Annotated in this window: 113 protein-coding genes, 1 tRNA gene, 1 pseudogene and 1 other annotated feature (2 of these 116 cut by a window edge); of the genes and pseudogenes, 94 read left to right on the forward strand and 21 right to left on the reverse strand. The window is 45.8% G+C overall.

Translation table 11 applies throughout. From position 1 onward, the window contains the following. From ABIN22_RS08355 to ABIN22_RS08415, 13 genes are all read left to right on the forward strand, one after another. On the forward strand, window positions 1–458 hold the final stretch of the coding sequence (locus ABIN22_RS08355) for an ABC transporter ATP-binding protein (protein WP_346907906.1). Its footprint begins 1,369 nt before the window's first position; only the last 458 of its 1,827 coding nucleotides appear in the window; its start codon lies off the left edge, out of view; the stop codon is at window positions 456–458. A 10-nt stretch (window positions 459–468) separates the two neighbouring features. Further along, window positions 469–2,103, forward strand: a complete 1,635-nt coding sequence (locus tag ABIN22_RS08360) for a peptide ABC transporter substrate-binding protein (RefSeq protein ID WP_346907908.1) — start codon at window positions 469–471, stop codon at window positions 2,101–2,103. 17 nt (window positions 2,104–2,120) lie between these two features. Beyond that, entirely contained in the window at window positions 2,121–3,119 is a 999-nt protein-coding gene (locus ABIN22_RS08365) for a bifunctional adenosylcobinamide kinase/adenosylcobinamide-phosphate guanylyltransferase (RefSeq protein ID WP_346907910.1), read from the forward strand. A 58-nt stretch (window positions 3,120–3,177) separates the two neighbouring features. After that, entirely contained in the window at window positions 3,178–3,813 is a 636-nt protein-coding gene (locus ABIN22_RS08370) for a precorrin-8X methylmutase (RefSeq protein WP_118620774.1), read from the forward strand. Window positions 3,814–3,872: 59 nt separating this feature from the next. After that, complete coding sequence (locus ABIN22_RS08375; RefSeq protein ID WP_118620773.1) at window positions 3,873–4,358, forward strand: precorrin-2 dehydrogenase/sirohydrochlorin ferrochelatase family protein; 486 nt, start codon at window positions 3,873–3,875, stop codon at window positions 4,356–4,358. Between the two features lie 84 nt (window positions 4,359–4,442). Next, window positions 4,443–4,940 (forward strand): hypothetical protein, encoded by a 498-nt coding sequence (locus tag ABIN22_RS08380; RefSeq protein ID WP_346907913.1) that lies wholly within the window; start codon window positions 4,443–4,445, stop codon window positions 4,938–4,940. A gap of 427 nt (window positions 4,941–5,367) precedes the next feature. Continuing rightward, complete coding sequence (locus ABIN22_RS08385; protein WP_346907915.1) at window positions 5,368–6,249, forward strand: AraC family transcriptional regulator; 882 nt, start codon at window positions 5,368–5,370, stop codon at window positions 6,247–6,249. Then, window positions 6,237–7,298 (forward strand): C45 family autoproteolytic acyltransferase/hydrolase, encoded by a 1,062-nt coding sequence (locus ABIN22_RS08390; RefSeq protein WP_346907917.1) that lies wholly within the window; start codon window positions 6,237–6,239, stop codon window positions 7,296–7,298. Before ABIN22_RS08385 ends, ABIN22_RS08390 begins: the two co-directional genes overlap by 13 nt. A 307-nt stretch (window positions 7,299–7,605) precedes the next feature. Continuing rightward, window positions 7,606–7,676 (forward strand) — tRNA-Gly (locus ABIN22_RS08395). Window positions 7,677–8,001: 325 nt separating this feature from the next. Continuing rightward, window positions 8,002–8,499, forward strand: a complete 498-nt coding sequence (locus tag ABIN22_RS08400) for a MarR family winged helix-turn-helix transcriptional regulator (protein WP_346907919.1) — start codon at window positions 8,002–8,004, stop codon at window positions 8,497–8,499. A 90-nt stretch (window positions 8,500–8,589) separates the two neighbouring features. Continuing rightward, a complete protein-coding gene (locus tag ABIN22_RS08405) occupies window positions 8,590–9,750 on the forward strand; it encodes an ArsA family ATPase (protein WP_346907921.1) in 1,161 nt (386 codons plus the stop codon). Window positions 9,751–9,777: 27 nt separating this feature from the next. Next, window positions 9,778–10,014, forward strand: coding sequence for a hypothetical protein (locus tag ABIN22_RS08410; RefSeq protein WP_109732175.1), 237 nt, complete (start codon window positions 9,778–9,780; stop codon window positions 10,012–10,014). Between the two features lie 26 nt (window positions 10,015–10,040). After that, window positions 10,041–11,198, forward strand: coding sequence for an ArsA family ATPase (locus ABIN22_RS08415; protein WP_346907923.1), 1,158 nt, complete (start codon window positions 10,041–10,043; stop codon window positions 11,196–11,198). A gap of 126 nt (window positions 11,199–11,324) precedes the next feature. Here the strand turns inward: ABIN22_RS08415 and ABIN22_RS08420 are convergent, their stop codons facing one another. Then, on the reverse strand, window positions 11,325–12,239 hold the full coding sequence (locus tag ABIN22_RS08420; RefSeq protein WP_346907925.1) for a LysR family transcriptional regulator: 915 nt from the start codon (window positions 12,237–12,239) through the stop codon (window positions 11,325–11,327). A 129-nt stretch (window positions 12,240–12,368) separates the two neighbouring features. Between ABIN22_RS08420 and ABIN22_RS08425 the strand changes: the two genes are divergently transcribed. The 8 genes from ABIN22_RS08425 (at window position 12,369) to ABIN22_RS08460 (ending at window position 20,757) form a co-directional block, all read left to right on the forward strand. Further along, entirely contained in the window at window positions 12,369–13,673 is a 1,305-nt protein-coding gene (locus ABIN22_RS08425; protein ID WP_346907927.1) for an NCS2 family permease, read from the forward strand. 12 nt (window positions 13,674–13,685) lie between these two features. After that, window positions 13,686–15,398, forward strand: a complete 1,713-nt coding sequence (locus ABIN22_RS08430) for an adenine deaminase C-terminal domain-containing protein (protein ID WP_346908172.1) — start codon at window positions 13,686–13,688, stop codon at window positions 15,396–15,398. Window positions 15,399–15,700: 302 nt separating this feature from the next. Continuing rightward, window positions 15,701–15,892 carry a hypothetical protein gene (locus tag ABIN22_RS08435; protein WP_109733785.1) on the forward strand — a complete coding sequence of 64 codons (192 nt, stop codon included), beginning with the start codon at window positions 15,701–15,703 and terminating at the stop codon, window positions 15,890–15,892. Between the two features lie 126 nt (window positions 15,893–16,018). Further along, on the forward strand, window positions 16,019–16,486 hold the full coding sequence (locus ABIN22_RS08440; RefSeq protein WP_109733786.1) for a hypothetical protein: 468 nt from the start codon (window positions 16,019–16,021) through the stop codon (window positions 16,484–16,486). Further along, window positions 16,483–17,823 (forward strand): TrkH family potassium uptake protein, encoded by a 1,341-nt coding sequence (locus tag ABIN22_RS08445; RefSeq protein ID WP_118622792.1) that lies wholly within the window; start codon window positions 16,483–16,485, stop codon window positions 17,821–17,823. The genes ABIN22_RS08440 and ABIN22_RS08445 overlap by 4 nt, the downstream gene beginning before the upstream one ends. 16 nt (window positions 17,824–17,839) lie before the next feature. Continuing rightward, window positions 17,840–18,493 (forward strand): potassium channel family protein, encoded by a 654-nt coding sequence (locus ABIN22_RS08450; protein ID WP_109733788.1) that lies wholly within the window; start codon window positions 17,840–17,842, stop codon window positions 18,491–18,493. Window positions 18,494–18,546: 53 nt separating this feature from the next. Further along, window positions 18,547–19,983 carry a sensor histidine kinase gene (locus ABIN22_RS08455; protein ID WP_346907930.1) on the forward strand — a complete coding sequence of 479 codons (1,437 nt, stop codon included), beginning with the start codon at window positions 18,547–18,549 and terminating at the stop codon, window positions 19,981–19,983. A gap of 81 nt (window positions 19,984–20,064) precedes the next feature. Continuing rightward, entirely contained in the window at window positions 20,065–20,757 is a 693-nt protein-coding gene (locus ABIN22_RS08460) for a response regulator (RefSeq protein ID WP_109733790.1), read from the forward strand. 51 nt (window positions 20,758–20,808) lie between these two features. Here the strand turns inward: ABIN22_RS08460 and ABIN22_RS08465 are convergent, their stop codons facing one another. From ABIN22_RS08465 to ABIN22_RS08485, 5 genes are read right to left on the reverse strand one after another with little or no spacing between them, the layout of a single operon-like run. Then, entirely contained in the window at window positions 20,809–21,528 is a 720-nt protein-coding gene (locus ABIN22_RS08465; protein WP_109733791.1) for a PHP domain-containing protein, read from the reverse strand. Further along, window positions 21,525–21,857 (reverse strand): hypothetical protein, encoded by a 333-nt coding sequence (locus ABIN22_RS08470; RefSeq protein ID WP_346907933.1) that lies wholly within the window; start codon window positions 21,855–21,857, stop codon window positions 21,525–21,527. Before ABIN22_RS08470 ends, ABIN22_RS08465 begins: the two co-directional genes overlap by 4 nt. A gap of 44 nt (window positions 21,858–21,901) precedes the next feature. Next, window positions 21,902–23,311: a [Fe-Fe] hydrogenase large subunit C-terminal domain-containing protein gene (locus tag ABIN22_RS08475; protein WP_109733793.1), complete on the reverse strand. Its 1,410-nt coding sequence runs from the start codon at window positions 23,309–23,311 to the stop codon at window positions 21,902–21,904. Window positions 23,312–23,336: 25 nt separating this feature from the next. After that, window positions 23,337–23,759, reverse strand: coding sequence for an ATP-binding protein (locus ABIN22_RS08480; protein WP_109733794.1), 423 nt, complete (start codon window positions 23,757–23,759; stop codon window positions 23,337–23,339). Further along, window positions 23,760–24,104 (reverse strand): DRTGG domain-containing protein, encoded by a 345-nt coding sequence (locus ABIN22_RS08485; RefSeq protein ID WP_109733848.1) that lies wholly within the window; start codon window positions 24,102–24,104, stop codon window positions 23,760–23,762. A gap of 319 nt (window positions 24,105–24,423) precedes the next feature. Here ABIN22_RS08485 and ABIN22_RS08490 point away from each other — a divergent pair, with 319 nt between their 5' ends. Genes ABIN22_RS08490 through ABIN22_RS08510 form a run of 5 tightly spaced genes read left to right on the forward strand, consistent with a single transcriptional unit; the run spans window position 24,424 to window position 29,448 of the window. Next, window positions 24,424–24,918 (forward strand): NADH-quinone oxidoreductase subunit NuoE family protein, encoded by a 495-nt coding sequence (locus ABIN22_RS08490; RefSeq protein ID WP_109733795.1) that lies wholly within the window; start codon window positions 24,424–24,426, stop codon window positions 24,916–24,918. Window positions 24,919–24,922: 4 nt separating this feature from the next. Next, window positions 24,923–25,483, forward strand: a complete 561-nt coding sequence (locus tag ABIN22_RS08495) for an ATP-binding protein (protein WP_109733796.1) — start codon at window positions 24,923–24,925, stop codon at window positions 25,481–25,483. Between the two features lie 16 nt (window positions 25,484–25,499). Further along, window positions 25,500–25,883, forward strand: a complete 384-nt coding sequence (locus tag ABIN22_RS08500) for a (2Fe-2S) ferredoxin domain-containing protein (protein ID WP_109733797.1) — start codon at window positions 25,500–25,502, stop codon at window positions 25,881–25,883. Between the two features lie 18 nt (window positions 25,884–25,901). Then, a complete protein-coding gene (gene nuoF, locus ABIN22_RS08505; protein WP_109733798.1) occupies window positions 25,902–27,689 on the forward strand; it encodes an NADH-quinone oxidoreductase subunit NuoF in 1,788 nt (595 codons plus the stop codon). A gap of 16 nt (window positions 27,690–27,705) precedes the next feature. Next, window positions 27,706–29,448, forward strand: coding sequence for an NADH-dependent [FeFe] hydrogenase, group A6 (locus ABIN22_RS08510; protein WP_109733799.1), 1,743 nt, complete (start codon window positions 27,706–27,708; stop codon window positions 29,446–29,448). 99 nt (window positions 29,449–29,547) lie between these two features. Here ABIN22_RS08510 and ABIN22_RS08515 read toward each other — a convergent pair whose 3' ends face one another. Then, entirely contained in the window at window positions 29,548–30,765 is a 1,218-nt protein-coding gene (locus ABIN22_RS08515) for an amidohydrolase family protein (protein ID WP_118622810.1), read from the reverse strand. A 291-nt stretch (window positions 30,766–31,056) separates the two neighbouring features. On the opposite strand from ABIN22_RS08515, the gene ABIN22_RS08520 reads away from it, so the two are divergent. From ABIN22_RS08520 to ABIN22_RS08530, 3 genes are all read left to right on the forward strand, one after another. Next, window positions 31,057–32,160, forward strand: a complete 1,104-nt coding sequence (locus ABIN22_RS08520; protein ID WP_346907936.1) for a hypothetical protein — start codon at window positions 31,057–31,059, stop codon at window positions 32,158–32,160. A gap of 93 nt (window positions 32,161–32,253) precedes the next feature. After that, window positions 32,254–33,966: a [Fe-Fe] hydrogenase large subunit C-terminal domain-containing protein gene (locus tag ABIN22_RS08525; RefSeq protein WP_109733801.1), complete on the forward strand. Its 1,713-nt coding sequence runs from the start codon at window positions 32,254–32,256 to the stop codon at window positions 33,964–33,966. A gap of 1 nt (window position 33,967) precedes the next feature. After that, a complete protein-coding gene (locus tag ABIN22_RS08530) occupies window positions 33,968–35,143 on the forward strand; it encodes a SpoIIE family protein phosphatase (RefSeq protein ID WP_346907938.1) in 1,176 nt (391 codons plus the stop codon). A 192-nt stretch (window positions 35,144–35,335) separates the two neighbouring features. Here ABIN22_RS08530 and ABIN22_RS08535 read toward each other — a convergent pair whose 3' ends face one another. The 3 genes from ABIN22_RS08535 to ABIN22_RS08545 are packed head-to-tail and all read right to left on the reverse strand — an operon-like array spanning window position 35,336 to window position 38,668. Further along, the gene (locus tag ABIN22_RS08535; protein ID WP_346907940.1) at window positions 35,336–37,420 is read right to left on the reverse strand and encodes a DUF6449 domain-containing protein; all 2,085 of its coding nucleotides are present in this window, start codon (window positions 37,418–37,420) and stop codon (window positions 35,336–35,338) included. Then, complete coding sequence (locus ABIN22_RS08540) at window positions 37,395–38,297, reverse strand: ABC transporter ATP-binding protein (protein ID WP_346907942.1); 903 nt, start codon at window positions 38,295–38,297, stop codon at window positions 37,395–37,397. Before ABIN22_RS08540 ends, ABIN22_RS08535 begins: the two co-directional genes overlap by 26 nt. Next, window positions 38,294–38,668, reverse strand: coding sequence for a GntR family transcriptional regulator (locus tag ABIN22_RS08545; protein ID WP_109733805.1), 375 nt, complete (start codon window positions 38,666–38,668; stop codon window positions 38,294–38,296). The genes ABIN22_RS08540 and ABIN22_RS08545 overlap by 4 nt, the downstream gene beginning before the upstream one ends. Window positions 38,669–38,917: 249 nt before the next feature. Here ABIN22_RS08545 and ABIN22_RS08550 point away from each other — a divergent pair, with 249 nt between their 5' ends. The 3 genes from ABIN22_RS08550 to ABIN22_RS08560 are packed head-to-tail and all read left to right on the forward strand — an operon-like array spanning window position 38,918 to window position 42,990. After that, entirely contained in the window at window positions 38,918–39,391 is a 474-nt protein-coding gene (locus ABIN22_RS08550; RefSeq protein WP_109733806.1) for a complex I 24 kDa subunit family protein, read from the forward strand. 2 nt (window positions 39,392–39,393) lie between these two features. Next, window positions 39,394–41,280 carry an NADH-quinone oxidoreductase subunit NuoF gene (gene nuoF, locus ABIN22_RS08555; RefSeq protein WP_109733807.1) on the forward strand — a complete coding sequence of 629 codons (1,887 nt, stop codon included), beginning with the start codon at window positions 39,394–39,396 and terminating at the stop codon, window positions 41,278–41,280. 12 nt (window positions 41,281–41,292) lie between these two features. Then, the gene (locus ABIN22_RS08560; protein WP_346907945.1) at window positions 41,293–42,990 is read left to right on the forward strand and encodes a [FeFe] hydrogenase, group A; all 1,698 of its coding nucleotides are present in this window, start codon (window positions 41,293–41,295) and stop codon (window positions 42,988–42,990) included. A gap of 104 nt (window positions 42,991–43,094) precedes the next feature. On the opposite strand, the gene ABIN22_RS08565 is transcribed toward ABIN22_RS08560, so the two are convergent. Then, window positions 43,095–43,319 (reverse strand): hypothetical protein, encoded by a 225-nt coding sequence (locus tag ABIN22_RS08565; RefSeq protein WP_346907947.1) that lies wholly within the window; start codon window positions 43,317–43,319, stop codon window positions 43,095–43,097. Window positions 43,320–43,991: 672 nt separating this feature from the next. Here ABIN22_RS08565 and ABIN22_RS08570 point away from each other — a divergent pair. The 12 genes from ABIN22_RS08570 (at window position 43,992) to folK (ending at window position 58,523) form a co-directional block, all read left to right on the forward strand. Continuing rightward, complete coding sequence (locus tag ABIN22_RS08570) at window positions 43,992–46,133, forward strand: hypothetical protein (protein ID WP_346907949.1); 2,142 nt, start codon at window positions 43,992–43,994, stop codon at window positions 46,131–46,133. Window positions 46,134–46,146: 13 nt separating this feature from the next. Beyond that, the gene (locus tag ABIN22_RS08575; protein WP_109733810.1) at window positions 46,147–47,442 is read left to right on the forward strand and encodes an ABC transporter substrate-binding protein; all 1,296 of its coding nucleotides are present in this window, start codon (window positions 46,147–46,149) and stop codon (window positions 47,440–47,442) included. A 51-nt stretch (window positions 47,443–47,493) separates the two neighbouring features. Further along, the gene (locus ABIN22_RS08580; RefSeq protein ID WP_346907951.1) at window positions 47,494–48,333 is read left to right on the forward strand and encodes a carbohydrate ABC transporter permease; all 840 of its coding nucleotides are present in this window, start codon (window positions 47,494–47,496) and stop codon (window positions 48,331–48,333) included. Further along, window positions 48,326–49,153 (forward strand): carbohydrate ABC transporter permease, encoded by an 828-nt coding sequence (locus tag ABIN22_RS08585; protein WP_346907953.1) that lies wholly within the window; start codon window positions 48,326–48,328, stop codon window positions 49,151–49,153. Before ABIN22_RS08580 ends, ABIN22_RS08585 begins: the two co-directional genes overlap by 8 nt. A 41-nt stretch (window positions 49,154–49,194) precedes the next feature. Continuing rightward, a complete protein-coding gene (locus ABIN22_RS08590; protein ID WP_346907955.1) occupies window positions 49,195–50,733 on the forward strand; it encodes a response regulator transcription factor in 1,539 nt (512 codons plus the stop codon). Then, on the forward strand, window positions 50,730–52,421 hold the full coding sequence (locus ABIN22_RS08595) for a histidine kinase (protein ID WP_346907957.1): 1,692 nt from the start codon (window positions 50,730–50,732) through the stop codon (window positions 52,419–52,421). Before ABIN22_RS08590 ends, ABIN22_RS08595 begins: the two co-directional genes overlap by 4 nt. 14 nt (window positions 52,422–52,435) lie before the next feature. Continuing rightward, the gene (locus ABIN22_RS08600) at window positions 52,436–54,376 is read left to right on the forward strand and encodes a glycoside hydrolase family 127 protein (RefSeq protein ID WP_346907959.1); all 1,941 of its coding nucleotides are present in this window, start codon (window positions 52,436–52,438) and stop codon (window positions 54,374–54,376) included. A gap of 126 nt (window positions 54,377–54,502) precedes the next feature. Next, window positions 54,503–55,801 carry a bifunctional folylpolyglutamate synthase/dihydrofolate synthase gene (locus ABIN22_RS08605; RefSeq protein WP_430517198.1) on the forward strand — a complete coding sequence of 433 codons (1,299 nt, stop codon included), beginning with the start codon at window positions 54,503–54,505 and terminating at the stop codon, window positions 55,799–55,801. Between the two features lie 19 nt (window positions 55,802–55,820). Then, window positions 55,821–56,375 carry a GTP cyclohydrolase I FolE gene (gene folE, locus ABIN22_RS08610; RefSeq protein WP_109733817.1) on the forward strand — a complete coding sequence of 185 codons (555 nt, stop codon included), beginning with the start codon at window positions 55,821–55,823 and terminating at the stop codon, window positions 56,373–56,375. A 6-nt stretch (window positions 56,376–56,381) separates the two neighbouring features. Further along, a complete protein-coding gene (locus tag ABIN22_RS08615; RefSeq protein WP_109733818.1) occupies window positions 56,382–56,864 on the forward strand; it encodes an HD domain-containing protein in 483 nt (160 codons plus the stop codon). Between the two features lie 16 nt (window positions 56,865–56,880). Then, window positions 56,881–57,699, forward strand: coding sequence for a dihydropteroate synthase (gene folP, locus ABIN22_RS08620; RefSeq protein WP_346907964.1), 819 nt, complete (start codon window positions 56,881–56,883; stop codon window positions 57,697–57,699). 2 nt (window positions 57,700–57,701) lie between these two features. Then, entirely contained in the window at window positions 57,702–58,523 is an 822-nt protein-coding gene (gene folK / locus ABIN22_RS08625) for a 2-amino-4-hydroxy-6-hydroxymethyldihydropteridine diphosphokinase (RefSeq protein ID WP_109733820.1), read from the forward strand. Here the strand turns inward: folK and aroA are convergent. Then, a complete protein-coding gene (gene aroA, locus ABIN22_RS08630) occupies window positions 58,518–59,810 on the reverse strand; it encodes a 3-phosphoshikimate 1-carboxyvinyltransferase (protein ID WP_118621719.1) in 1,293 nt (430 codons plus the stop codon). The two genes, folK and aroA, sit on opposite strands and share 6 nt — an antisense overlap. A gap of 54 nt (window positions 59,811–59,864) precedes the next feature. Then, window positions 59,865–60,962 carry a prephenate dehydrogenase/arogenate dehydrogenase family protein gene (locus ABIN22_RS08635; RefSeq protein WP_346907967.1) on the reverse strand — a complete coding sequence of 366 codons (1,098 nt, stop codon included), beginning with the start codon at window positions 60,960–60,962 and terminating at the stop codon, window positions 59,865–59,867. Window positions 60,963–61,186: 224 nt separating this feature from the next. Between ABIN22_RS08635 and ABIN22_RS08640 the strand changes: the two genes are divergently transcribed. The 8 genes from ABIN22_RS08640 to ABIN22_RS08675 all read left to right on the forward strand — a co-directional run bounded on the left by ABIN22_RS08640 (window position 61,187) and on the right by ABIN22_RS08675 (window position 72,117). Further along, window positions 61,187–63,262, forward strand: a complete 2,076-nt coding sequence (locus ABIN22_RS08640; protein ID WP_346907969.1) for an elongation factor G — start codon at window positions 61,187–61,189, stop codon at window positions 63,260–63,262. Window positions 63,263–63,425: 163 nt separating this feature from the next. Further along, a complete protein-coding gene (locus ABIN22_RS08645; protein ID WP_346907971.1) occupies window positions 63,426–64,418 on the forward strand; it encodes a radical SAM protein in 993 nt (330 codons plus the stop codon). Window positions 64,419–64,454: 36 nt separating this feature from the next. Next, complete coding sequence (locus ABIN22_RS08650) at window positions 64,455–65,819, forward strand: uroporphyrinogen decarboxylase family protein (RefSeq protein ID WP_109733825.1); 1,365 nt, start codon at window positions 64,455–64,457, stop codon at window positions 65,817–65,819. Next, window positions 65,819–66,733, forward strand: a complete 915-nt coding sequence (locus ABIN22_RS08655) for a GTP-binding protein (RefSeq protein WP_346907974.1) — start codon at window positions 65,819–65,821, stop codon at window positions 66,731–66,733. The genes ABIN22_RS08650 and ABIN22_RS08655 overlap by 1 nt, the downstream gene beginning before the upstream one ends. Window positions 66,734–66,920: 187 nt before the next feature. After that, window positions 66,921–68,279 (forward strand): Trk system potassium transporter TrkA, encoded by a 1,359-nt coding sequence (trkA, locus tag ABIN22_RS08660; RefSeq protein ID WP_109733827.1) that lies wholly within the window; start codon window positions 66,921–66,923, stop codon window positions 68,277–68,279. A gap of 10 nt (window positions 68,280–68,289) precedes the next feature. Then, window positions 68,290–69,735 carry a TrkH family potassium uptake protein gene (locus tag ABIN22_RS08665; RefSeq protein WP_118621704.1) on the forward strand — a complete coding sequence of 482 codons (1,446 nt, stop codon included), beginning with the start codon at window positions 68,290–68,292 and terminating at the stop codon, window positions 69,733–69,735. 68 nt (window positions 69,736–69,803) lie between these two features. Continuing rightward, the gene (locus ABIN22_RS08670; protein WP_346907976.1) at window positions 69,804–71,486 is read left to right on the forward strand and encodes a CvpA family protein; all 1,683 of its coding nucleotides are present in this window, start codon (window positions 69,804–69,806) and stop codon (window positions 71,484–71,486) included. Between the two features lie 337 nt (window positions 71,487–71,823). Further along, a complete protein-coding gene (locus ABIN22_RS08675; protein WP_109733830.1) occupies window positions 71,824–72,117 on the forward strand; it encodes a hypothetical protein in 294 nt (97 codons plus the stop codon). Between the two features lie 105 nt (window positions 72,118–72,222). On the opposite strand, the gene ABIN22_RS08680 is transcribed toward ABIN22_RS08675, so the two are convergent. Then, complete coding sequence (locus tag ABIN22_RS08680) at window positions 72,223–74,511, reverse strand: extracellular solute-binding protein (protein ID WP_346907978.1); 2,289 nt, start codon at window positions 74,509–74,511, stop codon at window positions 72,223–72,225. Window positions 74,512–74,704: 193 nt separating this feature from the next. Between ABIN22_RS08680 and ABIN22_RS08685 the strand changes: the two genes are divergently transcribed. Next, entirely contained in the window at window positions 74,705–75,949 is a 1,245-nt protein-coding gene (locus ABIN22_RS08685; protein WP_242996266.1) for a uroporphyrinogen decarboxylase family protein, read from the forward strand. A gap of 126 nt (window positions 75,950–76,075) precedes the next feature. Here ABIN22_RS08685 and ABIN22_RS08690 read toward each other — a convergent pair whose 3' ends face one another. Next, entirely contained in the window at window positions 76,076–76,504 is a 429-nt protein-coding gene (locus ABIN22_RS08690) for a hypothetical protein (protein ID WP_109733832.1), read from the reverse strand. A gap of 221 nt (window positions 76,505–76,725) precedes the next feature. On the opposite strand from ABIN22_RS08690, the gene ABIN22_RS08695 reads away from it, so the two are divergent. The 18 genes from ABIN22_RS08695 to ABIN22_RS08780 all read left to right on the forward strand — a co-directional run bounded on the left by ABIN22_RS08695 (window position 76,726) and on the right by ABIN22_RS08780 (window position 90,535). Then, window positions 76,726–77,316, forward strand: a complete 591-nt coding sequence (locus ABIN22_RS08695; protein WP_109733833.1) for a DUF3793 family protein — start codon at window positions 76,726–76,728, stop codon at window positions 77,314–77,316. 13 nt (window positions 77,317–77,329) lie between these two features. Next, window positions 77,330–77,761, forward strand: coding sequence for a flavodoxin (locus tag ABIN22_RS08700; RefSeq protein ID WP_118621701.1), 432 nt, complete (start codon window positions 77,330–77,332; stop codon window positions 77,759–77,761). Between the two features lie 127 nt (window positions 77,762–77,888). Next, window positions 77,889–78,656, forward strand: a complete 768-nt coding sequence (locus ABIN22_RS08705; RefSeq protein ID WP_347559313.1) for a ZIP family metal transporter — start codon at window positions 77,889–77,891, stop codon at window positions 78,654–78,656. Between the two features lie 142 nt (window positions 78,657–78,798). After that, window positions 78,799–79,018 (forward strand) — a binding site (T-box leader). 93 nt (window positions 79,019–79,111) lie between these two features. Then, window positions 79,112–81,541, forward strand: coding sequence for a leucine--tRNA ligase (gene leuS, locus ABIN22_RS08710; RefSeq protein ID WP_346907981.1), 2,430 nt, complete (start codon window positions 79,112–79,114; stop codon window positions 81,539–81,541). Window positions 81,542–81,775: 234 nt separating this feature from the next. Further along, window positions 81,776–82,111 (forward strand): PadR family transcriptional regulator, encoded by a 336-nt coding sequence (locus ABIN22_RS08715; RefSeq protein WP_118621698.1) that lies wholly within the window; start codon window positions 81,776–81,778, stop codon window positions 82,109–82,111. Further along, window positions 82,104–82,742 carry a DUF2812 domain-containing protein gene (locus ABIN22_RS08720; RefSeq protein WP_346907983.1) on the forward strand — a complete coding sequence of 213 codons (639 nt, stop codon included), beginning with the start codon at window positions 82,104–82,106 and terminating at the stop codon, window positions 82,740–82,742. The genes ABIN22_RS08715 and ABIN22_RS08720 overlap by 8 nt, the downstream gene beginning before the upstream one ends. A 94-nt stretch (window positions 82,743–82,836) precedes the next feature. Continuing rightward, entirely contained in the window at window positions 82,837–83,394 is a 558-nt protein-coding gene (locus tag ABIN22_RS08725) for a dihydrofolate reductase family protein (RefSeq protein WP_346907985.1), read from the forward strand. A gap of 30 nt (window positions 83,395–83,424) precedes the next feature. Further along, window positions 83,425–84,120 carry a 5'-methylthioadenosine/S-adenosylhomocysteine nucleosidase gene (gene mtnN / locus ABIN22_RS08730; RefSeq protein WP_346907987.1) on the forward strand — a complete coding sequence of 232 codons (696 nt, stop codon included), beginning with the start codon at window positions 83,425–83,427 and terminating at the stop codon, window positions 84,118–84,120. A 25-nt stretch (window positions 84,121–84,145) separates the two neighbouring features. Continuing rightward, the gene (locus ABIN22_RS08735) at window positions 84,146–84,712 is read left to right on the forward strand and encodes a GrpB family protein (protein WP_346907989.1); all 567 of its coding nucleotides are present in this window, start codon (window positions 84,146–84,148) and stop codon (window positions 84,710–84,712) included. Window positions 84,713–84,937: 225 nt separating this feature from the next. Then, window positions 84,938–85,468 carry a hypothetical protein gene (locus ABIN22_RS08740; RefSeq protein ID WP_147356322.1) on the forward strand — a complete coding sequence of 177 codons (531 nt, stop codon included), beginning with the start codon at window positions 84,938–84,940 and terminating at the stop codon, window positions 85,466–85,468. Then, entirely contained in the window at window positions 85,465–85,674 is a 210-nt protein-coding gene (locus tag ABIN22_RS08745) for a helix-turn-helix transcriptional regulator (RefSeq protein WP_346907992.1), read from the forward strand. Before ABIN22_RS08740 ends, ABIN22_RS08745 begins: the two co-directional genes overlap by 4 nt. Before the next feature lie 10 nt (window positions 85,675–85,684). After that, window positions 85,685–86,050 (forward strand): ACT domain-containing protein, encoded by a 366-nt coding sequence (locus tag ABIN22_RS08750; protein WP_346907994.1) that lies wholly within the window; start codon window positions 85,685–85,687, stop codon window positions 86,048–86,050. Between the two features lie 210 nt (window positions 86,051–86,260). Then, entirely contained in the window at window positions 86,261–86,677 is a 417-nt protein-coding gene (locus ABIN22_RS08755) for a YjdF family protein (RefSeq protein WP_346907996.1), read from the forward strand. 133 nt (window positions 86,678–86,810) lie between these two features. Further along, complete coding sequence (locus tag ABIN22_RS08760; protein WP_109733846.1) at window positions 86,811–87,659, forward strand: AraC family transcriptional regulator; 849 nt, start codon at window positions 86,811–86,813, stop codon at window positions 87,657–87,659. Window positions 87,660–87,697: 38 nt separating this feature from the next. Then, window positions 87,698–88,522 (forward strand): endonuclease VIII, encoded by an 825-nt coding sequence (locus ABIN22_RS08765; protein WP_346907999.1) that lies wholly within the window; start codon window positions 87,698–87,700, stop codon window positions 88,520–88,522. 192 nt (window positions 88,523–88,714) lie between these two features. Beyond that, window positions 88,715–88,957, forward strand: coding sequence for a putative signal transducing protein (locus ABIN22_RS08770; protein ID WP_109733065.1), 243 nt, complete (start codon window positions 88,715–88,717; stop codon window positions 88,955–88,957). A gap of 213 nt (window positions 88,958–89,170) precedes the next feature. Beyond that, complete coding sequence (locus ABIN22_RS08775) at window positions 89,171–89,689, forward strand: DUF6323 family protein (protein ID WP_346908001.1); 519 nt, start codon at window positions 89,171–89,173, stop codon at window positions 89,687–89,689. A gap of 39 nt (window positions 89,690–89,728) precedes the next feature. Continuing rightward, window positions 89,729–90,535: a DUF6179 domain-containing protein gene (locus tag ABIN22_RS08780; protein ID WP_346908003.1), complete on the forward strand. Its 807-nt coding sequence runs from the start codon at window positions 89,729–89,731 to the stop codon at window positions 90,533–90,535. Between the two features lie 12 nt (window positions 90,536–90,547). On the opposite strand, the gene ABIN22_RS08785 is transcribed toward ABIN22_RS08780, so the two are convergent. Further along, window positions 90,548–91,123: a TetR/AcrR family transcriptional regulator C-terminal domain-containing protein gene (locus ABIN22_RS08785; protein ID WP_118621686.1), complete on the reverse strand. Its 576-nt coding sequence runs from the start codon at window positions 91,121–91,123 to the stop codon at window positions 90,548–90,550. Window positions 91,124–91,517: 394 nt separating this feature from the next. Here ABIN22_RS08785 and ABIN22_RS08790 point away from each other — a divergent pair, with 394 nt between their 5' ends. Together ABIN22_RS08790 and ABIN22_RS08795 are read left to right on the forward strand one after the other, a co-directional pair. Further along, window positions 91,518–92,093 (forward strand): manganese efflux pump MntP, encoded by a 576-nt coding sequence (locus tag ABIN22_RS08790; RefSeq protein ID WP_109733068.1) that lies wholly within the window; start codon window positions 91,518–91,520, stop codon window positions 92,091–92,093. A 42-nt stretch (window positions 92,094–92,135) separates the two neighbouring features. Next, complete coding sequence (locus tag ABIN22_RS08795) at window positions 92,136–93,491, forward strand: radical SAM/SPASM domain-containing protein (protein WP_346908006.1); 1,356 nt, start codon at window positions 92,136–92,138, stop codon at window positions 93,489–93,491. A gap of 103 nt (window positions 93,492–93,594) precedes the next feature. Here the strand turns inward: ABIN22_RS08795 and ABIN22_RS08800 are convergent, their stop codons facing one another. From ABIN22_RS08800 to ABIN22_RS08810, 3 genes are all read right to left on the reverse strand, one after another. Further along, window positions 93,595–93,852 carry a spore coat protein gene (locus tag ABIN22_RS08800; RefSeq protein ID WP_109733070.1) on the reverse strand — a complete coding sequence of 86 codons (258 nt, stop codon included), beginning with the start codon at window positions 93,850–93,852 and terminating at the stop codon, window positions 93,595–93,597. A 12-nt stretch (window positions 93,853–93,864) separates the two neighbouring features. Continuing rightward, window positions 93,865–94,047 (reverse strand): hypothetical protein, encoded by a 183-nt coding sequence (locus tag ABIN22_RS08805; protein ID WP_109733071.1) that lies wholly within the window; start codon window positions 94,045–94,047, stop codon window positions 93,865–93,867. A gap of 102 nt (window positions 94,048–94,149) precedes the next feature. Then, window positions 94,150–94,875: a gamma-glutamyl-gamma-aminobutyrate hydrolase family protein gene (locus ABIN22_RS08810; RefSeq protein ID WP_109733072.1), complete on the reverse strand. Its 726-nt coding sequence runs from the start codon at window positions 94,873–94,875 to the stop codon at window positions 94,150–94,152. A gap of 134 nt (window positions 94,876–95,009) precedes the next feature. On the opposite strand from ABIN22_RS08810, the gene ABIN22_RS08815 reads away from it, so the two are divergent. Both ABIN22_RS08815 and uraA read left to right on the forward strand, forming a co-directional pair. Continuing rightward, the gene (locus ABIN22_RS08815) at window positions 95,010–96,026 is read left to right on the forward strand and encodes a dipeptidase (RefSeq protein WP_346908009.1); all 1,017 of its coding nucleotides are present in this window, start codon (window positions 95,010–95,012) and stop codon (window positions 96,024–96,026) included. A gap of 94 nt (window positions 96,027–96,120) precedes the next feature. Continuing rightward, on the forward strand, window positions 96,121–97,377 hold the full coding sequence (gene uraA / locus ABIN22_RS08820; protein WP_118621683.1) for a uracil permease: 1,257 nt from the start codon (window positions 96,121–96,123) through the stop codon (window positions 97,375–97,377). A gap of 85 nt (window positions 97,378–97,462) precedes the next feature. Here the strand turns inward: uraA and ABIN22_RS08825 are convergent, their stop codons facing one another. Together ABIN22_RS08825 and ABIN22_RS08830 are read right to left on the reverse strand one after the other, a co-directional pair. Continuing rightward, a complete protein-coding gene (locus ABIN22_RS08825) occupies window positions 97,463–98,686 on the reverse strand; it encodes an argininosuccinate synthase (RefSeq protein WP_118621682.1) in 1,224 nt (407 codons plus the stop codon). Between the two features lie 485 nt (window positions 98,687–99,171). Beyond that, window positions 99,172–99,498 carry a hypothetical protein gene (locus ABIN22_RS08830; protein ID WP_118621681.1) on the reverse strand — a complete coding sequence of 109 codons (327 nt, stop codon included), beginning with the start codon at window positions 99,496–99,498 and terminating at the stop codon, window positions 99,172–99,174. A gap of 345 nt (window positions 99,499–99,843) precedes the next feature. Between ABIN22_RS08830 and ABIN22_RS08835 the strand changes: the two genes are divergently transcribed. From ABIN22_RS08835 to argC, 19 genes and pseudogenes are all read left to right on the forward strand, one after another. Further along, on the forward strand, window positions 99,844–100,944 hold the full coding sequence (locus ABIN22_RS08835; protein ID WP_181368812.1) for a helix-turn-helix domain-containing protein: 1,101 nt from the start codon (window positions 99,844–99,846) through the stop codon (window positions 100,942–100,944). Between the two features lie 74 nt (window positions 100,945–101,018). After that, entirely contained in the window at window positions 101,019–101,222 is a 204-nt protein-coding gene (locus tag ABIN22_RS08840) for a PLDc N-terminal domain-containing protein (RefSeq protein WP_346908012.1), read from the forward strand. Then, window positions 101,219–102,136, forward strand: coding sequence for an ABC transporter ATP-binding protein (locus ABIN22_RS08845; RefSeq protein WP_346908014.1), 918 nt, complete (start codon window positions 101,219–101,221; stop codon window positions 102,134–102,136). Before ABIN22_RS08840 ends, ABIN22_RS08845 begins: the two co-directional genes overlap by 4 nt. Further along, the gene (locus ABIN22_RS08850; RefSeq protein ID WP_346908016.1) at window positions 102,133–102,900 is read left to right on the forward strand and encodes an ABC transporter permease; all 768 of its coding nucleotides are present in this window, start codon (window positions 102,133–102,135) and stop codon (window positions 102,898–102,900) included. Before ABIN22_RS08845 ends, ABIN22_RS08850 begins: the two co-directional genes overlap by 4 nt. Window positions 102,901–103,080: 180 nt before the next feature. Next, window positions 103,081–104,112, forward strand: a complete 1,032-nt coding sequence (locus tag ABIN22_RS08855; protein ID WP_346908018.1) for a threonine aldolase family protein — start codon at window positions 103,081–103,083, stop codon at window positions 104,110–104,112. A 7-nt stretch (window positions 104,113–104,119) separates the two neighbouring features. Then, window positions 104,120–104,653 carry a signal peptidase I gene (lepB, locus tag ABIN22_RS08860; protein ID WP_346908020.1) on the forward strand — a complete coding sequence of 178 codons (534 nt, stop codon included), beginning with the start codon at window positions 104,120–104,122 and terminating at the stop codon, window positions 104,651–104,653. 31 nt (window positions 104,654–104,684) lie between these two features. After that, a complete protein-coding gene (locus tag ABIN22_RS08865; protein WP_346908022.1) occupies window positions 104,685–105,626 on the forward strand; it encodes a hypothetical protein in 942 nt (313 codons plus the stop codon). Between the two features lie 16 nt (window positions 105,627–105,642). Then, the gene (locus tag ABIN22_RS08870; protein WP_109733084.1) at window positions 105,643–106,167 is read left to right on the forward strand and encodes a cysteine hydrolase family protein; all 525 of its coding nucleotides are present in this window, start codon (window positions 105,643–105,645) and stop codon (window positions 106,165–106,167) included. Window positions 106,168–106,204: 37 nt separating this feature from the next. Further along, window positions 106,205–107,386, forward strand: a complete 1,182-nt coding sequence (locus tag ABIN22_RS08875) for an iron-containing alcohol dehydrogenase (protein ID WP_346908024.1) — start codon at window positions 106,205–106,207, stop codon at window positions 107,384–107,386. A 22-nt stretch (window positions 107,387–107,408) separates the two neighbouring features. Continuing rightward, window positions 107,409–107,645, forward strand: coding sequence for a DUF6019 family protein (locus ABIN22_RS08880; RefSeq protein ID WP_118621674.1), 237 nt, complete (start codon window positions 107,409–107,411; stop codon window positions 107,643–107,645). A gap of 3 nt (window positions 107,646–107,648) precedes the next feature. Then, window positions 107,649–108,251, forward strand: a complete 603-nt coding sequence (locus ABIN22_RS08885) for a pentapeptide repeat-containing protein (protein WP_118621673.1) — start codon at window positions 107,649–107,651, stop codon at window positions 108,249–108,251. Window positions 108,252–108,405: 154 nt separating this feature from the next. Continuing rightward, on the forward strand, window positions 108,406–109,482 hold the full coding sequence (locus tag ABIN22_RS08890) for a helix-turn-helix domain-containing protein (protein ID WP_346908026.1): 1,077 nt from the start codon (window positions 108,406–108,408) through the stop codon (window positions 109,480–109,482). 3 nt (window positions 109,483–109,485) lie between these two features. Then, on the forward strand, window positions 109,486–110,400 hold the full coding sequence (locus ABIN22_RS08895) for a helix-turn-helix transcriptional regulator (protein WP_346908028.1): 915 nt from the start codon (window positions 109,486–109,488) through the stop codon (window positions 110,398–110,400). A 70-nt stretch (window positions 110,401–110,470) separates the two neighbouring features. Further along, window positions 110,471–110,923: a GyrI-like domain-containing protein gene (locus ABIN22_RS08900; protein WP_109733090.1), complete on the forward strand. Its 453-nt coding sequence runs from the start codon at window positions 110,471–110,473 to the stop codon at window positions 110,921–110,923. Window positions 110,924–110,981: 58 nt separating this feature from the next. Beyond that, entirely contained in the window at window positions 110,982–111,323 is a 342-nt protein-coding gene (locus ABIN22_RS08905; RefSeq protein WP_118621670.1) for a TfoX/Sxy family protein, read from the forward strand. A gap of 260 nt (window positions 111,324–111,583) precedes the next feature. Further along, complete coding sequence (locus ABIN22_RS08910) at window positions 111,584–111,718, forward strand: hypothetical protein (RefSeq protein WP_278321136.1); 135 nt, start codon at window positions 111,584–111,586, stop codon at window positions 111,716–111,718. A 243-nt stretch (window positions 111,719–111,961) separates the two neighbouring features. Continuing rightward, window positions 111,962–112,843, forward strand: a pseudogene (gene proB / locus ABIN22_RS08915) (glutamate 5-kinase); the annotation flags it as partial. A 154-nt stretch (window positions 112,844–112,997) separates the two neighbouring features. Continuing rightward, window positions 112,998–114,248 (forward strand): glutamate-5-semialdehyde dehydrogenase, encoded by a 1,251-nt coding sequence (locus tag ABIN22_RS08920; RefSeq protein WP_346908031.1) that lies wholly within the window; start codon window positions 112,998–113,000, stop codon window positions 114,246–114,248. A gap of 273 nt (window positions 114,249–114,521) precedes the next feature. Next, window positions 114,522–115,096: the 5' portion of an N-acetyl-gamma-glutamyl-phosphate reductase gene (gene argC, locus ABIN22_RS08925; protein ID WP_346908033.1), read on the forward strand. 466 nt of this gene lie beyond the right edge of the window; only the first 575 of its 1,041 coding nucleotides appear in the window; it begins with the start codon at window positions 114,522–114,524; its stop codon lies off the right edge, out of view.

A 115,096-nucleotide genomic window follows, 5' to 3' on the forward strand; every position in this document is an offset into this window, starting at 1 on the left:
CGATTCAGGAGCAGATTCTCTGTCTTCTGGAAGAGATTCAGGAGAAAAAGAAGCTCTCCTATTTCTTCATTTCCCATGATTTGAATGTGGTTAAGCGGATCAGCCGGAGAATGGGGGTCATGTATGCAGGGAGTCTTGTCGAAGCGGGGAATACGAAGGATATTTACGAGGACCCCTGGCATCCGTATACAAAGGCGCTGCTGTCGGCGGTCCTCGTGCCTGATCCCTTTAAGGCAAGGAGAAAGAAGGGAATCCTGCACACCGAAGAAAAAAAGATGGAAATCCCTTTGGGGAGGGGATGCCCCTTTGCCCCAAGGTGTGGATATGCCAGTGATTTATGTTTTGCGGGTAAGCCACAGAAATATCAGTATGGAGAAAGAGAGATTGCATGTTTTCTATATTCGGAGGAACATGCGGGAAAAAGAAGAAGCGGCTTGAAGATGACATCACAAATTTAAGGAGACGAAAATGAAAAAGATAATTTGCATGATTCTGTCAGTTGCCCTGTGCGGGACTTTTGTCCTGTCAGGATGTGGAAAACAAGATAAAAATGGCGGGGATGGGACTGCGGATAAAAAGGAAAACGAGAAAGAGATTGTTGTGGCGACGAACAGTGAAACCGGGGGACTGGACCCTGCAGGAATGATCGCACTGACTTATCTGGCTTATTCTGTCTCTGCGCTGGATGAACTCCTGACTTATAATGAGGCCGGTGAGATTGAGTACCGGGCGGCCGAATCCTATGAGGTGAATGACGATTCTACGGTGTGGACCTTCCATCTTAGGAAAGATGCCGAGTGGTCCGACGGGACACCAGTGACAGCAGACGATTTTATCAATACGATGGTGCGTTCACTGGATCCGAAGAGCGGCAATGGTTATGCAAATTATTTGTATCCGATCAAGAATGCAGAGGCAATCTATAACGGGGAGGCTGACGCGGACAGTCTGGGAGTGAAGGCAGTAGATGACAATACACTGGAATTTACACTGGAAAAGCCGTGTGTATACTTTCTGGATCTGTTAAGACTTCCGGTCTATACTCCGTCGTGTGTCAAGTATGCGGATGAAGTAGGCAGTGGATGGGACAAAGATCCAAAGACAAGCGTTGCAAACGGACCGTTTTATCTGGATGAGTATGTTCCGGAACAGTATTTCGTTTTGAAGAAAAATGAGAAGTACTGGAATGCAGATAAGGTAAAACTCGATAAAATCACTTATCGCTTCTTTGATGACCAGCAGTCGATGGCCAGTGCCTATGAAACAGGCGAGGTCGACGTCGCACCGGCCCTTCTGTCTTCTGTGATGGAACTGTATGAAGGAAAAGATGACCTTGTGATAACAGATACAATCGCAACAAGATATATTTATCCGAACCTGAATGTAAAACCGCTGGATGATGTGAGGGTAAGAAAGGCCATCAACCTTGGAATCAACAGGGAAGAATTGTGCAGTATGGTAGGAGCGGATACAGAGCCTACTGTAAACTTCATTGCAAAATACATGAAGGACAAGCAGTCCGGCGGATATTTTGTGGACGGGGCCGAACCGCCGTTTGAGGAGAATCTGGAAGAGGCAAAGAAACTGCTTGCCGAGGCCGGATACCCGGACGGAAAGGGATTTCCAAAATTGACTTATAATTATCCTTCCCTTGAGATGGATTCCGATACTGCGCAAGTACTTCAGGAACAGTTAAAGAAGAACCTGAATATAGATATCGAACTAAATGCCCAGGAGCTTCAGGTCAATTATACCGAGAGAAAAGCCGGAAACTTCGATCTGTGCCGCATGAACTGGACCGCTGACTTTGCGGACCCGTATACGTATTTATCCATGCTGCTCAGCAATGGGACTTATAATTGCAGCGGTATCCGCGATGAGAAATATGATGCACTCGTAGAACAGTCTGACACAGAAAAAGATCCTGTAAAGCGGGCAGAATTAATGCATCAGGCAGAACAACTGGCAGTAGGAGAAGAGTTTTATATTATCCCGCTTTATTCGATGAAAAGCTGTAACCTGATCCGTCCTGAGATCAAGGGAATCACGCAGATTCCGGCTACGGGTGCCCTAGAGTACCGGTACGCGGAACTGGAAGAATAAAACAGGAGGCGTAAGATATGTTTTACCTAGTGACAGGGGGCAGCGGGAGTGGTAAGTCTGCATTTGCTGAGGATATTGTGTGCAGTCTTGCCCGTGAATCCGGGGAGAGCCTGTTTTATGTGGCGACGATGCTCCCATACGGGGAAGAGACGAAAAGAAAAATCCTCCGCCACCGTGTGATGCGTCAGGATAAAGGCTTTGAAACTGTAGAATGTTATACCGGACTTGAAGAAAAGGCGGAGCATGGTATGGGAGTGTGTACAGAGTGGGAAGAAGCTTCCTCCCGCTGTGTTCTTTTGGAGTGCATCTCCAATCTGGCTGCAAACGAGATGTACCAGCCGGATGGGGCCAAAAAGAATACTGTCAGGGCTGTTATCCGGGGTGTGAGGGCATTAAACCGGAAATGCCGCCATCTTGTGGTTGTGACGAATGAAGTGTGCTCGGAATGTTCTTCAGACTCAGAAGAGATGCAGATGTACAAACGATTCATGGGAGAGATCAATACAGAACTTGCCCGCATGGCAGACGGTGTGGCAGAAGTGGTGTATGGTATTCCGGTGAAACTAAAAGGTGTGCTTCAGCTATGTAAAACAAAAACGGACGGGAAACGGGAAGGAGAACCGCACATGAAACTGGTGATCGGTGGAGCATATCAGGGTAAACTGGCATATGCGAAGAAAGAGTTTTTGGCAGCGGACCATTCATGGATTGACGGGGCCTCATGCCCTTTCGAGGATATTTATACCTGCCAGGGCATCTGGCATTTTGAAAGCTACATCCGGCGTATGATGGCAGCAGGGAAAGACTTGAAGAATCTGGCATCTTCCGTTGCCGGCAAAAATCCGGACCTTGTTGTTGTCAGCACAGAAATCGGGTATGGACTGGTACCTGTGGATGCATTCGAACGAGAGTACCGCGAGCAGGCCGGGCGAATCTGTACAGAGCTTGCGGCACTTGCAGAAAGAGTTGACAGAGTAGTGTGCGGGATAGGTACGACATTGAAAGTACTAGATTGAAAGTGCTAGATTGAAAGTACGAGATTGAAAGTACTAGATTGAAAGGGGAATTGTAATCATGCATCAGATAGAACTGGAAAAAGTACTGCCTGCTGAAATAGAGGCAAGAAGTTTTGAAATCATTACGGAGGAACTGGGGGATACACTGCTTGTACCCGGGACGGAGCCGATTGTAAAACGGTGCATTCATACGAGCGCAGACTTTGATTACGCGCAGAATCTTGTATTCACGGAAGGCGTCGTGGAGCATGCAATTGATGCTTTAAGAAACGGGGCCTGCATTGTTACAGATACACAAATGGGAAAAGCCGGGATTAACAAGAAAAAACTTGCAAAATATGGCGGCGAGGTCTTTTGCTTCATGTCCGATGAGGACGTTGCAAAGATTGCAAAAGAACAGGGCACTACCCGGGCCACTGCAAGTATGGACAAGGCGGCAGGACTGAACAAGAAACTGATCTTTGCCATAGGAAATGCACCTACAGCACTGGTCAGGCTGTATGAACTGATACAGGAAGGCAGATTAAAACCGGAACTGATCATTGCGGTTCCCGTAGGCTTTGTAAACGTGGTACAATCCAAGGAACTCATTATGGCGCTGAAAGACATACCGTCAATCACAGCGCGTGGAAGAAAAGGCGGAAGTAATATTGCGGCATGCATCTGTAATGCACTGCTGTATATGATGGACTGATGCAGGGAATAACGCATATTTTTAAACTGCAAAGTGCAAAAAATAGGAGAGGATATCATATGGCAAAGGCATATTTTCCCATGTTTGTAGATATATCACAAATGAAGATTATTGTAGTAGGCGGCGGAACAATCGCGACCAGGAGAATCAAAACACTTCTGCAGTTTGCATCGGATATTACCGTGATCTCACCAGAAATAACGGATCAGCTGAAAAAGCTGGAGGCTGCGGGGAAGATCAGGCATATCTGCCGTACCTATCAGGAGGCCGATATTGCAGAGGCGGACATGGTCCTTTCAGCTGCGGACAGCAGTAAGGTCAACAACCAGGTGGCAGAAGACTGCAAAAAAAGAGAGTATGCAACAGGCCGGAAGATCCTTATAAGTATAGCAGATGACCGCTCGAAGTGCGATTTCTATTTTCCGTCCGTCATCGTCAGGGATGAAGTCGTAATCGGAATTAATTCGGGGGGACAGGACCCGGGGAAAGTAAGGCAGGTACGCCGGAAACTGGAAGATGTGATGGGACGGGGAGACATGATGTAACCGATATTATGTTTTCAGTATATAGACGCCATATTTATTTATATGATATGATTTCTATATCATATAAAAGCGAGGTGAATATATATGCCATTAACAAACGAAGATCTGAAGGCGATAGGGCAGCTGCTTCAGCCAATAAGGGACGACATCGTGGATATGAAAACAGATATCTCAGGTCTAAAAACCGATGTAGGGAATATGAAAACGGATATCTCAGGTCTAAAAACCGATGTGGGAAACATGAAAACAGATATCTCAGGTCTAAAAACTGATGTAGGAAATATGAAAACAGATATCTCAGGCCTAAAAACTGACGTTACAGGTCTGAAAGCGGATGTTATAGATATCCGGTCGAAGATGGTAACAAAAGATTATCTGGATGAGCGTCTGCATGAGTTAGAGAATAATGTGCTGGTAGAAGTTGACAGAGTACAGGAGAAATCCAATGCCCATTACGCGGAGTTAAAGGAAGAGGTTAGAAAAGTATACATCGATATGAGGACCAGAGATGCGGAAGACATCCGGGCAAAATTAGCAATATTTGAGAGAGAACTTGCCAAAGTGAAGGAGAAGGTTTCATAGGGGATGATAATTGTAAGAGCTGTGGAGATTAGGGAGTGATGCATATGTCATTAATAAATGATGATTTATTAGCAATCAGTAAATTGCTGGATACTAAGTTAGATCATATTAGATCCAACATGGTTACCAAACAAGATTTATCAAATTGTTTGGAGAGAATGGAGCATTTATAGCAAGTATTATAGCTAACAACTACATATACTATAAACAAAGAGTGTAAAGTCTGTTAAGTTAACAGGGGCGTTACACTCTTTTTACATTTGTATTTCAGATTAATAAATCTGAGCTGCTAGTTACTTTCGCCGGTTTTTTATTTGCAACTAATTTTTTATTCCCTTACACTATTAGTAAGTTTACAAAAGAGTGCATTAAAAGAGAGGAAAAAATGGGTGCGATAAATGTATGATTGTTTAAAGGAGGGTTACAAATGGAATGGCTGAAAAAGTTAAGTGGCGCCATAGACTATATAGAAAATAATCTGGATGGCCAAATTTCATATGATGAAGCTGCGCGGATTGCCTGTTGTTCCACTTTTTACTTTCAACGTTTATTCTCATATGTGTCTGGGATTTCCTTATCAGAATATATCCGGCGCAGGAGAATGACGCAGGCAGGGTTTGAATTACAGAGAACGGATAAAAAAGTGATTGATATTGCTTTGAAATATGGATACACATCCCCGACTTCATTTAATCGGGCCTTTCAAACTGTTCACAACATTACTCCGACTGCTGCCCGAAATATGGGAAGTACACTGAACGCATATCCGGCAATTCGTTTTTCTGTTCAGGTTACGGGAGAAAATGCTATGGCGTATCATCTAACAGAGAAGAATTCCATGCGCATGGTAGGGGTTCGTATTCCATTATCTACAGATATGGAAGATAATTATAAGACTATACCAGAATTTTGGAAGTCTGTTTTGTGTGGAAATCTGTTTTCAGAGATATGCAACTTATCCAATCAATTTTCCGAAAGGATATTAGGTGTAAGTGTATATGAAAATCCAAAAAGGATATTTTACTATATCGCTGTTGTTACAGACAAACCCGCACCGCCTAATATGTTTGAGTTTGAAATTCCGGCAGCCACATGGGCTGTCTTTGAAAACAACGGTTGCTTCAAAGAAAATGTACAGAGTATTTTTAGCAGATTTTATACGGAATGGCTGCCATTTTCGGGATTTGATTACGCCGGACTGCCAGATATAGAAGTATATCCTGTTTGTGAAAAAGCGCCTGAGAACGGACATTCTGAAGTATGGATTGCTGTAAGAAGGGACAAGGAGGACGAAATATGTATCATTTAAGATTAAAAGGTGACCATTATCAAATGGGTGTTAAGCGGGGAAAAATATTTCAAAAAAGCAATGTGAGATTTCCGCTTCACCTTGATGAGTTTCAGCTTGTATATGGAAAAAAGAGCGAACAGATATTGAGAAAAATTTTCCCAGAGGTCTGTGAAGAAATCCGTGGTATCAGTGATACCATAGGTATTGACTATTATATCTTAGCTTCATGGCTGCTATGTATGGGCTGTTGTATGTATAATCTGGAAGATAATATCCCAATTGAAATCAGAGGGTGTACCGCTTTCGCCTACTCTAAGGATGGGAATATTATCTATGGACGAAACAACGATTTGCCGCCATACTTGAAAAAGGGAAGTAAAAGTGAAATATATTCCCCTTCAAACGGAAACAGATTTAACATAACGACCTCTTCTTTCATTAACGGAGAAGAGGGAATAAATGAGCATGGTTTAGTTATAGCAATGACTTTTGTTATGACCTGTCTGAAGAAGATACAGGCGGGATTTACTTCCTGCTTCATTGTCAGGTATCTGCTGGAAAAAGCGGGTAATACAGAAAATGCGCTTTCTTTGCTTATGGAATTGCCAATAGCTTCTAACTGCAATATTCTCATTGCCGATAAGAGTGGGAAAATGATGGTTGTTGAATGCACCCCTTCGGCAAAGAAAATAAGGAAAGCTGAAAATTTGGAGAATGGCAAAATAGTATGTACTGTTAATAGCTTTATTTCCGATGAATTAAAATCGTATGACGCAGCAAACGGAAACGACTATCATTCTAATAAACGGTATCATACCGTCATAAATAGTTTCTCTACCCACATAAAAGGAAATCTCATTGAGGCAACAGAACAGCTTTTGAAAGGGAAATATGGTTTCATGTGTCAATATGATGATGAACCAGATTTTGAAACGGTCTGGAGTTCAGTTTTTGACTTAAAACGTCTAATGATATATCGGGCAGAGGGCGACCCGCGAAAAAAGAAATTTCTTACAGACAGCAGATTACATGATATTGTACAGGGAAAACATAACTTATGTAAATGACTATTTTGACATGGTATATCAATCTCCCAATATTTAATTATAATTGTTTACACCTTATGGATGTGCACAGTAAGACATCAGCCCGTTAAATGTTGCCTTCGGAGAGGGGGGATGCACCAATGGCGCATGTTCAGCATGGACCGTAGTAAAGCGTAGACAAGATTCCATGAAATCATCACTTTAATGGTTTCGATGTCGTTCAACGGGGGCACGGCAAGACTTGAACAATAACATTAATCTAGCATAATGATATATTTTCTAAAAAACTCTTGATTTTATTAGAAAGAAGTTTTATAATAAATCACATGCAGATATAGTTCATTGGTAGAATGCCAGCTTCCCAAGCTGGAGAGGCGGGTTCGATTCCCGTTATCTGCTTTTTAATTTGTTAAGTATAAGTTATTAAAAGATGATTAAAAATCAGACGTATGTCTGATTTTTTTTCATATAATAAAGCCTATTTATGAAGGTGTGACATATTGTAAACGTTACTGGAAAAGGGATTGGCAATAAAGTCAGAAAATGAGCATGAAATTTGATGATTATGAAGAACATGTTCAAAAAGGTACAGGGCAGTTTGCAAAAAGGTACAGGGTAAAACTCAATTAGGGACGTAGTATAATTAAAAAAGATTACGTCCCCAATTCGCTTGACTAATTAATACTTCGGGTGTAGAATTAAATTACTTCGAAGGATGAAATAAATGGTGAATGGTATGAATTATGATGATGAGAGATTTGAGGATTGTATTTTCCGGTATGTGGATCAGGTGAAGGAGTTTCTGGCCCCGGAGATCTGGCAGAATCTGTTGATGGACTGCTCTAAGAATGAAATATTTGTCTTGTGGCTTTTGTACGTAGAGAAGGAAGTGAATATGACGCGGATTGCGGAGTATATCAATGTACCGCTTAACACGGCGACGGGGATTGTCAGCAGGATGGAGAAGAGGAAGCTGGTGGTCAGGCAGAGGAGCGAGGAGGACAAGAGAATTGTTACGATTCGGCTTGGAGAGTGTGGGACACAGCAGATTCAGCTTCTGTTAAAGGAGTTTGTGTACTATGGTCAGAAAGTGATGGAAGGGTTCACTGAGGAGGAATTGAATATATTCTTTCGTATGTTGAACCGTTTTATGGAAATTCTAAAAGAGGAACATAGTAAGAAGCAGGAAAAGCCCAAGGTGAGAAAAATAATAATTGAATGACTTGCTGCTGCCGAATGGCAGTGGCAAAATTTAAAACAAATACTTCGAATGTCGAAATATTCATTGAATGAATAAAATGGAGGGTTGAGAATGAGCAGGATTTATATTTTTACGGGTAAGGGTGGAGTTGGTAAAACAAGTACCGCGGCAGCACATGCTGTGAAAAGCGCAAATGAGGGTGTAAAAACGTTACTCGTAAGCACCGATATGGCACACAATCTGGGGGATCTGTTCGAGAAGGAACTTGGCAGGGAGCCGGTTGAGATTATCCCGAATCTGGATGTATATGAGATTGATCCCGAATACGTGCTGGAACATGATTTTCACGAGATGTCAGAGAGTCTGAGGAAGATGATTTCTATGGACAGTGATGTGGGAATGGATGATTTTGGAATGATTCCGGGCATGGAAGAGCTGGTTTCGCTTTTGAAAATCGCAGAGGTTTACAAGGAAGGAATCTATGGGCGGATTATTGTAGACTGTGCACCGACCGGGGAGACACTTTCTTTATTGAAATTTCCGGAGCTTTTATCATGGTATGTGGAGAAATTTCTTCCGGTCGGCAAGGTGGCAATCAGGGTTCTGGCGCCAGTGTCTAAGAAACTATTAAAAGTTGAGCTGCCAAACAGGGAAGCGATTAACGATATTGAGCGGATGTATCTGAAGCTTGTAGAATTGCAGGAACTATTGAAGGACAGGGAGATCACGAGTATACGGCTGGTGGCCGTACCTGAGAAGATGGCGGTAGAAGAGACGAAGCGTAATTATATGTATATGAATCTCTATAATTTTAATGTGGATGGAATTTATATTAACAGAATTCTTCCCAAAGACATTGATAATAAGTTTTTTGATAAATGGCTGGAAATCCAGGGGAGATATGTAATCCAGCTTGAAGAATGTTTTACAGGACTGCCAATCTGGTATATACGGTGGTACGATGAAGAACTTAAGGGGCTGGACGCAGTAGGGCGAATTTGCCGGGATGTGCTTACGGAAGATGTATTTGCTTCAAGGATGGATGGTCCCAGAGAAGAATTCCGCGAAAATGAACAGGGGTATCTTCTCCGGGTTCCTATTCCGTATGTGGAGAAGGATGAACTGGATGTGTATCAGTCGGAATCGGACGTTGTAATAAAGCTGGGTAATTTTAAACGTAATATCCCGTTACCGGATTCGATAAGGACTTACGAAATTACTTCTGCAAAACTGGAAAAAGAATATTTAAACATGCAGTTTGAACTCAAATAATGATTTTATCAGAAAGGGGAGAATGAAATGAACAAAGAAATGATGAAAAGGGTCCATGAGGCTTATCATTATGAGCGTCTGGCTGTTCAGTCTTTGATAGGGCCAAAAGTATCCGCGCATTTTGATGTGATTGAAAATGAGGTAAAGGAAATGGTAGCGGAGTGCATTTGCGGCATTATAAAATCCGGTGGAAAAGAAAAGCCGGGTGAGCACTTTGGGGATACAGATCATGATAAGAAAGTTCAAAAGGTCATCATAGAGTAAATTGACGAAAAGCAGGAGGAAATAAAATGAGGATCATATTGTATACGGGGAAAGGCGGAGTTGGTAAAACGACAGTAGCAGCGGCAACTGCCTGTAAGATTGCCCGGGAGGGGAAAAAGGTACTGGTAATGAGTACCGATCAGGCGCACAGTCTCAGCGATTCAATGAATGTCAGATTAGGTAAGGACCCTGTAAAAATTCAGGAAAATCTATATGGGCTTGAGGTTGATACAATCTATGAAGGTGAAAAAAGCTGGGGAAATCTTAAAAGTTATATGCGCGAGATGCTGACAATAAAAGGCAGGGGCGGAATCGAAGTGGAAGAACTGCTTGTATTTCCGGGGCTTGAAGAATTATTTTCCATGTTCAAAATTATGGAAATGGCTGAAAGTGGAGTTTATGATGTCATTATTGTAGACTGTGCACCGACCGGAGAGACACTTTCCTTATTAAAATATCCGGAAAAATTTTCTGATATGCTGGAAAAGATACTTCCAATGAAAAGGAAAAGTTTAAAAGTAGCGGGACCGGCGGTAGAAAAAATTATGAAAATACCGATGCCCGAGGAGTCTGTATTCGACGATATTGAATATTTGATGGATAAAATGGAGAGATTACAAAAACTGATGCTGAACCATGATATTGTAAGCATGCGTATTGTCACAACACCTGAGAAAATCGTAATACAGGAGACGAAGCGAAATTTTACATGTCTTCATTTATTTAACTATAATGTAGATGCAGTCATTATTAACAGGATTTATTCAAAAGAGGCGATGGAAGGATATTTTCAGAAATGGGTTAACATGCAGGAAGAAGGATTACAGGAAATTAAAGAATGTTTTTCCGAGGTTCCTAAATTTTATCTCGAACTACAAAAAGGTGAAATATGCTCCCTGGAAGACCTCCAAAGAACCGGTGAAATGCTATTTCTCGATCAAGATCCTTTTAGGATTTTATTCAAGGAAGAGATATATAAAGTCAGTCTCCTTGAAGGAGAAAAAAAGCTTACTATACTGCTGCCATTTGCCGACAAAGGTGAACTCGAATTAAAACAGTCCGGAAGAGAGCTTGTGCTCGCTGTCAAAAATGAAGTAAGGCGATTCCCACTGCCGGTAACACTACAGGACAACGAAATCAAGGGAGCAAAGTACAAAGCACCTTATTTGACAATTCAGTTTTAATCAATTGGGGACGTAGTATATTTCAAAAAGATTACGTCCCCAACCGCACACAGGGAAATTTGCAAAAAGGTACAGGGCAAAACTTAATTTGGGACGTAGTATAATTGAAGAAGATTACGTCCCCAACTACATGTGTACTGTTTCCTGCGCGATTCTGATAAAGTCTTTTGCATAAGAAGCAAGATATGCATTTTTCCGGTAAGCAATCATGAGTGTAGTAAATATTCCGTTTTCACCGACAGAAAAACAGACAGGCGGCTGCCGGAAGATCATATTTTTTACATAAGTTTCCGGAAGAAAACAGGAGCCAAGACCTTCCTGAGAGAGCAGGGCACAGGTCTGTGTGCTTCGCGTGAGCAGGGAAACGGGCGGGTCAATCTGATATTCTTTGAATAAGTTCCGGGCAATCTGTCCGGTATTCTGTTCCGGATAGTGCAGTATGAATGGTTCTTCTGCCATCAGTGACAGGTCAAAGGAAGGATATTTTCTTCCGGGATGCAGGTGCCCCATTGAGGCAAAGGGGTGGCCGGGAGGAAGGCAGAGCAGTACCTCTTCTTTTAGAAGGAGTTCATAGGAAAGCTTTGGGTGAGGGCTTGATTCTGTAAAGACAGCAAAGTCCAGCCGGTCGTCTGTCAGAAGGCGCTCCTGAATGGAATGGGTTTCTTCAAACAGATTCACATGTATACCGGGATATTCTTTGTGGAAAACCGGGAGTATTCTGGGAATCATGCAGGAGCTGCGCATCAGCGGGAAGGCAATATTCAGTTCACCTTCACTGCAGGAATGGAGGTCCAGCAGTTCTTTTTCCCAGTCCTGCTTAAGCGCTACAGCCCTCTTGGCATAGTCAAGGCAGCAGCGCCCAAGATAGGTGGGAATATAACAGTTATTACTCCGGGAAAAAAGCTTCCCTCCCAGTTCCTGCTCCTGTTTCCGGAGAGATTTACTTAAGGTCGGCTGCGAGATATATAGTTCCTGCGCGGCCTTCGTCAGATTCTGGTGCTTGGCGATACAGAGGAGGTATTGAAGATCCTGAAAATTCATGAGCATGCTCCTTTCAAACTTACTATGCCATATGGGAATAGTTTTTATGGAAAATATGAATTGGACAACTGGTTTATTTTCAGCATACAATATATGTTAAGAAAATACAAGATATGAAGGAGAGTACTTATGAAACAGTGGGTGGAAAAACAATTTGAGTTTTCTAAGTTCCATACAAATGTAAAGACAGAACTTCTGGCAGGTATTACTACATTTGTCACGATGGCATATGTTCTGGCGACGGTGCCGAACATCCTTGGAGGTGCCGGGGCAGATAAACATGTTATGCTGACTGTCATGGTTCTGCTGATTGTTCTGACAAGCTGTGCGATGGCGTTATATACAAACCGCCCATTCGTTCTGGCACCGGGGCTTGGAAGCGTCGGAATCGTAGCTTCGATGATCAGTAATGAAGGAATCCCGGCTGAGATCGCATCAGGAGTTATCTTCTGGAGCGGTGTATTATTTATACTGATTTCTTTTCTCGGACTTCGGGAAGCGGTTGTAAAAGTAATTCCAGTCAGTCTGAAGCATGCAGTCAGTGCCGGAATCGGTTTATTTATTGCACTTCTGGGGGCAAAGAGCAGTGGGCTTATTATAGCAAATGAGGCAAAGAATACACTTGGATTTGGTGATCTGAAATCACCTGCAGTTATAGTGACCGTGATTGGTTTCGTGATATTACTTATCATGAAGGTTATGAATGTTCCGGGCGGAATGATTCTTACCATTCTTTTGACAACACTGGCTGGAATTCCATTTGGTGTGACAAAAATGCCGGAGCAGATTTTCTCCATGCCGGCTAATATCGTACCGCAGTTTTTAAAGGTAGATTTCATTGGAGCATTAAATTTTGCATACATTCCATTTTTGATCGCACTGTTTGTGCCTGATTTCTTCTCAACCTTTGGTACTGTGCTGGGAGTCGGTGCCAAAGCGGGATATCTGGATGAAAACGGAAATCTTCCCGGAATTGACAAATGTTTTAAAATAGATGCAGTTTCTACAAGCTTTGGTGCGCTGTTCGGGATGCCAAGCATGACGACCTACCTTGAGTCTTCCGCAGGAGTAGAGGCTGGCGGAAAGACAGGCCTTACTGCGGTATTTACGAGTATATGCTTCCTGCTTGCATTATTTTTCGCACCGCTTGCACTGGTGATCCCTTCCGCAGCGACGGCACCGGTATTGATTTTTATCGGAATCAATATGTTAAGCGGTATGAAAAATGTAAACTACAATGATATCACAGAATATATTCCGGCATTTATCTGTGTAACATTTACGATTTTTGCAAACAACATCGCAAACGGAATCTGTGTGGCGCTTCCTGCATACCTGATTATGAAAATCGCAGCAGGCAAAATCAAAGAGATTTCACCGGTGATGTATATTCTTGTTGCCGTCTGTGCACTTTACTTTTTTACGATTGTTTAATGGAGGCCCATGATGGAAAAAGCAGATCTTTGGATTCGAAATGCAAAGGTATACAATTCATACAGGAAAGAATTTTTTGAGGCGGATGTCTCTGTAAAGGACGGGAAATTTTTCTATATCGACCGTGAAAAGTCTACAGAGTTTGATGCCGTAAAGGAAATTGACGCGGATGGTAAATATATGATTCCTGGGATGATTGACATTCATATGCATATCGAGAGCTCAATGATGACTCCGGGGCCGTTTGGAAGATATATGGCTTCCTGCGGCGTGACAACAATCGTGTCGGAACCCCATGAGATGGCAAATGTACGTGGAATCCGCGGGGTACATGAGATGATCTGTGCCGCAGAGGAGGCGCCGATTGATATCTATTATGGTATTCCAAGCAGTGTACCGTCTACAAGCTCCAGACTTGAGACGACAGGCGGCGTCATAGACTGCGAGGCAATGAAATGTCTGTTGAAAGAAAAGGACGTAGTCTGTGTCGGTGAGATCATGAATTACCGCAAAATAATAGAAGAGGGCAACCAACTTGAGATTACGAAATTTCTTGAATACCTCAGGGAAGAAAAGCCGGGATATGTGGTCGAAGGGCACTGTCCTTCGCTGACCGGTCTTGAACTTGCGAAATTTTTATATCTGGGAATTGACGGAGACCACACAGAACACACTCTGGAAGAAGTCAGACAGCGGATTGAAAATGGAATGTTCTTCGAGATTCAGGAGAAAATGCTCAAGCCTGAAATTCTGGATTACATTGTTTCTAATAATCTCTATGAGCATGTGAGTTTTGTGACCGATGACACGATGGCCGATGCACTCTATGAAAAAGGGCATCTGAATAAGGTCGCAGAACAGGCCGTTCGCTTGGGATTTCCCGTGGAACAGGCCATTTATTGCGCTACATTTACCCCTGCCAGAAGAATGCAGTTTTATGACAGGGGGAGTATTGCACCCGGAAAACTTGCAGATTTCCAGCTGCTTGAAAATCTGGAGGTGATGGAGCCATCTCTTGTCTATAAATGTGGAGTAGAGATCTATCACAGGAATTCTGCGGAGGAACCGAAAAGTTCTTATGAATTTCCTGAGGACTTTTATCACAGTGTCTGCCTGCCAGAGATTACGAAAAATAATTTTCAAATTCCGGCAAATGGTAAGAAAGCGCTTGTGCGTGCCATCTGTGTTCAGGAATCATGCACACAGACAAAGGAAGTACAGATTGAAATGCCTGTCAAAGACGGATATCTTCACTGGCAGGAGAGCGGCTGTATGCTGGCAATGGTCATTGAACGCTATGGGAAGAATGGAAATATCGGTTATGGTTTCCTGACCGGAGACTGCTGCAGGGCAGGGACAGTTGCAACAACTTACTGCCATGATCATCATAATCTTCTCGTTGCAGGGCATAAACCAGAGGATATGTTACTGGCAGTTCAAAGGCTTGAAAAGCTTCAGGGAGGTTTCCTTGTTGTTAATGAAGGAGAAATTCTGGCAGAACTGGCACTTCCGGTCTGTGGGATTCTAAATGAAGGTTCTGTGGAAAACATTGGAAGGGCCGTAAAGAAAATCCGGGGTAAAATGAACAGTCTCGGGTATAAACACCTGAATCCGATCATGTCATTTGGAACACTGGGACTACCGGTGAGCCCGGCGCTGAAACTGACAGACAGAGGATTAATTGATGTAAAAGCAGGTGAGATCGTTCCGCTGTTTGTTAAATAATTTATCTGGCGCAAAGTATACAGTGTATCTTTGAGCGTAAGCATAATAACAGGCATTGCCGATGATATTTTTGGGAAGAAGACATCTGGCAATGCCTGTTATTTAGTTGTATTTCTAATCCCCGATATGATAAAATAATATTAATATCCTCAGGAAATCCAGCAGTAAAAACAATACCGGAAAAGGAGGGATTATATGAAAAACACCCCGAAAAAACGTCAGTCAACAACAGAAAATTATTGACCCTAGCAATTGGAAAAATTATCCAGTTGCTTTTTTTATTCTATGAAAGGAGCGAAAGTATGGATATTAATTATGAATTAGAACAGGAATTTATTATAGTGTACATAAAGAAGGGAGAGATGCACATCCGGTCTTTATCTGACGGGGCATTTCAAATCGCATATCGTACACTGAAAGAAAACAAAAAAGTTAAGATACTGGAGGTATTCCGCAGACTGGGAACTGATGACCTGAAGACAATTTGCGAATAGAGGCAAATGCAGCAGTTTTATGGAAAATTCTGGTCTAAACACAATCTTAATGTTTCACTGCCTAATTTTATCACCGCCTTAATGCAAAAAAGATTATGATAATAATAAGAAAAGAAGGTGATGAATATGTTAACGAATTTAATTTTAGGGATTATAGTAACAGCCGGAGCTCTGTATGGCCTTTATCTGATGAAAGGGATTGACCGCTTTATCGATGATGAGAAAGAGCTTCAGAAGAAGGCAAAGAAGAAACAATACGCAGTGATCTTTGGAAAAAGCAAGGAAATGGAGCAGGTTGCATCCTGGTTTGAGAAGGCCGGTATTGAGCCGGTATTTCTGGAATCTGTCTATATTGACAGGGCATGGCAGCATGTAGAGTATCTGGCAGCGGTATCAGACTCCGATATTGATAACCTTTCAGCCTGCAATTTATTCCGGAAAATGTATCCGGGGGCGCAGATTTTCAGCCTGTGCAATGAGAAAATGAATATGAGGCTGTACCGTCAGTCACACGTCCAGATATTTACAGAAAAAGAAGAACTGCTGCAGCGGCTGGAATTGCTGATTATGGAAAACGAGGTCGGTGCGGCATGAAACTTTTTACAAAACGCTTAACGCAGACACAGATGATTGTATTGGGGTACTGTCTTATTATATTCATTGGAGCAGGGCTTTTGATGCTCCCGGTCTCCACAAGGGACGGTGTGGCGACTCCGGCTGTGGATGCACTGTTCACTTCAACTTCTGCAGCATGTGTAACAGGCCTTGTGATTGCGGACACATTCCAGTACTGGTCCCTATTTGGACAAAGCGTGATACTGGTGATCATCCAGCTTGGGGGACTTGGATTCATGACGATAGGCGTCTGCTTTGCCATCTTACTCAGGAGAAAGATAGGCCTGTGGACCAGAGGGACGCTTCAGGAGAGTGTGAATATTATGCAGGTCGGCGGCATCGTCAGACTGGCTAAGAAAATCATTATTGGTACAGTTTTCTTCGAAGGTCTCGGGGCGCTGATACTTGCGATTCGTTTCTGTGAGACAATGAGTCTGGGAAAAGCAGTATATTTTGGCATTTTTCATGCAATCTCGGCCTTTTGCAATGCCGGTTTTGACCTGATGGGCGGACACGGGGCTTATTCCTCTTTTACACCATATTATAATGACTGGGTCGTGAATCTCGTCATTATGGGCCTGATTGTGATAGGGGGGATAGGTTTCTTTGTGTGGAATGATATTTCCATATATAAAGTGTCCTTTAGGAGATACAGCCTTCATACGAAAATTGTATTAATATCTACGTTTATACTTATTTTTGGAGGGGCAGCACTTCTCTTTTTCTTTGAACGGAATAACACGATTGCAGGAATGCCCTTTGATGATAAAATACTATGTTCTCTGTTTGGCTCCGTGACTGCAAGGACCGCCGGATTTAATACCGTGGATACGGCAGCGCTGACTGACAGCAGCAAGATTCTGACCTCCATTCTCATGTTTATAGGAGGGAGCCCGGGATCTACGGCGGGAGGGATTAAGACAACAACATTCGTGGTACTTCTGATTTATGTCCACGCTAATCTGAGGAAAGAGATGCATTGTAAGATTTTCGGGAGAAGGCTGGATGAGGGGTCTATCAGAAAGGCCAGTGCAGTTTTATGTATTAATTTATTTTCCGTAATCCTGGCAGTGCTCGTAATCGTTACGGTGCAGCCGGTTGCAGTTACTGATGCAGCGTTTGAAGTGATTTCCGCAATCGGGACGGTGGGGATGTCAACAGGGATTACAAGAGATATGGAAACTATTTCGAAGATTGTACTGATATTCCTTATGTATTGCGGAAGAATCGGCAGTATGACATTCGCCCTCTCCCTGCGCGGGCATAAGGTAGAACCGCCGGTGAAATTGCCTGTGGAACAGATTATGATAGGTTGATTGGAGGAGTTAGAATATGAAATCAGTATTAATTATAGGCCTTGGCAGACTGGGACACCATCTATGTATTAATATGTCACAGCTGGGAAATGAGGTTATGATTGTTGACAAGGACGAGGAGTGTATGCAGGACCTGCTTCCGTATGCCACGATGGCGAAGGTGGGAGACTGTACAAATGAAGATGTGCTGAAAAGTCTCGGTATAGGGAACTTTGATATTTGCTTTGTATGCATCGGCTCCAATTTCCAGAGCAGTCTGGAGATTACAAGCCTCATTAAGGAAATGGGGGCGAACTATGTTGTGAGCAAGGCAAACAGAGACATCCACGCAAAATTCCTTTTAAGAAACGGTGCAGATGAAGTCATCTACCCGGACCGGGATATCGCGGAACGTCTGGCTGTCAGGCATAGCGCAAACCATGTGTTTGACTATATTGAACTGACCGAGGGGTATTCCATTTTTGAAATACCACCGATGAAGGAATGGATCGGAAAGAGTATCCGCCAGCTTGCAATACGGTCTAAATACCATGTAAGTATTCTTGGAATTAAGACAAACGGGCATCTGCAGCTCTTGCCGCAGGCAGACAGGCTTCTTACTGCAGAAGACCATCTGATGGTCGTTGGACTGAAAAAGGACATTGACCGGATATTGGCAAACATCCATTAAGGTGTTATGATAAAAAATAAATACAGGCAGGTGGAAAGGAGAGCACACAGCATATGAAGAGTGCAGCAGGGGTTATAAAGAGCATTGCAAAGAACAGAAGAGTAAATTATGCTTTGAGGACAATACTCATTGTGCTTTCTGCCAGCATGTTCTGCCTGATCCTGAACAGGGCAGGAGTTGCGAAAGAAAACTGTCTGATGGTATTCATGGTCGGTGTGCTCCTGATCAGTGTTTTCACACGGGGATATGAATATGGGATCATAGGGGCCATCGTCAGTGTCATGATGTTTAATTACTTTTTTACCGTTCCAGTGCATACATTTGCCATCATGAACCCGAATGATGTGGCACTGATGGGCTTTTTCCTATTGGCGGCCTGTATCTCTTCCAGCCTGACCGTACGGTTTCAGAAGCAGCTGCTGATCGCACAGAACAGTGAGGAGACGGCACTCAGGCTTTATGAAATGTCAGAAAAGTTTATCAATGTGACAGGCAAGGAGAATATTATACAGCTGGGGATCCGGTATATCTATGAGCATACCGGATACGATTGCATTGTTGAACTGGAAGGGGAGACAATCGGGGCCGGGGCGGCCAAAGAGTATATCTCTAAGGATTACCTGATGTTTCCGATTATAGGTATGGTAAGGCAGCTGGGAACATTAAAAGTATTTAACCACAATCAGGGACTGGCGGCGGAGGCAGAAATGCTTGTGAAGACGGCGGCCAATCAGATTGGTATCGCGCTGGACAGGGAACTGATCTATGCAGAACAGGAACAGACCAAGGTGGAAGTGGAACGGGAGCACATGAAAAGCGGCATGCTCAGGAGCATTTCTCACGACTTCAGGACACCGCTTACAGGAATCATGGGTGACTGCAGCCTGATTCTGGAGAATCACTCTATGGATCAGGATGCAAAGGACGGGCTGGTCAGGGATGTTATGGAACAGGCGATGTGGCTGATGAAGATGATGGAAAATATTCTGAGCATGACAAAGATCGAGAGCGGGCAGCAGTTTATTGAAAAACGTACGGAAGTGGTGGATGATATTGTATATGAGGCTGAGAAGCATGTAATCGGCCTGAAGAAACGGCGTAATTTCCGTATCACACTGCCGGACAGGGTGGTCGTTGCCGATATGGACAATAAAATGATTATACAGGTTCTCGTGAATCTTCTGGATAATGCCATGAAGCATACGGAGGATGCTGGATATATCGGACTCAATGTGTTTTACCGCAGCTGCCGCGTTTATTTTGTGGTGGAGGATGACGGCGACGGGATAAAGGAAGGGATGACAGAGAAGATATTTGACGAATTTGTCTCCCTGTCGGACAAGAGTACGGACCAGAAGCGGGGGATTGGACTGGGACTTGCAATCTGCCGGGAAGTCGTGAAGGCCCACGATGGTGAGATCTGGGCGGAAAACCGTGCCGAAGGCGGTGCAAGATTCACCTTCTGGCTGAAAGCGGGGCTTGCAGATTAAATGTTACTGTTCAGACCGTGCCATACATTCCGGCGGCTGGAGAGGATGGCCTTATGACATAATGGATAACAGGTGGTAGTGATGAAAGAAAAGAAAACGATTCTGATCGTTGAAGACGATAAATATATTGTAAACTTTATGAGCATGACTCTGAAAGATGAGGAATACGGATATTTTGTGGCAAAATCTGTTAAGGAGGCGATCAGCCTGTTTTATGCAAACCAGCCGGATATGATCCTGCTTGATCTGGGCCTGCCTGACGGGGACGGGTTAGAAGTTGTTAAGAATGTCAGGGAACTGTCCAATACGCCGATCATTGTCGTGTCTGCCAGACAGGAAGAGCAGGAAAAGATACAGGCGCTCGATGCGGGCGCGGATGATTACGTGACAAAGCCGTTTTATATGGGAGAACTGATGGCCCGGATACGCGTTGCTATGAGAAAAATGGAGAGTATGGCCTTAGAGAATACAGAGGAAGTATTCCGGCAGGATTACCTGACTGTGGACTATGCAAAGCGGAGTGTGATGATTGATGAAGAGGAGATCCACCTGACACCGATTGAATATAAGATATTGGTTCTGCTGATTGCGAACAGGGGCAAAGTGCTGACCCATAACTATATACTGAAAGAGATATGGGGGTATGCAAAAGGCGCCGAGGCAGGGACACTCAGGGTGTTTATGGCTACGCTGAGAAGGAAGATTGAGAAAAACCCGGCGGAGCCACGGTTCATTGTGACAGAAGTGGGAGTTGGATACCGGTTTAAGGAGTGATTCCGGAAAATAGAGTAAGAAAAGGGGAATGCTTAAGCGGCATTCCCTTTTTTAGAGTTTATTATTAATTGCGGTTAAGATATCTTTCAGCCCCTTTGACTCAGAGAAGATCTGATACTGGGGTTCCCGGATATCCTCCAGATAATGCGCGTCAGAGCTGCTTATGATATTGCAGTTCAAAAAATAGGGATGATCTTTCTGTATCTTGTGCAGATTCTTCAAATCATGAACCTCGGCACAGGTAAATGCACTGTCAGGTGGAACAAAACCTAAGTTAGACAGAAGACTGGTAGACGTCTTGTCAATATGGGCCGGATAAGCGATTCCACCGTACTCTGCTGTCAGGCTGACTACTTCGTCAAATGGGATATCCGTGGCATTGATGAGCAGGTTACCGACTGTTCCGGTCACTTCATCGTCCTCGTTCATGATCTGCTGTTTTCCGAAAATCTCTTCTTTGTTCTTTATTGGCATCAAGTGTTCATAAACATAGGAGTCAAATGCAAGTGCATTGTCCAATTCTGAAAACAGACAGATCACATGGACCTCTTCTGCGGTACACAGTTCCATTCCCGGTATTACAGTAACACCGTAATTCTGTCCGTGAATCATGGCAGCGGGACAGTTGAGGCAGCTGTTATGGTCGGTCAGTGCAATGACATCAAGCCCCTTAATGGATGCCATACCTACAATATTGGCAGGTGTCATGTCGTCATCTCCGCATGGGGAAAGACAGGAATGGAGATGAAGATCATAATATAGCGGAATCATGCAAGTCCCGCTTCATAGACTTCCAGAGCCATATCGAAGACAGGAAGGTCTGTTGCCATAACGGCAATCCCTTCCGCTTCTGCCTGTGCTAGAGTCCCCTCATCCAGAGCAACGCCCTCTGCCAGTATGATACAGGCAGTATCGGTCAGCGTGGCAACGGCGAGGGTGTTCTTATTCCCCATGACAGTAACCCATACGCCGTCTGCGGGAGCCTTGCCCATTGCAATGCTCAGCAGGTCGCAGCAGAATACTTTACTGACTTCCCGGTCAGGATTCCCTTTTACAAGTACGCTTAAGTCCGGTAAATCTAAAACTGACTGAAGTTTCATGTATGATTTCTCCTTTCAGAATAAAAAATATGATTAACGGCAGGTCATGACGGATCCTCATCCGAAGCTTTCTGTTCCGGTACGCCAAATGCATCCAGTTCTGTCGTCAGTTTGTGGATATATTCGTGGAGGAGCTTCGTGCTTTCATCTTCAAAGCCGCAGGACTGGCTGGAAGCTTTGGAGAGAAAGTCAATTTCCTTTGAAAGACTGGAAATGTGTTCACGCAGAACATAGATACAGTCGTTGCTTGTTGCAACACCTCTCACGATATCCTCCGCCAGGGTCTGGCATGTAGGGGCCCCACAGGAGCCACAGTCAAGTCCCGGGAACTTTTTCGTCAGTTCCTCCACTGTACTCATCATCTCAAGGCTTTCTTTAAAGGTATTGCCCAGACGGAATACCGGTTCGTATTCCACGTCATCATCCCAATAGATATTATCAATCTCGGGGTATGTATTCAGATGGCTCTTGGAGACAGGCTGGTAACGCAGCAGTCTTTTCGTCTTTGTCGTTGCAACATAGGCATTCTCTACAGTCAGGGTGCCTCCCACACAGCCGCCGTTGCAGGCGTTGAGTTCTATGAACTTCAGGCCGTGGATCTTTTCATCCTCAATCTCTTCGAGGACGCGGAGTATATTGACAATCCCGTCGGCGGCCAGATAGCTGTCGATCAAAAGACCACCGACCTCACCGCCTGCATTACCCCAGCCGAGCCCGATTCTCCCCGAACTGGAGAGAGGCTTTAACTGGCTTTCATCCCGGCTCATGTGGGGCAGCAGGAGCGGATAAACATCCTTGATTGCTACTACATTATCTATGTTACTCTTTTCTATCCCGAGGGGGGCCTTTGCATAGGAAACCTTGGACGGGCAGGGGGATATGAAAATAATGCCGATATCCTCTGATGGAAGTCCGGTCCGTTCTATGGCCCGTGCCCGGGCTATCTCTGCGGCAACCTCGACGGGGGGCTTGATTGGCAGAAGTTTGGACAAAAGGGCCGGGAACTTCACACGAATCAGCCTGACGACGGAAGGACAGGCTGAACTGATGAACGGTCCTTCATCTGCGTGGGCCTTCATATATTCCCTTGAGGCTTCGGATACCAGCTCTGCGGCCGCGCTGACCTCGAATACGTCATCAAAACCCAGCTTCAGAAGGGCATTCAGTACGATATCCACGTTCGTCAGGTTATTATACTGGGCATAAAGAGAAGGCGCCGGAAGCGCGACTGTATACTTATAATTGTTCAGTACATTGAGTGAATCATAATTCGGTATTTTAGCATGATGCGGGCAGTAGCGGATGCAGCGGCCGCAGTCAATGCAGAACTTGTCAATGATGTGGGCTTTTCCATTATGTACGCGGATCGCCTGGGTGGGGCAGTACTTGATACAGTTGATACAGCCCTGGCAGGCATCTTCGTTCAGACGAACAGAACGAATGAACTTATCCATATCGGCTCCTTTCAATAGTAAATAATTAGATAAATACTTTCATCGTTACGGTTGTTCCGACTCCGACTTCGGACTCAATCTGGAAATCATCCGAATACTTCTTCATATTCGGGAGTCCCATACCGGCTCCAAAACCAAGGGAACGGACTTCTTCAGGTGCGGTGGAGTATCCTTCCTGCATCGCCTTTGAGATATCCGGGATGCCGGGGCCTTTGTCGGCGAGGACCATGACGATCTCGGTATCCGAAATCGTAACAGTGAGTTCACCGCCGTCAGCATGGATGACCATGTTAATCTCACCTTCGTACATTGCGATTGCAACCTTCCGTATCGCGGCGTTATCTACTCCAAGCATCTTCAGTTTATTCTTGATCGCGCTGCTGGCTTCACCGGCGCGCGTAAAATCATCTCCGGGTATTTCGTATGTAAATGTCAGATGTTCACTCATTTAAGCACCTCCCCGCAGTCCATGTTCATATAATATTCCACATGTGGTGAACATATAATGTTTGGTTGCAAGTATAGCCATACCTTTTCCCTGTGCGAGTGCAATGATGTTCGCATCAGGCATCTTGCCGCGCACGAAAATAATACAGGCGATATCCAGCATCTCGGCAGTTCTGACGACCTGCGGATTGCATAATCCGGTAATGAGGACAGAACATTCTTCCGCAAAGGCAAGGACGTCGCTCATCATATCGGATGAAAAAACAAATCTGGCATCCAGATCCAGCAGCTCATCGCCAAACAAAAGTTCGGCATCCAGCAGTTTTTGCATTTCCTTTATTGTCATAAGTCCTCCAATCCAATCTACATTCTGTTTGTTTCCTTTTGTCTTCCGGGGCCGGTTATGAATCCGGAATGACATATCAGTTGTGAATTCAGTATAGCATTTGTGCCTGCAAAATGCAATGTCAGACCTTGTGCCAAATGCATATGAAATGGCGTAAAAAGCGGAAAAGAATGAAAATAATTTAACAATATACAGAAACTAAATGAGAATTGCTATCAGCAGAAACGACAAAAAGATGAAGAAATAGTGCTGGAATTTTGTAATATATTATGATATGATGAACCTAAATATAGTCCAAAAAAGAAATGGAGGTTAAGCGATGCTCGCAAAGAAAGAGACCGTTCCGTTCTCAGGAACTAAGGAACAAGAAGAATCATTATTGAAAGTGATTTCTGAGCTGAAAGATGAAAAAGGTGCTTTGATGCCGATTCTTCAGAAGGCTCAGGATATCTACGGATACCTTCCCATAGAGGTACAGACAATCATTTCTAATGAAACAGGGATTCCTCTGGAAAAGATTTATGGGGTAGCTACATTCTATTCACAGTTCACATTAAGTCCCAAGGGAAAATATCAGATTTCCGTCTGTCTTGGAACCGCCTGCTATGTTAAAGGGTCGGGTGACATTTATAATGCACTGATGGAAAAACTTGGGATTGTCGGCGGGGAATGTACACCTGACGGGAAGTTTTCATTAGACGCATGCCGCTGTGTAGGTGCATGCGGACTGGCGCCGGTTATGATGATCAATGGCGAAGTATACGGACGCCTTACCGTGGATGATATTGATGACATTTTAGCAAAATACGAATAAGCCTATGATGCCGGAAATATCACTGAACATATTGGATGTAGCAGAGAACTCTGTACGTGCAGGAGCATCACTTATTGAAATAAGGGTTTTTGTACAGACAGAAGAAGATACTCTGACCGTCACCATTCAAGATGACGGATGCGGAATGTCACGAGAGCAGACAGAAAAGGTGCAGGACCCATTTTACACGACTAGGACTACGAGAAGAGTAGGTTTGGGAGTGCCTTTTTTCAAACAGGCTGCAGAAAGTGCAGGAGGAAGCTTTTCCATTATGTCAGAACTTGGTAAAGGGACAGTTGTAAAAGCAGTTTTTCAATTATCACATATTGACAGAATGCCGCTCGGGGACATTAGTTCCACAATACATACGCTGGTAGTCTTTAATGAGCAGATCCGTTTTATCTATACCTACAGGTATAATGAGAACGAATTTGTTCTGGACACTCAGGAGCTTAAGGAGATACTGGGTGGGGAGATATCCTTCCAGGACCTGGAGGTTTCCAGATTTATTAAGGAATTTCTGGAGTCCAATAAGGCAGAGGCGGACCAGGGAGCGGATATATAATATTAGGAGGAAATTTATGAAATCTCTTGAAGAATTACGTGCAATCAGAGAAAAGATGCAGGGTAAAGTCGGCATCCGCGGAGAGAGTGAGGACCAGATCAGGGTTGTCGTTGGAATGGCAACATGTGGGATCGCAAGCGGTGCAAGACCTGTACTTACAGCACTTTCAGATGCTGTCCAGGAGCAGGGACTTACGAATATCAGTGTTACACAGACCGGGTGCATCGGGCTGTGCCAGTATGAGCCGATCGTTGAGGTACTCGAACCCGGCAAGGAGAAAGTAACGTATGTGAAGATGACTCCTGAAAAAGCGATGGAAGTCCTGAGGATGCATCTGCTGGATGGCCAGGTGGTGACAAAATATACATTAGGTGCGGCTCAGAAGAACGCTGAAAAATAATAAAGGAGGCTAATGATTATGTATCGTTCACATGTTTTGGTTTGTGGTGGAACAGGCTGTACTTCTTCCGGAAGCCAGAGAATTATAGAGAGACTTGAAAAAGAAATCAAAGCCCAGGGTCTGGAGGAAGAAGTCGGTGTTGTAAAGACAGGGTGCTTCGGCCTGTGTGCATTGGGACCGATTATGATCGTATACCCGGAAGGATCCTTCTATTCAATGGTACAGGAAGATGATATTCCGGAGATCGTATCAGAGCATCTGCTCAAAGGAAGGGTTGTTACCCGTCTTCTATACGATGAGACAACAAAGTCAGAAGATATCCTGCCACTGAATGAGACAAACTTCTATAAGAAGCAGAAGAGGGTTGCCTTACGCAACTGCGGTGTCATTAATCCGGAGAATATCGAGGAATACATAGGGACAGGCGGCTATGAGGCGCTGGGAACCGTCCTGACACAGAAGACTCCGGAAGACGTAATCCAGATCCTTCTGGACAGCGGCTTAAGGGGAAGGGGCGGTGCAGGATTCCCGACCGGCCTGAAATGGAAATTTGCGGCTGCAAATGATGCGGACCAGAAATATGTCTGCTGTAATGCCGATGAAGGTGACCCAGGAGCATTCATGGACCGTTCCGTACTCGAAGGGGACCCACATGTTGTTCTCGAAGCAATGACGATCGCGGGTTATGCAATCGGTGCTTCACAGGGATACATCTATGTGCGTGCAGAGTATCCAATCGCTGTAAAACGTCTGGAGATCGCGATCGGACAGGCAAGAGAATACGGACTGCTTGGCAAAGATATCTTTGGAAGCGGATTTAATTTTGATATTGAACTCAGACTTGGTGCAGGTGCATTTGTCTGTGGTGAGGAGACTGCCCTCATGACATCTATTGAAGGAAGCAGGGGCGAGCCGCGTCCGCGTCCTCCGTTCCCGGCACTCAAAGGGCTGTTCCAGAAGCCTACGATTCTGAATAACGTTGAGACACTGGCGAATATCCCGCAGATCATTGTGAACGGACCGGAATGGTTCGCATCAATGGGAACCGAGAAATCAAAGGGAACAAAAGTTTTTGCCCTCGGAGGCAAGATCAATAATACAGGACTCGTTGAGATTCCGATGGGAACAACTCTGCGTGAGATCGTAGAAGAGATCGGCGGCGGTGTCCCGAATGGCAAGAAGTTCAAAGCGGCACAGACAGGTGGTCCTTCAGGCGGATGTATTCCGGCAGAACACTTCGATGTTCCGATTGACTATGACAACCTGATTGCGATCGGTTCCATGATGGGGTCCGGCGGTCTGATTGTCATGGATGAAGACAACTGTATGGTTGATATCGCGAAGTTCTTCCTTGAATTTACGGTAGATGAATCCTGTGGAAAGTGTACACCGTGCCGTGTTGGTACAAGACGTATGCTGGAGATTCTGGATAAGATCACAAAAGGCCAGGGAACAATGGAAGATCTGGATAAACTGGAAGAGCTGTGTAACCATCTGAAGACAAATTCGCTCTGCGCATTGGGACAGACGGCTCCGAACCCGGTAATTTCCACTCTCAAATATTTCAGAGAAGAGTATATTGCACACATCGTTGACAAGAGATGTCCGGCAGGCGTATGTAAGTCACTGCTTCAGTACAAGATTGATGCGGATAAGTGTAAAGGCTGTACATTATGTGCAAGGACATGTCCGGCAGATGCAATTACCGGCAGCGTAAAAGAACCGCATATGATCAATCCTGAGAAGTGCGTGAAGTGCGGCGCTTGTATGGAAAAATGCCGTTTTGGTGCAATTTACAAAGAGTAATGGAGGGTAGAAGAATATGGAGAATGTGAATATTAAAATCAATGGCTTGAATGTCAGCGCACCGGCAGGTTCTACTATCCTGGAAGCAGCACGTCTGGCAGGGATCAAGATCCCTACACTCTGTTTCTTAAAGGACATCAATGAGATTGGTGCCTGCCGTATGTGTATTGTAGAAGTAAAAGGAGCAAGGAATCTGGTTGCGGCTTGTGTACACCCGATCAATGAAGGCATGGAAGTACTGACGAATACACCGCAGCTGATCGAGTCCAGAAAACGTACACTGGAACTGATCCTTTCTAATCATGAGAAGAAGTGCCTTTCCTGTGTCAGAAGCGGGAAGTGTGAGCTTCAGGAACTCTGCCAGGAACTGGGGGTAGAAGATGAGGACCGTTTTGCGGGTGAATCTCCGCACTATGAGCTGGATGACAGCGCACCGCATATGATCCGTGACAATAACAAATGTATCCTTTGCCGCCGCTGTTCGGCAGTCTGTGAAAAAGTGCAGGCAGTAGGCGTAATCGGACCAAACAACCGTGGATTTGAGACATTTATCGGCTCCGCTTTTGATATGGGGCTGGGAGACACAAGCTGTGTATCCTGCGGCCAGTGTATTGCAGCATGTCCGACAGGTGCCTTATATGAGAAAGATTTTGTTGATGATGTTCTCGCAGCAATCGCAGACCCGACAAAGCATGTTGTTGTTCAGCCGGCTCCGTCTGTAAGGGCGGCACTTGGGGAAGAATTCGGATATCCGATGGGAACAGACGTGGAGGGCAAGATGGCAGCAGCCCTGCGCAGAATCGGATTTGACAAGGTATTTGATACAGATTTCAGTGCGGACCTTACGATCATGGAGGAAGCAAACGAATTCCTCGGACGTGTCCAGAACGGCGGGGTACTGCCGATGATGACCTCCTGTTCACCGGGATGGATCAAATACTGCGAACACTATTATCCGGACCTGCTGGATCATCTGTCAAGTTGTAAATCACCCCAGCAGATGTTTGGTGCGATCACGAAGACATATTATGCAGAGAAGATGGGGATTGACCCGAAAGATATTGTATGTGTCAGCGTAATGCCATGTACGGCAAAGAAATTTGAGATCGGTCGTGATGACCAGAATGCAGCCGGTGTTCCGGATGTGGATATTTCTATCACTACGAGAGAGCTTGCACGCCTGATCCGTAAGGTAGGCATTGATTTCAGAGTTCTGCCGGATGAAGGTTTTGATGACCCGTTAGGAGAGTCTACAGGGGCAGCCGTGATTTTCGGTGCGACTGGCGGTGTTATGGAAGCGGCTCTTCGTACAGCAGTTGAGAAGCTGACAGGGGAAGAACTTGCAAATGTAGAATTTACAGATGTGCGTGGTACGGAAGGTATCAAAGAGGCTGTTTACCATGTCGCAGGAATGGATGTCAAGGTAGCGGTTGCGTCCGGATTATCCAATGCAAAGGTACTGATGGATAAGATCCGTGCAGGGGAAGCAGATTATCACTTCATTGAGATCATGTGCTGCCCGGGAGGCTGCGTAAACGGAGGCGGACAGCCTCAGGTACACGCTGATGTGCGTAATTTCGAGGATGTTCGTGCAATCCGTGCAAAAGTACTGTATGATAACGATTCAGCAAAGACACTGCGCAAGTCACACGACAACCCGTCAATCAAGAAAGTATACGAAGAATACTTAGGCGAGCCGGGAAGCGAGAAAGCACACCATATCTTACATACAAGCTACGTGAAACGCAGCATCAATTAAAAAAACCATAAATAAAGCAGCCGGAACCTTTTCAACAAGTTCCGGCTGCTTTATTCCCGTGAATTTGACTATATGTAAAGACCAATCCTGTTAGCTTTTTTAAACGTATCTTGTTCCCTGTTCATAAACCTTTTTCCCGCCGAGGAATACAGTATTTGTTTGAAATACGCAATTAATGTCAGCGCTCAAATCTCCGTCAACCACTGTAATATCAGCAAGAAGTCCTTCTTTAATCATTCCAAGTTCATCTTCCCTGCCCAGAACCTTTGCCGGGTTTGCTGTTGCAGTCTGGATAGCCTGTACCGGTGTGATGCCGTATTTCACCATGTAAGTCAGTTCCTGCTGTACAGGAAGGACCGGGGCACCGTACATGACCATATCACTTCCCGTGCAGACTGTTACGCCGGTATCATAAAGCTTTTTAAAATTATCGCGGTAAGATTCATAGGCAGGCTCGTAGAAAGCATAATCCCTCTGTTCTTTCGCAGCAACCGGGTCACTGAATACGTCTGCATTTCCTTCTTCTATATTTTTTTTACATACTTCATAAAGATATGTATATGCGAAGATTGTAGGTGTCCAGGAGATTCCTTTTTCCTTCATCTGCTGTGCCTGCTCGACAGTCAGAAATGTGCCGTGCTCGATCGTATCGAATCCGGCATCGATACACATTTGTATGGAAGGATGTGTTCCGGCGTGAACGACACATTTGATACCTCTTCTGTGGCACTCATCTGCGGCGGCATCCAGTTCCTCCTGTGTATATTCTGGGATGTGGGAACGGTGACTGGTCAGTACCTTAACCCATTCGGCCCCGTCTCTGACCTGCTTTCGGATCTCAGCACGAATCGCCCAGGGTCCGTCGACCTGAATCACTTCATCCCAGCAGTGCCCGCCTGTCATACACATGCCCGCATCTACGTGCGTGATTCTCGGAATTGTAATAAAACCTTTCTCTTCAGACATTTTCAACGTCCTGCAGACACCATGCGGTGAATAGCAGTCTCTTACGCTTGTGATGCCTTTTGTAAAAGCCGCCTGTGCATGCTGAAGTGCATACATCATAATCATCTGGTCATTGTAATTAAAGCTGTCGGGCTGGCTGTACCAATATCCAAGGTGGCAGTGCATATCGCACATGCCCGGAATAATTGTTGCATCCCCATAATCATTGAATGTTTCCTGCGGATAGGCGGCGGCAACCTCTTCCCTGCTTCCTACCTTTTCAATAATCCCCTTTTCATTGATTCTGACAGCGCTGTCTCTTAAGACTGTTGAGCCATCCCCTGTAATGATTGTCTTTGCACTAATAATCATATTCTGTCCTTTCCCCATATCTGCTATGGATGCATATTGAGCTTATTGTACTAGACTATAGTCTAATAGTCTATTCACGTATTCCCCAAAAATGCAGCAGTAATTTTGTGCATAAATACCGTTAATGCCCAGACCATGCCGTGCACCCTGCTGGATGTGAATAATAACTAAGTACCAGGAATCAGGTTAGAAACGAGCCCGCTTTTCGTTGATGAAATCAATAAAATAAGTTATAATTATTAACAGCAGAAAAAGGTTGGAATAGGACAATACAACAGGGGGAGTTTCAAGATGAAGAAAAAATTAATAAGCGGATTTCTTGCAGTAGTCATGGTTACGGGAGCCTTTTTATCCGGTTGCAGCACTGCACCGAAAAGGGACCCGGAAGAAGGGGTGAAAAAGGCTGTGCTGGATTCTCTGAAACGGGAACCCGTGGATTTCTCAGAGCTTCTGGAGAAAGGGATAAAAGAGACGGAGGATGTGTGTGATTTTACCCTCACCTTTCCAGAGGAATTAAAATCCCCTTATCTGGATTTCCTTGCCGAAGCTTATTCAGAAGTGGAGTTTCAGGTTACCTCGATTGATGAAAAGGATGGCAGCTACACGGCCAGGGTATCCTATGAGCCAATTGACCTTGAGGCCTCTCTGGAAGAAGTAAATGCAGCTTATGTGGAGGCTATGTCAGATACAGACCTTACACAATCCGTGTCTGCACTTCTTGAGGAGGATAAGAAAGCCCTGAAGGATCATATCATCAACCTGGACGGCAGGGTATTGGATTTCACTGTAGTAGAGAAGGATGGCTCCTACAATGTGTCAGAAGAGGAGATAAAGAAGGCCTTGTCCAGAGCCGTGGACGGTTATATGAAACCATATGAGGATGTATGCAGTGTGCTGGATTTGCGGGACTTTTTTCAGGCATATCTGGATGCCTCATTAAAAGGGGAATTCACCCAGTTTATGAAACATTCAGGAAAGACACAGGAAGAGGCACAGGTGTGGTATGAGTCGGGCGGCGCATTTGATCCCCCGGATGATCTCTCACAGCCATATCGTGAGCGGTGCAGCGCAGCCGTGAAAAATATTGTAAAACAGTGCAGCTATTCCGTCGGAATACCGAAGCAGAACGGGATCATGGACTTTACAGTTGAAGTTGTTATAACTCCGAACAATAGTCTGACAGCTGCGTGGAATGAGTTCCAGAACGGCACCTATTATGATATAGATTCGGCAAGTGCGGCATTTGTCGGGATTCTTGAAAAGTATGCGGCTGCCCCGGCTTTGGGTGAAGAAACAATATTCAAAGCAGAGGTTAATGCATCGTCTTTTACGTCGGTGGATGAGTCCTCTGATGTGTACAGGCTTGTTAATGCAATCTGCCCTGTCCCGGATTAAGATGTCTGCAGCAGCGGTTCTGCCGGTAATTTGTAACAATAAATAGGAATTGAAAGTCCAGAAAATCTTGTAAAGCAGGAGGAAGAGAAAGTCATGAGAGTCATTGATTTTAAGGATGCAAAATGCCGACACTGTTATAAGTGTGTGCGCTATTGCATGGTAAAGGCGATTTCGGTACAGAATGAGCAGGCACATATTTTGAAGGACCACTGTATTAACTGTGGCCGCTGCATGGAGATCTGCCCGCAGAATGCGAAGACGTTTGCCAGTGACATGGACCGGGTGAAAGGATACTTAAGACAGGGGTTTAAGACCATCATCTCGATTGCCCCGTCTTATCTCGGCGTACTGGAGTTTGACCGTCCCGGCCAGGTGGTGGATGCGCTGCAAAGACTCGGTTTTGCCGAGGTTCGTGAGACTGCCGAGGGGGCGGCGATGGTTACGGATGAGTACAAGAAGATCATTCGCGAAAAGAAGATGCCGAATATCATCACGACCTGCTGTCCAAGCGTCAATGATCTGGTTGAAAAGTATTATCCGGACTGTGTGGACCTGCTGGCACCGGTCGTTTCCCCGATGGTGGCGCACGGGCGTTATATAAAAAAGGTATATGGGGACGATGTGAAGGTCGTATTTCTGGGGCCGTGCATTGCCAAGAAGCAGGAGGCAATCGGGGATGAGAGGGTATTTGGTGCGATTGATGCCATCCTGACATTTGAAGAGCTTGCTATCTGGCTGGAAGAGGCCGGAATCAATATCCATGACTGTGAAGACCGGCCGATGGGGAATCCGGACCCGAAGGTCAACCGCCTGTATCCGATCAGCGGCGGTGTGATACAGTCTGTCGTAGCTGAGGAAGAGGCAGATACATACCACAAGGTTTACGTGGACGGCCTGTCAAACTGCATGGAAATGCTGGAATGCCTTCAGAGAGGCGAGCTGGACCACTGCTTTATCGAGGCAAATGTCTGTGAGGGAGGCTGTGCAAAAGGGCCGGCATCCGCCAGATGGAACACCTCCTATGTAAAGGCAAAGATAAAGATTGAAAACGAGGTATCCCACAAAGCGGCGCGGAATCTTCCGGACATGAGTACAGAGGAACTGTACAAACAATTTGAGGATAACAGGCTTAAGGACCCTGTACCTACAGAGGAAGAAATCCGGGAGGTGCTGAAATCCACGGGGAAATATTCCGTGGAGGATGAACTCAATTGTGGCGCGTGCGGGTACCCGACCTGCCGCGATAAAGCGATTGCGGTCTGCCAGAACAAGGCGGAACTGTCCATGTGCATGCCATATGCACTAACACAGGCCGAGTCCATGTCTAACGTCGTGATGGACGTTACACCGAATATGATCTTCATCATAGACAGCACCTTAAGAATCCGTGAATGCAATAAAAAGGCACAGGACCTGCTTGGTGTGGGCAGGGATGAGGCCGTGCAGCGATATATTTTTGAGTTTATCGTGGCTGACGATATTGAGGAAACCCTGCGGACCAAAGAGCCTGTGATCCATAAGAAAATCCAGCTGGAACATGGCAGGATGACTGCGGAGGAGACGATTGTATATATCGAAAATCTGGATTCAGTCCTTGTTACTTTCCAGGATATTACGAGGGAAGAAAAGATTAAAGAACAGCATTACAACCTGAAGGTAGAAACAGTGGAGATGGCCCAGAAGGTCATAGAAAAGCAGATGATGGTTGCACAGGAGATTGCGGGCCTGCTCGGAGAGACGACAGCTGAGACGAAGGTAACCCTGACAAAGCTTCGGGATTCTATCCTCAATGAAGGGGAGGAATAGTATGAGCGTTAGTATTGATGTGGCTTGGAAGAGCCTGAACAAGCACCACGAAGAATTATGCGGTGATAAGGTGGAGATATTAAAGACCGAAGATTCCGACATTGTGATTCTTGCGGACGGGATGGGAAGCGGTGTGAAAGCGAACATTCTGGCGACACTGACCTCCAAGATTTTAGGGACGATGCTGTTTGAAGGTGCCGGGATTGAATCCTGCGTGGAGACGATAGCGAAGACGCTTCCGATCTGTCGGGTCAGGAAGGTGGCATATGCAACCTTCAGTATCCTGCAGATTTTCCATAATGGGGAGGCCTATCTGGTGGAATTTGACAACCCGGACTGCGTCTTTGTGCGGGATCAGAAGATCGTAAAATACCCGTATGAAGAGCGGGTTATAGAAGGAAAGAAAATTCACGAGTACCGGTTTCAGGTCAGGCAGAATGACTGCTTTGTACTGATGAGCGACGGCGTGATTTATGCGGGGGCCGGGGAAATATTGAATCTACAAGGCTGGACGTGGGAGAGCATGGCCGAGTATACACTGCAGTGTACGAAGAAGACGCTGTCTGCTTCCAGACTCGCAGCTCTTTTGAGTCAGGCATGTGACGACCTGTATGTACAGAAACCGGGCGACGACACCACGGTAGCCGTAGCAAGAGTCATCGAGCGAAGAGTGGTGAACATCTTTACCGGACCGCCGAAGAGCAAGGATGAAGATGAAAAGCTGATGCATGAGTTCATGCATATGGAAGGGAAAAAAGTCGTATCCGGCGGTACAAGCGCCAATATCGCAGCCCGTGTGCTCCACAAAGAGATTGTTACCAAAATAGACCGCAGCGATCCGTCCGTTCCCCCGATGGCGTCCATCGCCGGACTGGATCTGGTAACCGAAGGCGTGCTGACCCTCGGAAAGACGTTAAAGCTTTTGAAACGATATATCAATGATGAGTTTGACGTCGAATTCTTTGACGAGCTGGATGCTAACAACGGTGCATCAAAGCTGGCAAAGCTGATTATCGAAGAGTGTACCGAGCTAAACCTGTTTGTAGGCACGGCGGTTAATGAGGCACATCAGGACCAGGAACTTGGATTCGACCTGAGTGTACGGATGAACCTGGTTGAACAACTGATCCATGCGGCTGAAAAAATGGGAAAGAGAGTTACGGTAAAGTATTATTAAACAGACTTTATAAGAAAAAATTTCTTAAAAAATGCCTACCCTGTCGTGACCAACAGAGTAGGCGCATCCTTGATTAGGATGTAAACAATACTTGAGGTTCCACCTTGTGGGCGGTGCTCTTTTATGTAGTTACTATAACACATTCTTTATATATCGCAAGTAATAGGTAATCTAATATTTATATCAACTTTGTTAACGTGCCTCAGGAATGATATAGACATTAGGATAAGCCTGTCCTGCTAATATGATTTCTACAGATCCGGCGGCAGTCTGTCTGCTGCCGAGGATTCCGGAACATTCGTCGTAGTCTATTTTTTTCAGTATCTGTCCGATTTTAGCGGGGTCTGTGATGGTGATTCCTGCGCCGGATGTGTACTCTTTGATATAAGCTTTTGCATCCAGATCACCCTGACCGTCGATATTCGGGTAGTATGTGATAGAAGTTACATCTTCCGGGGCTATTTTCTCCCGAAGGGTAATTCCATAATCATGCAGCAGTTTTAATGTGCCTGTATAAGATTTATAAATATAGAACTGTCCGAGCTGTGCGGTATTTTCGCCCGCATAGATGTCCTGCTCCGGGTATGTGTTTAAAATCTCCAGAACCAGTTCGCCCAGGGGGGATTCATATTGCAGATCGGCAATATCTGCTGCCAAAACGTCTTTTTCATATGCCTCGAGAAGCTCATTCTGCTGTTCGCGGCTGAGCGGGAGGGACATGGGCTGGTAATAGAGGTCCTGCACAGAAACCTTTAACACATCATCTTTATCGAGATGGAAGACAGGAAACAGTTCTCTCCGGTAATCCTTATTTTCACACAGCTTTGATAATGTATTCAACAGTCCGGTGCGGTCGACGGCATATCTCCGGTAAATATCTCTTCCGTTTTTCATACCATACCTTACAGAGATACTTAAATAATTGTAGGAGGAAGATTCATAATCCACTGTCTGGGGCGTAATCTTGTCCTGTACATTCTGGATACCGTCTTTCGCCAGCTGGTAAAGCGGCGCATAATCGGTAAAGGCGGCGTTTTTGGCAGTAAGCTGGTCGTAGGAGAGAGAGTAGATGTTTTCGGGGTAAGTAAAATAGCCCGAAAACAAGTCTGCATAAACAGACATATTGTCAAGTCTGCGCTCCGGCGGCAGGTAAGAGTCATAGCCAAACAAATCAAACTGCAGAATACAGAGAATGACGATGACTGCGCCGACAGAGATTCCCGAAGAGGCCTTCCCAGAAAGAAGTTTCGCGAGATCTCTGTGATAAATAAATTCGATGAGCATACACAAAAGGACAGCGGCCAGTATACTGGTAATTATGAGCCACCTTACACTGCCATAAAATTTCAGGGAAATGATGAACATGCCCAGAAACAGCGAGGTGGGAACCGTTATCAAAACCTTAATCACCGGTGCAGAAGACCGGAATGCAAGGGCATTCTCAGCGGCCTCGGCAGGGTAATGCCGGTATACGAAAAGTGCGGCGCCGAGAAACAGAAGGGCAGTTATGACCGAACAGATGATCAGGGCGGGGGATGAGGGTGACGCTGTGGAGCCCCTCAATACTTTCGTATACAGCAATGCAGGGGACGAATAAGACTGCAGTTTGTCTATAAAACCTGTAGGCATTCCATTATACCATGTTGCGAAAAACTGATCGGACAATCCATCGAACAATGAAAGTATAACGGTGCCGTAAACTAAAAGGACCAGTGATGCCAGAACGCCTGTGACGATACGTCCTGTCAGGAACATGGCCAGGATACTCACGTGATAGCAGATGAGAAATCCCAGAATACCCCCCAGAAGTGCGCTTACACAGAGAAGAGGGATGTTTCCGGTCATCAGCCCATTCGCATAACCAAGCAGTATGGTGCAGAGACCAAACAGGAGGTATGGCACGAGAAAGATAAGCAGTCCCCCGGCATAAGAGATCGTGAACCACTGCATCCGGCTTAACGGCATCCCATGATAGAAGTCCTGTTTTTCTCTGGAATGCAGATAAGCAAAACCGCTTACTGCACAAAGTACGGCAATTACAAGAATAAATATGGAAAGAGGTCTGCGCCCGGTCCCATTGAGCATTTGGGGAAACAGTTCGGAGATCCATTTCAGGCTCTGTCCGTCTCCGGAGCTCTGGTGTTTCATCGTGTCAAGAGTGATCATCGTATAAACAGGCATCAGCAGGAAGGTAAAGACAGCGGTAAGTGCGGCGAGCCAGCCCCGGTTCCTGATGTCCGCTTCAATGAATTTAAAGTATGATATTTTTGATGTCATAGCCGGCTACCTCCGTTTCACTGATAAAGATTTCTTCAAGTGTCAGTGGCAGTACTTCTGCAAATACCGGATTCTTCCGGTTTACACATTGCAGGAGCGATTCCTTCGTTCCCCTTGCAGTAAGCAGAAGAAGGGAACCTGTCTTTTCGTACTGCAGAACTGTGAGTTCCTTTATAAGCTGCTGTTCCAGGGCTTCGTTCGGAAGTACACACTGAATTTTATGTACATGATATTTTAAATGGTCCAGCTCTTCGGTCAGAAGAAGCTTTCCGTTGTGGATGAGTCCGATGCTGTCACAGATATCCTCCAGCTCGCGGAGATTATGGGAGGCGATGACCGGAGTGAAATCCCGCTTCATAAGTTCGGATGCAAACAGGCTCTTTACGGCCTGCCTCATAACCGGGTCAAGCCCGTCAAAGGTCTCGTCACAGAGCAGATAATCTGCCCCAGTGCAGATACCAAGCAGGATGGATACCTGTTTCTTCATTCCTTTTGAAAAGGTATTCAGCTTTCTGCTGAAATCAATATTGAGCTTATTGGCGAGTGTATTAAAAAGTTTACAATCGAACCTTGGATATGCCAGAGCATAATAATCACGCATAACGGCTGCCGATGCATTTGGAAAAAAGTAAGGGGTATCTGATAAAAAACAAATCTTTTCTTTTGCAGCAGGGTTTTCCGATACGGGTATCCCGTCTGCCAGAACCTGTCCCTTATCCGGCATCAGTACTCCGGCGATCAGACGCAGCAGCGTGCTCTTGCCGGCACCGTTGCTCCCGACGAGTCCGAAGATCATTCCTTCCTTAATGGAAGCATTCATATGGTCGATTGCATGGACATTCTGAAACGTCTTATCAAGATTCTTTAATTCGATCATGACTCCCCTCCTTCTGAATAATACTGGTCTATATAATTCCTGCATTCGTTCTGGGTGATGCCGATTTCCCTTCCATAAGCAAGCAGAGCGTCCAGATCCTGAAAAAATGCCTGCTTCTTCTCTTCAGCCAGCTTACCGGAACCCGAGACAAAATTCCCTCGCCCCTTAACCGGGTAGATATATCCCTGCTGTTCCAGCTGTGTATAGGCTTTCTGGATTGTATTGGGGTTAATCGAAAGCTGCAGGGCAAGTGAGCGGACAGAAGGCATCTGGTCATCCGGTTCGAGAACACCCTTTAAAATGAGCATCTCAAACCGCTCTACAATCTGTTCGTAGATGGGTATCCTGCTCTGATAATCAATGGTAATCATACCGGTCCTCCTGTTTTCTTGAGTGTATCAAGTGTACTATTTCAAATAATACACTTATGATAACATGATGTGGTTAAACTGTCAACAAAAGAAGAACTGTTTTCACTTGAAAAAAAACTGTTTTCCTATTGCTAATTAGAGGGATTTAACATATAATTATTCGTAATTGATAATTTTTTAACTATATTATACAATGGTTGATTTACAGCAGATTTTTTTGTTCTGTAAACAAAATGAAGGAGGTATCCCATGTTAGAACAGACCTACTATGATAAGGCCGATGAGATTATTGAATCGCATGGAGCCAAAGCGGCATCCCTTATCCCGATTATCCAGGACATTCAGACAGAGTATCGCTACCTGCCGCCCGAACTGCTAAGTTATGTGGCGGGAAAATTAGAGATCAGCGAAGCAAAAGCCTACAGTGTGGCAACTTTTTACGAGAACTTTTCTTTCGAACCGAAAGGAAAGTATATCATTAAAGTCTGTGACGGAACAGCCTGTCATGTCCGCAAGTCTATTCCTATTCTGGAGAGACTTTATACAGAACTGGGGCTTTCGAAGGAGAAAGCGACCACGGATGATATGATGTTTACGCTGGAGACAGTATCCTGTCTCGGGGCCTGCGGACTCGCACCGGTTCTGACGGTGAATGACAAGGTCTATCCGGCTATGACCCCGGATGCAGCTGCTGAACTGGTTCGTGAATTGAGAGGAGCTTAAAGATGGAAAGAATTGAAAACAGAGAAGCTCTCGGAAAGGTTCGTGAAACTTCCAGAGCAGAAATCGAGAAAAGTAAATGCAGAGTCCTGATCTGTGCAGGGACAGGCTGTCTGGCAGGAGGCTCAGGCGCTATTTATGACAGAATGTGCGAGCTGGTCAAAGAAAATCCGGATGTGGAGGTGCACTTCGGGCCTGAAATTGCACACGGCGACGGGGAGATCGGCATCAAGAAGAGCGGATGCCACGGTTTCTGTGAGATGGGTCCCCTCATGCGGATCGAACCGCAGGGAATCCTGTATACAAAGGTACAGGTTGAGGACTGTGAAGCGATCTTCCACAGGACAATTGAAAAAGGGGAGCCGATCCGCCACTTATTGTTTAAGCAGGACGGAATCGAATATCAGAAGCAGGAAGACATCCCATTTTATAAGAAGCAGACGAGAAATGTCCTGAAGAACTGCGGACACATTGATTCAGAGCATATCGAGGAATATTTTTCCACAGGCGGATACCAGGCGCTGGAAAAGGTACTGTTCCATATGAAACCGGAAGACGTGATTCAGGAAATTACAGAAGCAAACCTGCGTGGACGCGGGGGCGGCGGTTTCCAGACAGGGTATAAATGGTCACAGGTTGCGAGGCAGGCGGAGAAAGAACGCTACGTTGTCTGTAACGGTGATGAGGGCGACCCGGGTGCTTTTATGGACAGAAGTATCATGGAAGGCGACCCGCATAAGATGATCGAGGGTATGATGATCGCGGCATATGCTGTCGGTGCATCACAAGGGTATATCTATGTACGTGCAGAATACCCGCTGGCAATCAGCCGTCTGAAACTGGCGATTGCCCAGGCTGAAGAGTGCGGCCTGCTCGGAGACGACATTTTAGGAACCGGTTTTTCATTCCATTTACATATCAACCGCGGCGCGGGAGCTTTTGTCTGCGGTGAAGGAAGCGCATTAACTGCATCGATCGAAGGCAGCAGGGGTATGCCCCGTGTAAAACCGCCGAGAACGGTAGAACAGGGCCTGTTCGGGAAACCGACCGTATTGAATAACGTAGAGACGTTTGCTAACGTTCCGATGATTATTTCAGAAGGCGCAGAGTGGTTCAAGAGCATCGGGCCGGAGAACAGCCCGGGAACGAAAGCATTTGCCCTGACCGGAAGTGTAAAGCACACCGGATTGATCGAGGTCCCGATGGGGACGACACTGCGTGAAGTGATCTATGACATCGGCGGTGGAATCAAGGGCGACGGAGAGTTCAAGGCCGTCCAGATCGGCGGGCCGTCAGGCGGCTGCCTGATCACACCTCATCTGGATGTAAATCTGGATTTCGATTCCCTTAAAAAAATGGGGGCCATGATCGGTTCCGGAGGGCTGGTTGTCATGGATGACCGCACCTGTATGGTAGAGGTGGCGAGATTCTTTATGAATTTCACACAGAATGAAAGCTGTGGAAAATGTGTGCCATGCCGGGAAGGGACGAAGCGTATGCTTGAGATTCTGGAACGTATTGTGGCGGGCAACGGAAAACTGGAGGATCTGGACCTTCTGGAGGAACTGGCAACGACGATCACAGAGACCGCACTGTGTGGTCTGGGCAAGAGTGCGGCACTGCCGGTTGTAAGTACACTGAAGCTGTTTAGGGATGAATATGTAGAGCATGTGGTGGAGAAAAAGTGTGCGTCCCATAACTGTACGGCGCTCCGTAAATATATCATCAGTCCGGAGAGGTGCAAGGGATGTTCCAAGTGTGCAAGGAACTGTCCGGTTGGCGCGATAACCGGGCGTATCAAGGAACCATATGTCATCGACAATGAGAAATGTATCAAGTGCGGTGCCTGTGAGAGTGCGTGTGCATTTGGCGCAATACATGTGGAAGGATAGGAGGATTCGAACATGAATTATATGACAATTAACAATAGAAGGGTAGCCTTTACTAATGAAAAGAATGTTCTTTCCGTTATCCGCAAGTCAGGAATCGATCTGCCGACATTCTGCTATCATTCAGAACTTTCTACATACGGTGCATGCCGCATGTGCGTGGTAGAAGATGACAGGGGCAGGGTATTTGCGTCCTGTTCAGAGACACCGAGAGACGGGATGGTCATTTACACAAATACCCCGCGGCTCCAGCACCACAGAAAGATGATTATTGAGCTTTTACTGGCTTCCCACTGCCGTGACTGTACAACATGTGCGAAAAACGGTGTCTGTACCCTGCAGAAGCTGTCCAGACAGCTGGGTGTCATGGAGGTCCGTTTCGAAAATAATAAGAAACAGCTGCCGAAAGACATGACTTCTGAATGTATCGTCAGGGACCCGAATAAATGCATTCTCTGCGGTGACTGCGTAAGGACCTGTGATGAAATACAGGGGCTCGGTGTTTTGGACTTTGCATTCCGCGGTTCCAAGATGCAGGTTACCCCGGCGTTTAATAAGGACCTGGCGCAGACGGACTGTGTAGGCTGTGGACAGTGCCGTGCAGTCTGTCCGACAGGTGCGATTACCATTAAGCAGAATGTAGGCGCTGTGTGGAGGGCACTGGCAGATAACAACACAAGAGTCGTAGTACAGATCGCTCCGGCAGTCCGTGTAGCGATTGGAGATAAATTCGGAATCAAGAAGGGTGAAAATGTATTAGGACGCCTCGTTGCGGCACTGCGCCGGATTGGTTTCGATGAGATTTATGATACAAACTTTGGCGCAGACCTGACCGTTATGGAGGAATCCAAGGAACTGGTGGAACGTCTGGAATCAGGGGAGAACCTTCCGTTGTTCACATCATGCTGCCCGGCATGGGTGAAGTTCTGCGAGAAGAAGTATCCGGAATTCAGGAAGAACATTTCGACCTGCCGCTCCCCGCAGGAAATGTTCGGTGCGCTGATTAAAGAAGAGGCACGTATGAATGCCGAGAAGGATACGAGAAAGACGATGGTAATCTCCATCATGCCGTGTACGGCGAAGAAGTCGGAGATTACACGTCCGGAACACTTTACGGACGGGGAGCAGAACGTGGATTATGTACTCACGACCACAGAAGTAACCCGTATGATCCAGGAAGCCGGAATCGACCTCGCCCAGGTAAAACCAGAAGCACTGGATATGCCGTTCGGCATCGCATCCGGTGCAGGGGCAATCTTTGGAGTTACCGGCGGTGTTACCGAAGCTGTCTTAAGAAGACTTGTGAACAGCAATAAGGTAGAAGATCTGGAAGCAATCAGTTTTACCGGAGTGCGCGGCGTGGACGGAATCAAAGAAGCAAAGGTACAGTTAGGTGACCGGGAAGTCAGAATCGCAGTCGTAAACGGGCTCCAGAGCGCTTCCGAGGTTCTGGACCAGATGAAGGCAAGAAAGGTGAACTATGATTTTGTAGAGGTTATGGCATGTAAGAGAGGATGTATCGCCGGAGGCGGACAGCCCGTGCCGATTGGACCAAGAACAAAGAAAGCAAGACTGGAAGGACTCTACAAGATCGACAACCTGGCACAAATCAAACTGTCAAACCAGAATCCGATCGTCATGACAGCCTACGACGGAATCCTCAAAGGGAAAGAGCATAAACTTCTGCATAATGAGTATCCGGTTTCTGAATAAGGGGACGCCTGTGGCAAGACAGCCGCGGAAGTTCCGGCAGGGCCTGTGTGGTCTGTTGGGATGCTGTCCATTTACGAAGAACCACTAATGATAAAATCGGCCTTTCACAGGGCACCGACCACATTTACCGTCCAATCTTGATGATTGAACGGTGCAGGTGGTCTTACAATCTGTTTTGGAAAACAGATTGCATCCCTGTGAAAGGCCGATTTTAACATAAGCGGTTCTAACGTGCATTCTACGCATCCAAACAGACCACACAGGCCCAGCCAAAACTTCCACGTCTGCCTTGCCACAGCCTCACGTTCATCCACCGGACGAAAAATCATTTGCGGAAGTTTACTGTCTGTCAGTGAAGTGTAACAAGCTGTCTGAAGCCGTAGAATAAACTTAAAATGACATCACACCATAACTGAAAACTTCTTATGCCAGTTCTATTTATCCTGCGAATTGATACACTGCTGCCGCCGAACGACGCCGTCAGGCGGAGATTTTTCTGCTGGCTGGATGAAACAGCTTGTCCGGGGAGGGGGATGCCCTTGTCAGGATGCGTCTTTGTGTCATTACTGCCCCTTTGTCAAAACGGAAGCCAACACATGAACGAACCGCGGGACCACCAGTCCTGCGGTTCAGCCGACTTAGCATGAATGCATCAGGCATTCTTGCGTTTGTCGGCGGTGTTCATCGTGTTGGCTTCCGTTTTGATTTAGGGGCAGTTATGATACAAACCCGTATCCAGACAAGGGCATCCCCCTCCCCGGACAAGCTGTTTCATCCACCCCCCAGAAAATCCCCTAGTTCTCTTTTTGTGGATTTTGTATAGTTTTGGGGGTGTTTTTTTGTTAGTGATTTTAAAATGAAAGAAAAATGTAATGTTTTGTGCTGATTAGTTTATTTTTTTGTTTGATGTGAGGGGGTAAAATGGAAATATCTTAAGAGATGACAGAAAACGGGTCATGAAAAGATAAAAACGAAAAGATACGAAGAAGGGGGGCTGTAAGATGGACAGTCTGAAAATCATCAGCTGGTATGAGGTGTTTCCTGACGGGGATGGACGGAAGATTTATGCGGAGACAGTTTTAGGCGGGAAAGAGATTCATGCAGAAAATGTGATTGAAGTATCAGGCAGAGAGATTGCAGTTGAGGATGCCTTTTTACAGGAAGAGGGAAGTGTTAAGATCGTCCGGCGTATCAGGAAAAAGGAGAGCGCAGGGACGGGACGCGAAAAGAGCGGGATTGCATTTGGGATGGATATCCTGTTAGATGAGGGACGGCAGCTGCGGTATGGAATTCCTTCCTGCCGGTATTCTTCCGGGTTGAAAGGGAAACATACCTATATGGAGGAACGGCTGACGGCACCGATGGTTATGGCATATGTGGAAGGTACACAGACCGCGGTTTCTCTCGCAAGAACAAGGACACCTGAGTGTACGCAGGAGGAAGAAAGGAAAAGAGGGGATTCCTGTTTTCTGCACAGGACCCTGGCCGGTTCCCTTGGATATGAGTGGCGGGATGGCAGGGAGAACTTCCTGTGTGCCCGCTGGCCCTATGAGGAGATGGACAGCAGTGTGGCGCTTGATTCGAAGGGAACGCCTGTACAGGCCTTTTATCCGGTGGATGAAGAAGCGTGGGAGGCTGAACTTCATTATGAGATTAAGTGTACTTGTGACAGAACGTTTACCGACAGCCTGTATGAGAGATATCAGGAACTGGCGGGGGAGTTTGAAAATGAAGGACACCAGATAGTCAGCCTTCCGTTTACTTTACAGGAGGAAATCATCTGCCGGGAGACAAGCCTTATGAAGAGCTACCGGGAATTTGGGGAAGACGGCGCAGGATTTTTCTTCCATTTTGACCCGCGTAAAGGATATGGTTCCGAGCCGTCGGGGTTTGGGACTTCCTTCAATACGATACCACACAGCACTTATGTACACATTCTGGAATATGGATTTACCGGAAGGCAGAACCACGCGGCTTTGATACTGGCAAGGGACAAAGGCGGCGAATGGGTGGAAAGGGGCAGGAAGGTGGTGGATTTCTTCCTGAATCACTGTATTCTGGAGAATGGCTGGGTCTACTCACTCTATGACCTTAGCAAGGAGGAGCCTTTCTTTTCCTTCGGGGATCCGGAGGCACCTAAGCTCCATTATATGGATTACAGGGAAGCGAAAGGTAATTATCTCCGGACCATGACAGAACCGATGAACGATGTACTGGAATGCTATAAGTGGTATCACGATCAGGGAAGTGAGCAGAAACCGTGGCTGGAGGCTGTGATACAGTTTGCAGATCTGCTGGTCTCTCTTCAGAATGGGGACGGTTCCTGGTACCGGGCTTATGAGCCGGACGGGACGCCTGTCTTTATGCTGGAGGACCCGGGGATGGCAGAGCGGGAAAGAGAACGGGGAAGAAAGGCGGCATCGGCGATTCCTATTGTGTTCCTCTGCAATCTGGCAGAATACCTGCGCAGCAAAGGAGAAGATGCAGATGCCGGCAGCATTGCATTTAGATGGCAGGGCTATCAAAGGGCGGCTGTCAGGGCCGGAGAGTATGTCCTTTCCAGCGGATGCAGGGAGGAACTCTTTCAGGGCGGTACGCTGGATAACCCCAATGTAGTCGATAAGGAAGCGGCACAGTATGCGATGGCCGGATGCTGGCATTTATTTGAACAGACCGGGGAGAAACGTTTTCTGGATGGTGCGGTGACGGCTGCAAGGCAGTTTGTGACATGGAACTATATCTGGAATGCGCCGGTGAAGGAGGGAACCATTCTCAGTGAGAAAAAGTTCCGGACAAAAGGAATGGGAGCGATCAACTCAATCTGGTGCGGAGGCGTCGTCGACATTTATTCGCTGTTCCATATACGGGAGCTGTACCTGACGGGACGCAGGGCAGGAGATACGTTTCTGATGAAGATGGCAGACTGGATCAGCATGGCGGCACACCAGATCATGTCCTGGCCGGGAGATAAGATGGGATTTACCGATATCGGGATGCAGCCGGAAGGTTTTGGCATCTGCCCGCAGGGAATGGATGAAGGAATGATTCAAAAAGGGGATATATGGGGGACACTCGGATGGATTTATTCCGCCGGAATAGACGGCGTGGATAGATATGTAAAAGAACTGCGTAAGGCAGACTGAAGGAGGAAAAGTAATGAAGAAAAAAAGAGTATTGAGTGTGTTACTGGCGGCAGCGATGGCGGTTTCCATGCTGGCAGGGTGCGGTTCATCCAAGAAGGATGACCAGCAGAAGGCAGAGAAGTCTGACTCAGGGGCGGTTGTCCTGAATATGTACCACAGCTGGAGTACGGATTCGGAGAGAGGGGCGGCACTGGATAAGCTGATTCAGGAGTTTAATGACGAGAATAAGGGAAAGATAGAAGTAAAAGTGACTGTGAACCCTGATTTCCCGGCGTATCAGGAAAAAGTAAAGACGATGATTTCCACGGATACGACCCCGGATATCTTCCATTACAATTTTAACCCGAACGACCTGTCCAGACAGGAATCGGGGAAACTGATGGACTTTACAAAATATATGGATGACGAGTGGGCTGACAGATTCGGCGAGGGCGACCTCGAGACGCTGACTGTGAACGGTGAAATCTCATCGATTCCGTTTGAAAAGGCCGGAGCGGTTTTTTATTATAACAAAGAGCTTTTTGCGCAGGCAGGAATCGACGAATTCCCTGATACATGGGACGGGCTCCTGAAGGCATGCGCGGACTTAAAGGATGCGGGAATCACTCCGTTTTCACTGTATACAGCAGACGATGCGTGGTATACATGCAACCTGTTTACTTATCTCGCGGCAAGCTATGCAGGGACAGAGACGCTCAATGAGGGCGGAAGCATTGATACGGCTGAGATGAAAAAGGCGGCTGAGATGCTGAGGAAATTCTGGGATTATACGACCGGGGATGCCATTGGGGCAAACTATTCTGTAGCTATGAATAACTTTGCGTCCGGTAAAACAGCGATTGCGATCGACGGCCCGTGGCTGATCGGTTCCCTGACGGATATCCAGGATAAGGTCGGGATTGCCAAAGCACCGTCATTCAAAGATGGCAAGGTGGCAGAAAATTATCTTGTGACAGATGCACAGACACCCTGGGCTGCGGCGAAAACAGATGATGCAGAAAAAGAAGAGGCAATCGTGGCATTCATGAAGTATATCACTTCCGAAGAAAGTGTTAAACAGCTGACGCTGGAAGGCGCGGTTTTCCTGTCACCGAAGTTAAATATGGAAGATCCTGACGTAAAAAATACAGAAGGGCTGCTTGGAGAATATCTTGCCCTGAATTCAGTTGTTGAGGGAAGTACCGTTAATATCCAGAGAAATCTGACGACAACAGCGAATACAAAACTGCCGTCTCTTCTGGAAAGCCTTGCACTGGACAGTGTGACTCCGGATGAATTTATCGGACAGCTGTCCAAAGAAAACCAATAGGAAAAAGAAAGGGGCTGGCAAACAATGAAAAAACGGCAGACAGTGTTATATATGGCACCAGCGGTAATTCTTATCCTGGCATTCTTCTTAGGTCCGCTGTGTTATCTGGGATATGTAAGCTTTTTTGAATGGAACGGCCTCGGGCCGAAGACATTCGTTGGATTCGCAAACTTTCAGTATATATTCTCAGATCCTGTTTTTAGGATGGCATTTAAAAATACCGTTATCTGGCTTCTGTCAGCCCTGTTTTTACACATTCCCTTCGGGCTGCTTCTGGCGCTGCTTTTAAACAGGCAGCCCAGAGGATGGAAATTTCTGAGAGTCATGTATTTCATTCCCAATGTGATTTCAACGACAGCAGTTGCCTTTCTGTGGTATTTTATCTATCATGTTGATGTAGGTCTCTTAAATAATATACTGAAAAGCATTGGATTGGGAAGACTGGCGCATGCATGGCTCAATGACCCGGGGACCGCACTGGTCTGCAATCAGGTTCCGTTTATCTTCTATGTAGGGCTGACAATGATCATATTCCTGACACAGCTGTCTACCGTGCCGAAGGAACTAAAAGAAGCCGCGATGGTGGACGGCGCAACAGGACTCCAGATTGATATCCACGTCTACCTGCCGATGATGAAACCGGCAATCATTACGAATATCATGCTGAATCTGGCATTCTGCCTCAGAACGTTTGAGTATCCGTTCCTGATGACAGGAGGCGGTCCGGCGAACAGTACGACGAACCTTTCACTGTATATTTACAGGGAAATGGTCGGCTCCAACAGATATGGGATATCGATGGTGGCAGGTCTGGTAACGGTACTGCTTGGTTTCGGAATCATGATACTTGTAAATATGCTTCAAAGAGAAAGGAGGAGCCGCCATGAATAGCAGAAAATCACCCGCCCGTACAATCATGTACATATTTCTGGCAGCCGTGCTCGTATTTATGATGGTGCCGTTTTTCTGGCTGCTTGTTTCATCCTTCCGGCCGAATGCGGATCTCTTTAACGAACCGTTTGCGGTGCCGAAGCATCTTTCGCTTGAGAACTTCAAGGCAGTGATGGAAAGCCATCCGATGGTATTGTATTTTTTCAATACGGTGGCAGTGGCGGCTCTGGCAACTGTGATTTCTATTCTGTCAGCCACTCTGGCTTCCTATGCCATGCTATACAGGTTCACAAGCAGGAAAATCCTGACCGTGCTTTTCTCTATGTGCCTGTTTATCCCGACCAATGCATTCTTAGTGCCATACTATGTGATGATTAATAAGATCGGGCTCTATGATAATATTCTCGGGATCGCGCTGGTGTATGCGGGTGTAAACCTGCCGATGAGCCTGATGGTGGTGCGCGGATATATGGAGACGATTCCCGGGGAACTTCTGGAATCAGCGAAAATAGACGGGGCAACAGCGGGACAGGCTTTCCGGAAAATCATACTACCTATTTCAAAACCCGGTATCGTCACCGCCTGTGTATTCATCGTTATCAATTCCTGGAATGAACTGCTCTTTGCAAATCTTCTGAACCAGAGTGACGCTTCCAGAACGATCCAGGTGGCGATCCGTTCCTTCCTAACGACCTTCGAGGCCAATTATGCATATGCATTTGCGGCGATGGTGATTTCCATCCTGCCTACCATCGTGATCTATGCCATGCTGACAGATAAAATTATTGGGGGAATGACAGCCGGGGCGGTGAAAGGGTAAGTGAGTCCGGAAATGTATAAAAAGTAAAAGGGGGATATCTTATGAGAATGATGATCGTGGAAGACGAGGACAATATCCGGGAGGGGCTTGTATCCCTGCTGGACTGGCAGGAAGAAGGGTTTGACCCTCCCGTACTCTTTGGGGGTGCAATCGAGGCGCTGGAATATCTGGAAACAGAGAAAGTGGATGTGATTCTGACAGATATTTATATGCCGGTCTTAAACGGTCTGGAATTTATTAAGATGATACGCACGGAGAACCTGACGTGTGACATTATTATACTGACCGGGCATGACAGGTTTGAGTTTGCACAGGAAGCCGTGGAGCTGGGCGTGAAGCGCTACCTGTTAAAGCCGGTATCCCCCGATAAACTGAGGTCGGTGCTCTCGGATATACGCAGGGACATTGCAGAGCGGATGAAGCTCATGGACTGGATCGCGATTGCCGAGAAACAGCTGGAAGAAAATCTACCGGTTCTGCGCAACCAGTTCTGGAACGACCTGCTGGCAGAACGTTTCGCAGAGAAGGAACAGATGGAACTGCGGGCGGAAAAAGCATCGGTTTATCTCCCAAAGAGTGAGGTCACCTGTGTGGCAATCCGTTATTTTAACCAGAACTCCAGTCTGACGGAGGAGGTAGCTTTGAGGCAGATCGTGGATGAAATACTGGGTGATGCAGTCGTCTATCTGATGCCTTATGACGGGACCGAACTTGTCATCATGGAGGGAAGGCTGTACCAGTTCAAGCTGGAGATTCTGAAGGAGTCTATCGCACAGAATCTGGGACTGGAAGTATGCTTCGGCGTCAGCAAAACCGGAGCGGAACTGCTTATGGCAGGCAGGCTGGCGAGGGAGGCGGTGGAAGCGGCAAAGTCCATCCGAGACATACACGAGATGTATTACCTCTATTTTGCCGATATTGCCCCCAAACGTGCGGGCGAACCAGAATACCCATATGCAGATGAAAAACAGATACTGGATATGCTTAAGTTTCACGATACGTTAAACGAGAGGCTCCTCCAGACTTTTTTCCAGAAAGTGATGCCTCCCCGGTATCCTGTGGAGGAGTCAAAGGTGATGCTGCTCCAGCTGCTGGTCGCCATGAACCGTACGGCAAATGATATGGGGGTCGATGTTCTGGAAGAGTTCAAGAATACGGAAAGCTGCATCAGGAATTTTGACGGACCGGAGCAGTCCTTTCAGGATATGGCCGGGAGGATTATACAGAAAAAACGCAGTTCAACAAGGAGATATGTGGAAGTGATTGCCGGGCAGGTAGAGGAAATTGTCGAAAGAGAGTATTCTAACCCGGAGCTGTCCGTGAGTTATCTCGCTGACAGGCTCGCCCTGACATCCAATTATCTGTCCAGAATCTTCCGGAGCCTGACAGGGGAAACCTGTATTGAATATATCACAAAGGTACGTATGAACGCAGCGAAAGAGATGCTCGAACATACAGACAAAAAGAGCTATGTGATTGCCGGAGAAGCCGGCTATAAAAATGCAAATTATTTCAGCGCGATGTTTAAGAAATATACGGGCCTGTCTCCAAAGGAATATCGGGAAAGGAGTAAAGCGTGAAGCGCAGATTCAAATCCATAAAGAACAGAATCATGGTTTTCTTTATCGGTGTGGCAGTCTTCCAGATTGCGGCTATGGCTTTGTTTGCGGTTTTCCATCTTCGCCCGTCTCTAACGAAAATGTATGAAGAGCATCTGGAAAAGTTTACAGAGTCTGCATTCTGGGAAATTAATTCGGCAAAGATGAAGATAGAAAATTATACGGTGAACATGATTGGTGATTCCGACATACAGGAGTTTTTAAGATCCGCAGATTACAGCAGCCAGAACTATGTGCCGTCCATGACGGCAGAGATGCGGAACCGGATTCTGTCTTATACGGATTATGACAGCGCGATCAGGTCCATTTACCTGATCGACAATTACGGGAGGATGTACAGCAACCTTTCCCATAATGCGGTGTCCGGGTATCTGGAGTCAAAGGAGGATCTAAAGGGCAGAAAAGATGCATCCGCCGTATGGTTTACAGATTTTAATGACAGCAGCATCGTTGTGTACCGGATTGTGAACAATAATACAACGGATCTGACGCAGAAGATTGGTGCTGTCTGCATGGTGATTGACAAAAGCCTCTTTGTGGACCGGATCGGCCAGTTTCTTCTGGAAGACACACAGAATTACCGCCTGGAGAGTGCGGATGGCAATTTTAGGTTATCTTCTGTTGGTGACGGGGACACGCTTTCAGATAAAAAGTATATTATCAGCTCCCGGGACAATGGTATCTGGAGGCTGAAAACCTGGATTGATAAGAACGAGGCCTACGCCTCTATTTATTTGATTTTCAAAATCCTTTCACTGGAGCTGATGGTACTGCTAGTGATTAGTGTGTGTATGGTCATCTATCTTTCCGGCAGGATTACAAAACCCATTTCAGATATCAGGAATGCCATGAAACAGGTCGGAAAAGGCAATATGCACTCCGAGGTGCCTGTCAGCGGTGAGGATGAGATCGGGCAGCTTGCAGAAACGATGAACAGGATGTCAAAAAAAATCGGGGAGCTGGTAGAAAAGATAAGGCGTGAGGAGACCAACCAGCGCCTGCTGGAGTTAAAGGCCATGCAGTACCAGATCAACCCGCATTTTCTCTATAACACGCTGGATTCCATCAGCATGTTTGCGCGGAAGAACCATGATGTACAGAGTGAGGAGCTTGTGATTGCGCTGTCTGATTTTTTCCGGATCAGCTTAAGCCACGGACAGGAATTCGTGACACTGGAAAAGGAGGCAGAATATGCAGTGTGTTATCTGGAAATCCAGAATATTCGTTTTCCGGACCAGATCACATGGGATGTCTCTGTCGATGAAAAATTGAAGGACATAAAAATCATGAAGTTTATTCTCCAGCCCCTTGTAGAAAACAGTATCTACCACGGAATCCGCGACGCAGGCAGGAAGGGGCATATACAGATATCTGCTTATCAGGAACCTGACGGACTTGTCCTGTGTGTGGAGGACGACGGGACGGGCATGCTGCCGGAGGAACTAAACGAGCTTATGAAGGAACTGGAATCAGAGGAAATCCGCGAGAAAGATATCCATGAGGGCGGTTTCGGACTTAAGAATGTCCATCAGAGGCTGAAACTGATGTATGGAGAAAAAAGCGGGCTTCAGATCGAAAGTGAATGGGAGGAAGGGACAAGGATTAAAATTTTCATTCCACTCAGATGTAAATCTGGAGAAAAAGTGTGAGAAGAGGGAAAAAGATGGAAAAATTAAAACTGGCAGATTTAAAGGACGTAAAGATTAAGGACCCTTTCTGGGACAGGCATACGCAACTGGTAAAGTCCGAAATACTGGACTACCAGTGGAAGGCAATGAACGACCAGATTGAGGATGCGCCGCCCAGCCACTGCATCGAAAATTTCCGGATCGCGGCAGGGGAGTCAGATGGAGAGTTCTTTGGAGCGGTCTTTCAGGATTCCGATGTGGCAAAATGGCTGGAAGCCGTGGCGTATACGCTGGCGGCAGAACCGGATGCAGAACTGAAAAAACGTGCAGACGGTGTGATTGACCTGATCGGCCGCGCACAACAGCCGGACGGATATTTTAATACATATTTTATACTGAAGGAACCGGGCAAAAGATTTCAGAATCTTTGTGAGGGACATGAACTATATACACTGGGACACATGATAGAGGCCGCCGTTGCATATAATCAGGCGACCGGTGAAAGAAGATTTCTCGAGATTGTCTGCCGCATGGCAGATCTTGTCGCAGATACATTCGGACCAGAAGAAGGAAAGCTTCACGGGATGCCGGGACATGAAGAGATTGAGCTTGCCCTCGTGCGTCTGTATGAGGTAACCGGGGAAAGAAAGTATCTGGAAACGGCTAAGTATTTCATTGATGTAAGAGGCACGGGAGAGAAAAATTACTTTCTGAAGGAGATGGAACAGGAAGGATTCCGGAATATCTTCCCGGAATTCGAAGACTACCAGCCAGAATATTCCCAGTCCCACCTTCCGGTCAGGGAACAAAGGACGGCAGAAGGGCATGCCGTGCGCGCCGTGTATTTATACTCCGCAATGGCAGATCTTGCAGACCTGTACCATGATGAAAAACTTTTTGAAGCATGCACGAAACTCTGGGACAATATCGTACAGAGAAGAATGTATGTGACCGGCGGGATCGGTTCTTCCGGTATTCTGGAACGTTTTACAACGGATTATGACCTGCCGAATGACTGCAATTATGGGGAAACGTGTGCTTCGATCGGGCTGGCACTGTTTGGGAGAAGAATGGCCCAGATAACCCGCGATGCCAGATACATTGATGTGGCAGAGCGCGCTTTGTATAATACTGTTCTTGCAGGCATTGCCCTGGATGGAAAAAGCTTCTTCTATGTAAATCCACTGGAAGTATGGCCGGATAACTGCATGGGGCGCACCTCCAAAGAGCATGTAAAAAGCATTCGCCAGAAATGGTTCGGGGTTGCGTGCTGCCCTCCCAATATCGCGAGGACTCTTTCTTCGCTGGGGCAGTATATATACGGGTATGATAAACACACACTGTTTGTCAACCTTTTCATAGGAAATGAAACAGAACTGGAATTAGAAGGTGGCAGAATCCGGGTCAGTCTGGAAACGGAATTTCCCTATAAAAATACATATTCCCTTCGGATTCACGGTGAAGCAGGACGGATGACACTTGCACTTCGGATTCCGGATTATGCAGTTGATTACCGTATCTTTCAGGACGGTACTGAGGCTGTCTATACGGCAGAAAAAGGCTATGCATACATAAGCGGTGATTTCAGAGGGAAGACACTGGAAGTCCGGTTTCGTTCGGAACCACGTTTCATCAGGGCAAATCCTGCCGTACGCGCCGATGAGGGTAAAGTGTGCATGATGAACGGGCCGCTTGTTTATGCATTGGAAGAAGCAGATAACGGCGCGAATCTTTCCGGGATTTATCTGGATACCTCGACCCGGCCCGCAATGCGGCTGGACCCGGAACTCTTCGGGGGGACATTGGTATTGTCGGCAGACGGATACCGCATTGCGGCAGACAGCTGGGCCCCGGGCGAGCTGTACAAAGAAGAAAAACCAAAGTTTTTGAAGACAGAAGTACGGGCCATCCCCTATGCATACTGGAATAACAGGGGCAAAGGGGAGATGACAGTATGGGTAAAAGAATGGATATAAGATGATTAGACCGGTAAAAATTTTCCTTGTGATATATCTGATTTAGTGCTATGATGGACAACAGTGATAATGAAATCACGACAAGGCATATTTAGATATTTGAAAAAAGGAAAGGAAACGAGAAACGTGACCTATAAAGAAGCAAGGGTATATTTGGACGAAGTGTCGAAATACGGAAGTGTACTTGGCTTGGATACGATTCGAGGTCTGTTGCGTGAACTTGGGAATCCTCAGGATGACCTTACGTTCATACATATCGCAGGAACGAATGGAAAGGGATCTGTGCTTGCATACACTTCTACAATCTTAAGTGAGGCAGGATACAGGACCGGGAGATATGTATCGCCAACAGTGGTTTCCTATTTAGAGCGGATTCAGGTAGACGGAGAATGGATACCGGAAGAAGATTTCGCCGGATTAGTGGAAGAAGTTCAGAAAGCTATTGCACGTATGGAAACCTCAGGGGAAGCAAGCCCCACTGTATTTGAGGTCGAGACGGCAATAGCTTTTTTGTATTTTAAAAAGAAGAACTGTGATATCGTTGTACTGGAAACCGGTCTGGGCGGCACGCTTGATGCCACGAATATTGTGGAGCGTACGGCTGCTGCCGTTTTTGCATCCATCAGCCGGGACCATATGGGATTTTTAGGGGATACACTGGAAGAAATAGCCGGTAATAAAGCAGGCATCATCAAGCCGGGATGCTTTGTGGTGACGGCAGGGCAGAAGCCGGAAGTCATGAAGATTTTAAAGGATAAGGCAGACGCGCTCTCATGCAGGATGTATACGGCTTCTGTAAAAGATGCGGTGGTGCTTAAGGAGAACTGGGACGGACAGGAATTTACCTGCGGGAAATGGAAGAATATCCATATTCCACTGGCGGGAAGACATCAGATTAGTAATGCAGTTACGGTTCTTGAATTGATAGACGGATTGAATGAAAACGGATTCCATATCACAGAAAAAGCTGTGCGGGACGGTTTTGCGAAAACAAGCTGGCCCGGGAGGTTTACCTGCATTCATAAGGAGCCTCTGTTTATCGTAGACGGGGCACATAACGAGGATGCGGCTTTAAAGCTGCGGGAAACACTGGAACATTATTTCGCGGGCAGAAGGCTGATCTTTATTATGGGTGTATTCAAAGACAAGGAATACACAAAGATCGCACAGATCATGGCCCCGCTGGCAGAAAAGATCTATACGGTAGACCTGCCGGATACAGGGCGCAGCCTGAAAGCGGAAGAACTTAAGGAAGCAGTGGAGCCATACTGCCCCGGTGTGGAGGCGGTATCTGATATCGGTGCGGCAGTCGGTGCGGCATACCATGTGGCAGGTGCAGAGGATGTAATACTGGCTTTTGGTTCCCTGTCCTATTTAGGACAGGTCATGAAGATGGCAGAGTCTGGATGTCAGACAGCAAAGTAGAGCCATATAAGGAGACATTATGATAGATCAGGAAAAAGTAAAGCAGGCAGTTAAGCTTCTGCTGGAAGGAATCGGGGAAGATATTACACGTGAAGGACTGAAAGATACACCCGACAGGATTGCGCGGATGTATGAAGAAATATACGGGGGGATGGAAGAGAATGCGGCACAACATTTGAAAAAGACGTTCCATGTCGATGATAACGAGATGGTGATTGAGAAAGATATCACCTTCTATTCGACCTGCGAACACCATCTGCTCCCGTTTTATGGAAAGGCCCATATCGCTTATATACCGGACGGAAAAGTGGTGGGCTTAAGCAAGCTTGCAAGGACCGTGGAGGTGTTTGCCAAGAGGCTGCAGCTTCAGGAACAGCTGACGGGGCAGATCGCAGATGCCCTGATGGAGAATCTGAATCCGAAAGGGGTCCTTGTCATGATCGAGGCGGAGCATATGTGCATGACCATGCGGGGAATCAAAAAGCCGGGGAGCCAGACAGTTACAATCGTCAAACGCGGCGAATTTCTGGAGAATACGGAACTTACAAACCAGTTTTTCCAGATGCTCAGGTAGAATATTATGGAAGCAATAGAAAAAATCAGGAACCATCCACTTTACCGGGAAAGCTATGCATTACTGGAGGAAGCAGAAAAGGATCGGATATTCTGCCGCCACCAGATAACACACCTTCTTGATGTGGCGAGGATTGCGTATATCCGTAATCTGGAAGAAGATCTGGGGATGAAAAAAGAGCTCATTTATGCGGCGGCCCTTTTACATGATATCGGTAAATACAGGCAGTATGAGGATGGCACACCCCATGAAATAGCGGGGATTAAGATAGCAGGGCAGATACTTACGGACACAGACTCCTTTACAGAAGAAGAAAAGCAGATGATCCTTAAGGCAATTCTGGAACATCGCAGAAGCAAGGAGGGGATGTCGGTACTGGGAAGGCTTTTATATGAAAGCGACAAGCTCTCCAGGGTATGCTGTATGTGTCCGGCCGAACCGGAATGCAACTGGAGCAGGGAAAAGAAAAACATGGAAATAAAGTGGTGAAAGGATTGATAATCATATGATCATAGGCAGCAGGGAATTTGACACAGACAATCATACATATATCATGGGAATTCTGAATGTAACACCGGATTCTTTTTCTGATGGCGGGCGTTACAGCCGTCTCGATGCAGCACTTACGCATGCGCAGGAGATGGTCATGGAGGGTGCAGATATTCTGGATGTGGGCGGAGAGTCCACACGTCCGGGACACGTACAGATCTCAGAAGAAGAGGAGATCGAACGTACGGCGCCTGTCATTGAGAAGCTAAAGAAAGAGTTTGATGTACCAGTTTCCATTGACACTTATAAAAGCCGTGTCGCAAGGGCGGCCCTTCAAGCAGGAGCCGGTCTGGTAAACGATATCTGGGGGCTGAAATACGATGAAAACATGGCCTTACTGATTGCAGAAAGCGGGGCGGCCTGCTGTCTGATGCATAACAGAGAGAAGGCCGAATACCAGAACTTCTTTCCAGATGTGCTGATGGATCTGGAAAAGAGTGTAAATATTGCCAGAAAAGCCGGGATTAAGAAGGACAAGATTATTCTTGACCCGGGTGTGGGATTCGGTAAGACTTATGAGATGAATCTGGAGATTATCAAACAATTGAACCGTCTGCAGTTTCTGGGGTATCCGGTTTTGCTTGGCACTTCCAGAAAGTCGGTGATCGGTCTGACGCTGGATCTCCCTGCGGACCAGAGAGAAGAAGGTACATTAGTGACAACCGTCATGGGAATGTTAAGCGGCTGCGCATTTGTCAGGGTACATGATGTGAAGGCGAATAAGCGTGCGCTTAAGATGGCTGAAGCAATCATGAGGGAGCATCAGGGGGTATGATCATGGATAAAATTAAGATAGAAAATTTAGAGGTATTTGCAAAGCACGGTGTGTTCCCGGAGGAGAATGTACTGGGGCAGAAGTTCCTTGTTTCAGCCACCTTATATACAGATACGCGGCGTGCGGGAAAGACGGACGACTTAACCGCATCCATCCACTACGGGGAAGTGAGCCAGTTTATCGATGCGTACTTAAAGAGGCATACATTTAAGCTTATCGAGCGGGCTGCGGAGAGTCTGGCAGAAGAACTTCTCCTGCATACAGAGCATTTACAGAAAGTAGAACTGGAAGTAAAGAAGCCGTGGGCGCCGGTAGGACTGCCTCTGGAATATGTTTCCGTAAAGATTGAACGGCAGTGGCACACAGCATATATTGCCCTTGGCTCGAATATGGGAGAGAAACAACAGTATCTGGACGGCGCAGTAAAGGCGCTCGACGCGTGGGAAGGCTGCCGTGTGGAAAAGACATCGTCCTGGCTGGTAACTCCTCCCTACGGCGTGACAGATCAGGATGATTTCCTGAACGGCTGCCTTGAACTGAAGACACTGCTCACTCCGGAAGAACTATTGGAAGCCCTTCATGAGATTGAACAGGAGGCCGGACGGGAGCGCATCATCCACTGGGGGCCGAGGACACTGGATCTTGATATCATTTTTTATGATGACCTCATTATGGGGACAGATACGTTATGCATCCCGCATGTTGAAGTACAGAAGCGGGATTTTGTCTTAAAGCCGCTGCATGAGATTGCACCTTACAAGCACCATCCGGGGAATGGGAAGACAGTGCGGGAGATGTTGGAGGAAGTAATGAGCAGCCTATAAGAGCTGCTCAAAAGTATCGTAAAAGGTTGGATAGGATACATCTACACAGTGGCTGTCAAGGATATTTGTATTACCCTCCGCAACCAGTGCTGCAATGCTGAAGGCCATCGCAATCCTGTGGTCCAGAAGCGTGTGGATCGTGGCGCCGTGAAGCGGCTTGCCGCCATTTATCACCATTCCGTCAAAAGCCGGGGTGACATCGCAGCCCATTGCAGTCAGGTTGTCGGTGACGGTCTCGATCCGGTCAGTTTCTTTTACCTTCAGTTCCGAAGCGTCCCGTATGATTGTTGTGCCTTCTGCCACAGCGGCCATGACCGCAATGACAGGAATTTCGTCAATCAGGGTCGGGATGATATCCCCTTCGATCGTTATACCGTGAAGTTTACTGGAACGGACCAGTATATCGGCAATCTTTTCCCCGCCTTCGGTGCGCTCATTCAGGAGAGTGATATCCCCGCCCATATCTTCACATACTTTCAGGATACCTGCACGGGTCGGATTGATTCCGGTGTTTTTGATGAGGATTTCGGAATCAGGGACAAGCAGACCGGCGGCTATGAAGTATGCCGCAGAGGAGATATCTCCCGGCACCATGATCTTCTGGCCGTACAATTCTTCGCAGGGACGGATGGATGCCGTCGCCCTTGTAGAATCCAGTTCGTGCTTCGTGGTCAGGTCGGCCCCGAATTCTTTCAGCATCAGTTCCGTATGGTTCCGGGAAAGACTCGGTTCCATGACAGAAGTTTCCCCGTCTGCGTAAAGTCCTGCAAGCAGGATACAGGATTTGACCTGTGCGGAAGCGACCGGGGAGATATAATGAATCCCGTGGAGGGATCCTTTTGTGATATAGAGAGGGGCACACCCGTTGCGGAGAATGCTGGATATATTCGCCCCCATGCGGGTCAGCGGGTCGATGATCCGTTTCATGGGACGTGAATTCAGCGAATCATCCCCGGAAATCTTGCAGTCAAAGGACTGTCCGGCAAGAATGCCTGAGATCAGCCGGGTAGTCGTTCCGCTGTTGCCTACATCCAGTATATCGTCCGGGGCGCTCAGTCCGTGCAGTCCTTTTCCATGTACGGTAATGATATCACCGTCCTCGACGATATCGATCCCTAGCCTGCGGAAACAATTGATCGTAGCCAGACAGTCGGCACCTTCCAGAAAATTATGAACCTCAGTCGTCCCTTTCGCGATGGACCCAAACATAATGCATCTGTGGGAAATAGATTTGTCGCCGGGAACGGAAACTTCCCCTCTTAATCCTGTAATATTCGTTAATTCCATAAATTTTTGTATATCCTTTCTGTATCCTTGTGTGTATTTCTGCATCTGCACACATTAAACTTCATAAACGATGTATCTGTATTTCTTCAAGAGTTCCGCCGCCTTATTGGAAGAAGGTCCGTCATAGAATTCAATTCTCAGTACGCCCTCTTCGAACTCTCTGTTATGTATAATCCCGATATTCTTAATACTGATATTGTTGCTCGCAAGAATGGTAGCGATGGTTGCGATACCGCCGGCCTCATCAATAATGTCACAGTAGAGTGCAAAGCTTTTCTTGATAGGGCCTGCCGAACTATTCGGCATGGAATCCCTGTAGTCCTTAGAATCCTCGAAAAGGGAATAGAGCTCGCCCTCCGCCCCCTCGTCGACCGCTTTCTTCGCTTCCTGAAGCACTCCGATATAATCTTCCAGTATCTGGGAAATATTTTTCTTATTCTTCAAACATATCTGCTGCCACATGACAGGGGAGGAGGAGGCGATACGCGTGATATCTTTGAATCCCCCTGCAGCCAGATTCTTCATCAGCTCATCCTTCGTATCCGTATCGCGCACAAAATTTACGAGACTGGAAGCAATAATGTGGGGCAGGTGGCTGATCGTCCCGGTGACATAATCATGCTCCTCGTAGTTAAGGACAACAGGGAGTGCCTTCAGGGCCGTTACAAATTCCCTGTATGCATCTACCTTTGCCGGGGAAACTTTTGCCGAAGGCGTCAGAATATAGTAGGCATTTTCGATCAGAACCGGTTTTGAATTCACAAACCCGCTTTTTTCGGAACCGGCCATCGGGTGCCCGCCGATGAAATTCTCTTCCAGCCCGAGCTGTATGATCTCTTCATGGATAGAGCTCTTTACGCTCCCCACGTCCGTCAGGATACATTCTGAACCCACGAAATCCTTAAGCTGGCTGAGATAAGCTGTATTATAAGCAATCGGGGCACATAGAAATATATAAGCGCACCCCCTGAAATTTTCATCTATTGAAGAGCAGGAAGTATGGATCGTCCCCTCCTGAACCGCCAAAGCCAGTGTCTCTTTACTCTTATCAAAAGCCAGCAGCTCGTATTCCGGAAAATACTGCCGCACAGCCTTGGCAATAGAACCGCCGATCAACCCCAGACCAATAAATCCAATCTTTTTAGTCATCATACTGTAAGTCCTTTCTGGTAGTAATCTAATAAATTTCACATTAACCAGTTTACCATTTTAACGGGGAAAAGTAAACGGACTTTCGAAGCAAAAAATCTTTGTTAAAAATTCATAAAGCAGTTGTAATACGACTCGTTTTTTAGTACAATATACACATAACACGTGTGCGCCGGAAGTACATTATAAAGCATGCGCATAATAACGACACACAAGGAGGCAGCAGCATGAAGGTTTACAGAACAGACGAGATTAGGAACGTAGTATTGCTTGGCCACGGCGGAAGTGGCAAGACGAGCCTGGCAGAGGCGATGTTGTATGTATCAGGGGCAACGAACCGTATGGGTAAGATTTCCGATTCTAATACGGTTAGTGATTTTGATAAAGAAGAGCAGAAACGCGGATTCTCTATCAGCACAACTCTGATCCCGGTTGAGTGGGAGAAGGCTAAGATCAATATTCTGGATACACCGGGATACTTTGACTTTGTCGGTGAGGTAGAGGAAGCAGTAAGTGCAGCTGATGCAGCTGTTATTGTTGTATCCGGTAAGGCCGGCGTACAGGTTGGTACGGAGAAGGCATGGGAACTGTGCGATAAGTACAATCTCCCGCGTATGGTCTATGTCACAGAGATGGACGTGGATGATGCCAGCTTCCGCCAGGTGGTGGCAGACCTGACAGAGAGATACGGGAAGAAGATAGCACCTCATTTCCAGCCGATCCGTGAGAATGAGAAGCTGGTTGGATATATTAATGTTATTAAGAATGCGGCAAGAAGATATACAGATATCGGACAGAGAGAGGAATGCGAGATTCCGGATTACTGTCTGCCGAACCTCGAGATCCTGAGAGATTCACTGATGGAGGCGGTAGCCGAGACGAGTGATGAATTTATGGAGAGATATTTTGCAGGGGAAGAGTTCTCCGTAGAAGAGATTCGTGCAGCCATGCGTACAGAGGTTATGGACGGGGACATCGTTCCTGTAGCTATGGGGTCCAATGTACAGGCACAGGGAGTTGCAAACCTGTTATCTGATATTGTAAGATTCTTCCCGAGCCCGGACAGAAGGAGCTGTGCAGGACTGAACCGCAGGACGAACGAGATCTTTGAAGCGAACTATGAATTCTCAAAGGCTAAGACAGCCTATGTCTTTAAGACAATGGTAGACCCGTTCATCGGTAAATATTCCTTCGTAAAAGTATGCTCAGGTGTTATCAAGGGCGATGATGTGCTCTATAATGCGGACTCGGATGCAGAAGAGAAGCCGGGCAAAATTTATACGATGTGCGGGAATAAGCCGTCGGAAGTGACAGAATTATTTGCAGGTGATATCGGAGCGATTGCGAAGCTTTCCAACACACGCACCGGGGATACACTCTCCACAAAGGCAACGCCGGTATCTTTCGCAAGGACAGACTTTTCTGTTCCTTATACATATATGAAGTATTCAGTGAAGACCAAAGGCGATGATGACAAGGTATCACAGGCTCTGGCTAAGATGATGGCGGAAGATATGACTCTGAAGGCTGTCAATGACAGTGAGAACCGTCAGTCTTTACTTTATGGTATGGGGGACCAGCATCTGGAGATTACAGTGAGCAAGCTTGCTTCCAGATATAAAGTAGATGTCATTCTGGAAATGCCTAAGGTAGCATTCAGGGAGACGATCCGCAAGAAATCTGATGTAGATACAAAGTATAAAAAGCAGTCAGGCGGACATGGACAGTATGGCCATGTTAAGATGAAGTTCGAACCATCAGGCGACCTTGAGACGCCATATATATTTGAAGAGGTTGTTGTCGGCGGGGCAGTGCCGAAGAATTATTTCCCGGCAGTAGAGAAGGGCCTTCAGGATTCCGTTGTGAAGGGACCACTTGCAGGATACCCGGTTGTAGGTGTGAAGGCTATCCTATATGATGGATCTTACCATCCGGTTGACTCCTCAGAGATGGCATTTAAGACGGCTACAGTCCAGGCATTTAAGAAAGGCTTTATGGAGGCAGGACCGGTTCTCCTTGAACCAATCGCTTCCTTGAAAGTGACAGTTCCGGATGAATATACCGGTGATGTTATGGGTGATCTGAACAAGAGACGTGGGCGCGTGCTCGGAATGAATCCGATAGCGGGTGGTAAGCAGGTGATCGAAGCAGATATCCCGATGACAGGATTATTCGGATACTGTACAGTACTCCGATCCATGACTGGAGGCCGCGGCACTTATGCTTATGAATTTGCAAGATATGAGCAGGCACCGTCTGATGTACAGGAGAAGGAAATTGCAGCAAGGGCTGCGGAAGAATAGAATAAGCACTCCGTATAGCTTGATGAAAATCGGCTGTACGGAGTTTTTTTGTGCATTTATTCATATCATCCTTATTTATTACAAAATATCAAAAAAAAGTACAGGAAGAAAGTTCTTGAAATTTATATGATAAGAACAGAAAAGAACGGAGGCGTGACATTATATGAATACAGAGGGATTACAAAGCAGCAGAGTTGAAGAGATATTTGCTAAAGTAGATGCGAATGAGGATTTGACGAAAGAAGATGCGCTGGAACTGCTGAGTATCAACAATCAGTCGGCAGATTTTTACACATTGATTCAAAAGGCAAATGAATTATCAAGAAAAGAATTCGGACAAAGAGGATATGTTTTTGCACAGATCGGTCTGAACAGCGCACCGTGCGCCGGTAATTGTAAGTTTTGTTCACTTGGGAAAGACAATTTTGTGGCAGAGGAAAAATCCGAAAAGTCATTGGAAGAGATTCTTCAGCAGGCAAGGTGGATCGTAGAAGAAAAGGCAGATGCACTGTTTCTGATGACAACTGCAGATTACAGTATAGAAAAATTTCTCCAGATTGCCAAAGAAGTAAAAAAACTGCTTCCAGAGGACATGATGTTTATTGCCAATATCGGTGATTTTAATGAGGACACAGCAGTACGTCTGAAAGAGGCCGGTTTTACGGGGGTATACCATATTGTAAGAATGAATGAGGGAATTGATACAGACCTCCCGGTGGAAAAGAGAATCGCCACACTCGATGCCCTTAAAAATGCCGGATTGGAATTGATCTACTGTGTAGAACCGATTGGGCCCGAGCATACATACGGCCAGATCGCGGATGAGATGCTGCGTGCAAGGGCATATGATGTAAATGTCATGGCATGCATGAAACGTGTCGGTGTCCCGGGGACTCCTCTTTATGAGAAGGGGGAGATTACAGATCTGGAACTGACGAAAATCGCTGCAGCGGCAAGACTTGTTACGAGACCGAAGAAGTCTATGAATGTCCATGAACCAAAGGCGATGGCTTTGATAGCAGGTGTGAACCAGTTATATGCGGAAGTCGGGATGAATCCGAGGGATGTAAACGCGGAGACCGGGAACGGACGCGGTTTTTCCATTCAGAATGTAAAAGATATGCTGGCCCAGGCCGAATATGTGACTCGTGCATAAAAAAATAATTATAAATATTAAAGGAGAGATACAAACATGAATCAGAAAGAATTATTATTGAAAACACTGCACCATGAGGAAACAGAGCAGGTAGCATGGATACCATTTGCAGGCGTACATGCGGGCAGCCTTCTCGGGTATGATGCAACAGAAGTCTTACAGGACGAAGAAAAGCTGTTTCAGTCACTGATGGAGGTAAACAAGCTTTATAAACCATCCGGGCAGCCGGTGATCTTTGACCTGCAGGTGGAGGCCGAATGTCTGGGATGTGATCTCGTATGGGCGAAAGATGCCCCACCGTCTGTTGCAAAACATCCGCTGGAAGGCACGGAAGATCTGGAAACACCTTGCTACTGCACGATACCGACGAAAGAATCAGGACGTATTCCGATGATTCTGAATGTGATGAGAAGAATGAAAGAAGCAGTAGGCGGTACGACAGCTTTATACGGACTGATCTGCGGACCGTTTACACTTGCAACACACCTGCGTGGAAATGATATTTTTATGGATATGTATGACGACGAGGATGCCGTGATTGAATTTCTGGCATACTGTAATGCGATTGCAATGAAGATGGCAGAGTATTATATCGAGGCAGGCATGGATGTGATTGCAGTGGTTGACCCGCTGATCTCCCAGATTTCTTCTGATCACTTTGAACAGTTTATGAGCGAGCCGTTCAGTAAATTATTTGCCCATATCCGTGAATTAGGGGCACTTTCTTCCTTCTTCGTATGTGGGGACGCTACGAGGAACATAGAAGTGATGTGCCAGACAAAGCCGGATTCCATTTCCATCGATGAAAACGTTGACCTGTTTGCTGCCAAGAAGATTACGGATAAATATAATGTGGCAATCGGAGGGAATATTCCTTTGACAACGGTCATGCTGCATGGGACACAGCAGGACAACATGAAGTTTGTGGTTGATCTTCTGGATAAACTGGAGGACAAGAAAAACTTCATCCTTGCTCCCGGATGTGATATGCCTTATGCGGTGCCGGTTGAAAATACGATCGGTGCGGTACAGGCGATACACGAGACGGATGCCGTGCGTGAAATTCTGAAGAACTATGTTGCCGCAGACGAAGAGATAGAAGTGGAACTGCCGGATTACGGGCATCTTGAGAAACCGCTTGTGGAAGTCTTCACACTGGATTCTGCGACCTGTGCTGCCTGCACTTATATGATGGGTGCCGCAAAGGAGGCAAAAGAGACATTTGGAGATGCAATCGACATGGTAGAATATAAGTTCACCATCAAAGAGAACATTGCACGCTGCAAGAAGATGGGAGTGCCGAATCTTCCGTCCATGTACATTAACGGAGAGTTAAAATTCCGCTCTCTTGTACCGGCAAAAGAAGATCTGGAAGCAGCTATCAGGGCTGTGATGAAATAATGAGCAGACTGTATTTAATTACCGGCTTCTTAGGAGCCGGTAAAACTACTTTTCTGAAAAACTTTATAAAGGAATTTTCAGGGGAACGCATTCACCTGATTGTAAATGAATTCGGAAAAGAAGGAGTCGACGGCAGAATTCTGGATGAGCTCGGTATGGTTCTGGATGAGATCAATAATGGTTCGATCTTCTGTTCATGCAGATTGGATAAATTTGAAGAAGTGCTCGAAAAGGCACTCGTCAGGCAGCCTGATGTTATTATAATAGAAGCATCGGGCCTTTCCAACCCGACAAACGTAAGAAAAATCCTGGATCAGGAAGGAAAATTCGAGTCTGCCGAATACATGGGGAGCATCTGCCTGATTGATGCAAAGCAGTTCCTTAAAGTGTATGGGACGGCGGTCGTGGTAAAAAAGCAGATAGCAGTCAGCGATATGGTCCTGATCAATAAGACAGACCTTGCCACGCCGGAAACTGTCGCAGATATCAGAAAAACAATCCGTAACCACCGGCCGGATGTCCCTGTCTACGAGACTACGTTCGGCCGTATAAAAAAAGAATGGCTCGACCGCATGTCAGAGGCCCGTGGGGAAGATGCGGACCTGATGCAAAGTGCGGATATCACTCTGCGTAAATACCTGCTGCACATTAAAGAGAACCAGACACTATATACGCTGCAGAAATTTCTGGAAATGTTCTTAATTGACACATACCGTGTGAAAGGAATCCTAGAACTTCAGGAGGGCTGTTACCTGATCAGCTGCACCGGGGAAATGTTCCATGCAGAAGTATTCAAAGGCAGTTTAGGAGTGACAAACGATCTGGTCGTTCTTTCAGGCAATGGGCTGCCCACGAAAAGAGCCATTAAAAAGGCAATGGAATGGTATCCTAACATCGCTGAAATCATAAAATAAGCCGGCCGCTGGCCGGCTTATTTTATCCCTTTTGCAGACCCGGTTTAATATTTATTAAGAAATCTGCAAAACGATTGTATTTACGATTCAAAAGTGCTATAATTGCTCTGCCATTATGGAAAAATAGCGATTACATACCTTATAGAAAGATTCAATAAGGTATAAGAATGAAGTTGAGGGTAGACAAATGAAGATAGTCATCATTGGAGACGGTAAAGTCGGCTATAAGCTGGCAAAACAGCTCTCCGCAGAGAATTACGATATTGTAATGATCGACAGCAATGAAAAGAAATTGCGTGCTGCTATTGACCGGCTTGATATTTTCTGTGTGACCGGCGATGGGGGAAGTGTAGCAGTACAGAAGGAGGCAGATGTACCGCATGCGGACCTGGTTATCGCATGCACATCTACGGATGAGTGCAATATGTTAAGCTGTCTCATTGCAAGAAGGCTCGGGGCCAGGCACACGATTGCCAGGGTGCGTAATCCGATTTATTATCAACAGATTGATATTTTAAAGGAGGACCTGCACCTGAGCATGGCAGTAAATCCTGAACTGGCAGTGGCAGGAGAGATTGCCCGTCTTTTACTGTTTCCGGATGCAAGCAAGATAGAGACATTTGTAAAAGGAAGAGTAGAGCTCATTGAATTTCCGCTTTCCCAGAACAGCATGCTGGCAGGCATGTCCCTTGCGGAGATGTACAACAAGTTCCAGATCAAGATACTTGTGTGCGCTGTAGAGCGCGGCGATAATGTGGTGATTCCGGACGGTGAATATATTCTGCGTTCAGGAGACCGCCTCCATGTGGCAGCATCCCATGTAGATATTGAATTGTTCTTTAAACTGCTCGGCAAGAAGCGGGAGAAGATCCGTAAGGTCATCATATGCGGCGGCGGACGTGTCAGCTATTACCTTGCCACCCAGCTCTGCAAACTGGGGATGCAGATCAAGATTATCGAGAAAGAAGAAGAGAAGTGCGAGAATCTCTGCGAGCTTCTTCCAAAGGCGACTATCATCAACGGTGATGCGTCAGACCATGACCTGCTTATGGAGGAAGGAATCCAGGATGCGGACGCACTGATAGCCCTGACAGGAATGGACGAAGAGAACATTATCATGTCCCTGTTTGCAAAGAGTCAGGGAGTGTCCAAGATCATTGTCAAGGTCAATGAGGACCGCAGGGCGAGGATGATCGAGGAATTTGGGATTGACAGTATCGTTTCCGCGAAGACGGCAACGGCAGATGCAATCATGAGTTATGTGCGTGCACGCCGGAATTCCCAGGGAAGTGCAAATGTAGAGACAATGTACCAGCTGGTGGACGGAAAAGTAGAGGCACTTGAATTTATTGTAAAATCAGAAACTAAGTATACAAATAAGCCTTTAAAGGATTTATCCTTAAAGCCGAACAACCTGATTGCAGGTATCGCAAGAAAGCGCAAGATTATTATTCCGAATGGCGATGACTGTATCAAGGTTGGGGACAGTGTCATTATCATAACGATGGAAAAGCAGATCCAGGATATCCAGGATATCTTAATGTAGGTGCAGACTGATGAATTATAAGATGACGGTTTTTATCATAAGTAAAATGCTGGGGGTCGAAGGGGCGCTTCTTTTGATTCCGGCTATGGTTGCATTTTTATATGGTGAAAAAAGTGGATTGACTTTTTTAGTAGTGAGTGTAGTTCTTTTCATAATCTTTCTTGCTTTTGGCAGGAAGGTGCCGGAAAATAAGACAATTTACGGGAAAGAAGGTCTTGTGATCGTAGGCTCTGCATGGATACTGTGGTCCCTGTTCGGTGCGCTGCCATTTTTCCTTTCAGGAAGTATACCGAATTACCTGAATGCATTTTTCGAGACTGTTTCCGGCTTTACGACGACGGGATCTACCATACTCACAGATATCGAAATTCTGCCGAAGGGGATGCTTTTCTGGAGGAGCCTGACACACTGGATTGGCGGCATGGGAGTACTTGTATTTGTTATGATGCTGACTTCTCTGGATGACGAGAACTCGATGCACCTGATGCGTGCCGAAGTTCCGGGGCCGGAAGCTGACAAGCTTGTTCCCAAGGCCAGAAGTACAGCGAAGATACTCTATTCGATGTATTTTGTACTGACGGCGGCCGAGGTGGTGTTCCTTCTGTTTGGTGGAATGAGTTTCTACGATGCTCTGATTCATGCATTCAGTACAGCGGGTACCGGCGGATTCTCCAATAAGAACAGCAGTATCGCGTTTTATGACAGTGCATATATTGACGGTGTGATTACGGTATTCATGATATTATTCGGAGTGAACTTTAACCTGTATTTCCTGCTTCGCCTGAAGGAGTGGAAGACTGTATTAAAAAATGAAGAACTCCATGCTTATTTAGGAATTATTGCAGGTTCGATTATTTTTATCACGCTGAATATAGTGGGGATGTATGGGAACATTTTACATGCATTCAGATATGCATCCTTTCAGGTTGCGGCTATTATCACGACGACGGGATTCTGTACAGCCAATTTTGACCTGTGGCCCGAGCTGTCAAAGGTTATTATACTGGGGCTGATGGTGATCGGTGCATGTGCAGGGTCGACCGGAGGCGGTATTAAAATATCACGTCTGCTAATCATGTTTAAGAGTGTAAAACAGGAGATCAGGCGGATGCTGCACCCGAAGTCGGTGACAATAGTACAGATTAACGGGAGAAAAATCAGCAGAGATACGATGCATAGCGTATATATTTATTTTATATGTTACATCCTGATCTTAATGGGGTCTGTTTTCCTCGTTGCATTCAATAATTATGATTTTACGACTACATTTAGTGCCGTACTTACGACTCTGAATAACGTCGGACCGGGTCTTTCCCAGATAGGACCCGTGGAAAACTTCTATGACTTCTCAGCATTGTCCAAGATTGTATTCTGTCTTGACATGCTTGTAGGAAGACTGGAGATATTCCCATATCTCCTCCTGCTATCTCCGGATTTGTGGCGCAGACGGTTTTAGGGGATTTCATTGGGGAAGAAAGTATTTCAGAACATTGGCACTAACAGGATAGGCAGAAAGGAAAAAGTATGAAAAAAGGAAAAATGAAACTTTTGGCGGTTGTTGGCATTATTCTGCTTGCGGCGATTTACTATTATGTGGCGCTGCCCGCAATTAATATCCATTCATCCGACTTCTGGATGTTTCTGATCGTATTGATCATCGTAATTATTTTGATCTTTGTCAGAAGAAAAAGGCTGACGAGGTACACGTTTAAGGAATCAAAAGGACTCAAGGCAATAGGGGGACTGCTGATTCTCGTAATTGCGGCTTACCTGATTGGTTCCCTGTTGTCTTCTCCGATTGTAAACGCAAAGAAATACCAGAAGCTTTTGACCGTAAAAGACGGGGAATTCACAAAGGATATCGAGGAACTGTCTTTCGACCAGATTCCGCTTCTGGACAGGGATTCTGCAGCAATCTTAGGAAACCGTAAGATGGGAAGTATGGTAGATATGGTTTCACAGTTTGAGGTAGATGAACTGTATAGTCAGATTAACTATCAGAACCAGCCGGTGCGTGTCTCACCACTGCGCTATGCGAACCTGATTAAATGGCTGACGAACCAGAAGGAAGGGATTCCTGCCTATATTAAGATTGACATGGCTACCCAGAATACGGAGCTGGTTAAACTGAAAGAGGGCATGAAATACACGACAAGTGACCACTTTAACAGAAATATCTATCGTCACCTGAGATTTAAGTATCCCACGTATATTTTCAATGACCTGAGTTTTGAAATCGATGATGATGGTGTCCCATACTGGGTCTGCCCTGTAAAGAAGTTTAACATCGGGCTGTTCGGGGGAACAACGATCGGTAGGGTGGTATTGTGTAACGCTGTAACAGGGGAAACGACAGATTACAGCATTGAAGATGCGCCGGAATGGATAGACAGGGCATTTTCCGCGGACCTGCTTGTAGAATTATATGATTATTATGGAAGTCTGAAGCACGGTTATTTTAACAGTATACTTGGCCAGAAAGACTGCCTGAAGACAACGACAGGCTATAATTACCTCGCGATAGATGATGATGTATGGGTATATACAGGTGTCACATCTGTCAGCGGTGACCAGTCTAACGTTGGTTTCGTGCTCATGAACCAGCGTACAATGGAAACAAAGTTCTATGAAGTGGAAGGTGCGACGGAAGATTCCGCGATGTCATCCGCCGAAGGCCAGGTGCAGAACCTGAAATACGTGGCGACATTCCCGCTGCTTCTGAATATTTCAGGGGAACCGACCTATTTTATAGCCCTGAAGGACGATGCCGGACTCGTAAAGAAATATGCAATGGTCAATGTCCAGAAATATCAGATCGTAGCAATCGGTGATACGGTCAGCGCATGTGAAGAGGCATACACTAAACTGATGTATGACAACGGAATCAAGGAAGTTGAAAAAGACACCCGTGAGATTGAGACTATGACGGCGAAAATCACGAAGATCGCCCAGGGTGTAATCGACGGAAATTCCCATTACTATATCATGCTGGAAGGTTCAGACGATATATACGATGTATCAGTCGTAGACTTCATTGACATTATCAAATATGATGTTGGTGACGAAGTAACGATTGAATATAAAGAGGGCGAGGACAGCAATACCGTTCTCTCTCTGAATGGCAAAGAGAAGGCAGGTACAGAGACAAAAGCCGGTGCAGAAACAAACGACGGAGACGGAGGAGAAACCGACGCCGGAACAGAGTAAAAGAAGTAGGGATAAAATGAAAAATCCGATGCTGCATGTTCAAACTGCAGTATCGGATTTTTTTACTTATTTCATATGAGGAGAGTACGTCCTATGAAATAAAAAGCCCATCCGGCGGGATGCGCACTGCGGCGTGTAAGGTAAATGTCGCAATGCAACCGCCACAGGCGCGAGTTTCGCAAGCAAAACTCTTTTTTGCGATGGTTTGGACGTAAAAAGTCACATAGTGATCACTAAATCCAGATTGAAGTAATGCTTTATTGTATTTTCCTTTTCTTGTTTATATAATTAAGTATGTTACAAAGACAAAGGAAGAATTCATAGAGGAGGGTGGAATATGGAAACCGGAGATTTTCATGAAAAGCTAAAGGCAGCATTTGATACGATTGGGGAGCCTACTATATATGAGATACTGAAGGATGATATCCAATATCAGAAGAACAGTAAAAGAGAGGCTGAACTGGAAGAAGCTTATATGGCAATGCGGGATACACTTACAAAAGAACAGGATAAGATCATACATGACCTGCTGGACTGCAGGGATGCCATGAATGTAGATTATAGTGCAGTGGCATATCTGGCCGGGATGCGGGATGTGATCCGTATTCTGAGGTATATGAAGCTATTATGATAGTGGGATGCATACGCAGCGCAGCCAAAGTGTGCAACTCCCCTATGAGTAAGGGGAAGGGCACACCTGGCATGGTGGAAATGAAGTGCCTTCTGTTAAAGTCTTTTATGTTAGCAAATGTATTGGCTTCGGATAGCCATAGGATTGAAAGAGTGCCTTCATTTCTATCTGCGCGGCTTCCAGGGCATTCTCAATACTTGTACCGTTTCTGATGATATCTTTAACGATATCGCACAGGATCTTTTCAATTCTGTTTCTCGGTATAATCAGCGACCTGCTGCTGTATGGCCCTGTACGCTTATGGCAATAGGAGAAACTCTCTTCAGTCAGCTCCAGCCAGGGATATAATTTGAGCAGCTCATGGTTATGGTACGGAGCGACAGCAGGAGACTGGCCGTCTAAAATCGTCATATAGATGCTGATATCTTTCTGATACAGCCACCTGAAAAAGCTGAAAGCCTTATCCGGCTGGGAGGTACATGGGCTCAACCCCAGAATCCAGCCCACACTGGCGGGGGATTTGCCGGGGAGTGCCTGATAGCCGGCACGTCCAATGATATGGTCCCGGATGCTGCTATTGATCTCGTTGGCATATTCCGTGTAGGTAACCAGCATGGCGGTCCGTCCGGAACAGAAATCAGTTACAGTCTGTTTAATAGAGGTTTCAAATGGGCCGGACGGAGTGAACCGGATTGTACTCAGTATACTCTGCAGAGCTTTTACGTTTTCCGGGGTGTTGAGGCATACACGGTTGTACTTATCCCAGATCTTCCCGCCGTAGGCCCATAGCCGGATCAGAATTTCAGGTGCAAACTCTTCATCGATAATCCCGGCTACGGAAGTCCCGAATTCTGTCGGGGAGTCAGGATTGAAACTTCTGGTAAAGAAAGATGCAATACCGTTGAACTCGGTCCATGTGCGCGGAGGACGCAGCGATATCTGGTATTTTTCCTTAAAAGCCTTCTGAACGGCCCGGTTTTCAAACAGGTCCTTCCGGTAGAACATAATCTGTGAGCCGCTGACAATTGGAACACCGTAATACTTTGATTCATAAATGCAATTATTCAGGCTTCCCTCAATCAGGGCAGAACGCTGAAACTGGTCTCCGTTTACAAAGTCCGTTATATTCGCGATAGAGCCGTTTTGAACAAGGTACTCCAGCCAGGGGACATCATACATATAGATATCATAGCGGCTTTCCGGGCGTTCCATATCTGTGATGATTTCCTTCAGTAGATGGTGCTGGGGCGAAAAGTCTATCTCAACCGGAATCTGTGTCTGAAGTGTAAAATTTCTGGAAAGCAGTTTTGCAGAGTGTGCGGTTGCCATATCAGGCATCAGAATCCGAAGGGGCTTTTGGGAAGAGGGAGCCGTTTTTCTGCGGCGGGGGGCTTTAAGGGGCAGTTCCCGGTGTATAATATCATCAGAAAAAATGACGTTCTGTTCTTCGAAAAGCAGAGGGGACTTTATATGCCCCATCAGCAGTTCCGCAGCCTTCCGGCCCAGAGTAAAAGCTGTACGCTCTGTATGAATCATACCGGGGGCAGAAGAGGCATGGTTCCATGATTCTTCCCCCAGAGTCAGCAGCTGCACGTCATCCGGTACACAGATTCCTTGTACGCTAAGAGCTTCCAGAACACCGGCGGCGATTGTCCCGGAGGTGGCTATAACAGCATCTAGCTGTTCTAAATATGGATGGTTCAGCATTGCCTTGAATGCATCCTCTTTGCTCATATTTGTAATCTGGACCATATCAGGATTATAGGGAAGGCCGCAGGAAGAGAGGGCGGTCATATAGCCGTTCAGGGCATCCGATTCAGAGGAAAAATGCTGTGCACCGCTTAAGAGGGCGATGTTCCGATATCCTTTTTCCAACAGCTTTTCCGTCAGGAAACATACGGTTCTGTCATTATCAAAACCTGCAAAGCTGGAATCAATTCCTCTGGGACGTCTTTCGATAAACACGGACGGTATATTATAATGCTTCATCCGCGACAGGAAGAATTCCTGATTCCCGGGCTGGGATGTGATGATCAGGAGCCCGGATACATTGCTGCTGATGAAATCATCAATCTTTTCACATTCAATGTCGGGAGAATTGTTCGAAAATGCAACACTAATATGATATCCTTTACTTTGAAGTTCTGCAGAGATTCCTTTGAAGATTTCTGCGTGATAAAAATTATCGATATCCGTCAGGACTACACCAATTCTTCTGGAATCAGCCGTTTTCAGGTTTCTGGCAGACGAATTGGGGATATACTTAAGCTTTTCAATCGAGTCCATAATTCTGACACGGGTTTCGGGTTTTACATTTCTGGAACCACTCAGACAGCAGGATACGGTTGCAATAGAAACACCTGCATCTTTCGCAACATCTTTTAAAGTGACCATTGGCTGCTCCTCTTCATGAGAAAATTTCTTTTTTTATTATAGCATCGCGCTAGTTGAAAAACAACATAATCTAAACGTTTAGATAAAAATTTTTATAACCCGGTTGTAAACAAATTTGGGCATTATATAATAAGAGTAAGAAAAAACAGCAGGGCAAAGGAAAAATAAAAAGAAGAAATAGGAGGAACATATCATGATGACATCGAGAGAGAGAGTACTCTCATCCATTAACCACAAACAGCCGGACTACGTGCCACTGGACCTTGGGGGAACACCCAGTTCCGGTATATCCGCTATCGCTTATAACAATTTAAAGAAAGAACTGGGGATAACACACGGGCACACACGTATCTTTGATGTTGTGCAGCAGGTTGCACAGCCGGAAATGGAGATACTGGACAAATTCGGTGTAGATGTAATTGACATCGGAAGAGTTTTTAATGAAAAGGATAAGGACTGGTATGATATAGAGCTTGCAGATGGCTCTATCGGACAGTATCCGGTATGGTTCCGCCCGGTAAAGCAGGAAAACGGGGATTACCTTGTATTTGACAAGGAAGGGACGATGATTGCGAAAATGCCTGTTGGGGCTACTTTCTTTGATCAGACTTATTTCCCATATGTGGAGGACTATCCCGATGACTGGTCAGATCTGGACCACCAGATGGGAAAGGTATTATGGAGCGCCCTCGTTCACAGCCCGTGGGACCATGCGGGAGATAAGGACTTTTATAAGACATTGCGTGAGCGGACACTTGCACTTCGCAGCCAGACCGACCGGGCACTGATGATTACATGTGGGTGTAATCTGTTTGAGTGGGGAACCTTCCTGCGTAGAATGGATAATTTCCTGATGGATACATATGCCGATCCGGAAAACGTGGAGGCACTGGTAGAGCAGCTGATGATCCGCCACATGGAAACCCTGAAAAATGTGTGCGAGTCAGTAGGGGATATTGTTGATATTCTGCGTTTCGGAGACGATCTTGGAATGGATACCGGAATGTTCATGTCCAGAGAAAAATACCAGACATTGTTCAAGCCTTATCACACGCAGCTGAATGAATATGTTCACAAGCATAGTAACATGAAGACATTCCTGCATTCCTGCGGCTCGATTTATCCAATCATGGGAGACCTGATTGATGCGGGATATGATGTGATTAATCCGGTTCAGACAACAGCCTACCAGATGGACCCGGCCACGTTGAAACGTGAATTCGGAAAAGACATTACGTTCTGGGGCGGCGGCTGCAACACAAGATCGGTTCTGAACAGGTCGACTCCTGATGTGGTGTATGATTATACACGCAGAATGATCGACATATTTGCACCGGACGGAGGATTCGTTTTCAATCAGGAACATAACATCATGCCGGATGTCCCGGCGGAGAATCTGCTGGCAATGTACAGGGCAGTGGCAGACTCACGGATCTGATTAAAAATTTGAAAGACCATGAAAAAGATCGCACAGAAGAGCAGTAAAACTGCATATAACGAAAGAAGAATGGGGAATATAAAAGGTACATCGGGCAGCCTACACTGCCGATGTACCTTTTTTAGACTAATTCAGGAAAGAATAATCCGGTGACTCTGGATCTATATTCGTTATGTCCTTCTTTTCAGCGCTTACGCTGATAAAGAATTCGATATTATTTTCTTTGGAAATCTTGTTCAGCTTTTCGATGAAATCAGGGAGGCTGTCAATTGTGATGTCGGCCTGCTTTAATACGCCATCAATGAAAATAGTTTCAATATCGTGGTTGCCGGCTACCATGCCGTAAATAAAACCGATAAACTCTTCGAGTGTTGCAATATCTTTGTAATCTGCCATGCAGATTGCACGAACGTTGAAGTCTACGCTGTATGTATCGCGATGACTCTTTTTGACTAATACGACGTTTCCGTTGGAAGTTTTCACCTTCTCATTTGCAAGTTCAATCATTTGCTGTGTCTTTCCGCTGCCCTTAGGACCTGTTATTAAATTTACCATGGCGAATCTCTCCTTTATGTATGTGATTTGAGCCCTCTCAATGCTCAGATATCTTAAAACTATTATACACTAAAGCACTGATAGTAACAACTAAAAAAAGGATAAATTACGGAGAAAAATGAGATGAGAATAATTCTCAATTGATGAAGTTGAATGTGCCTGCAGGATGTGGTAAGATCTAACTAATTGAGAATCATAATCATTTATGGAAGGGGATTATTATGCCGGCAGAAGTACTATCTTACTTTTTAAAACACGAGGATGCCAGACTGAAACTACGTTTTCAAATCGTGCTCAAGTGCGCGCCTTTTCTGAAAGGACTCAAGGTATCATGCGGCATCACGATGGAGTCAGCAGCATATTGCGAACTGTATCATATTTTCAAAGATACGGGGATTATTTACAGGAAACTGCTGGAATCGGAGGGAAGGTGCCTCGTGCTGTTTTACCGCAGGGAGGAGTTGGGAGAATATATGAACCGTATCGGTGTCAGAAGTTTTCTCCGTCAATACGGCTATGAGGACATGGAACTGGAAGAAATGCTTGTGAGGCTGGCTGGGCGTGCCTGCATGTTTGCAGAAAGAGGAATAGGTTTCCCACATGAAATCGGGATTTTCCTTGGATACCCGGTGAAAGATGTAGAGGGATTTATCGAGAATGCAGGGAAAGGAGCACTGCTCACCGGTTACTGGAAAGTATACAGTAATCCCCGGGAGGCGAAAATGATTTTCAATGAATATGACCAGGCGAAAACCTGTGCAGTCAATGAATTTTTAACAGGCAGGAGCATCAAAGAGATTGCTCGGAAATAGGAGGTATCATAAAATGAGTGTATCAATCGTTTATTGGAGTGGAACAGGAAATACGGAGGCAATGGCCCGGGCAGTTGCAAAGGGAGTTGAGTCGGCCGGGAAGAATGCGGTCCTTCTAGAAGTGGATGCGGCAGATGCGGCGGCTCTTTCTGAGGAAGATGCATTTGCACTCGGCTGCCCATCTATGGGGGCGGAGGAACTGGAAGAAAGTGAGATGGAACCGTTTGTAATAGAACTGGAGCCTCTTGTTTCAGGGAAGAAAATTCTACTTTTCGGTTCCTACGGCTGGGGAGACGGCGAGTGGATGCGCAGCTGGGCAGAACGTATGAAGGCAGCAGGTGCGGTACTGGTAAGAGAAGAAGGGATCATAGCAAACGAGACGCCGGACGGCAGCGCACTCGCAGAGTGTGAGGCGGCAGGGAAAGAATTGGCTGAACTGTCTTAATGCAGCATTAAGCAAAGATTACGACTACATATTCTTTGTTCTTGACAAATTCGTTCTTTCATGCATAAGATAGGCTCATAAGTATGAAACTACATGATGAACAGGGGGAAAGAACGTGAATCAGAACATGATAATAGGTATACTTATTCCTTTCGCAGGTACCACACTCGGCTCAGCAATGGTATTTTTCATGCGCAAGGAAATGAATGAAAAACTGCAGAAGGCACTGCTTGGCTTCGCCTCAGGCGTTATGGTGGCGGCATCCGTGTGGTCACTCTTAATACCGGCTATCGACATGGCAGAGGAGAATGGTTCGATTGCATGGATACCGGCTGCGGCAGGATTTTTGCTGGGTATGGGGTTTTTGCTGCTGCTGGATACTGTAACACCGCATATGCACCTGACGGGTGATGAAGAAGGCATCAAATCCAACTTTAAAAAGTCCACAATGCTCGTGCTTGCAGTAACACTGCATAATATCCCGGAGGGAATGGCGGTCGGTGTCACATTTGCCGGCGTAGCCACAGGCAACACCATGATATCCATAGCGGGGGCGTTTGCACTGTCAATCGGTATCGCGATCCAGAACTTCCCGGAGGGTGCTATCATATCCATGCCGCTTCGAAGCGAAGGCGCATCAAAATCCAAGGCATTCCTGTATGGAACCCTTTCCGGAATCGTAGAGCCGATCGCCGCAGTCATTACAATACTGCTCACAAGTCTTGTAGTTCCGATACTGCCATACCTTCTGGCATTTGCTGCCGGAGCCATGATATATGTGGTGGTGGAGGAATTAATACCCGAGGCACAGGCAGAACCACATACGAACATCAGCACAATCGGCGTCGCAGTTGGATTCACACTGATGATGATATTAGATGTGGCACTGGGGTAAAGTTCAAAGGGGTCAGACCCTTTTGCCCGTCGTTTTCAGAATATTCTTAAATTAATGCCGGAAATTAGGGGAATAAAAAAGAAATCATGTGGAAAACCACTTGACTTATTTTAACATTCTTCTTATAATAAGTAAGAATATTGCAGAAACGCTGATGAGGAGTATTAAGAGCCTGACGTTTTCAGAGATCTGCCGGCTGGTGCGAGGCAGAAGCGTAATCTCCCAACTCGCCTCGGAGTTCTTTTATTGAAATAGAAGTAGATAAAAGCGGGTCTTCCCGTTACAGAAGCAATGAGTGCATCTGGTCTTTATCAGGTGAATGAGAGTGGTACCACGGAAATTGAAGCCTTTTCGTCTCTTAATTGAGAGGAAAAGGCTTTTTAGGTGGGTAAAAAATAACACTATAATCAGTAGTTCAATTAGGAAGAAACACGGAACACAGGAGGAATTAAGAAATGTCTAAGATTGTGTACAATCACAAAGCCATTGAGAAGAAATGGCGCGAAAAATGGGCTGAGAACCCGGTTAATCCCAAGGTTAACGATGACGGCAGCAAAAAGCAGAAGTATTACTGTCTGGATATGTTCCCATATCCATCAGGCAACGGACTTCACGTAGGACACTGGAGGGGATATGTTATCTCTGACGTATGGAGCCGCTATAAACTGCTTCAGGGATATTACATCGTTCATCCGATGGGATGGGATGCATTTGGACTCCCGGCAGAGAACTATGCGATTAAGATGGGAGTTCACCCGGCAATTTCCACGGCAGAGAATGTAAAGAACATCAAACGTCAGATCAATGAGATCGCTGCGCTGTATGACTGGGATATGGAAGTCAACACAACAGACCCGGATTTCTATAAATGGACACAGTGGATTTTTGTAAAAATGTTCAAGGAAGGTCTTGCATATGAGAAAGAATTTCCGATTAACTGGTGTCCGTCCTGTAAGACAGGTCTGGCAAACGAGGAAGTCGTGAATGGAAAATGTGAGCGCTGCGGGACAGAAGTAACAAAGAAGAACCTCCGCCAGTGGATGCTGAGAATCACGAAGTATGCGGACCGTCTGCTCAATGACCTTGATAAGCTGGACTGGCCGGAAAAGGTAAAAAAGATGCAGTCTGACTGGATCGGAAAATCATACGGTGCAGAGGTAGATTTCCCGGTTGACGGCAGTGACGAAAAGATCACCGTCTATACAACAAGACCGGACACACTGTACGGTGCAACATTTATGGTACTTGCACCGGAACATAAACTGGCAGCAGAACTTGCAACACCGGAGACGAAAGAGGCTGTGGAAAAATATATCTACGATGCTTCTATGAAATCAAATGTAGACCGTCTGCAGGATAAAGAAAAAACGGGTGTATTTACGGGAAGCTATGCGATCAACCCGTTAAACGGCGCGAAGACGCCAATCTGGCTTTCTGATTATGTCCTTGCAGACTATGGGACAGGAGCTATCATGTGCGTGCCTGCACACGATGACCGTGACTTCGAATTTGCCAAAAAGTTCGATATTCCGATCATTCAGGTTATCGCGAAGGACGGCAAAGAGATCGAAAACATGACAGAAGCCTATACAGAAGCGGCTGGAACGATGATTAATTCCGGTGACTGGAATGGCATGGAATCAGCAGTCCTGAAGAAAGAGGCCCCGCATATCATTGAGAAACAGGGCATCGGACATGCAACAGTGAACTTCAAACTCCGTGACTGGGTATTCTCACGCCAGCGTTACTGGGGAGAGCCGATCCCGATCGTCCACTGCCCGGATTGCGGCGCAGTGCCTGTACCAGAGGAAGAACTTCCTCTCCGCCTGCCGGAAGTAGAATCCTACGAGCCGACAGGAACAGGAGAGTCACCACTGGCAGGAATCGAGGAATGGGTGAACTGCAAATGCCCTGTCTGCGGAAAACCGGCCAAACGAGAGACAAACACCATGCCGCAGTGGGCGGGATCTTCATGGTATTTCCTGCGCTATGTGGACAGCCATAATGATAAAGAACTGGTTTCCAGAGAAAAGGCAGACGAGATGCTTCCGGTAGATATGTACATCGGTGGAGTAGAGCATGCGGTACTGCACCTTCTGTACTCCCGTTTCTATACAAAGTTCCTGTGTGATATCGGAGTCGTAGACTTCGACGAGCCATTCCACAAACTGTTCAACCAGGGAATGATCACCGGAAAGAACGGTATCAAGATGAGTAAGTCCAAAGGAAATGTTGTATCACCGGATGATCTCGTGAGAGATTACGGATGTGATTCCCTGAGAATGTATGAACTCTTCGTAGGGCCGCCGGAGCTGGATGCAGAGTGGGATGACCGCGGAATTGACGGTGTGAACCGTTTCCTGAAACGTCTCTGGAATCTGCTTATGGACAGTAAAGAAAAAGAGATCAAGGCAACAAAGGAAATGATCAAACAGCGCAACAGACTGGCTTATGACATCACAACACGTCTGGAAAGCTTTAGCCTGAACACTGTAATCTCAGGATTTATGGAGTATAACAATAAATTCATCGAGATCGCGAAAAAGGAAGGCGGTATCGACAAGGAGTCTCTGGAGACAATCGCAGTACTTCTGGCACCGTTTGCACCTCATTTTGCCGAGGAAATGTGGGAGCAGTTAGGCCACACAGAAACAATATTCAAGGCTGAATGGCCGACCTATGATGAGTCTCTGATGAAAGATGACGAGATTGAGGTTGCCGTACAGATCAACGGTAAGACGAGGGCTGTCATCACGATCGCCGCAGACGCAGATAAAGACACAGCAATCGCGGCAGGTAAAGAAGCCGTGGCTGATAAGCTGACAGGCAATATTGTGAAAGAAATCTATGTTCCGGGACGTATTGTCAATATCGTACAGAAATAATACCGGAGAAATATTTCATAAATATGACTGGCAGGTAAAGTAAGAAAATAAATAGTTAAGGACAGCGCTGAAATATTTGGCGCTGTTCTTTTTCGTAAAAAGTAATATAACATCAGAGGACTTTTCACGATTGGTTGAACAAAATATGAGTATATTTAAGTTTATACTTGATTTATACAGTTTAACTGTATATAATCAAACTATATAGTTAAACTGTATAAAAGGAGGGCGATTATGAATTTAAGCCAGTATTTACCACTGACCGAGACCACATATTTTACTTTGCTGGCTCTGCTTAAGCCCGGTCATGGATATTATGTCATGCAGAAGGTGGAGGAGCTTAGCGGCGGAAAGGTCCGTATTGCGGCCGGAACAATGTACGGGGCGATAGAGAATTTACTCAAACAGAAATGGATCGAATCCGTTCCCAGTAATGATAAGCGCAGAAAAGTATATCAGATCACTATACTCGGGAAAGAGGTTCTAAATCTGGAAACAGCCAGGCTGCGCGACTTGATTCGTATAGCTGAGTCCTGCGGACTGCAGGCAGAAGGGAGTCCTCATGATTAAACACAGATTTTTTATCAATCGTATCGACAGTATTGAAGAATGGCTGGAGTCTTACCGCCGGAAGGGATATCGTCTGGCTGATGTCAAAGTTTCCACGGGCCGGCATGAGTTTGTAAAGACAGAGGGTAAGGACACGGTGCCAAAGGTCAGGGTGGATTATCGTGTTTTTAAAAAACAGGAGGATTTCGAAGATTATTTATCGCTGTTTGAGGACTGCGGCTGGAGACATATAGGCGGAACAAGGACGAATGGATTGCAGTATTTTGAGCAGGCGGCCCCTTTTGCTTCTGATGAGATTTTTTCAGACAGTATATCAAAGGCAAAGCGTTATAAAAGGATTTCCTATATGTGGCTGCATTTGTCTGTTATGTATATCCCGATGGCAGTCGTTCTCCATACATCAGGTGCATTTGATTTTACGAAGTTATGGCATCTTAAGGAGTTATATTATACACCGGGGCTATGGAATATGAAAGGGATGCATTTCTGGAGAGCGTTTTTGTTTGAGACGCCTTTTGCTGCGATGAGAGGGTTTGGCGGACTGCTGTTTCTTTTGCTTATACTACTGGGTGCATGGTTTGGTGTCAGATCGTTGTTCTGGTATCTAAAAGAGAGAAAGAACTGTAACTAGAAATTAAGTGGAAGAAGTAGTTTGAACTTTGAGGGTAGTATAAATAAACGGAATTTGATAGACTATAGTGGTATCATAAAAATGGAGGATACCGATGAAAAAAGTGGTTTTATTTATAGCAATGAGTCTTGACGGTTATATCGCTGACCAGTATGGAAATGTAGACTGGCTGGCCGGAGAGGAGCCTGACAGGAATGACATGGAGAGCTATGATACGTTCATTCAGGATATTGATACTGTAGTTATGGGCTGGAATACTTATCACCAGATTGTGACGGAGCTTTCGCCCGGCAGTTGGATGTACAGTGGTCTGCAAAGTTATGTCCTGACACACCGGGAGCTGCCTGATGAAGAAGAAATCATATTTACAGGCGAAGATGTGTGTGGCCTTGTAAAGAGATTAAAGAAGGCTTCGGGAAAAGATATCTGGATCTGCGGAGGGACACAGACTGTTGCGCCACTTGTCGCAGAGAATCTGATCGACCAGTATTATTTATCTGTGATACCTGTTATATTAGGGAAAGGCATCCGTCTTTTTGAAAATGAAACAGGCAGGATTCCGCTAAAACTGGTTCAGACAAAGAATTATAATGGCATAACAGATCTGGTCTATGAGCAAAGGACACAAGTCTCAGACAGTAGGTGTGACTAAGGCCGCAATGGAAAAGCAAAGGAGAAAAAAATGATGGAATGGAAAATGGGAATTATATGTGCGGAGGAAGCAGAGCTTGCGCCGATTTTGCAGCACGTGGAGAATCTGCAGGTTACGGAAAAGGCAATGCTGAAATTTTATGAGGGTACGGTCAGGGGGATACCGGCGGTGCTTACAAACTGTGGGAACTGTAAGGTAAACGCTGCGATTGCCGCACAGGTAATGGCTGATTTATATCACGTAAATGGAATGATCAACGCAGGGACCGCTGGCGGCATGGATGAAACTGTAGAGTTGTTTGATACGGTAATTTCCACTGCGTCGGCATATCATGATGTAGCAGAAAACATTTTGACTGGTTTTCATCCGTATTTTCCTTCTGTTTACATTGAATCGGATGAGAGATTCCTCAATGCTGCAAAAAGAGTTGAGGATAAAGCTTCAAACCGGCTGTTATTTGGAAAAAGTGTGACAGGGGAATGTTTTATTACAGATGATAACCGCGATGAGATCAATGAAAAGTTTGCACCGTTGTCAGTGGACATGGAGACGGCAAGTATCGCCCATGTTTGTTTCGTAAATCAAATTCCGTTCATTGCCGTGCGGACGATTACGGATACGGCTTCGCATGCAGGTGTTGGAAATTTCAGAAAGAATTGTGAAAAAGCATCAATTATTTCTAAAGATATTGTACTGCTTATACTTGAGGAATTAGCAGAGTCATAATAAACACACGGCCGGAGGGATACATATGAAGAAGCTGGAAGAAATGAGTCTGGAAGAACTTTGGCAGCTTTTTCCGATTTACCTGACAGAGCATAAGCACGTATGGAGAAGCTGGTATGAAGAAGAACAGGCTCTGCTTATAGAAAGGCTGCCAGAACCGCAGGTCAGGCGGATTAGCCATGCCGGCAGTACAGCCATTGAAACAATCTGGGCAAAACCCATCGTGGACATTATAGTTGAGACAGAAGAGGACAGTGACTGGCAGAATATCAGCAGTATACTGGCGTCTATCGGTTATCGCTGTATGTCCAGAACGGATAAACGGCTGTCTTTTAACAAGGGATATACCGAAAATGGTTTTGCAGATAAGGTATACCATCTTCACTTAAGATATTTTGGAGATAACGATGAATTATATTTTCGGGATTATTTGAAGGAACATCAAGAAATTGCTAAAGAATATGAAGAACTAAAACTCGAATTGTGGAAGATTTACGAACACAACAGGGATGCCTATACAGATAAAAAGACTGCCTTTGTAAAAAAATATACCGGGGCTGCAAAAAGTGCATATAAGGGAAGATATTCATAAAGAATATGAAAAAAACCTTCTTCTGCAGGATAAACATGCGGAGGAAGGTTTTTTATTTCATACGAGGAAAGTACGTCCTATGAAATGAAAACCACCTTACAAAATGTAAAATATAATTGACAAAATGTAATGTATGGAATATAGTAAAAGTAGAAGAAAATACTTCTGTATGGGAAACAAGGTAATTACATTTATGAAATCGGTTTGATTCAGACGGGAGGGAATATGATGAGTCAAAGAAGTTATTATATGTGTATACTGGCCTTTTTGAGTGTGTTAACTATTTTTTTAATAATTATTGCGATTGTTAGAATAAAAAATGGGAAAAATGCGGAACCAAATGAATTTGATGAGCGCCAGAAACTTATCCGTGGAGAATCTTTTAAGTACGCATACGCTATACTCATTTTATATCTTCTGTTCAATAGCGTCATTGAAGATCTTACAGGTAAATACAGGGGAGCAGCGGGGATTCTTCTAGGGATTTTTGTATCTCTTGCAGTTGCAATCATATTGTGCATTTGGAAAGACGCCTTTTTTAATCGCGACTCAACAGGGAAGTCTCTGACGGTTTCTAATATTTTCTTACTTATACTGGATTTCTACTGGGGGATTCCTGCAATACTGGATCCTAAAAATACATATCCATATGATATTGTTTTTTTCTATGCAGGAGTTCTTAATATCCTTATATTAGCTGTAATAGCGGTAAAAACATTTAAGGACAGGCGGGAGAAGGACGTGGAGTCATTATGAAGAATCTGAAGTTAAAATCAGCCCGTGCAGCCTTTGATATGTCTCAGCAGCAGCTTGCGGATGAGGTAGGTGTAACCAGACAGACGATCAATGCAATCGAAAAGGGTGATTACAACCCGACAATCAGGCTTTGTCTGTCTATCTGCCATACACTGGGGAAGACACTGGATGAGTTGTTCTGGGAAGAGCCGCCGGAGAAAGAATAGGGGATATAGAATGAATTTAAATATATTAAAACAAGAGTTTTCAGTATGCAAAGTGGAAGATTTATCAATGGTTCATTTAGAGGCAGACTTCTGCTTTATAGGTAAGACAGATGAAGAACTGTCTCTGGTCTGTGCAACAGAGGATGTGCCCGGGAATACTACTGCACGTGATGATGGCTGGAGAGCCTTCCGGATACAGGGGTCTCTGGATTTTTCACTGATCGGGATTCTTTCAAAGATATCCTCTCTGCTTGCCGAAAATGGAATCAGTATCTTTGCGTTATCGACATATAATACAGACTATGTTCTCACAAAAGCAGAGAATTTCTCCCGCGCAGTGGAGATGCTTTCAGGCGCGGGATATGTGATTGAATAGTATGCATAGTAAACAGGTTCAAGCTTGACACCCACTTCATAAAAAGATAATATGAATACAGCAGAGATAAAAACACGGTCTGGTTGGTAGTCCAGGCGTACCCTTTAGGGTATCAGTAACCCTCCTCCTGGTCGTCCGTTCTTTTGCTGGACACGGGGAAATGTCTAATGGACAGTTTCACGGTTCATAACAAGCAAAGGAGGAATTGTCATGGACAAGATATCGGTAACACTGACAGTATTTTTCGAGGAGCCTTTCTGGGTAGGCGTGGTCGAGCAGGTGACGGATGGAATGCTCACTGTAAGTAAGGTGACATTCGGTGCGGAACCGAAGGATTATGAAGTGAATGGCTTCCTGATGGAAAATTACTACCGGTTTCGATTCAGTCCGGCTGTGGCAGCTGCTGTAAAAGCTGAGAAGAAGAATCCGAAGAGGGCGATGCGTGAGGCCCACAGGCAGACGGATACCACCGGTATCGGGACGAAATCCCAGCAGGCGTTAAAGTTACAGCAGGAGCAGATGAAAACTGGCAGGAAAGAAAGAAGCCGCGAACAAAAAGAGGCTGAGAAGCAGCGTCAGTTTGATCTGAAACAGCAGAAAAAGAAAGAGAAACATAGGGGCAGATAATGCCCCTGTTTCCTTACTCTCAGGAAAATTCCAGTTTCCTATTCTACAGGAAATTCTTTGACTCTCTTTTTCCGGCAGGGAATAAGAGGAAGAGTCTGGACGAATATATTATATTGATATCAGGAGGCAAAACATGGATTGGATAGAACGATTAAACCGTGCAATGGGCTATATAGAGGAGCATTTATGTGATAAGTTTGAAATCGAGGAAGCGGCCAGGATCGCCTGCTGCAGTACTTACCATTTTCAGAGAATGTTTGCATATATGGCCGGGGTTCCACTATCAGAATATGTGCGCCGCAGGCGTATGACCCTTGCAGCGGTTGATTTACAGAGCGGAGGGGAAAAGGTAGTTGATGTAGCACTGAAATATGGATACGAATCTCCGACAGCATTTACACGGGCTTTCAAAAGTGTACATGGCATAGCGCCTTCCGAGGCGAAAGAGTCAGGCGCCAGATTGAAAGCATTTCCTCCTGTCAGCTTCCGAATAACAATAAAAGGAGACAGTGAGATGAATTACAGAATTGAAAAGAAAGAAGCGTTTCGTATTGTGGGGATATCATGCCCTCTTGAGAAGGAATTAGAAAAGAACTTTGAGGCAGTGCCGGCTTTGTGGGGAAGAGCAGCCGCCGAAGGTTTAATCGAGAAGCTGGCGTCCATGATGGACGCAGAGCCTAAAGGGATTCTGGGCGTAAGTGCCTGCGGTGAAGGCCAGAGCTGGAGATATTACATTTCGGTGGCAACTGACGCAGAAACAGACGGAGAGCTGGAGGAATTTATAGTTCCAAAAGCTGACTGGGCTATTTTCGAAGGGAAAGGGACTAACCTTTCCATTCAGGAACTGGAAAAACGAATTGTGACAGAGTGGCTCCCGGGATCAGGATATGAGTATGGCAATGCCCCGGATATTGAAGTGTATCTGAATCCTGACCCACAGAATGCGATTTATGAAGTTTGGATACCGGTTGTGAAGAAATAAAGGGACAAGTAATAAAAAGGATCAGGGAGGAAACAGGTATGCTGGAATTTCCGGAAGTAATGGCAAGGGCGGCACAGTTGGAAAAGGAAGTGGCAGGAAAAAAAGTAACGGCAGTTCTGCCCCCGAATAAGCCTCATAAGTTTTGCTGGTTTAATGGAGACCCCAATCTGTATGAAGAGCGGATCAAAGACAGAAGAATAGAGTCTGTATCTGGTTTCGGTATCTTTGTGGAGATTTTATTCGACAATGGGGAACGGCTGGCCGTGAATGACGGAGTCAATGTCAGATTTACAGACAGTACGAAGCTGCCGAAAACGTACCAGCTTTTGATTATCTTTGATGATCAGACGGCACTTTCCTTTACTGTGGCGATGTATGGCGGAATTATACTGCATCATGGGGATTACGATAATGAATATTATGAAAAGAGCCTGCATGCAGTTTCGCCTTTATCCGAAGAATTTTCAGCATACTATGACAGAATACTGGCTGAGAGTAAGCCGAACCTGAGTGCAAAAGCATTTCTGGCCACAGAACAGCGTTTCCCCGGAATCGGAAACGGTGTGGTTCAGGATATCTTATTTGAGGCAGGAATACATCCGAAAAGAAAACTGAATACATTAAGTCAGGATGATATCATAAAATTGAAAGAAAGTATCGTAACTGTTTTCGAAGAAATGCTGAAAGCCGGCGGGCGCGACACAGAGAAAGATATCTACGGGGAAAACTGCGGGTATCAGACAAAAATGTCGAAGAACAGCCTTACAAAAGGATGCCCAATGTGCGGCGGAGAGATCACAAAAGAAGCATATCTTGGCGGATCTGTATACTACTGCCCGAAATGCCAGCCACTTATAAAATGATATTTTTTTATCATAACGCTGCATTTATTCGTTACTGTTTACAGGCTTGCCTGTGAACAGTAACATTTATTCTGCTTGACATCTTTAAATAAAACGTGCACAATAAAATTAAAGATAAACGACATTTATTATTCCAGGCTTTGCGGGTAACCAGCACAGCTGTATGGTGATTCAGCCAAAGGAGGTGCCATTATGGAAGGCATGAAAGTAACAAAAGTATGCACGGCCAGAGACAAGATTGAAGCGGAGATGATTCTGGATATTCTAAGCCAGAACGGGATCACTGCATTCAGACAGGGAATCGGCAGCGGCGGTATCATGGACATCTATACAGGAAATTCAATCTATGGCGAGGATATATTTGCCGATGAAAGAGATGTAGAGAGGGCACAGGACCTGATTAGAAATATTATTGAAGGTGTAGAAGAGGCTTAATCCAAAAGTGGCAGGAAATATAAAATAGGTATAAAAAGAGGCGGGAATTTCATTTCCTGCCTCTTTTCTTAACATTATAATACCACAAAATGCACTTTTTTTCAAGTCTTGTAAAGAATAGGGGACGGACATATAATGAATATCACTGTTTACAGGAAACCTGCAGATTCATTGAAAGGGGTATTTGTTATGGATAGTCATGTTTTTGAACTTATGCAGTCAGCACGAAGGAAGGAGGAACTGGCAGTCATTTCGGGTATGAATCAAAAGACCGAGCGGTTTGGCTTATTGCTTAAGGAAGAAGAGATAAATGAACTGGTCACATACCGGAATGACAGCCTGAAGCAGTTCCGGCGCTTTGAGTGGGGGACCGGGATGCTGGAAAAGCTGATTTATACATTCTGTGATTCACAGTATATCAATCAGCAGAATTATCTGGAGAGCCTGGAAAGGCTGCAGGATATTTTTTACAAGTTTAAGAATGCCACCTTAGACCGCATGACAGATGATGAGGTGCTCACTTTTATGAAGGAGCAGTATGAGACGGTCTGCTTCGGCAGTCTTGACTATCTGGAAGACACCTGTCTGGAGGTATACGCAGAAGCTGTACGAAAAGGCCACAAAGGATATACCGCCAGCGGCGGAAGGGGAGAGTACTCCGAATTTGACGAAGCCCGGCGGTGGGACAGTGAACTATATCAGCAGGTTCTAAAAGAATTGTTCTGGGAATAAAAAGGATGAATACAGACAACATGTCAGGGAGGGAATGTCATGGTTTATAAGATAGAAGAAATATTACCTGTTATGGCAAAACTGTCAGATAAGTACACGTCAAAGGACAGTGCTTCTGTTTCATACGAGACAGCCCAGCAGCTAATGGAGGCCATTCTTTACTGTATACAGGAGTGCGGGGATGAGAATAAGGATCTGCTGGGAGGTGCCCCAGTGGACTGTATGACTGCCTACGAGCAGGGGTACAGGTTCACGATGGACAAGGTCATGAGGGCAAAAGAAGTTTATCATAGGATTACTTCTGATTTCGAGGATTATGGCTGCCGGAATTACAGGGAAACAATCATAGAAGGAATGCCCATGTTTTTTACAAAATATGATGTGCGTTTTGAGCCGCAGAATCATATCCTGTCACTGGATTATCCGGCACTTGGAATAGCCCCCGGCAAAAGGGGCATCGATTTGATCATGGATTATCTTGAGGAAATCGAATATGAACAGCATTTTTTAAAATACTTCAAAAGAAAAGCGGTTACGGATCTGTTGGAATACCGCTGCACCGATTACCAGGAGCTTTATTTAGACAATATCTGTGAACCTGTTCTGATCAGGGCAGCAGCCTGTCTGGCCACGGATCAGGAGATCGGGAATCTGAGACTGGACGTAAGTGACCATAAAGCTGCGGAGGAATACTTTATGGAGGACACGGACAAACGTGCAGAAATCCACATGAGTGTTTTTCTTGATACTTTGGAAAAAAATATTATGGGAAGGGCGTACAGGGGCAGATTCAAAAACTGTGCCCATGAATTCACCTATAGAGTGAGACATGGCCTGCAGTTTTAAAGTTATCCCGCATCAGATTCTGCTGCCCGGAAATTCTATCAGATCCAGAATGGAATTGCGGATGATATAAGAATATGCCTCGTAAAGCTGATCCGAAGAATAGGGAATATCATGGGTAATCCAGTATTTCAGCGAATCGGCCAGACCGAACGTATAGAATCTCGCCATCGAGTCCTTTGACAGGATTGCAACCTTGTCAGGGGACTTAAGCGGGTATTTATTTAGCAGCGATAGAAACATATCAAAAATGTAGCGGCTCAGTAAAGCTTCAAAGGAATTTGGCCCTTCTATCAGATACAGCCTCTTGTAGAATTCCCGGTCTTTTTCCAGACAGCTGCACAGGAGGCGGAAGATATCTTCCTCCATATTATTATCTGTCAGTACCTGAATCTTATCTGCAATATCCTTCTTCAGGATCCATTCAATCACTTCATACTTATCCTGAAAATGTTTATAAAAAGTCGGGCGGATGACACCGGCGCCATCCGTGATCATCTTAATCGTTATCTTCTCAAATGGCATCTGCATGACAAGCTCTTTGAAAGACATCGTAAGCAAATCCTTAGTCAGTTCCCTTTTATCTTCCATAAAAATCATCCCCTTTTACGAGTATTGTACCATAAATACTAAACTCGTGAAATACCTCGTTAAGTATTTAGGTATATGTCTTACTAAGCGTGAAAAAACCACGCTAAGTGCGAGCATTATACCATAAAACCAAACTCATGAAATACCTCGTTAAGTATTTAGGTATATGTCTTACTAAGCGTGAAAAAACCACGCTAAGTGCGAGCATTATACCATAAATACTAAACTCATGAAAACCCACCCGGCTACAAAAACGGGATTTTGTAGCCGGGTGGGAACAGATCGGGGAAATTGTTGGGTTTCGGATACAGGGGGGAGAGATTGAATATTATGGCACGGAGGATGGAATGTTACAATAATAACAGGCAGATAGATAGGGAAGGAGAGGAGGAAATTGGTATTATTTGAAATCCTTATGATTTCGGTCGGGTTATCTCTGGATGTGTTTGCGTATGCATTGTATAAAGGCGCTATGCTACCGGAAATACGGAAGTCTTCTCTCATTAAAATTGGCGGTGTCTTTACGGTATGGCAGATGGCAAGCCTTCTGCTTGGAAATATGATTACGAATATTCCAATGATAAAGGCTCCGGCTGGCAGGGCGGCTGTTCACTGGCGGTATCTCTCGGTTATTATTTTTCTGGGTCTGGGCCTTTATATGATTTGCAAGGCCGGAAGACAGAAGGTAGTCATAGAGAAGATGGAGGAGCATGTAGAACTTAAACAGATTGCCATATGGGCATGCATTACAAGTATTGATGCCTTTCTCGCAGGAATCGGGTTTGGATTTTTCCAGACAGATTTTTTAATTACAATAATAACCGTAGGAATGGTTACGGCTGTCAGTGTAGTTGCCGGGTTATATGCGGGGTACTGGCTGGGATGCCAGTTTAAGAATAAAATCGTGATTCTGGGAGGCGGTATACTGCTGATCGGGGGCATTGAACTTTTAATCCGGGGAATAAACTAAAGAAAAGTTTCATGTACTGTAAGGTGAAGGAGGATATGAGATATGGGAAAATTAAGACATCAGGCTGAGAGGGCCGCTTTCGGAAAATTGATTGATGCTTCTATGAAGCACATCAGCAAAGACAGGGAAAAGAGTTTCCTGAAAATGGTAGATTTGACCGAGAATTTTGCGAAGGACCGGTTCCAGCCGGAAAGCTACGAGGCAGCAAGGCAGATGATCCGGGATGAGGATGGGAAATGGATGACCTATGTAAACAGGATACTGGACGAGGTGAGCCCGAACGTGATTAAGAAAACCGCGATGAATCTGGGATTCGAGGCAATGCTCAGCGGCACTAAGATCATGCACGAAAGCCGTGAGAAATACCAGTGCAATATTCCCTGGCTGATTCTTTTGGACCCGACAAGTGCATGCAACTTAAAGTGCACCGGCTGCTGGGCGGCAGAGTACGGACATACATTATCCCTGACTTATGAAGAGCTCGACAGTATCATAACACAGGGGAAAGAGCTTGGGATCTATTTCTATATGTACACAGGCGGTGAACCACTTGTCAGAAAGGCGGACATCATCAGGCTGTGCAGAAAGCATGATGACTGTGCGTTCCATGCGTTTACAAATGGAACTCTGGTAGATGACGCATTCTGTGAAGAGATGGAAGAGGTAGGAAATCTCTCATTGTCAATCAGTCTGGAAGGATATGAGGAAGTCAATGACGGAAGAAGGGGGCCGGGCGTTTTCAATCAGGTTATGAAAGCGATGGATATACTGAAAGCGCACGGGCAGATATTCGGAACATCTATCTGCTACACCAGTGCAAATATCGATACCGTTACGTCCGATGAATTTCTGGATATGATTATTGAAAAGGGATGCCGTTATGCATGGTACTTCCATTACATGCCGGTCGGTAATGACGCCGCAGTTGAACTTCTCCCGACAAAAGAGCAGAGGGAGTACATTTATCACAGGATCCGTGAAATCCGTGCAATGGAAGGAGGCAAACCAATCTTTGCCTTTGATTTTCAAAACGATGGCGAATATGTAGGCGGATGTATTGCGGGCGGACGTAATTACTGTCATATTAATCCCAACGGCGATGTGGAACCGTGTGTGTTCATTCACTATTCGGGTGCAAATATCCGTAATGTCAGTCTTCTCGAGGCGCTTAAACAGCCGTTGTTTATGGCATACAGAGAAGGACAGCCGTTTAACGAAAACCATTTAAGGCCGTGCCCCATGCTCGAGAATCCGGAAAAGCTGATGGAAATGGTGAGGAAAACGGGGGCCAAATCGACGGATATGCAGTCTCCGGAATCCGTAGAGCATCTCTGCGGGAAATGTCTGGAATATGCTGAAAACTGGAAGGAAAAGGCGGAAGAGCTTTGGAATAAGTAGGAAGCTTTTATTAAAACGAAAAAAGGAATCCGGAATGGATCATTTCGGACTCCTTTTTTCGTTTACATCAGAGAGTTGGTTTCATTGCGTAAATATGATTTCTTTAGAAAGTTTTCGGCTGGGTCAGGATATTTTTTACATGCTCTACTTCCTCAGAAGTTGCTTTGGCAGCAGGAACATAATAGCTTTTTTCTCTGGCCACATGATAAAGTTTTTCCTGAGACATTTCACATTCGTTGCGGATCTGCTTCAGGCATTGCTTTAATTCTTTGTTTTCAGTCTGCGGGATCATATCCCCGAACATTTTCAGTTCGCCGTTTACTCCGACTAATGCGTCGGATACCATTGTTTTTTCATTCATATGCGTCACCCCTTATAAGAATTTCATCAGTTCCTGTTTGTTTTTCATAGCAGAATCAGCTGCATCCTGGAAAAGTTTCTTTACTTCAGGATCTTCGGCCTGGGATGCATAATCGGTCATTTTGCAATGTGTTGTGTCATAGCCGCCAATGAGATGACGTAAGTTCTGTAAATCAAGTATTGATATTTCAGACATAATTGGACCTCCTTAAAGAAATAATAATTACGAGGTTTATTATGCCCGTATCCATGCAAAATATAAGAATTATTCGAATGAAAAATTTGTTATTAAATGTGATTAAGCCTCGGCGGTTTTAGCAGGACGCAGCCGCGCGTGCAAGACAAATTCGGAAAAAAGCTCCCTCATTTCGGGGGAACTGCGGTACATGCATTCCGGATGCCACTGTACTCCGATCGCGAAGGGATGGTCTTTCATTTCAATGGCTTCAATCGTCTGGTCAGCGGCACGCGCACAGGCGATGAGATCCTTTCCAAGCATGCCTACGCTCTGGTGGTGAAAACTGTTCACATCCAGTCTGGAACCAATATATCTCTGGAGCTGGGAACCTTTTTCGATATTGATCCTGTGACTGACTTCTGACCGGGAATAAGACTGCTGCATATGGTTCATTGGCTTTCCGGGCTGCAGCGACATGTCCTGATAAATCGTACCGCCGCAGGCTACATTGTATACCTGCATACCGCGGCATATGGAAAAAACTGGTTTTTTGGTGGTGAGGACTGACTTCATCAGGCGGATTTGAAACAGATCCAGCGTAATATTCGTTTTACCGATTCCGTTTTTTGGTTCCTCACCAAATAAAAGCGGTGTAATGTCATCACCCCCGCAGAACAGGAATCCGTCACAGAAGGAGATATACTCCCGTATGGCAGAATCAGAACGGATGAGGGGCAGGATAAAAGGAAGCCCCCCGGAGTAACGGATGGACTGGATATAAGTATTGGTAACAAACTGCCTGTCGTTCATAAGCCCACAGACAACAATTCCGATTTTCGGTTTCATAAGCACTCCTTTTTTGGCATAAGATAGTTTGACAGTAAAAGAACAATACACTATTATGTGTGTATAGCGTATGTAAAAAACTGGGAAAATATACCTTGCCGTGCAGGGGATTTTTTCGAAAGGATGGTTATGAAATGATGAATTTAATTGACCTGCACTGTGATACAATCAGCAGGCTTATGACGGCTGGCGGGAGCCATAATCTGGCGGACAACGATCTGAGTATTGATCTGGGGGGAATGCAGAAGGCGGGAACGTTTGTCCAGTTTTTCGCATGTTTCGTGCATGCAGTATCCTATGAAGACGCCGGCCTGACAGACGGCAGTACAGGAAGACATATGCCTGCCCAGATTAGTCCTAAGGCATGGGACAGGGCTTATCAGGCGGTTCTTGAGATGGCAGGGCGAATCGACAGCGAACAAAATGACAGAATCAGGACAGCACATTCTTATGGGGAAATCAGGAAGAACCAGGAGCAGGGAATGATTTCTGCTGTAAAGACGGCGGAGGAGGGCGGTATCCTAAACGGAAGGCTGGAGAGGCTGGAAGAATTGTATGATGCAGGGATCAGGCTGATAACACTTACATGGAATTACCCGAACTGCCTTGGATTTCCAAACAGCAGAACAGGTGATATTATGGAAAGCGGGCTGACGGAGTTTGGATTTCAAGCGGTTGAACGGATGAATGAGCTGGGGATGATTGTGGACGTATCACATCTTTCCGACGGCGGATTCTGGGACTGCATTAAAGCGAGCTGTGTGCCAGTCTGTGCTTCCCATTCTAATGCACGTGCACTCTGTCCACATCCGAGAAACCTGACGGATGAGATGCTGAAGGCTCTGGGAGAAAAAGGCGGTGTGGCGGGTCTGAATTTTTATCCGGCATTCCTGTGCGAAAACGGTGTGGCAGTTGTGGATGATATTGCCCGCCATGCAGTACATATGATCAAAACCGGCGGGGAAGATGTGGCTGCAGTTGGAACAGATTTCGACGGATTTGACAATGAGCCGCATGAAGGCTGGATCAGTCATGTCTCAGAGATGGAACTTGTCTGGGAAGCTATGAGAAAAAGAGGAATCACACCGAGGCAGCTTGACAAGGTCATGTCTCTAAATGCCCTGCGGGTGATTAGAGAGGCTATGAAATAATTGTAACATTTCCATATAAAAATAAATTTTCTATCTTGGCTCTTTATGATACAATAGTAAAGATAAAGTGAACAAGAGAGAAATGGAGGGCTATATGGAAAGTCGAAAAATTATTCAGGTGGAAGAAAAAGTACCGTTCAAAATGCTGGTGCCCTTGAGCATCCAGCATATGTTTGCGATGTTCGGGGCATCGGTTCTGGTTCCGTTTGTATTCGGAATTAACCCGGCGATTGTATTATTTATGAATGGTATCGGAACAATGTTATTTATTCTGATTACAAAGGGAAAAGCACCGGCATATCTTGGCTCCAGTTTTGCATTCCTTGCACCGGCGGGGATCGTTATCAGCAAATGGGGCTATAATTATGCACTGGGCGGTTTCGTAGTGGTTGGATTCTTCGGGTGCATCCTGGCTCTGATTATCTACAAATTTGGCTCAGACTGGATTGATATTGTGCTTCCCCCAGCAGCGATGGGGCCTGTTGTCGCATTGATCGGACTGGAACTTGCCGGAACGGCTGCTTCTAATGCAGGTCTGAAGGATGAGGTGATTGATTCTAAGAATGTCATCGTATTTCTGGTGACCCTTCTGACGGCCGTGATCGGTTCTGTTGTATTCCGCAAGTTTTTATCGGTCATACCGATACTGATTGCTATTATTGCAGGATATGTGGCGGCACTGCTTTGCGGGATCGTGGATTTTGCAGCGGTAGGGTCAGCAGCATGGTTTTCACTGCCAAACTTCGCGACACCGAAGTTCAAATGGGAGGCTATCGTTATTATACTGCCCGTACTTCTGGTCATTGCATCTGAACATATCGGGCACCAGATTGTTACAAGCAAGGTAGTGGGAAGGGACCTGCTGAAAGACCCGGGTCTGCACCGCTCTTTGTTTGCAGATAATTTTTCAACAATGATCTCCGGATTCATCGGTTCGGTCCCGACAACCACATACGGTGAAAATATTGGTGTCATGGCCGTGACGAAAGTTTACAGTGTCTATGTCATCGGCGGGGCGGCAGTACTGTCTATAATATGCTCATTTATCGGGAAAATGACGACCCTGATCAGTACGATCCCGGGGCCGGTTATCGGTGGTATTTCCTTCCTCTTGTACGGAATGATCGGTGCATCCGGTATCCGCATCCTTGTAGAGGCACAGGTAGATTACGGGAAATCCAGAAACATGGCAATGACCTCCATTATTTTTGTGACTGGGCTTTCCGGCATATCCGTACAGTTCGGAAGCATCCAGCTTTCTGGAATGGTACTCGCATGTGTAGTCGGAATGCTGATGGGACTGATGTTCTTCATCCTGGACAAGCTGAAACTGACGAACGATAGAGAATAGTTTCATATTCGAAGATAAATAGGACGCTTGCCACGGCAAGCGTCCTACATTCATTCATATTAAAAGTTTCTTTACAATATCCAGCTTATTTTTTGTTCAGCTCCGCCATTTTCATTGCGCGTACTTTTAACGGCAGTCCGAACAGGTTGATAAATCCTTCTGCATCATGGTGATCGTAAAGTTCACCGGTTGTAAAGCTTGCCAGAGATTCGCTGTACAGTGAATATGGGGAAGTAGTTCCGGCTTTGATGATATTACCTTTATACAGTTTGAATTTAACTTCACCTGTTACATACTGCTGTGTCACATCTACAAATGCCTGAATTGCTTCGCGAAGTGGTGTGAACCATTTTCCTTCATATACGATCTGTGCAAACTTGTTGCCCATATCTTTCTTTACTTCATAGGTAGCACGGTCCAGAACAAGCTCTTCTAACTGGTCGTGTGCTTCCATCAGGATGGTTCCGCCGGGAGTCTCATAGACACCACGTGATTTCATGCCTACAACACGGTTCTCAACGATATCGACGATGCCGATTCCGTGCTTTCCGCCGAGAGCGTTTAATTCAGTGATGATTTCGGAAACTTTCATTTCTTTTCCATTCAGGCTCTTCGGTACACCAGCCTCGAATGTCATTGTTACATATTCGCCTTCATCCGGTGCTTTTTCAGGAGATACACCTAATACCAATAAATCATCATAGTTCGGCTCATTTGCCGGATCTTCCAGTTCCAGTCCTTCATGGCTGATGTGCCACAGGTTACGGTCACGGCTGTAGCTGTGCTTTGCATCAAACGGGAGGTCGATTCCATGCTGGTGGCAGTACTCGATCTCGTCTTCACGTGACTGCATGGTCCAAACATCTGTCATTCTCCAAGGTGCGATGATCTTAATGTCCGGTGCGAGAGCCTTGATTCCGAGTTCAAAACGAATCTGGTCATTTCCTTTTCCTGTTGCACCGTGGCAGATTGCAGTAGCGCCTTCTTTACGGGCGATCTCAACAAGCCTTTTTGCGATGACAGGACGAGCCATAGAAGTTCCGAGTAAATACTTATTCTCATAAACAGCGCCTGCCTTTACACATGGCACGATGTATTCGTCACAGAATTCGTCGATAATATTCTCTATGTATAACTTGGAAGCGCCTGATAATTTTGCTCTTTCTTCCAGACCGTCCAGTTCTTCTCCCTGTCCGCAGTCGATGCAGCAGCAGATTACTTCATAGTCGAAATTTTCCTTTAACCAGGGGATAATTGCGGTCGTGTCAAGTCCGCCTGAATACGCCAATACAACTTTCTCTTTACTCATTTCATTTGCCTCCTAAATGTATTTCATTTTTAATTATATATTTGGTCCGGCAGTGATTGCTGCCTTGTGTATGCCCCGTTGAGCTAACACATACTATACACCACTTTTTATATTTATGCAATAGAAAATGTGAAAAAATTCATTATATACATAAAATACAAATAAATATGCAAAAACCAAGAGATATTATGCAATGTTTATGCATAATATAATATACTGCGGGCCAGATACCGTAAATCACGTTGTAAATATAGAAAGAGATCATGTGGCAGGACTCAGCAAAAAGTATATCCATTGCCCGAAGATAAGGAAGATATCACGGTTCAGAAACGTGTTCATTCAGGTAATGAGGGACTGGAGGAATATTTAAAGGGGATTTCGGTATATGAAATTGAGATAAATTTCGATGAATAGACACCACATACATGTGGGCGGAGTGTTATAAAATGACCGGATCTGGTCATTTTATAATGCTCCTTCTTTTATTATAACTGCTTATGCCGGGAGTCGGAATCGGTATAATGCACTTTAATTGTTTTATATTTATGGCCATTTTTCAGGCACATACGGGAATGGTACATATTGATTACAAGTGAGTCGGGTACGCCATTGATTCTCGCATGCTCCACTGCGATTTTCCGGGCAGCGTCCTCTGTCAGCCAGATTTTATATTCAACCACATTCAGTTCTACGTCTTTTCCTGTGTCGGATAATGTACTCCGGTCGGTTACAATGATGTAATCCGGTGTGAGCTTCGTAATGATAATAAGGAAAATCCCAATGAGTATGATTATGCAGCCTCTCTTCTTCATAAAAAACACCTCTGCTTAAAATGTAGTGAAATAAAACAAGCCCGGAATCGGATGATTCTGAGCTCTCTTTAGTGATGGAAAAAAGCTAAAGGTGGTGAGGAGATTAGCTCCTTTCATATTAAGTAAACACCTCAGAAAAATAAAACTTACGCGGGTTTGATAGAAATTATAAGACCTTTTTGGCGGCATCATAATCTGGGGATTAACCATTGGTTAATTTTGTTAATGGAATTTAACGATTAATCCATTGTGGGTTATCCCGGTGTCTGCTATTCTGTAACCAGAAAGGAAGAAAATACAAAAAGAAAAGCGGCATAATTTTAAACCGTTTTGGGAGGCATGATTATGAAAATACACGAAATTATCCGGAAACAGAGAAAGGAAAGAGGGCTGACGCAGGAGGAACTTGCAAGGTATCTCGGTGTCTCTGCACCGGCGGTCAACAAGTGGGAGAAAGGGCAGAGCTATCCGGATATTACGCTGCTTCCGGTAATGGCTGCTTATTTCAATATGAGCGTAGATGAACTTCTCGGCTACGAGCCGCAGATGATAAAGCAGGATATTGAAAAGCTATATCACAGGCTTGCGAAAAGGTTCAGCAGTGAACCATTTGAAGTGGTAAAGGCGGAATGCGATGAATATGTCAAAAAATATCATTCCTGTTTCCAATTGCTTCTACAGATGGCGGTACTATACGTCAACCACGTTCCACTGGCGCCGGCCCCAAAGGAGATTCTGGAGGAAGCCATCACACTTTTGGACTGTGTCATCGAAGACTGCGGCGAAGTCCAGCTTGTAAAAGAGGCAGTCATCACAAAAGGAGGGTGTTACCTTATGATGGAAAATCCGCAGGAGGTTCTGGACCTGCTGGGAGGTGAGGTTCATGCGATTATGCAGGATGCGGAGATGCAGGCTCAGGCTTTCCAGATGAAAGGTGACATGGAGAAGGCAAGGGAGGCGCTTCAGGTCAGCATGTACCAGCATCTTCTGATGTTTGTGGGAGATTCGGCACTGCTGGTTTCCTGGGAAACAGAATCACCTGCGAAGGCAGATGAAGTGATCCGGCGAACTCTTAAGGTTATGGAAATCTACCAGATTGACAAACTGCATTTCAATGTCATGGCGCAGGTATATCTGTCATTTGCACAGCATTACTGCATTGTAAAAAGGCCGGAAGATGCGGTGGATATACTAGAGAGGTATGTAAATGTTTTTCTAAATCAGGAACATGCACTCGAGCTGCATGGGGATGAATATTTTGACAAGATTGACAACTGGCTGTCGAACCTGACTCTTGGAAAAGAGCCGCCCCGCAGTGAGGCAGTCGTGAGGCAGAGTGTTCTTGGGACCGTTGCGGAAAACCCGGTATTTGCATGTTTAAAAGACAATGCCAGATACCGGCATCTTGTAAAGCGTCTTGAGGAATATTGCGGCAGAACGAATTAGGGCGTGTTTGATAAATCAGCCGTATACATGATTCATCTAACAGGCTTCAGAAGGAAAATCAGGAGGTAGAAATTATGAGTACACTTATGGAATATTTACCGGTCCTTTTACCGGTGATTATCATACAATTAGTTTTAATGCTGACGGCGCTTGTCCATGCACTGCGCCATCCGCATTACCGTTTCGGAAACAGAATCATATGGGTTCTTGTGATCGTATTCGGACAGATGATCGGACCCATCATTTATTTTGTAATCGGAAGAGGGGAAGAGGAATGAACATACTTGAAATAGAAGGCCTGAGAAAAAAGTTTGGTGCCCATCAGGTTCTGGACGGGTTAAACATAGTGGTACCGGAGCATTCCGTTTTTGGATTTCTCGGAAAAAACGGTGCAGGAAAAACGACTACTATGAAAATCGTACTGGGACTTCTGAAGGCAGATGCCGGGGAGGTCCGTGTGCTGGGTGAAAAAGTGGAATACGGCCAGACCAGTACAAACAGGTTTGTCGGTTATCTGCCGGATGTGCCGGAGTTCTACAGTTACATGACACCAAAAGAGTATTTAAGACTCTGCGGCCGCATCACAGGAATGACAGACAAACAGATTATGAGGAAGAGTGAGGAACTTTTAGAACTCACGGGACTAAAAGGTGTAAAAAAGAGAATTGGCGGTTTCTCCAGAGGGATGAAACAGCGTCTCGGAATTGCACAGGCGCTGTTTAACGAGCCAAAGCTTTTGATCTGTGATGAACCTACTTCGGCACTTGACCCTGTCGGGCGCCGCGAAGTGCTGGATATTATGGAACAAGTCAGGGAAAAGACAACGGTGATCTTTTCAACACATGTACTTTCAGATGTAGAGAGGATCTGCGACAGGGTGGCTGTATTGAATGACGGGAAGACGGTTATGGAAGGGACTCTCGGTGAAATTAAAGAAAGACACAGGAAAAACAGCCTGCTTATAGAATTTATAAGGAAAGAAAGCATGGACCGGTTCATGGAGGAACCTTTGTTCAGACAACTACTGAAGCAGTCGAAGCGTGAAGGGAGCCAGATCATCATCCATACAAAAGACATAGAGCAGGCAGAGGCGGAAATCATCCGCGGACTTAACGAGACCCGGCTCATGCCTTCCCGTCTGGAGATACTGGAACCATCATTGGAGGGATTATTTATGGAGGCGATACAATGAGGGCATATGCAGCATTTACAGCAAAAGAATTTACCGAATATACAAGAACATACAAACTGCTGGTAATCGGACTGGTATTCCTTCTGTTTGGAATTTCAAGCCCGCTGGCGGCCAAATTTATGCCGGAGATCATTAGCCAGTTCATGCCGGCGGGAATTGAGATTACAATTACAGAACCTGCGGCACTGGATTCCTGGATGCAGTTTCTAAAAAATATTTCCCAGATCGGTGCCTTTGTTCAGGTCATTCTGCTGAGTGGAATCATGGCGGGAGAGTACTCCAGAGGAACATTGATCCACATTCTGACAAAAGGACTTTCAAGGAAGACCGTCATCCTTTCTAAGTTTACGGCTGCCGCACTGTTATGGACGGGCGCATATCTGTTATGTTTTGGTGTGGCTTATGGCTACACATGGTATTTCTGGAGGAAGACCGTGAATACGCCCGGACTTGCTGAGGCAATTACGGCGTTGTGGGTATTCGGCATCCTGCTTACGGCGATAACCATACTGGGCGGGGTTCTGGTCCGGTCATCTTACGGAACACTGCTCTTTACCGGGGCTTTGGTCGTCATCCAGATCCTTCTGAATATGCTGCCTGACGTACAGGATTACAACCCGATACAGCTGGCAAATGGAGGGACGCCACTGATGCAGGGCCAGTTGGAAAGTGGAAGCCTGATTAAACCGATGATTGTGGCGGCAGCGGGAATTGCCATATGCATCATCGCGGCATGTGCAGCTTTCAATAAGAAAAAACTATAGGGAAAGGATACGTGGAATAGTTACAAAGCCGTTTTCCGTGTTTTAACCGGACCGGGGAAGTCTCCCGCTTCTATGTCAAAGAGACATAAGCGGGGACTTCCCCGGTTCTGTTAATTTCTTATGGAAAACTTCCTGCGTGAGTAGTATAATCAGGTTATTACTACCGAGAGGAGAACGCAGATGATTTATTTCAATTGTGATTATAACGAGGGCGCTCATGAGAAAGTGCTGGAAAGACTGAGCAAAACGAATATGGAACAGACTGCCGGATATGGGGAGGATGAATACTGCGGGCAGGCCAGGAAGCTGATTTGCAGGCTTTGTAAGGATGACAGCCTGATGGTACAGTTCCTGGTAGGCGGCACACAGGCTAATATGACGGTAATCTCCGCGGTGCTGCGCCCGCATCAGGGGGTATTATCGGCTGATACAGGGCATATCAATGTCCATGAGACAGGTGCGGTTGAATCTACCGGACATAAGGTGCTCTCACTTCCGTCTGTGGATGGGAAGATTACGGCAAAACAGGTGGAAGATGCATACAGAAGCCATGTGGAGGAAGACAGCTTTGAACATATGGTCCAGCCGAAGATGGTATACATATCCAACCCGACAGAACTCGGGACCATCTACAGTAAGGCAGAGCTGGAGGCTCTTTCACAGGTGTGCAGGAAGAACGGGCTTTATCTGTTTATGGATGGCGCAAGGCTTGGATATGGCCTGACTTCGAAAGAGAATGATCTGGATCTGGAACAGATTGCGAAGCTGTGTGATGTATTTTATATAGGGGGGACAAAGGTTGGCGCGCTGTTCGGGGAAGCGGTTGTCATTTCGAATCCGGCGCTGAAAGAGGATTTCCGCTATATGATCAAGCAGAAAGGCGGGATGCTTGCCAAGGGAAGGCTTCTCGGGGTACAGTTTCTGGCCCTTTTGGAAGACGGACTCTATTTCGAGATTTCCAGACATGCGAATGAACTGGCAGAGGAGATCCGCGATGCCTGCAAAAAAGCCGGTTATCTGTTTCTGGTTGAGAATCCGACAAACCAGATATTCGTGATCCTGCCGGATGAAAAGCTTGCCAAGCTGGGGGAAAACTATAGTTTCTGCTATCAGGAGCGCGTGGATGAGACCCACAGCGCCGTCCGTATCTGCACGAGCTGGGCAACGAGCAGGGAAAGTGTGGAGAAACTGATAAAGGACATTGAAGGTTAGGGGATTTATGAAGAAAGATATAAAAAGAGATAAGATTCTGCATGAACTGCTGGAGTATCTGAAGGTGATAGCGATAGCCGTGGCATTTGTTTTCGTTGTAAATAGGACACTGATCGTAAATGCACAGGTCACTTCCGGCTCAATGGAAAGTACGGTCATGACAGGCAGCCGTGTGCTCGTAAACCGGCAGGCATATTTATTCCATGATCCGGAACGCGGGGATATTGTTACATTTAACTGCCCGGACGATCTGGGGAAAGAATATATGAAGCGGATTCTCGCACTTCCCGGAGAAACCATTGAAGGGAAAGACGGTACGGTCTATATCGACGGGAAGAAGCTGGAAGAACCATATATTAAGATACGGTTTGAACATGATTTCGGGCCGTTTCAGGTTCCGGCAGATTCTTATTTTATGATGGGGGATAACCGGAATAACTCATGGGATTCCCGGTTCTGGCTGAACAAGTATGTGAAGAAGTCGGATATTATCGGAAAGGCGGAATTCGAGTACTTTCCGGAAATTAAAAAGTTCTTTTAGAGAAGCGGCAGACATCAAAGAGGGAGGAAACATGCAGGTATTTTTTGATTGTTCGTTATGGATGGAACAGGGAGAAGAGGAATGCAGCTGCATCCAGCCTGTAAATGCAAGATTCAGAGCCGGTGGCCTTGACCGGGTTATTCCTGTTGTTTACTGCTTTAAAGAGGGGATTGTGTTTGATATTCTGACTGTGATGGATGAACGCGTTATGAAGGAGTACCGGGACAGGTATGCGGAATGTGAAGAGAAGCCCGAAGAACTTTCGGATGCCCGGATTCTTGAAATTAGCCAGAATAACCCATACCATAATGTGGACATTGCGTGTATCTGGCTGAATGGCTGCCATGAGACAGAAGATGTAGCATACAGCAGTACGGGATGTGACCCGGGATATGCAGGAGAAATTGAGAAACGAGTGGCCCTGAAAATAAAAGAAGCCTATCCTGAATATCTGGAAAATGAAAACTGTTTTTTCTGCCAGCGAGTTTTGATGAAAACGAAGGAAGACTGGACGAAAGATGTTCTGACAGAGATTAGGGTGCAGACGAGGGTGCTTAGGCGGACAGAGGTTCTGGATCTGGAGATAAAAGTGAAACCGGGCGGGGAAGGCCGGGGGACATTTGTCCATCCGGTGACAGGGGCGCGGCACGAAGTGGGTATTTACGATATAGAGCTGGCAGAGCTTCCCGGAATCCGTCCGTTTTATGCAGGAAAGGCTTATGTTGTCCCGGAATTGTCAGGAGAGGAACACATTTTATTCGACAGTAATCTCCGGTTTGAAGATTCCGGGCCGGTATCTGTCTTTCTGGCAGGGAAAACGAAGGTGGGAGAATCAGAAAATGGCAGCCAGCCGGTATGCTGTTTTTCAAGACCTGTCCGGCCCGGTGTGGAGGAACACATTGTTTTTCGTATAATAGGACTGGAGCGTGTTGCTGCGCAGGAAGAGTTGATACAGGTTTACCAGATGCGATGATTGGAAGGTGGCAGTGATGAAAATATTAGTAGTAGTTGATATGCAGAAGGATTTTATAGATGGGGCGCTCGGGACAAAGGAAGCACAGCAGATCGTGCCGGGAGTGATAGAAAAGATCCGTACGTTTGACGGCAGGATTCTGGCTACGCGTGATACCCATGAGGCAGATTATCTGGACAGTGAGGAAGGAAAGCACCTTCCGGTTGTACACTGCGTCAGGGGGACAGAAGGCTGGCAGTTACATCCGCAGATTGCGGCACTCATAAAAGAAGAGCCGATCGACAAGCCGTCTTTTGGCAGTACCAGGCTGGGGCAGGTTCTGCGGGCGTGTGATATCAGCGGGGAACCGGTTGAAAGCGTTACGTTGGTCGGACTCTGTACAGATATCTGTGTGATTTCCAATGCCCTGCTGATAAAGGCATATCTGCCGGATGTCCCGGTAATCGTGGATGCTTCCTGCTGTGCGGGAGTTACCCCAGAGACGCATAAGCAGGCACTGGAGGCGATGAAAGTGTGCCAGATTGAGATCGTAAACGAGTAAGACAGGAACGCAGGACAGACGTCAGGAGGGATGAATCATGAATCAATTTCAGTATTATACACCGACAAAGGTCGTATTTGGAAAAGGAACAGAGGAAAACACGGGGGCTCTGGTTCAGAAATATGGTTGTAAAAAAGTGCTGGTCCACTATGGCGGCGGAAGTGTAAAAAGAAGCGGACTGCTTGACCGCATTTACCAGTCACTGGATGAAGCGGGAATTGCATATGTTTCACTTGGCAAAGTTGTACCGAACCCGCATTTATCCCTTGTATATGAAGGGATTGAACTGTGCAAAAGAGAAGGGGTTGACTTTATCCTCGCGGTGGGCGGCGGCAGTGTGATTGACTCTGCAAAAGCGATCGGGTATGGTGTGACGAATGAGGGCGATGTATGGGATTTCTATGAGAAAAAGAGGAATGCATCGGCCTGCCTTCCAGTAGGTGTCATCCTTACGATTGCGGCAGCAGGATCGGAGATGAGTGATTCCTCCGTGATTACCAATGAAGACGGCTGGGTAAAAAGGGGGTACAGCAGTAATTACTGCAGGCCGAAGTTCGCCATCATGAACCCGGAACTGACGATGACGCTTCCACAATACCAGACCATGAGCGGCTGTGTGGATATTATGATGCATACAATGGAACGCTATCTGAATCATGCAGACAATATGGAACTGACGGACGGTATCAGTGAGCATCTGCTTCGCACGGTGATGAAAAATGCCAAAATTCTGCTGAACGACCCGGAAAATTATGACGCAAGGGCGGAAGTGATGTGGGCGGGAAGTTTGTCCCACAACGGACTGACCGGCTGCGGGACGGATGGAGGCGACTGGGCCAGCCACCAGCTGGAGCATGAGCTGGGTGGAATGTTCGATGTGGCGCACGGAGCCGGACTGGCAGCTATATGGGGAAGCTGGGCAAGATACGTGGTGGATGCAGGAGCGGAACGTTTTGCACAATTCGCAGTCAATGTTATGGGTGTGAAAGCTGCCGGGGATGGTATGCAGACGGCTTTGCTGGGGATCGAGGCAATGGAGGATTTCTACCGCTTTATTCACATGCCGGTATCAATGAAAGAACTTGGGATTGAACCGACAGAAGAGCAGATGAAAGAGCTGGCCCGCAAGTGCAGTTTCTGGGGCAGAAGGACGATAGGCTGTGTAAAAGTTCTGGAGGAGGAAGATATGTACCAGATTTACAAAAAAGCTTGTAATTAATATGCCGGACAGGAGAGAATAAATGATGTATATGTTTGGAATGCTGTACCATATATTAGCGTTTGCGTTTGTTGTAGTTATTGTTGGAGGACTTTTTGTACTTTTGTATTTTGTCGTCAAAAAGGCAGTCAGGGACGGTATGATGGAAGCGAATGCCGAACTTCATAAGGACCCACAGCAGAGTGCCAGTGAACATGGAAATGCAGATTACAGGACCGCGAAGGAGAATGCGGCAGAACAAAAAAGAGAAGGATTGTAGAGGATGCTGACAGAAGAAATACAATATGCCGGTATGGATGAGATGCCTGTTGAAAACCGGGAATTTACAGAAGAAGTACTGACGGGGGTCAATGCCAGTAAAGTGGAGTTTGTATCGGTCAGATTTGAGCGTTGCAGGTTTGTCGATTGTGATTTTACAGGTGCAGGTTTTTACCAGTCCTGTTTTGATAAATGTGATTTTTCCAACTGCCGTTTTACGGGGAGTTACTGGAAAAACTGCGAAGTGTCAGGATGTAAAGGGAATGGCAGCATGTTTGACCATGCGGTGCTGAAACATGTGAAGCTGCTGGAATGCCAGATGCCGCTGGCGAATTTCGGGGGCAGCCTCTGGGAGGCAAGCAGGGCAGAGCTTTGCAGCTTTCAGGAGGCTTTTTTTTCGGAAGTGAAGCTGAAGAAATCACAGTTTATCAAATCGGATTTCACGAAAGTAGATTTTTTCAGGACGATTTTAAGAGGTATAGATTTTTCCGACAGTGTAATAGAGAGTATTATGGTATCGGACAGCTATAAGGAACTGGCCGGGATGAAGATTAATATGTTTCAGGCTGCCGAGATTGCGAAATTACTCGGGGTAAAGATCGTATAAATACAGAGATACCTGAATGCACGTTAATATTTGCGGCATAAATATGAATGATCCTCCGTTGTTTTGAGGCTTAACAGTCTGATATGATGATGACAGGGACAGGATAGATCTGAATGTTTCGACAAAAACGTAAAAAACAACAGGAGGAATCATCATGAGGATACATGAAATTATCAGGGAAAAAAGGAAGGAACAGGGACTCACACAGGAACAGGCGGCCGGGAGGCTTGGGATTTCGGCCTCTGCATTCAATAAATGGGAGCGCGGGATGACCTGCCCGGATATCATGATACTGCCGGCGCTGGCAAGGCTTCTGGAGGTGGATTTAAATACACTGCTTTCTTTTGAGGAGGATCTCACAGATCAGGAAATCGGTGTATGGTGCAGCCAGATATCCGACTGCATCATGAAAGAAGGTTTTTCTGCGGGATATACGGCGGCAATGGAGAAAATACGAAGATTCCCGAACAGCGGTATGCTGCTTTACACGATGGCAGCTACTCTTGAGGGCGGCCTGACGATGTTTGCAGACGGCGCCGGGGATGAGGGAGAAAGGCAGAGGTATCTGGATGAAATTGAAGGTCTCTATGAGCGCGCGGCTCGTGGGAAAAATGAAGCTGCCCGCATGCAGGCGGTCTCAATGCTTGCCTCAAAACTGATGAACCGCGGGGAGTATGAGGAAGCGCGGGAAAAATTAGAACTTTTGCCGGAACGGAATTTCCCGGATAAAAACCAGCTGCTGGCAAGGCTGTATTTCCGGCAGGGAAATTATGCAGAGGCGGCCCGGCTTACTGAGAATAAAATTCTTGCGGCGGCGAATGATATCTATTCCAGCCTGTTTATGCTGATGGATATCGCGCTGGAGGAAGAGCGGATTTCGGATGCAGAATATTTTGCCGGGAAAATGGTACAGACAGTTAACGTATTTGAAATGTGGGACTATTCTGCCTGTGCGGCGGAATTTACACTGGCAGTAAAAAAACAAGACAAAGAAGAAGTCATGCGTGTCCTGAAGAAAATGTTCCCGGCGCTGGTAAAGAAATGGAAGCCCTGTGATTCCCTGCTGTACAGCCATATCAGCGAGAAAGAAGGGGGCGAAAGACGTCAGGAGTTTGGCCGCAGGTTTCTGAAGAATCTGGCGGCAGAACTTCAGGAGGATAAAGATATGGAGTTTATCAAAGAAGATGAGGCTTTTCAAAAGTTCCTGAAGAGGTATAAAGGAGAAGAATAACCTATGAAGATTGACCGTTTGATCGGGATTCTATCCATCCTGCTCCAGCAGAAAAAGGTGACGGCGCCTTATCTTGCCGGGAAGTTTGAAGTATCCAGAAGAACTATAAACAGGGACATCGAGGCACTTTGCAGGGCGGGGATACCACTTGTTACGACACAGGGGGCCGGCGGCGGGATTTCCATCATGGACGGTTACAGTATCGACAAAACGCTTCTGACATCCTCTGACATGCAGGCAATTCTGGCCGGGCTGAGAAGTCTGGACAGTGTGGCCGGAAGCAGCCGTTACCAGCAGCTTATGGACAAGCTTTCCCCGGAGCATTCAGAAATCCTTACATCCAGCCAGCATATTCTGATCGACCTGTCCTCCTGGTATAAGAGCTCGCTTGCGCCAAAGATAGAGCTGATTCAGGCGGCAATTGAGAGAAAAGAGCTGATCGAGTTCGAATATTATGCACCCGGCACAGAGGGAAAACGAAAGATAGAGCCTTATCTTCTTGTGTTTCAATGGGCATCCTGGTATGTGTGGGGGTATTGTCCGAAGAGACGGGATTACAGAATGTTTAAACTGAACCGGATGCCGGAAGTGAAAAGTACCGGTGAGAAGTTTGAAGCGAGGGAACTTCCGGAGTTCAAAATAGAAAAGGAAACTGTCTTTCCGGCTTTGGTCTCTGTGAAAGCACTGTTCGAGCCATCTTTTAAATGGAGGCTGATTGAAGAATACGGGCCGGAGAGCTTTCAGGTACAGGAGGATGGAAGACTGCTGTTTCAGTTTGGATTTATGGATAAAGAGAGCATTTTCGGCTGGATTTTAAGTTTCGCGGATCACGCAGAACTGCTGGAGCCGGTGGGGCTGAGAGAAGAATTGAAGAAACTGCTTTGTAGTATGCAGAAAAAATATGAATCCGGAGAATAATGATGACATGCAGTTGTCGTGTTTCCCATGTTATCCTGAATCTATCAAACAGAAAGGTAAGGTTAAATAAATGGAATACGAAATTGTAGAATTAGAGGAGAAAAAGGTAGCGGGGCTGCGTGCCAGAACGAATAACTTTGCACCGGATATGACGCAGGTGATCGGCGGGCTGTGGCAGCGTTTTTATCAGGAAGCCTATCCGCACATTACGGGGATGGTCAATGGAAAGTCACTTGGCATTTATTCCGGATATGAAGGAGACGAAAAGTCCGACTATGATATTACCGTTGCCTGCGAGGTGGATGGATCCGGAGCACTGCCAGAGGGAACCAGCCTGTTTATGATTCCGGCCGGAAAATATGCGAAGTTCGTTGTAACAGGGGACCTGCACGCAGAAATTGCAAAATTCTGGAAGAACCTCTGGGCAATGGACCTTGACCGCACGTTCGTATGCGATTTTGAAGAGTATCAGAATAAAGATGTAGAAAATGCGGTGATACACGTCTATATCGGGATTAAATAATATAGGACAGGCATCAGTTTTGCGAGAAGATAATACCTGCTTTAGAAAGGGGATATGTATGGCATCAACATTAGAATTCGTGGAATATGTTGCAGAACAGCTGCATGAAGCCGGAAATATCAGCTATAAGAAGCTGTTTGGTGAATATGGACTCTGGTGTGACGGGAAGTTTTTTGGAACAGTGGAGGGGAATCAGTTTTATGTAAAAATGACGCAGGCAGGACATGAGATGATGCCGGAGGCAGTTCCGGCGGCACCGCATGGAGGCAGACCGGGGATGTATCTGGTGGAAGAACTCGAGGATACTGCATTCTTAAAAGAACTGACAGAGCGGACATTGATGGAACTGCCGGAACCAAAAGCAAAGTCCGGGAAAAGAAAACAGGTTTCTAATTCATAAAAAGAAAATTTGTGGTGTATTAAATAAAAACGATTTTTCCGTATATATCTTAAACAGCGGAAATACGCAGATAGACCGGAGTTCATTTAGACTGACGTCTAGTTTTGAATGACTGAAAAAATGCAGGAAATCGCTTGACAAATCATGAAATGCGGGTAAAATAAAAACAACTGATGCGAAAGGATGCGCTGAATATGCATCTGCATACAGTCTGACAGTTAACTGTCACAAAATGAATTTGAAACAAGAAGACCACACGAATGATTGGAGTTGTAGTGATGAAAGCAAAAAGTAACAGCCTTGACATCATGAACCGGTTTAATCAGACTCTGCCACTTTGCGACAGTGTTGTTTTTGTGCCGTGCGTTCCGAGTCCCCTTGGGGTATGCGCATAGTATAAAAATGAATATTGGCAGTAAAGAGGATATCGTTGTGCTGAATGCTTGTATGGATCATATACAAAGGATAGGAGGATGACTATATGCTTCTATCCTTTTTCTTTTTGGAATCTCCCTACAGTTTCTGGGAGGTCTTAAAAGGCAGGCTTTAGAAGAGAGGCGGACTGCATATCCGGCTCTCTTTTTGCATACAGCGGTTTATCAGTATAAGTGAAATGAAAAAGAGGAAGGTTAAACATTATGGATAGAAAAGAGATTTTAGGGAATAAAAAAAGAATTGTGATAAAAGTAGGAACTACGACAGTTACCTATGACGAGACAGGAAATATCAATCTGGATAAACTGGAGAAGTTCGTGAGGATTCTGATTAACTTAAGAAACAAGGGAAGGGAAGTCATTGTAGTTTCCTCCGGTGCGGTCGGTATTGGAAGAAATGTACTGGGGCTTTCCGGCCGGCCGGAGACAGAGGCGGCTAAGCAGGCATGCGCCGCGGTCGGCCAGGGGCGGCTTATGATGATCTACGAAAAGCTTTTTAACGAATACAGCCAGCTGACAGCACAGGTACTGCTGACGAAGGAATCGATAACGAACGAGGAATGCAGGAAGAATGCAAGACAGACCTTTGACGAGCTCTTCAGGATGAATGTCGTGCCTATCGTGAACGAAAATGATGCAATATCTGTGGATGAACTGTCATATGGTAATTTCGGGGATAATGACACACTTGCGGCATATGTGGCAAAACTGGTAGATGCGGACCTGCTGATCCTCATGTCTGACATTGAAGGCCTGTATACGGATGATCCGAAGAAGAATCCGAATGCGAGGTTTATCCATACGGTAGTCGGGATCGACGACAAGCTGGAGCAGATGGCGAAAGGGGCTTCGAATGACACAGGCACGGGCGGGATGTCTACCAAGATTGATGCTGCAAAGATTGCGACGGCATCGGGTGCAGATATGGTGATTGCAAACGGGGCTAATATTTATTCAATCAATGACATCATGGCAGGAAAGAAGATCGGCACGCTGTTTTTATCCAGAGAGCATGGCAGGGAATTAGAAAATGAACTTGCTCCGGAACGTGCAACGTACCGCAGACAGGCTAAAAAGCAGAAGAAAGAAGGGCCAAAGGACGAAGCATACCGGAATGAAATGCAAAAAGAAGGTTTCGCGAAGCCGGGATTTCCTTCTGACAGGGAGTCTGCAAAGGGGCAGGCAGTAACGATGAAACAGGATACCACGGAGTTTTCGATGATTATGACAGGAGGCAGTTATGGGCAGTTATATGGAAACATTGGGCAGTAGGGCAAAGACGGCATCCAGAGAGGCAGGGAAGCTGAGTACGAATGAAAAGAATAAGGGGCTGTTATCTGTTGCAGAAGAACTGCTTCTGGAGATGGAAGCCATTCTGCAGGAAAATGAAAAGGATGTCAGCGGGGCAGAAGCGCGTGGGATGAAGGCTTCGCTTGTAGACCGGCTCAGGCTCACGGAAATCCGCGTACAGGATATGGCAGAAGGGCTACGGCAGATTGCGGCTCTGGATGATCCGACTGGGGAAGTCCTTTCCATGAAGAACCGGCCGAACGGACTACGGATCGGGAAAAGAAGAGTGCCGCTCGGGGTTGTGGGAATTATTTATGAGTCCAGGCCAAATGTCACGGCTGATGCATTCGGGCTTTGCTTTAAAACCGGGAATGCCGTGATATTAAGAGGCGGGAGCGATGCGATCCATTCGAATAAGGCAATCGTCCATGCGGTAAAGGAGGGGCTCAGGAAGGCGAAACTGCCCCAGGATCTGATTTTGCTTGTTGAGGACACAAGCCGGGAGACCGTCAATGAAATGATGAAACTGCACGGATTCATCGATGTACTCATTCCAAGGGGTGGAGCGGGCCTGATTGCCAGCGTGGTCCAGAACAGCACAGTACCGGTAATCGAGACCGGAACCGGAAACTGCCATATTTATGTAGATGAAGGTGCTGATTTAAACATGGCAGTGGATATTATCGAGAATGCGAAGACGCAGAGAATGGGAGTATGCAACGCCTGCGAATCGCTGGTGATTCACGAACATGCGGCCGCGCAGGTGATCCCGATGATTGTAAGCAGGCTGAAACTGCACTCAGTGGAAATCCGCGGGGATGAGACTGCCTGCGCACTGAGTGGGGAAATTGTACCCGCATCTGAGGAGGACTGGGGAACAGAATATCTGGACGCTGTAATCTCAATTAAGGTTGTGGAATCACTGGATGCAGCGATTAAACACATCAACACTTACAACACAGGGCACTCCGAGTCGATTATTACGGAGAGCTATGCCAATGCACTGCGATTTCAGGATGAGATTGATGCAGCGGCAGTCTATGTAAATGCTTCCACACGCTTTACAGACGGTTTTGAGTTCGGCTTCGGGGCAGAGATCGGGATCAGCACCCAAAAACTGCACGCAAGGGGTCCTATGGGGCTGGAGGCACTGACGACGACAAAATATATCATTTTTGGCAGCGGCCAGATCCGCAGATAAAATTTTTAACGAATATTTGACTAAAATTAAAATTTTTCGAATAACACTTGCATAATATACAATACAGATGTATAATTATGCAAGCGTTATTTATGTTTATGCAGAGTGATTACAACTATTATGCAGAAGAGGGGGACTGTACACGTCTTTCTTCCATGTTACCGTTTACACCCTAAGGGCGTGCACAGCAACAAGGGGAAGTCCGGAAACTCTTTACTTCATGCAAAAAGTGGTATATGATAATAAGTTAGAAAAGGAAAGGAAGTAGTACTTATGATTAAAGCAGGGATTATCGGGTCCACAGGATATGCAGGCGGCGAACTTGTCAGAATCCTGACAGCACATAAAGAAGTGGAGATCGTCTGGTATGGATCCAGAAGTTACATAGACAAGAAATATGCACAGGTGTATCAGAACATGTTTCAAATTGTAGACGCAGTGTGCATGGACGATAATATGGAGGAACTGGCTGGCCAGGTAGACGTGATTTTTACGGCAACTCCCCAGGGACTGTGTGCGTCACTTGTAAATGAAGAAATTCTTTCAAAAGTTAAGATTATAGATTTGAGTGCAGATTTCAGAATCAAAGATGTGTCTGTATATGAAAAATGGTATGGGATTGAACACAAGAGTCCGGAATTTATAGAAGAAGCTGTATACGGTTTGTGTGAAATCAACAGAGAAGATGTAAAAAAAGCGCGGCTGGTCGCCAATCCGGGATGCTATACGACCTGCTCGATCTTAACTGCATATCCGCTGGCAAAAGAAGGCCTGATCGATATGAGCACACTGATCATAGACGCGAAATCCGGAACCTCAGGGGCCGGAAGAGGCGCAAAGCTTCCTAA

Origin of the sequence: Faecalicatena orotica (assembly GCF_905197545.1) — a bacterium.
GTDB classification, from domain to species: domain Bacteria; phylum Bacillota; class Clostridia; order Lachnospirales; family Lachnospiraceae; genus Faecalicatena_A; species Faecalicatena_A orotica.

What these genes read in the sequence shown, in the direction of transcription:
- ABIN22_RS08645 (WP_346907971.1), top strand. Translation starts at nt 63,426, where the DNA reads ATGAATACAGAGGGATTACAAAGCAGCAGAGTTGAAGAGATATTTGCT.
- ABIN22_RS08525 (WP_109733801.1), top strand. Translation starts at nt 32,254, where the DNA reads ATGAGAGTCATTGATTTTAAGGATGCAAAATGCCGACACTGTTATAAG.
- ABIN22_RS08575 (WP_109733810.1), top strand. Translation starts at nt 46,147, where the DNA reads ATGAAGAAAAAAAGAGTATTGAGTGTGTTACTGGCGGCAGCGATGGCG.
- ABIN22_RS08770 (WP_109733065.1), top strand. Translation starts at nt 88,715, where the DNA reads ATGGAAGGCATGAAAGTAACAAAAGTATGCACGGCCAGAGACAAGATT.
- ABIN22_RS08880 (WP_118621674.1), top strand. Translation starts at nt 107,409, where the DNA reads ATGATGTATATGTTTGGAATGCTGTACCATATATTAGCGTTTGCGTTT.
- ABIN22_RS08465 (WP_109733791.1), bottom strand. Translation starts at nt 21,528, where the DNA reads ATGATTCCGCTATATTATGATCTTCATCTCCATTCCTGTCTTTCCCCA.
- ABIN22_RS08510 (WP_109733799.1), top strand. Translation starts at nt 27,706, where the DNA reads ATGGAGAATGTGAATATTAAAATCAATGGCTTGAATGTCAGCGCACCG.
- ABIN22_RS08845 (WP_346908014.1), top strand. Translation starts at nt 101,219, where the DNA reads ATGAACATACTTGAAATAGAAGGCCTGAGAAAAAAGTTTGGTGCCCAT.
- ABIN22_RS08370 (WP_118620774.1), top strand. Translation starts at nt 3,178, where the DNA reads ATGCATCAGATAGAACTGGAAAAAGTACTGCCTGCTGAAATAGAGGCA.
- ABIN22_RS08360 (WP_346907908.1), top strand. Translation starts at nt 469, where the DNA reads ATGAAAAAGATAATTTGCATGATTCTGTCAGTTGCCCTGTGCGGGACT.
- ABIN22_RS08895 (WP_346908028.1), top strand. Translation starts at nt 109,486, where the DNA reads ATGAAGATTGACCGTTTGATCGGGATTCTATCCATCCTGCTCCAGCAG.
- ABIN22_RS08865 (WP_346908022.1), top strand. Translation starts at nt 104,685, where the DNA reads ATGCAGGTATTTTTTGATTGTTCGTTATGGATGGAACAGGGAGAAGAG.
- uraA (WP_118621683.1), top strand. Translation starts at nt 96,121, where the DNA reads ATGGAAAGTCGAAAAATTATTCAGGTGGAAGAAAAAGTACCGTTCAAA.
- ABIN22_RS08500 (WP_109733797.1), top strand. Translation starts at nt 25,500, where the DNA reads ATGAAATCTCTTGAAGAATTACGTGCAATCAGAGAAAAGATGCAGGGT.
- ABIN22_RS08530 (WP_346907938.1), top strand. Translation starts at nt 33,968, where the DNA reads ATGAGCGTTAGTATTGATGTGGCTTGGAAGAGCCTGAACAAGCACCAC.
- ABIN22_RS08740 (WP_147356322.1), top strand. Translation starts at nt 84,938, where the DNA reads ATGATGAGTCAAAGAAGTTATTATATGTGTATACTGGCCTTTTTGAGT.
- folP (WP_346907964.1), top strand. Translation starts at nt 56,881, where the DNA reads ATGATCATAGGCAGCAGGGAATTTGACACAGACAATCATACATATATC.
- ABIN22_RS08445 (WP_118622792.1), top strand. Translation starts at nt 16,483, where the DNA reads ATGAAACTTTTTACAAAACGCTTAACGCAGACACAGATGATTGTATTG.
- ABIN22_RS08760 (WP_109733846.1), top strand. Translation starts at nt 86,811, where the DNA reads ATGGATTGGATAGAACGATTAAACCGTGCAATGGGCTATATAGAGGAG.
- nuoF (WP_109733798.1), top strand. Translation starts at nt 25,902, where the DNA reads ATGTATCGTTCACATGTTTTGGTTTGTGGTGGAACAGGCTGTACTTCT.
- ABIN22_RS08515 (WP_118622810.1), bottom strand. Translation starts at nt 30,765, where the DNA reads ATGATTATTAGTGCAAAGACAATCATTACAGGGGATGGCTCAACAGTC.
- ABIN22_RS08825 (WP_118621682.1), bottom strand. Translation starts at nt 98,686, where the DNA reads ATGAGTAAAGAGAAAGTTGTATTGGCGTATTCAGGCGGACTTGACACG.
- ABIN22_RS08565 (WP_346907947.1), bottom strand. Translation starts at nt 43,319, where the DNA reads ATGATTTTTCGTCCGGTGGATGAACGTGAGGCTGTGGCAAGGCAGACG.
- ABIN22_RS08785 (WP_118621686.1), bottom strand. Translation starts at nt 91,123, where the DNA reads ATGGAAGATAAAAGGGAACTGACTAAGGATTTGCTTACGATGTCTTTC.
- ABIN22_RS08495 (WP_109733796.1), top strand. Translation starts at nt 24,923, where the DNA reads ATGATGCCGGAAATATCACTGAACATATTGGATGTAGCAGAGAACTCT.
- ABIN22_RS08560 (WP_346907945.1), top strand. Translation starts at nt 41,293, where the DNA reads ATGAATTATATGACAATTAACAATAGAAGGGTAGCCTTTACTAATGAA.
- ABIN22_RS08695 (WP_109733833.1), top strand. Translation starts at nt 76,726, where the DNA reads ATGCCGGCAGAAGTACTATCTTACTTTTTAAAACACGAGGATGCCAGA.
- ABIN22_RS08835 (WP_181368812.1), top strand. Translation starts at nt 99,844, where the DNA reads ATGAAAATACACGAAATTATCCGGAAACAGAGAAAGGAAAGAGGGCTG.
- ABIN22_RS08545 (WP_109733805.1), bottom strand. Translation starts at nt 38,668, where the DNA reads ATGATTACCATTGATTATCAGAGCAGGATACCCATCTACGAACAGATT.
- ABIN22_RS08570 (WP_346907949.1), top strand. Translation starts at nt 43,992, where the DNA reads ATGGACAGTCTGAAAATCATCAGCTGGTATGAGGTGTTTCCTGACGGG.
- ABIN22_RS08655 (WP_346907974.1), top strand. Translation starts at nt 65,819, where the DNA reads ATGAGCAGACTGTATTTAATTACCGGCTTCTTAGGAGCCGGTAAAACT.
- ABIN22_RS08755 (WP_346907996.1), top strand. Translation starts at nt 86,261, where the DNA reads ATGGACAAGATATCGGTAACACTGACAGTATTTTTCGAGGAGCCTTTC.
- ABIN22_RS08830 (WP_118621681.1), bottom strand. Translation starts at nt 99,498, where the DNA reads ATGAAGAAGAGAGGCTGCATAATCATACTCATTGGGATTTTCCTTATT.
- ABIN22_RS08390 (WP_346907917.1), top strand. Translation starts at nt 6,237, where the DNA reads ATGTATCATTTAAGATTAAAAGGTGACCATTATCAAATGGGTGTTAAG.
- ABIN22_RS08410 (WP_109732175.1), top strand. Translation starts at nt 9,778, where the DNA reads ATGAACAAAGAAATGATGAAAAGGGTCCATGAGGCTTATCATTATGAG.
- ABIN22_RS08840 (WP_346908012.1), top strand. Translation starts at nt 101,019, where the DNA reads ATGAGTACACTTATGGAATATTTACCGGTCCTTTTACCGGTGATTATC.
- ABIN22_RS08540 (WP_346907942.1), bottom strand. Translation starts at nt 38,297, where the DNA reads ATGATCGAATTAAAGAATCTTGATAAGACGTTTCAGAATGTCCATGCA.
- ABIN22_RS08720 (WP_346907983.1), top strand. Translation starts at nt 82,104, where the DNA reads ATGATTAAACACAGATTTTTTATCAATCGTATCGACAGTATTGAAGAA.
- ABIN22_RS08485 (WP_109733848.1), bottom strand. Translation starts at nt 24,104, where the DNA reads ATGACAATAAAGGAAATGCAAAAACTGCTGGATGCCGAACTTTTGTTT.
- ABIN22_RS08670 (WP_346907976.1), top strand. Translation starts at nt 69,804, where the DNA reads ATGAAAAAAGGAAAAATGAAACTTTTGGCGGTTGTTGGCATTATTCTG.
- ABIN22_RS08905 (WP_118621670.1), top strand. Translation starts at nt 110,982, where the DNA reads ATGGCATCAACATTAGAATTCGTGGAATATGTTGCAGAACAGCTGCAT.
- ABIN22_RS08450 (WP_109733788.1), top strand. Translation starts at nt 17,840, where the DNA reads ATGAAATCAGTATTAATTATAGGCCTTGGCAGACTGGGACACCATCTA.
- folK (WP_109733820.1), top strand. Translation starts at nt 57,702, where the DNA reads ATGGATAAAATTAAGATAGAAAATTTAGAGGTATTTGCAAAGCACGGT.
- ABIN22_RS08810 (WP_109733072.1), bottom strand. Translation starts at nt 94,875, where the DNA reads ATGAAACCGAAAATCGGAATTGTTGTCTGTGGGCTTATGAACGACAGG.
- aroA (WP_118621719.1), bottom strand. Translation starts at nt 59,810, where the DNA reads ATGGAATTAACGAATATTACAGGATTAAGAGGGGAAGTTTCCGTTCCC.
- ABIN22_RS08580 (WP_346907951.1), top strand. Translation starts at nt 47,494, where the DNA reads ATGGCACCAGCGGTAATTCTTATCCTGGCATTCTTCTTAGGTCCGCTG.
- ABIN22_RS08385 (WP_346907915.1), top strand. Translation starts at nt 5,368, where the DNA reads ATGGAATGGCTGAAAAAGTTAAGTGGCGCCATAGACTATATAGAAAAT.
- ABIN22_RS08475 (WP_109733793.1), bottom strand. Translation starts at nt 23,311, where the DNA reads ATGGATAAGTTCATTCGTTCTGTTCGTCTGAACGAAGATGCCTGCCAG.
- trkA (WP_109733827.1), top strand. Translation starts at nt 66,921, where the DNA reads ATGAAGATAGTCATCATTGGAGACGGTAAAGTCGGCTATAAGCTGGCA.
- ABIN22_RS08765 (WP_346907999.1), top strand. Translation starts at nt 87,698, where the DNA reads ATGCTGGAATTTCCGGAAGTAATGGCAAGGGCGGCACAGTTGGAAAAG.
- ABIN22_RS08725 (WP_346907985.1), top strand. Translation starts at nt 82,837, where the DNA reads ATGAAAAAAGTGGTTTTATTTATAGCAATGAGTCTTGACGGTTATATC.
- ABIN22_RS08680 (WP_346907978.1), bottom strand. Translation starts at nt 74,511, where the DNA reads ATGGTCACTTTAAAAGATGTTGCGAAAGATGCAGGTGTTTCTATTGCA.
- ABIN22_RS08600 (WP_346907959.1), top strand. Translation starts at nt 52,436, where the DNA reads ATGGAAAAATTAAAACTGGCAGATTTAAAGGACGTAAAGATTAAGGAC.
- ABIN22_RS08635 (WP_346907967.1), bottom strand. Translation starts at nt 60,962, where the DNA reads ATGATGACTAAAAAGATTGGATTTATTGGTCTGGGGTTGATCGGCGGT.
- ABIN22_RS08875 (WP_346908024.1), top strand. Translation starts at nt 106,205, where the DNA reads ATGAATCAATTTCAGTATTATACACCGACAAAGGTCGTATTTGGAAAA.
- ABIN22_RS08685 (WP_242996266.1), top strand. Translation starts at nt 74,705, where the DNA reads ATGATGACATCGAGAGAGAGAGTACTCTCATCCATTAACCACAAACAG.
- ABIN22_RS08665 (WP_118621704.1), top strand. Translation starts at nt 68,290, where the DNA reads ATGAATTATAAGATGACGGTTTTTATCATAAGTAAAATGCTGGGGGTC.
- ABIN22_RS08520 (WP_346907936.1), top strand. Translation starts at nt 31,057, where the DNA reads ATGAAGAAAAAATTAATAAGCGGATTTCTTGCAGTAGTCATGGTTACG.
- mtnN (WP_346907987.1), top strand. Translation starts at nt 83,425, where the DNA reads ATGATGGAATGGAAAATGGGAATTATATGTGCGGAGGAAGCAGAGCTT.
- ABIN22_RS08705 (WP_347559313.1), top strand. Translation starts at nt 77,889, where the DNA reads ATGATAATAGGTATACTTATTCCTTTCGCAGGTACCACACTCGGCTCA.
- ABIN22_RS08585 (WP_346907953.1), top strand. Translation starts at nt 48,326, where the DNA reads ATGAATAGCAGAAAATCACCCGCCCGTACAATCATGTACATATTTCTG.
- ABIN22_RS08795 (WP_346908006.1), top strand. Translation starts at nt 92,136, where the DNA reads ATGGGAAAATTAAGACATCAGGCTGAGAGGGCCGCTTTCGGAAAATTG.
- ABIN22_RS08675 (WP_109733830.1), top strand. Translation starts at nt 71,824, where the DNA reads ATGGAAACCGGAGATTTTCATGAAAAGCTAAAGGCAGCATTTGATACG.
- ABIN22_RS08855 (WP_346908018.1), top strand. Translation starts at nt 103,081, where the DNA reads ATGATTTATTTCAATTGTGATTATAACGAGGGCGCTCATGAGAAAGTG.
- ABIN22_RS08775 (WP_346908001.1), top strand. Translation starts at nt 89,171, where the DNA reads ATGCAGTCAGCACGAAGGAAGGAGGAACTGGCAGTCATTTCGGGTATG.
- ABIN22_RS08910 (WP_278321136.1), top strand. Translation starts at nt 111,584, where the DNA reads ATGATTGGAGTTGTAGTGATGAAAGCAAAAAGTAACAGCCTTGACATC.
- ABIN22_RS08405 (WP_346907921.1), top strand. Translation starts at nt 8,590, where the DNA reads ATGAGCAGGATTTATATTTTTACGGGTAAGGGTGGAGTTGGTAAAACA.
- ABIN22_RS08375 (WP_118620773.1), top strand. Translation starts at nt 3,873, where the DNA reads ATGGCAAAGGCATATTTTCCCATGTTTGTAGATATATCACAAATGAAG.
- ABIN22_RS08780 (WP_346908003.1), top strand. Translation starts at nt 89,729, where the DNA reads ATGGTTTATAAGATAGAAGAAATATTACCTGTTATGGCAAAACTGTCA.
- ABIN22_RS08850 (WP_346908016.1), top strand. Translation starts at nt 102,133, where the DNA reads ATGAGGGCATATGCAGCATTTACAGCAAAAGAATTTACCGAATATACA.
- ABIN22_RS08640 (WP_346907969.1), top strand. Translation starts at nt 61,187, where the DNA reads ATGAAGGTTTACAGAACAGACGAGATTAGGAACGTAGTATTGCTTGGC.
- ABIN22_RS08690 (WP_109733832.1), bottom strand. Translation starts at nt 76,504, where the DNA reads ATGGTAAATTTAATAACAGGTCCTAAGGGCAGCGGAAAGACACAGCAA.
- ABIN22_RS08460 (WP_109733790.1), top strand. Translation starts at nt 20,065, where the DNA reads ATGAAAGAAAAGAAAACGATTCTGATCGTTGAAGACGATAAATATATT.
- ABIN22_RS08420 (WP_346907925.1), bottom strand. Translation starts at nt 12,239, where the DNA reads ATGAATTTTCAGGATCTTCAATACCTCCTCTGTATCGCCAAGCACCAG.
- ABIN22_RS08650 (WP_109733825.1), top strand. Translation starts at nt 64,455, where the DNA reads ATGAATCAGAAAGAATTATTATTGAAAACACTGCACCATGAGGAAACA.
- ABIN22_RS08365 (WP_346907910.1), top strand. Translation starts at nt 2,121, where the DNA reads ATGTTTTACCTAGTGACAGGGGGCAGCGGGAGTGGTAAGTCTGCATTT.
- ABIN22_RS08480 (WP_109733794.1), bottom strand. Translation starts at nt 23,759, where the DNA reads ATGAGTGAACATCTGACATTTACATACGAAATACCCGGAGATGATTTT.
- ABIN22_RS08400 (WP_346907919.1), top strand. Translation starts at nt 8,002, where the DNA reads ATGGTGAATGGTATGAATTATGATGATGAGAGATTTGAGGATTGTATT.
- leuS (WP_346907981.1), top strand. Translation starts at nt 79,112, where the DNA reads ATGTCTAAGATTGTGTACAATCACAAAGCCATTGAGAAGAAATGGCGC.
- ABIN22_RS08885 (WP_118621673.1), top strand. Translation starts at nt 107,649, where the DNA reads ATGCTGACAGAAGAAATACAATATGCCGGTATGGATGAGATGCCTGTT.
- ABIN22_RS08745 (WP_346907992.1), top strand. Translation starts at nt 85,465, where the DNA reads ATGAAGAATCTGAAGTTAAAATCAGCCCGTGCAGCCTTTGATATGTCT.
- ABIN22_RS08815 (WP_346908009.1), top strand. Translation starts at nt 95,010, where the DNA reads ATGATGAATTTAATTGACCTGCACTGTGATACAATCAGCAGGCTTATG.
- ABIN22_RS08550 (WP_109733806.1), top strand. Translation starts at nt 38,918, where the DNA reads ATGTTAGAACAGACCTACTATGATAAGGCCGATGAGATTATTGAATCG.
- folE (WP_109733817.1), top strand. Translation starts at nt 55,821, where the DNA reads ATGATAGATCAGGAAAAAGTAAAGCAGGCAGTTAAGCTTCTGCTGGAA.
- ABIN22_RS08470 (WP_346907933.1), bottom strand. Translation starts at nt 21,857, where the DNA reads ATGAAACTTCAGTCAGTTTTAGATTTACCGGACTTAAGCGTACTTGTA.
- ABIN22_RS08870 (WP_109733084.1), top strand. Translation starts at nt 105,643, where the DNA reads ATGAAAATATTAGTAGTAGTTGATATGCAGAAGGATTTTATAGATGGG.
- ABIN22_RS08535 (WP_346907940.1), bottom strand. Translation starts at nt 37,420, where the DNA reads ATGACATCAAAAATATCATACTTTAAATTCATTGAAGCGGACATCAGG.
- ABIN22_RS08435 (WP_109733785.1), top strand. Translation starts at nt 15,701, where the DNA reads ATGGATATTAATTATGAATTAGAACAGGAATTTATTATAGTGTACATA.
- ABIN22_RS08900 (WP_109733090.1), top strand. Translation starts at nt 110,471, where the DNA reads ATGGAATACGAAATTGTAGAATTAGAGGAGAAAAAGGTAGCGGGGCTG.
- lepB (WP_346908020.1), top strand. Translation starts at nt 104,120, where the DNA reads ATGAAGAAAGATATAAAAAGAGATAAGATTCTGCATGAACTGCTGGAG.
- ABIN22_RS08800 (WP_109733070.1), bottom strand. Translation starts at nt 93,852, where the DNA reads ATGAATGAAAAAACAATGGTATCCGACGCATTAGTCGGAGTAAACGGC.
- ABIN22_RS08415 (WP_346907923.1), top strand. Translation starts at nt 10,041, where the DNA reads ATGAGGATCATATTGTATACGGGGAAAGGCGGAGTTGGTAAAACGACA.
- ABIN22_RS08920 (WP_346908031.1), top strand. Translation starts at nt 112,998, where the DNA reads ATGGGCAGTTATATGGAAACATTGGGCAGTAGGGCAAAGACGGCATCC.
- ABIN22_RS08440 (WP_109733786.1), top strand. Translation starts at nt 16,019, where the DNA reads ATGTTAACGAATTTAATTTTAGGGATTATAGTAACAGCCGGAGCTCTG.
- nuoF (WP_109733807.1), top strand. Translation starts at nt 39,394, where the DNA reads ATGGAAAGAATTGAAAACAGAGAAGCTCTCGGAAAGGTTCGTGAAACT.
- ABIN22_RS08380 (WP_346907913.1), top strand. Translation starts at nt 4,443, where the DNA reads ATGCCATTAACAAACGAAGATCTGAAGGCGATAGGGCAGCTGCTTCAG.
- ABIN22_RS08715 (WP_118621698.1), top strand. Translation starts at nt 81,776, where the DNA reads ATGAATTTAAGCCAGTATTTACCACTGACCGAGACCACATATTTTACT.
- ABIN22_RS08490 (WP_109733795.1), top strand. Translation starts at nt 24,424, where the DNA reads ATGCTCGCAAAGAAAGAGACCGTTCCGTTCTCAGGAACTAAGGAACAA.
- ABIN22_RS08805 (WP_109733071.1), bottom strand. Translation starts at nt 94,047, where the DNA reads ATGTCTGAAATATCAATACTTGATTTACAGAACTTACGTCATCTCATT.
- ABIN22_RS08750 (WP_346907994.1), top strand. Translation starts at nt 85,685, where the DNA reads ATGAATTTAAATATATTAAAACAAGAGTTTTCAGTATGCAAAGTGGAA.
- ABIN22_RS08590 (WP_346907955.1), top strand. Translation starts at nt 49,195, where the DNA reads ATGAGAATGATGATCGTGGAAGACGAGGACAATATCCGGGAGGGGCTT.
- ABIN22_RS08430 (WP_346908172.1), top strand. Translation starts at nt 13,686, where the DNA reads ATGGAAAAAGCAGATCTTTGGATTCGAAATGCAAAGGTATACAATTCA.
- ABIN22_RS08425 (WP_346907927.1), top strand. Translation starts at nt 12,369, where the DNA reads ATGAAACAGTGGGTGGAAAAACAATTTGAGTTTTCTAAGTTCCATACA.
- ABIN22_RS08615 (WP_109733818.1), top strand. Translation starts at nt 56,382, where the DNA reads ATGGAAGCAATAGAAAAAATCAGGAACCATCCACTTTACCGGGAAAGC.
- ABIN22_RS08735 (WP_346907989.1), top strand. Translation starts at nt 84,146, where the DNA reads ATGAAGAAGCTGGAAGAAATGAGTCTGGAAGAACTTTGGCAGCTTTTT.
- ABIN22_RS08455 (WP_346907930.1), top strand. Translation starts at nt 18,547, where the DNA reads ATGAAGAGTGCAGCAGGGGTTATAAAGAGCATTGCAAAGAACAGAAGA.
- ABIN22_RS08890 (WP_346908026.1), top strand. Translation starts at nt 108,406, where the DNA reads ATGAGGATACATGAAATTATCAGGGAAAAAAGGAAGGAACAGGGACTC.
- ABIN22_RS08700 (WP_118621701.1), top strand. Translation starts at nt 77,330, where the DNA reads ATGAGTGTATCAATCGTTTATTGGAGTGGAACAGGAAATACGGAGGCA.